General features: G+C 70.6%; 115 protein-coding genes, 2 tRNA genes and 2 riboswitches (1 of these 119 only partly in view). Of the genes, 70 read left to right on the forward strand and 47 right to left on the reverse strand.

Features of this window, described 5'->3' with window-relative positions; all coding sequences use genetic code 11:
* The first annotated feature begins 215 nt into the window (after positions 1-215).
* The 6 genes from AB0K73_RS11820 to AB0K73_RS11845 all read left to right on the forward strand — a co-directional run bounded on the left by AB0K73_RS11820 (position 216) and on the right by AB0K73_RS11845 (position 6,428).
* Positions 216-1,343, forward strand: coding sequence for an NADP-dependent oxidoreductase (locus tag AB0K73_RS11820; protein ID WP_360513689.1), 1,128 nt, complete (start codon positions 216-218; stop codon positions 1,341-1,343).
* A 75-nt stretch (positions 1,344-1,418) separates the two neighbouring features.
* Complete coding sequence (gene metG, locus AB0K73_RS11825) at positions 1,419-2,978, forward strand: methionine--tRNA ligase (RefSeq protein WP_360513687.1); 1,560 nt, start codon at positions 1,419-1,421, stop codon at positions 2,976-2,978.
* Between the two features lie 43 nt (positions 2,979-3,021).
* A complete protein-coding gene (locus tag AB0K73_RS11830) occupies positions 3,022-3,945 on the forward strand; it encodes a TatD family hydrolase (protein ID WP_360513685.1) in 924 nt (307 codons plus the stop codon).
* Positions 3,942-4,841, forward strand: coding sequence for a 16S rRNA (adenine(1518)-N(6)/adenine(1519)-N(6))-dimethyltransferase RsmA (rsmA, locus tag AB0K73_RS11835; protein ID WP_360513683.1), 900 nt, complete (start codon positions 3,942-3,944; stop codon positions 4,839-4,841). The genes AB0K73_RS11830 and rsmA overlap by 4 nt, the downstream gene beginning before the upstream one ends.
* Positions 4,842-4,918: 77 nt before the next feature.
* A complete protein-coding gene (locus AB0K73_RS11840) occupies positions 4,919-5,458 on the forward strand; it encodes a DUF4287 domain-containing protein (RefSeq protein WP_360513681.1) in 540 nt (179 codons plus the stop codon).
* 37 nt (positions 5,459-5,495) lie between these two features.
* Positions 5,496-6,428: a 4-(cytidine 5'-diphospho)-2-C-methyl-D-erythritol kinase gene (locus AB0K73_RS11845; protein WP_360513679.1), complete on the forward strand. Its 933-nt coding sequence runs from the start codon at positions 5,496-5,498 to the stop codon at positions 6,426-6,428.
* Here AB0K73_RS11845 and AB0K73_RS11850 read toward each other — a convergent pair.
* Complete coding sequence (locus AB0K73_RS11850; protein ID WP_360513719.1) at positions 6,415-7,452, reverse strand: aldo/keto reductase; 1,038 nt, start codon at positions 7,450-7,452, stop codon at positions 6,415-6,417. The genes AB0K73_RS11845 and AB0K73_RS11850 overlap by 14 nt on opposite strands.
* A 78-nt stretch (positions 7,453-7,530) precedes the next feature.
* On the opposite strand from AB0K73_RS11850, the gene AB0K73_RS11855 reads away from it, so the two are divergent.
* The 8 genes from AB0K73_RS11855 to AB0K73_RS11890 all read left to right on the forward strand — a co-directional run bounded on the left by AB0K73_RS11855 (position 7,531) and on the right by AB0K73_RS11890 (position 15,304).
* The gene (locus AB0K73_RS11855) at positions 7,531-8,109 is read left to right on the forward strand and encodes a helix-turn-helix domain-containing protein (protein ID WP_360513677.1); all 579 of its coding nucleotides are present in this window, start codon (positions 7,531-7,533) and stop codon (positions 8,107-8,109) included.
* A 163-nt stretch (positions 8,110-8,272) separates the two neighbouring features.
* Positions 8,273-9,151, forward strand: coding sequence for a hypothetical protein (locus AB0K73_RS11860; RefSeq protein WP_360513675.1), 879 nt, complete (start codon positions 8,273-8,275; stop codon positions 9,149-9,151).
* A gap of 242 nt (positions 9,152-9,393) precedes the next feature.
* A complete protein-coding gene (locus tag AB0K73_RS11865; RefSeq protein ID WP_360513673.1) occupies positions 9,394-11,223 on the forward strand; it encodes an ABC-F family ATP-binding cassette domain-containing protein in 1,830 nt (609 codons plus the stop codon).
* Between the two features lie 99 nt (positions 11,224-11,322).
* Complete coding sequence (locus AB0K73_RS11870; protein WP_360513671.1) at positions 11,323-11,958, forward strand: HD domain-containing protein; 636 nt, start codon at positions 11,323-11,325, stop codon at positions 11,956-11,958.
* Positions 11,959-12,143: 185 nt separating this feature from the next.
* On the forward strand, positions 12,144-13,040 hold the full coding sequence (locus AB0K73_RS11875) for a MetQ/NlpA family ABC transporter substrate-binding protein (RefSeq protein ID WP_360513669.1): 897 nt from the start codon (positions 12,144-12,146) through the stop codon (positions 13,038-13,040).
* Between the two features lie 29 nt (positions 13,041-13,069).
* Complete coding sequence (locus AB0K73_RS11880; RefSeq protein ID WP_360513667.1) at positions 13,070-14,095, forward strand: methionine ABC transporter ATP-binding protein; 1,026 nt, start codon at positions 13,070-13,072, stop codon at positions 14,093-14,095.
* Positions 14,095-14,754, forward strand: a complete 660-nt coding sequence (locus AB0K73_RS11885; protein ID WP_360513664.1) for a methionine ABC transporter permease — start codon at positions 14,095-14,097, stop codon at positions 14,752-14,754. Before AB0K73_RS11880 ends, AB0K73_RS11885 begins: the two co-directional genes overlap by 1 nt.
* A 112-nt stretch (positions 14,755-14,866) precedes the next feature.
* Complete coding sequence (locus AB0K73_RS11890; protein ID WP_360513662.1) at positions 14,867-15,304, forward strand: hypothetical protein; 438 nt, start codon at positions 14,867-14,869, stop codon at positions 15,302-15,304.
* Between the two features lie 121 nt (positions 15,305-15,425).
* Here the strand turns inward: AB0K73_RS11890 and AB0K73_RS11895 are convergent, their stop codons facing one another.
* The 3 genes from AB0K73_RS11895 to AB0K73_RS11905 are packed head-to-tail and all read right to left on the reverse strand — an operon-like array spanning position 15,426 to position 16,736.
* Entirely contained in the window at positions 15,426-15,917 is a 492-nt protein-coding gene (locus tag AB0K73_RS11895; RefSeq protein WP_360513660.1) for a MarR family transcriptional regulator, read from the reverse strand.
* Positions 15,918-15,975: 58 nt separating this feature from the next.
* Positions 15,976-16,419, reverse strand: a complete 444-nt coding sequence (locus AB0K73_RS11900; protein WP_360513658.1) for an SRPBCC domain-containing protein — start codon at positions 16,417-16,419, stop codon at positions 15,976-15,978.
* Complete coding sequence (locus tag AB0K73_RS11905) at positions 16,416-16,736, reverse strand: metalloregulator ArsR/SmtB family transcription factor (protein WP_360513656.1); 321 nt, start codon at positions 16,734-16,736, stop codon at positions 16,416-16,418. The genes AB0K73_RS11900 and AB0K73_RS11905 overlap by 4 nt, the downstream gene beginning before the upstream one ends.
* 110 nt (positions 16,737-16,846) lie before the next feature.
* Here AB0K73_RS11905 and AB0K73_RS11910 point away from each other — a divergent pair.
* The 5 genes from AB0K73_RS11910 (at position 16,847) to AB0K73_RS11930 (ending at position 21,614) form a co-directional block, all read left to right on the forward strand.
* Positions 16,847-16,918 (forward strand) — tRNA-Gln (locus AB0K73_RS11910).
* A gap of 1 nt (position 16,919) precedes the next feature.
* A complete protein-coding gene (gene glmU, locus AB0K73_RS11915) occupies positions 16,920-18,371 on the forward strand; it encodes a bifunctional UDP-N-acetylglucosamine diphosphorylase/glucosamine-1-phosphate N-acetyltransferase GlmU (protein ID WP_360513654.1) in 1,452 nt (483 codons plus the stop codon).
* Between the two features lie 35 nt (positions 18,372-18,406).
* Positions 18,407-19,384, forward strand: a complete 978-nt coding sequence (locus AB0K73_RS11920; RefSeq protein WP_360513652.1) for a ribose-phosphate diphosphokinase — start codon at positions 18,407-18,409, stop codon at positions 19,382-19,384.
* A 3-nt stretch (positions 19,385-19,387) separates the two neighbouring features.
* Positions 19,388-21,088 carry a long-chain-fatty-acid--CoA ligase gene (locus tag AB0K73_RS11925; protein ID WP_360513650.1) on the forward strand — a complete coding sequence of 567 codons (1,701 nt, stop codon included), beginning with the start codon at positions 19,388-19,390 and terminating at the stop codon, positions 21,086-21,088.
* Positions 21,089-21,098: 10 nt separating this feature from the next.
* Complete coding sequence (locus AB0K73_RS11930) at positions 21,099-21,614, forward strand: hypothetical protein (protein ID WP_360513648.1); 516 nt, start codon at positions 21,099-21,101, stop codon at positions 21,612-21,614.
* A gap of 27 nt (positions 21,615-21,641) precedes the next feature.
* On the opposite strand, the gene AB0K73_RS11935 is transcribed toward AB0K73_RS11930, so the two are convergent.
* On the reverse strand, positions 21,642-22,337 hold the full coding sequence (locus tag AB0K73_RS11935; RefSeq protein WP_360513646.1) for an SDR family NAD(P)-dependent oxidoreductase: 696 nt from the start codon (positions 22,335-22,337) through the stop codon (positions 21,642-21,644).
* A 102-nt stretch (positions 22,338-22,439) separates the two neighbouring features.
* Here AB0K73_RS11935 and AB0K73_RS11940 point away from each other — a divergent pair, with 102 nt between their 5' ends.
* Entirely contained in the window at positions 22,440-23,279 is an 840-nt protein-coding gene (locus tag AB0K73_RS11940) for a helix-turn-helix transcriptional regulator (protein ID WP_360513644.1), read from the forward strand.
* Between the two features lie 18 nt (positions 23,280-23,297).
* Here AB0K73_RS11940 and AB0K73_RS11945 read toward each other — a convergent pair whose 3' ends face one another.
* The 4 genes from AB0K73_RS11945 to gndA are packed head-to-tail and all read right to left on the reverse strand — an operon-like array spanning position 23,298 to position 25,885.
* Positions 23,298-23,660 carry a hypothetical protein gene (locus AB0K73_RS11945; protein WP_360513642.1) on the reverse strand — a complete coding sequence of 121 codons (363 nt, stop codon included), beginning with the start codon at positions 23,658-23,660 and terminating at the stop codon, positions 23,298-23,300.
* Positions 23,657-23,995: a DUF202 domain-containing protein gene (locus AB0K73_RS11950; protein ID WP_360513640.1), complete on the reverse strand. Its 339-nt coding sequence runs from the start codon at positions 23,993-23,995 to the stop codon at positions 23,657-23,659. The genes AB0K73_RS11945 and AB0K73_RS11950 overlap by 4 nt, the downstream gene beginning before the upstream one ends.
* A 31-nt stretch (positions 23,996-24,026) precedes the next feature.
* Positions 24,027-24,380, reverse strand: a complete 354-nt coding sequence (locus AB0K73_RS11955; protein WP_360513638.1) for a DUF202 domain-containing protein — start codon at positions 24,378-24,380, stop codon at positions 24,027-24,029.
* A gap of 47 nt (positions 24,381-24,427) precedes the next feature.
* Positions 24,428-25,885, reverse strand: coding sequence for an NADP-dependent phosphogluconate dehydrogenase (gndA, locus tag AB0K73_RS11960; protein ID WP_360513636.1), 1,458 nt, complete (start codon positions 25,883-25,885; stop codon positions 24,428-24,430).
* Positions 25,886-26,024: 139 nt separating this feature from the next.
* Here gndA and AB0K73_RS11965 point away from each other — a divergent pair, with 139 nt between their 5' ends.
* The 3 genes from AB0K73_RS11965 (at position 26,025) to pth (ending at position 28,156) form a co-directional block, all read left to right on the forward strand.
* Positions 26,025-26,552, forward strand: coding sequence for a gluconokinase (locus AB0K73_RS11965; protein WP_360513634.1), 528 nt, complete (start codon positions 26,025-26,027; stop codon positions 26,550-26,552).
* 192 nt (positions 26,553-26,744) lie between these two features.
* Positions 26,745-27,404 carry a 50S ribosomal protein L25/general stress protein Ctc gene (locus AB0K73_RS11970; RefSeq protein WP_360513632.1) on the forward strand — a complete coding sequence of 220 codons (660 nt, stop codon included), beginning with the start codon at positions 26,745-26,747 and terminating at the stop codon, positions 27,402-27,404.
* Positions 27,405-27,571: 167 nt separating this feature from the next.
* Positions 27,572-28,156 carry an aminoacyl-tRNA hydrolase gene (gene pth, locus AB0K73_RS11975; protein ID WP_360513717.1) on the forward strand — a complete coding sequence of 195 codons (585 nt, stop codon included), beginning with the start codon at positions 27,572-27,574 and terminating at the stop codon, positions 28,154-28,156.
* Between the two features lie 46 nt (positions 28,157-28,202).
* Here the strand turns inward: pth and AB0K73_RS11980 are convergent, their stop codons facing one another.
* Complete coding sequence (locus tag AB0K73_RS11980) at positions 28,203-28,931, reverse strand: ribonuclease H (protein WP_360513630.1); 729 nt, start codon at positions 28,929-28,931, stop codon at positions 28,203-28,205.
* Between the two features lie 113 nt (positions 28,932-29,044).
* Here AB0K73_RS11980 and mfd point away from each other — a divergent pair, with 113 nt between their 5' ends.
* Positions 29,045-32,737 (forward strand): transcription-repair coupling factor, encoded by a 3,693-nt coding sequence (gene mfd / locus AB0K73_RS11985; RefSeq protein WP_360513628.1) that lies wholly within the window; start codon positions 29,045-29,047, stop codon positions 32,735-32,737.
* A gap of 10 nt (positions 32,738-32,747) precedes the next feature.
* Here the strand turns inward: mfd and AB0K73_RS11990 are convergent, their stop codons facing one another.
* Complete coding sequence (locus AB0K73_RS11990; protein WP_360513626.1) at positions 32,748-33,947, reverse strand: Na+/H+ antiporter NhaA; 1,200 nt, start codon at positions 33,945-33,947, stop codon at positions 32,748-32,750.
* A gap of 162 nt (positions 33,948-34,109) precedes the next feature.
* Between AB0K73_RS11990 and AB0K73_RS11995 the strand changes: the two genes are divergently transcribed.
* The 10 genes from AB0K73_RS11995 (at position 34,110) to AB0K73_RS12040 (ending at position 42,701) form a co-directional block, all read left to right on the forward strand.
* Positions 34,110-34,811 carry a MazG family protein gene (locus AB0K73_RS11995; RefSeq protein ID WP_360513624.1) on the forward strand — a complete coding sequence of 234 codons (702 nt, stop codon included), beginning with the start codon at positions 34,110-34,112 and terminating at the stop codon, positions 34,809-34,811.
* 33 nt (positions 34,812-34,844) lie between these two features.
* Entirely contained in the window at positions 34,845-35,015 is a 171-nt protein-coding gene (locus AB0K73_RS12000) for a hypothetical protein (RefSeq protein WP_360513622.1), read from the forward strand.
* 124 nt (positions 35,016-35,139) lie between these two features.
* Positions 35,140-35,583, forward strand: a complete 444-nt coding sequence (locus AB0K73_RS12005) for a hypothetical protein (RefSeq protein ID WP_360513620.1) — start codon at positions 35,140-35,142, stop codon at positions 35,581-35,583.
* A gap of 82 nt (positions 35,584-35,665) precedes the next feature.
* The gene (gene hisS / locus AB0K73_RS12010; protein ID WP_360513618.1) at positions 35,666-36,934 is read left to right on the forward strand and encodes a histidine--tRNA ligase; all 1,269 of its coding nucleotides are present in this window, start codon (positions 35,666-35,668) and stop codon (positions 36,932-36,934) included.
* A gap of 231 nt (positions 36,935-37,165) precedes the next feature.
* On the forward strand, positions 37,166-38,446 hold the full coding sequence (gene eno / locus AB0K73_RS12015) for a phosphopyruvate hydratase (protein ID WP_360513616.1): 1,281 nt from the start codon (positions 37,166-37,168) through the stop codon (positions 38,444-38,446).
* Between the two features lie 66 nt (positions 38,447-38,512).
* Complete coding sequence (locus tag AB0K73_RS12020; RefSeq protein ID WP_360513614.1) at positions 38,513-39,226, forward strand: septum formation initiator family protein; 714 nt, start codon at positions 38,513-38,515, stop codon at positions 39,224-39,226.
* Positions 39,223-39,786, forward strand: a complete 564-nt coding sequence (locus AB0K73_RS12025; RefSeq protein WP_360513612.1) for a DUF501 domain-containing protein — start codon at positions 39,223-39,225, stop codon at positions 39,784-39,786. The genes AB0K73_RS12020 and AB0K73_RS12025 overlap by 4 nt, the downstream gene beginning before the upstream one ends.
* Positions 39,783-41,084, forward strand: a complete 1,302-nt coding sequence (locus tag AB0K73_RS12030) for a S8 family serine peptidase (protein ID WP_360513610.1) — start codon at positions 39,783-39,785, stop codon at positions 41,082-41,084. The genes AB0K73_RS12025 and AB0K73_RS12030 overlap by 4 nt, the downstream gene beginning before the upstream one ends.
* Before the next feature lie 46 nt (positions 41,085-41,130).
* The gene (locus AB0K73_RS12035; RefSeq protein WP_360513608.1) at positions 41,131-42,594 is read left to right on the forward strand and encodes an NAD(P)/FAD-dependent oxidoreductase; all 1,464 of its coding nucleotides are present in this window, start codon (positions 41,131-41,133) and stop codon (positions 42,592-42,594) included.
* Positions 42,595-42,627: 33 nt separating this feature from the next.
* A tRNA-Leu gene (locus AB0K73_RS12040) sits at positions 42,628-42,701 on the forward strand.
* 11 nt (positions 42,702-42,712) lie between these two features.
* Here AB0K73_RS12040 and AB0K73_RS12045 read toward each other — a convergent pair.
* The 3 genes from AB0K73_RS12045 to AB0K73_RS12055 all read right to left on the reverse strand — a co-directional run bounded on the left by AB0K73_RS12045 (position 42,713) and on the right by AB0K73_RS12055 (position 44,527).
* A complete protein-coding gene (locus AB0K73_RS12045; RefSeq protein WP_360513606.1) occupies positions 42,713-43,093 on the reverse strand; it encodes a nuclear transport factor 2 family protein in 381 nt (126 codons plus the stop codon).
* Positions 43,078-43,524, reverse strand: a complete 447-nt coding sequence (locus AB0K73_RS12050) for a hypothetical protein (protein ID WP_360513604.1) — start codon at positions 43,522-43,524, stop codon at positions 43,078-43,080. The genes AB0K73_RS12045 and AB0K73_RS12050 overlap by 16 nt, the downstream gene beginning before the upstream one ends.
* 73 nt (positions 43,525-43,597) lie before the next feature.
* Positions 43,598-44,527 carry a Ppx/GppA phosphatase family protein gene (locus AB0K73_RS12055; RefSeq protein WP_360513603.1) on the reverse strand — a complete coding sequence of 310 codons (930 nt, stop codon included), beginning with the start codon at positions 44,525-44,527 and terminating at the stop codon, positions 43,598-43,600.
* 108 nt (positions 44,528-44,635) lie between these two features.
* Here AB0K73_RS12055 and AB0K73_RS12060 point away from each other — a divergent pair, with 108 nt between their 5' ends.
* The 5 genes from AB0K73_RS12060 to AB0K73_RS12080 all read left to right on the forward strand — a co-directional run bounded on the left by AB0K73_RS12060 (position 44,636) and on the right by AB0K73_RS12080 (position 49,401).
* A complete protein-coding gene (locus tag AB0K73_RS12060) occupies positions 44,636-45,232 on the forward strand; it encodes a TetR family transcriptional regulator (RefSeq protein ID WP_360513601.1) in 597 nt (198 codons plus the stop codon).
* Complete coding sequence (locus AB0K73_RS12065; protein WP_360513599.1) at positions 45,229-46,476, forward strand: alanine racemase; 1,248 nt, start codon at positions 45,229-45,231, stop codon at positions 46,474-46,476. The genes AB0K73_RS12060 and AB0K73_RS12065 overlap by 4 nt, the downstream gene beginning before the upstream one ends.
* On the forward strand, positions 46,473-47,825 hold the full coding sequence (locus tag AB0K73_RS12070; RefSeq protein WP_360513597.1) for a D-arabinono-1,4-lactone oxidase: 1,353 nt from the start codon (positions 46,473-46,475) through the stop codon (positions 47,823-47,825). Before AB0K73_RS12065 ends, AB0K73_RS12070 begins: the two co-directional genes overlap by 4 nt.
* Before the next feature lie 124 nt (positions 47,826-47,949).
* A complete protein-coding gene (locus tag AB0K73_RS12075; protein WP_360513595.1) occupies positions 47,950-48,516 on the forward strand; it encodes a LemA family protein in 567 nt (188 codons plus the stop codon).
* Between the two features lie 9 nt (positions 48,517-48,525).
* Positions 48,526-49,401: a M48 family metalloprotease gene (locus AB0K73_RS12080; RefSeq protein ID WP_360513593.1), complete on the forward strand. Its 876-nt coding sequence runs from the start codon at positions 48,526-48,528 to the stop codon at positions 49,399-49,401.
* 12 nt (positions 49,402-49,413) lie between these two features.
* Here the strand turns inward: AB0K73_RS12080 and AB0K73_RS12085 are convergent, their stop codons facing one another.
* A complete protein-coding gene (locus AB0K73_RS12085) occupies positions 49,414-50,622 on the reverse strand; it encodes a crosslink repair DNA glycosylase YcaQ family protein (protein WP_360513591.1) in 1,209 nt (402 codons plus the stop codon).
* Between the two features lie 81 nt (positions 50,623-50,703).
* Between AB0K73_RS12085 and AB0K73_RS12090 the strand changes: the two genes are divergently transcribed.
* Both AB0K73_RS12090 and ilvA read left to right on the forward strand, forming a co-directional pair.
* Positions 50,704-51,930, forward strand: coding sequence for an AI-2E family transporter (locus AB0K73_RS12090; protein WP_360513589.1), 1,227 nt, complete (start codon positions 50,704-50,706; stop codon positions 51,928-51,930).
* A 4-nt stretch (positions 51,931-51,934) separates the two neighbouring features.
* Positions 51,935-53,173, forward strand: a complete 1,239-nt coding sequence (gene ilvA / locus AB0K73_RS12095) for a threonine ammonia-lyase (RefSeq protein ID WP_360513587.1) — start codon at positions 51,935-51,937, stop codon at positions 53,171-53,173.
* Between the two features lie 68 nt (positions 53,174-53,241).
* Here ilvA and greA read toward each other — a convergent pair whose 3' ends face one another.
* Entirely contained in the window at positions 53,242-53,733 is a 492-nt protein-coding gene (greA, locus tag AB0K73_RS12100; RefSeq protein WP_360513585.1) for a transcription elongation factor GreA, read from the reverse strand.
* A gap of 86 nt (positions 53,734-53,819) precedes the next feature.
* On the reverse strand, positions 53,820-54,230 hold the full coding sequence (locus tag AB0K73_RS12105) for a DUF4307 domain-containing protein (RefSeq protein WP_360513583.1): 411 nt from the start codon (positions 54,228-54,230) through the stop codon (positions 53,820-53,822).
* Between the two features lie 110 nt (positions 54,231-54,340).
* On the opposite strand from AB0K73_RS12105, the gene AB0K73_RS12110 reads away from it, so the two are divergent.
* On the forward strand, positions 54,341-54,682 hold the full coding sequence (locus tag AB0K73_RS12110) for a hypothetical protein (RefSeq protein WP_360513581.1): 342 nt from the start codon (positions 54,341-54,343) through the stop codon (positions 54,680-54,682).
* Positions 54,683-54,709: 27 nt separating this feature from the next.
* On the opposite strand, the gene AB0K73_RS12115 is transcribed toward AB0K73_RS12110, so the two are convergent.
* Positions 54,710-55,396 carry a hemolysin III family protein gene (locus AB0K73_RS12115; RefSeq protein WP_360513715.1) on the reverse strand — a complete coding sequence of 229 codons (687 nt, stop codon included), beginning with the start codon at positions 55,394-55,396 and terminating at the stop codon, positions 54,710-54,712.
* A 187-nt stretch (positions 55,397-55,583) separates the two neighbouring features.
* Here AB0K73_RS12115 and AB0K73_RS12120 point away from each other — a divergent pair, with 187 nt between their 5' ends.
* The 3 genes from AB0K73_RS12120 to AB0K73_RS12130 all read left to right on the forward strand — a co-directional run bounded on the left by AB0K73_RS12120 (position 55,584) and on the right by AB0K73_RS12130 (position 59,203).
* Positions 55,584-56,369, forward strand: a complete 786-nt coding sequence (locus AB0K73_RS12120; protein WP_360513579.1) for an isoprenyl transferase — start codon at positions 55,584-55,586, stop codon at positions 56,367-56,369.
* Between the two features lie 58 nt (positions 56,370-56,427).
* Positions 56,428-57,546 carry an aminotransferase class V-fold PLP-dependent enzyme gene (locus tag AB0K73_RS12125; protein WP_360513577.1) on the forward strand — a complete coding sequence of 373 codons (1,119 nt, stop codon included), beginning with the start codon at positions 56,428-56,430 and terminating at the stop codon, positions 57,544-57,546.
* A gap of 340 nt (positions 57,547-57,886) precedes the next feature.
* Entirely contained in the window at positions 57,887-59,203 is a 1,317-nt protein-coding gene (locus AB0K73_RS12130; protein ID WP_360513575.1) for a PhoH family protein, read from the forward strand.
* A 159-nt stretch (positions 59,204-59,362) separates the two neighbouring features.
* Here the strand turns inward: AB0K73_RS12130 and AB0K73_RS12135 are convergent, their stop codons facing one another.
* From AB0K73_RS12135 to xseA, 6 genes are all read right to left on the reverse strand, one after another.
* Positions 59,363-59,989 carry a pyridoxamine 5'-phosphate oxidase family protein gene (locus AB0K73_RS12135; protein WP_360513573.1) on the reverse strand — a complete coding sequence of 209 codons (627 nt, stop codon included), beginning with the start codon at positions 59,987-59,989 and terminating at the stop codon, positions 59,363-59,365.
* A gap of 57 nt (positions 59,990-60,046) precedes the next feature.
* The gene (locus AB0K73_RS12140) at positions 60,047-61,459 is read right to left on the reverse strand and encodes a class II fumarate hydratase (RefSeq protein ID WP_360513713.1); all 1,413 of its coding nucleotides are present in this window, start codon (positions 61,457-61,459) and stop codon (positions 60,047-60,049) included.
* A gap of 79 nt (positions 61,460-61,538) precedes the next feature.
* On the reverse strand, positions 61,539-62,195 hold the full coding sequence (locus tag AB0K73_RS12145) for a carbonic anhydrase (RefSeq protein WP_360513571.1): 657 nt from the start codon (positions 62,193-62,195) through the stop codon (positions 61,539-61,541).
* 62 nt (positions 62,196-62,257) lie between these two features.
* A complete protein-coding gene (locus AB0K73_RS12150) occupies positions 62,258-62,899 on the reverse strand; it encodes a DUF4245 domain-containing protein (RefSeq protein ID WP_360513569.1) in 642 nt (213 codons plus the stop codon).
* Complete coding sequence (locus tag AB0K73_RS12155; RefSeq protein WP_360513567.1) at positions 62,899-63,150, reverse strand: exodeoxyribonuclease VII small subunit; 252 nt, start codon at positions 63,148-63,150, stop codon at positions 62,899-62,901. Before AB0K73_RS12155 ends, AB0K73_RS12150 begins: the two co-directional genes overlap by 1 nt.
* Positions 63,151-63,170: 20 nt before the next feature.
* Complete coding sequence (gene xseA, locus AB0K73_RS12160; protein WP_360513565.1) at positions 63,171-64,412, reverse strand: exodeoxyribonuclease VII large subunit; 1,242 nt, start codon at positions 64,410-64,412, stop codon at positions 63,171-63,173.
* A 108-nt stretch (positions 64,413-64,520) separates the two neighbouring features.
* Between xseA and AB0K73_RS12165 the strand changes: the two genes are divergently transcribed.
* Positions 64,521-65,564: a 4-hydroxy-3-methylbut-2-enyl diphosphate reductase gene (locus AB0K73_RS12165; RefSeq protein ID WP_360513711.1), complete on the forward strand. Its 1,044-nt coding sequence runs from the start codon at positions 64,521-64,523 to the stop codon at positions 65,562-65,564.
* A 54-nt stretch (positions 65,565-65,618) separates the two neighbouring features.
* On the opposite strand, the gene AB0K73_RS12170 is transcribed toward AB0K73_RS12165, so the two are convergent.
* Positions 65,619-66,194 (reverse strand): DUF6264 family protein, encoded by a 576-nt coding sequence (locus AB0K73_RS12170; RefSeq protein ID WP_360513563.1) that lies wholly within the window; start codon positions 66,192-66,194, stop codon positions 65,619-65,621.
* Positions 66,195-66,201: 7 nt separating this feature from the next.
* A complete protein-coding gene (fbaA, locus tag AB0K73_RS12175; RefSeq protein ID WP_360513561.1) occupies positions 66,202-67,233 on the reverse strand; it encodes a class II fructose-bisphosphate aldolase in 1,032 nt (343 codons plus the stop codon).
* Positions 67,234-67,485: 252 nt separating this feature from the next.
* Here fbaA and glpX point away from each other — a divergent pair, with 252 nt between their 5' ends.
* The 3 genes from glpX to AB0K73_RS12190 all read left to right on the forward strand — a co-directional run bounded on the left by glpX (position 67,486) and on the right by AB0K73_RS12190 (position 70,371).
* Positions 67,486-68,487, forward strand: a complete 1,002-nt coding sequence (glpX, locus tag AB0K73_RS12180) for a class II fructose-bisphosphatase (protein ID WP_360513559.1) — start codon at positions 67,486-67,488, stop codon at positions 68,485-68,487.
* A gap of 46 nt (positions 68,488-68,533) precedes the next feature.
* Positions 68,534-69,898, forward strand: a complete 1,365-nt coding sequence (locus tag AB0K73_RS12185; protein WP_360513557.1) for an MFS transporter — start codon at positions 68,534-68,536, stop codon at positions 69,896-69,898.
* Between the two features lie 80 nt (positions 69,899-69,978).
* Positions 69,979-70,371 carry a VOC family protein gene (locus AB0K73_RS12190; RefSeq protein WP_360513555.1) on the forward strand — a complete coding sequence of 131 codons (393 nt, stop codon included), beginning with the start codon at positions 69,979-69,981 and terminating at the stop codon, positions 70,369-70,371.
* A 72-nt stretch (positions 70,372-70,443) separates the two neighbouring features.
* On the opposite strand, the gene rmuC is transcribed toward AB0K73_RS12190, so the two are convergent.
* Together rmuC and AB0K73_RS12200 are read right to left on the reverse strand one after the other, a co-directional pair.
* Positions 70,444-71,796, reverse strand: a complete 1,353-nt coding sequence (gene rmuC, locus AB0K73_RS12195; protein WP_360513553.1) for a DNA recombination protein RmuC — start codon at positions 71,794-71,796, stop codon at positions 70,444-70,446.
* Between the two features lie 95 nt (positions 71,797-71,891).
* The gene (locus tag AB0K73_RS12200) at positions 71,892-72,509 is read right to left on the reverse strand and encodes a 3'-5' exonuclease (protein ID WP_360513551.1); all 618 of its coding nucleotides are present in this window, start codon (positions 72,507-72,509) and stop codon (positions 71,892-71,894) included.
* Between the two features lie 66 nt (positions 72,510-72,575).
* On the opposite strand from AB0K73_RS12200, the gene AB0K73_RS12205 reads away from it, so the two are divergent.
* The 4 genes from AB0K73_RS12205 to AB0K73_RS12220 are packed head-to-tail and all read left to right on the forward strand — an operon-like array spanning position 72,576 to position 75,750.
* Positions 72,576-73,364 carry a class I SAM-dependent methyltransferase gene (locus AB0K73_RS12205; protein WP_360513549.1) on the forward strand — a complete coding sequence of 263 codons (789 nt, stop codon included), beginning with the start codon at positions 72,576-72,578 and terminating at the stop codon, positions 73,362-73,364.
* A gap of 39 nt (positions 73,365-73,403) precedes the next feature.
* On the forward strand, positions 73,404-74,318 hold the full coding sequence (locus tag AB0K73_RS12210; protein WP_360513547.1) for a DMT family transporter: 915 nt from the start codon (positions 73,404-73,406) through the stop codon (positions 74,316-74,318).
* A 6-nt stretch (positions 74,319-74,324) separates the two neighbouring features.
* A complete protein-coding gene (gene ychF / locus AB0K73_RS12215; RefSeq protein WP_360513545.1) occupies positions 74,325-75,398 on the forward strand; it encodes a redox-regulated ATPase YchF in 1,074 nt (357 codons plus the stop codon).
* The gene (locus AB0K73_RS12220) at positions 75,364-75,750 is read left to right on the forward strand and encodes a zinc ribbon domain-containing protein YjdM (protein WP_360513543.1); all 387 of its coding nucleotides are present in this window, start codon (positions 75,364-75,366) and stop codon (positions 75,748-75,750) included. Before ychF ends, AB0K73_RS12220 begins: the two co-directional genes overlap by 35 nt.
* Positions 75,751-75,826: 76 nt before the next feature.
* Here AB0K73_RS12220 and AB0K73_RS12225 read toward each other — a convergent pair whose 3' ends face one another.
* The gene (locus AB0K73_RS12225) at positions 75,827-77,044 is read right to left on the reverse strand and encodes a Fic family protein (protein ID WP_360513541.1); all 1,218 of its coding nucleotides are present in this window, start codon (positions 77,042-77,044) and stop codon (positions 75,827-75,829) included.
* Between the two features lie 143 nt (positions 77,045-77,187).
* On the opposite strand from AB0K73_RS12225, the gene AB0K73_RS12230 reads away from it, so the two are divergent.
* On the forward strand, positions 77,188-77,679 hold the full coding sequence (locus AB0K73_RS12230) for a sigma factor (protein WP_360513539.1): 492 nt from the start codon (positions 77,188-77,190) through the stop codon (positions 77,677-77,679).
* 254 nt (positions 77,680-77,933) lie between these two features.
* Here AB0K73_RS12230 and AB0K73_RS12235 read toward each other — a convergent pair whose 3' ends face one another.
* Together AB0K73_RS12235 and AB0K73_RS12240 are read right to left on the reverse strand one after the other, a co-directional pair.
* Entirely contained in the window at positions 77,934-78,467 is a 534-nt protein-coding gene (locus tag AB0K73_RS12235; RefSeq protein ID WP_360513537.1) for a hypothetical protein, read from the reverse strand.
* A 253-nt stretch (positions 78,468-78,720) separates the two neighbouring features.
* Positions 78,721-78,972, reverse strand: coding sequence for a DUF4190 domain-containing protein (locus AB0K73_RS12240; RefSeq protein ID WP_360513535.1), 252 nt, complete (start codon positions 78,970-78,972; stop codon positions 78,721-78,723).
* A gap of 113 nt (positions 78,973-79,085) precedes the next feature.
* Between AB0K73_RS12240 and AB0K73_RS12245 the strand changes: the two genes are divergently transcribed.
* Both AB0K73_RS12245 and AB0K73_RS12250 read left to right on the forward strand, forming a co-directional pair.
* Complete coding sequence (locus AB0K73_RS12245) at positions 79,086-79,685, forward strand: sigma-70 family RNA polymerase sigma factor (protein ID WP_360513533.1); 600 nt, start codon at positions 79,086-79,088, stop codon at positions 79,683-79,685.
* A 73-nt stretch (positions 79,686-79,758) separates the two neighbouring features.
* Positions 79,759-81,066 (forward strand): hypothetical protein, encoded by a 1,308-nt coding sequence (locus AB0K73_RS12250; RefSeq protein ID WP_360513531.1) that lies wholly within the window; start codon positions 79,759-79,761, stop codon positions 81,064-81,066.
* A gap of 15 nt (positions 81,067-81,081) precedes the next feature.
* On the opposite strand, the gene AB0K73_RS12255 is transcribed toward AB0K73_RS12250, so the two are convergent.
* Positions 81,082-81,666 (reverse strand): 1-acyl-sn-glycerol-3-phosphate acyltransferase, encoded by a 585-nt coding sequence (locus AB0K73_RS12255; RefSeq protein WP_360513709.1) that lies wholly within the window; start codon positions 81,664-81,666, stop codon positions 81,082-81,084.
* Between the two features lie 81 nt (positions 81,667-81,747).
* On the opposite strand from AB0K73_RS12255, the gene AB0K73_RS12260 reads away from it, so the two are divergent.
* Positions 81,748-82,647, forward strand: a complete 900-nt coding sequence (locus tag AB0K73_RS12260; protein WP_360513529.1) for a DNA-formamidopyrimidine glycosylase family protein — start codon at positions 81,748-81,750, stop codon at positions 82,645-82,647.
* 19 nt (positions 82,648-82,666) lie between these two features.
* On the opposite strand, the gene AB0K73_RS12265 is transcribed toward AB0K73_RS12260, so the two are convergent.
* Together AB0K73_RS12265 and AB0K73_RS12270 are read right to left on the reverse strand one after the other, a co-directional pair.
* Positions 82,667-83,050: a DUF4180 domain-containing protein gene (locus AB0K73_RS12265; protein WP_360513527.1), complete on the reverse strand. Its 384-nt coding sequence runs from the start codon at positions 83,048-83,050 to the stop codon at positions 82,667-82,669.
* A gap of 61 nt (positions 83,051-83,111) precedes the next feature.
* Positions 83,112-83,618 carry a MarR family transcriptional regulator gene (locus AB0K73_RS12270; RefSeq protein WP_360513525.1) on the reverse strand — a complete coding sequence of 169 codons (507 nt, stop codon included), beginning with the start codon at positions 83,616-83,618 and terminating at the stop codon, positions 83,112-83,114.
* Between the two features lie 31 nt (positions 83,619-83,649).
* On the opposite strand from AB0K73_RS12270, the gene AB0K73_RS12275 reads away from it, so the two are divergent.
* Positions 83,650-84,624, forward strand: coding sequence for a DMT family transporter (locus AB0K73_RS12275; RefSeq protein ID WP_360513523.1), 975 nt, complete (start codon positions 83,650-83,652; stop codon positions 84,622-84,624).
* A 7-nt stretch (positions 84,625-84,631) separates the two neighbouring features.
* Positions 84,632-84,695, forward strand: a riboswitch (guanidine-III (ykkC-III) riboswitch).
* Between the two features lie 11 nt (positions 84,696-84,706).
* Positions 84,707-85,033, forward strand: coding sequence for a multidrug efflux SMR transporter (locus AB0K73_RS12280; protein WP_360513521.1), 327 nt, complete (start codon positions 84,707-84,709; stop codon positions 85,031-85,033).
* Between the two features lie 19 nt (positions 85,034-85,052).
* Here AB0K73_RS12280 and AB0K73_RS12285 read toward each other — a convergent pair whose 3' ends face one another.
* On the reverse strand, positions 85,053-85,595 hold the full coding sequence (locus tag AB0K73_RS12285) for a GNAT family protein (RefSeq protein WP_360513707.1): 543 nt from the start codon (positions 85,593-85,595) through the stop codon (positions 85,053-85,055).
* Between the two features lie 58 nt (positions 85,596-85,653).
* Between AB0K73_RS12285 and AB0K73_RS12290 the strand changes: the two genes are divergently transcribed.
* The 4 genes from AB0K73_RS12290 (at position 85,654) to AB0K73_RS12305 (ending at position 88,917) form a co-directional block, all read left to right on the forward strand.
* Positions 85,654-86,514: a DNA-formamidopyrimidine glycosylase family protein gene (locus AB0K73_RS12290; RefSeq protein ID WP_360513519.1), complete on the forward strand. Its 861-nt coding sequence runs from the start codon at positions 85,654-85,656 to the stop codon at positions 86,512-86,514.
* A 60-nt stretch (positions 86,515-86,574) separates the two neighbouring features.
* Entirely contained in the window at positions 86,575-87,162 is a 588-nt protein-coding gene (locus AB0K73_RS12295; protein WP_360513517.1) for a GNAT family N-acetyltransferase, read from the forward strand.
* Between the two features lie 107 nt (positions 87,163-87,269).
* The gene (locus AB0K73_RS12300; RefSeq protein ID WP_360513515.1) at positions 87,270-88,430 is read left to right on the forward strand and encodes a cytochrome P450; all 1,161 of its coding nucleotides are present in this window, start codon (positions 87,270-87,272) and stop codon (positions 88,428-88,430) included.
* A 1-nt stretch (position 88,431) separates the two neighbouring features.
* Positions 88,432-88,917 (forward strand): nucleoside deaminase, encoded by a 486-nt coding sequence (locus AB0K73_RS12305; protein WP_360513513.1) that lies wholly within the window; start codon positions 88,432-88,434, stop codon positions 88,915-88,917.
* 47 nt (positions 88,918-88,964) lie between these two features.
* On the opposite strand, the gene AB0K73_RS12310 is transcribed toward AB0K73_RS12305, so the two are convergent.
* The gene (locus AB0K73_RS12310; RefSeq protein WP_360513511.1) at positions 88,965-89,513 is read right to left on the reverse strand and encodes a hypothetical protein; all 549 of its coding nucleotides are present in this window, start codon (positions 89,511-89,513) and stop codon (positions 88,965-88,967) included.
* 91 nt (positions 89,514-89,604) lie between these two features.
* Positions 89,605-91,530 (reverse strand): anthranilate synthase family protein, encoded by a 1,926-nt coding sequence (locus AB0K73_RS12315; protein WP_360513509.1) that lies wholly within the window; start codon positions 91,528-91,530, stop codon positions 89,605-89,607.
* A gap of 158 nt (positions 91,531-91,688) precedes the next feature.
* Here AB0K73_RS12315 and AB0K73_RS12320 point away from each other — a divergent pair, with 158 nt between their 5' ends.
* A complete protein-coding gene (locus tag AB0K73_RS12320) occupies positions 91,689-92,501 on the forward strand; it encodes a putative protein N(5)-glutamine methyltransferase (protein ID WP_360513507.1) in 813 nt (270 codons plus the stop codon).
* 11 nt (positions 92,502-92,512) lie between these two features.
* Here the strand turns inward: AB0K73_RS12320 and AB0K73_RS12325 are convergent, their stop codons facing one another.
* Positions 92,513-93,175: a phosphoribosyltransferase gene (locus AB0K73_RS12325; protein ID WP_360513505.1), complete on the reverse strand. Its 663-nt coding sequence runs from the start codon at positions 93,173-93,175 to the stop codon at positions 92,513-92,515.
* Positions 93,176-93,227: 52 nt separating this feature from the next.
* A complete protein-coding gene (locus AB0K73_RS12330) occupies positions 93,228-93,806 on the reverse strand; it encodes a carboxymuconolactone decarboxylase family protein (protein WP_360513503.1) in 579 nt (192 codons plus the stop codon).
* A gap of 468 nt (positions 93,807-94,274) precedes the next feature.
* On the opposite strand from AB0K73_RS12330, the gene AB0K73_RS12335 reads away from it, so the two are divergent.
* Positions 94,275-95,993: a VWA domain-containing protein gene (locus tag AB0K73_RS12335; RefSeq protein ID WP_360513501.1), complete on the forward strand. Its 1,719-nt coding sequence runs from the start codon at positions 94,275-94,277 to the stop codon at positions 95,991-95,993.
* A gap of 85 nt (positions 95,994-96,078) precedes the next feature.
* On the opposite strand, the gene AB0K73_RS12340 is transcribed toward AB0K73_RS12335, so the two are convergent.
* The 7 genes from AB0K73_RS12340 to AB0K73_RS12370 form a co-directional block, all read right to left on the reverse strand.
* A complete protein-coding gene (locus AB0K73_RS12340) occupies positions 96,079-97,542 on the reverse strand; it encodes a DHA2 family efflux MFS transporter permease subunit (RefSeq protein WP_360513705.1) in 1,464 nt (487 codons plus the stop codon).
* A 292-nt stretch (positions 97,543-97,834) separates the two neighbouring features.
* Positions 97,835-98,980, reverse strand: coding sequence for a cysteine desulfurase family protein (locus tag AB0K73_RS12345; protein ID WP_360513499.1), 1,146 nt, complete (start codon positions 98,978-98,980; stop codon positions 97,835-97,837).
* Positions 98,977-99,852 (reverse strand): carboxylating nicotinate-nucleotide diphosphorylase, encoded by an 876-nt coding sequence (gene nadC / locus AB0K73_RS12350; protein WP_360513497.1) that lies wholly within the window; start codon positions 99,850-99,852, stop codon positions 98,977-98,979. Before nadC ends, AB0K73_RS12345 begins: the two co-directional genes overlap by 4 nt.
* Entirely contained in the window at positions 99,852-101,489 is a 1,638-nt protein-coding gene (gene nadB / locus AB0K73_RS12355) for an L-aspartate oxidase (RefSeq protein WP_360513495.1), read from the reverse strand. Before nadB ends, nadC begins: the two co-directional genes overlap by 1 nt.
* Before the next feature lies 1 nt (position 101,490).
* Positions 101,491-102,864: a quinolinate synthase NadA gene (gene nadA / locus AB0K73_RS12360; RefSeq protein WP_360513493.1), complete on the reverse strand. Its 1,374-nt coding sequence runs from the start codon at positions 102,862-102,864 to the stop codon at positions 101,491-101,493.
* Positions 102,861-103,565 (reverse strand): NUDIX domain-containing protein, encoded by a 705-nt coding sequence (locus AB0K73_RS12365; RefSeq protein WP_360513491.1) that lies wholly within the window; start codon positions 103,563-103,565, stop codon positions 102,861-102,863. The genes nadA and AB0K73_RS12365 overlap by 4 nt, the downstream gene beginning before the upstream one ends.
* A 262-nt stretch (positions 103,566-103,827) precedes the next feature.
* Positions 103,828-104,778 (reverse strand): hypothetical protein, encoded by a 951-nt coding sequence (locus AB0K73_RS12370; RefSeq protein ID WP_360513489.1) that lies wholly within the window; start codon positions 104,776-104,778, stop codon positions 103,828-103,830.
* A 240-nt stretch (positions 104,779-105,018) separates the two neighbouring features.
* Positions 105,019-105,125, forward strand: a riboswitch (glycine riboswitch).
* A gap of 146 nt (positions 105,126-105,271) precedes the next feature.
* Here AB0K73_RS12370 and gcvT point away from each other — a divergent pair.
* Genes gcvT through gcvP form a run of 3 tightly spaced genes read left to right on the forward strand, consistent with a single transcriptional unit; the run spans position 105,272 to position 109,793 of the window.
* The gene (gene gcvT / locus AB0K73_RS12375) at positions 105,272-106,480 is read left to right on the forward strand and encodes a glycine cleavage system aminomethyltransferase GcvT (protein ID WP_360513487.1); all 1,209 of its coding nucleotides are present in this window, start codon (positions 105,272-105,274) and stop codon (positions 106,478-106,480) included.
* A gap of 34 nt (positions 106,481-106,514) precedes the next feature.
* Entirely contained in the window at positions 106,515-106,886 is a 372-nt protein-coding gene (gcvH, locus tag AB0K73_RS12380; RefSeq protein ID WP_360513485.1) for a glycine cleavage system protein GcvH, read from the forward strand.
* A 15-nt stretch (positions 106,887-106,901) separates the two neighbouring features.
* Positions 106,902-109,793: an aminomethyl-transferring glycine dehydrogenase gene (gene gcvP, locus AB0K73_RS12385; RefSeq protein ID WP_360513483.1), complete on the forward strand. Its 2,892-nt coding sequence runs from the start codon at positions 106,902-106,904 to the stop codon at positions 109,791-109,793.
* A gap of 45 nt (positions 109,794-109,838) precedes the next feature.
* Here the strand turns inward: gcvP and AB0K73_RS12390 are convergent, their stop codons facing one another.
* Positions 109,839-110,354 (reverse strand): DUF2231 domain-containing protein, encoded by a 516-nt coding sequence (locus tag AB0K73_RS12390; RefSeq protein ID WP_360513481.1) that lies wholly within the window; start codon positions 110,352-110,354, stop codon positions 109,839-109,841.
* Positions 110,355-110,451: 97 nt separating this feature from the next.
* Between AB0K73_RS12390 and AB0K73_RS12395 the strand changes: the two genes are divergently transcribed.
* The gene (locus AB0K73_RS12395) at positions 110,452-110,958 is read left to right on the forward strand and encodes a sigma-70 family RNA polymerase sigma factor (protein WP_360513479.1); all 507 of its coding nucleotides are present in this window, start codon (positions 110,452-110,454) and stop codon (positions 110,956-110,958) included.
* Positions 110,955-110,982 carry the beginning of a zf-HC2 domain-containing protein gene (locus tag AB0K73_RS12400; RefSeq protein ID WP_360513477.1) on the forward strand. Its footprint extends 707 nt past the window's final position, so 28 of the gene's 735 nt are visible here — the first part of the coding sequence; its start codon is at positions 110,955-110,957; the stop codon falls past the right edge of the window. Before AB0K73_RS12395 ends, AB0K73_RS12400 begins: the two co-directional genes overlap by 4 nt.

The following is a 110,982-nucleotide window of genomic DNA, read 5'->3' on the forward strand; positions in this document are numbered from 1 at the left end:
ACACTCCTGCACCAGCTCCGGCCGGTACGCCAACGCCAACCTCGCCACAACACTCTCCACCCGCTAAGTGTTGCGACCACCGCGAGAACCCAAGGTTCCTCGATCGCCACACTCTGAACACGCTGTCGGCGGTCCGCCGCAGCACCCCACCCCTGTCGTTTCTCCCCCGTAAGGGGGACAATGACAGGAGCGGATGATGCTGGTGGAGGTGCGACATGGCGCACGCAGTGCAGTACTCCCGATTCGGTGGCCCCGAGACGCTCGAGGTCGTCGAGGTGCCGACGCCCGAACCTGGCGAGGGTGAGGTGCTCGTCGAAGTGTTCGCGACCGGGTTGAACCCCGTCGAGAGCTCGATTCGACGGGGTGAGCACCGCGATCGATGGCCGGTCGAGCTTCCGGTGGCGCAGGGCAGCGACCTTGCCGGCGTGGTCATCGCGACCGGGCCCGGCGCGTCCCGGTTCAGCAGGGGCGACGAGGTCATGGGATTCGTCGCACGCGGCGCGCAGGCGACGCACGTGGTCGTGCCCGAGGAGAATCTCATGCCACGCCCGCCGGGGCTGTCGTGGGAGGTGGCCGGATCGCTGTACACGGCCGGCACCACGGCGTGGAACGCCGTCGAAGGCCTGGGCCTCGGCCCGAACGACACGGTGGTCATCACCGCGGCCGCCGGCGGGGTCGGATGCCTCGCCGCGCAGTTCGCGCGCATGCGCGGCGCCACGGTGATCGGCACCAGCGCCGAAGCGCGCTTCGACTTCCTGCGGCAGTTCGGCGTGATCCCCACCGGCTACGGGGCGGGACTCGCCGACCGCGTGCGCGCGCTCACGAATGAGCCGGTCAGCGCGTTCCTCGACTTCCTCGGCGGCGAGGTCGGCGAGGCGAAAGCGCTCGGCGTTCCGGCCTCGCGCACCCTCACGATCTTCGACTGGGATGCGGTCGACCAACACGGTGCCGTGCGCATCTCGGCGGGCGACGCGGTGGCGCTCGGCAGGGTCGCGGCCCTCGCGGCGGCGCGGCGCATCCGCCTTCCGATCGCCGACGTCTTCTCGCTCGACTCGGTCGCGGACGCGTACCGGGCGCTCGACAAGCGGGAGGCGCCCGGCAAGATCGTGCTCGGCCTTCGCATCGTCGAGTACGCGGGCCAGCGCGTTCGGGAGCCCGACCTCAAGGAGCAGGACGTCACGCTCGGCGTGCTCACGCCGCACCAGCACGTGGAGGTGGAGGAGGCGGTCCCGCCCGCGCTGGCCGACGGCAGCGTGCGGCGGCGCCACCGCGAGGAGCACGAGCGCGAGGAGCACGAGCGCGAGGAGCACGAGCGCGAAGAGCGCGACGTCACGGTGGAGTGACCTGCCGACGCAGGCGACCGGTGCGACGGGGTCATACGGCGGCAGGGGCATCCGTGCGCCCATAGGATTGCACGTATGGCCGACGCCTCCTCGTTCTATATCACCACGCCCATTTTCTACGTGAACGACGTGCCCCACATCGGGCACGCGTACACGGAGGTGGCGACCGACGTGCTCGCACGCTGGCACCGCCAGGCGGGTGCGGACACGTGGATGCTCACCGGCACCGACGAGCACGGCCAGAAGATCCTCCGCACCGCGACGGCCAATGATGTGACGCCGCAGGAGTGGGCCGACAAGCTCGTCGCCGAGGCCTGGAAGCCGCTGCTCGAGACGATCGACGTGGCGAACGACGACTTCATCCGCACCACCGACGAGCGCCACGAGCAGAACGTGCAGAAGTTCCTGCAGCGCCTCTACGACGAGGGCCACATCTACACGGGCGAGTACGAGGGCTACTACTGCGTCGGCTGCGAGGAGTACAAGCAGGAGTCCGAACTCGTCGCGGGCGCGGGCGAGTACGAGGGCCAGCTCGTCTGCGCCATTCACTCCAAGCCCGTGGAGCTCCTGCACGAGAAGAACTACTTCTTCCGCACGTCGGCGTTCGCCGACCGGCTGCTCGCGCTCTACGAGGAGCGGCCCGACTTCGTGCAGCCCGAGTCGGCTCGCAACGAGGTGCTCGGCTGGGTGCGCTCGGGCCTGTCCGACCTCTCGATCTCGCGGTCCACGTTCGACTGGGGCGTGAAGGTGCCGTGGGACGACTCGCACGTCGTCTACGTGTGGTTCGACGCGCTGCTCAACTACATCACCGCGGTCGGCTACGGGCAGGACGACGAGGAGTTCGCGCGCCGCTGGCCCGCGCAGCACATCGTCGGCAAGGATATCCTGCGGTTCCATGCGGTGATCTGGCCGGCCATGCTCATGGCGGCCGGCCTCGACGTGCCGCGCGGCGTGTTCGGCCACGGTTGGCTCCTCGTCGGCGGCGAGAAGATGTCGAAGTCGAAGCTCACGGGCATCGCCCCGCAGCAGATCACCGACACGTTCGGCTCCGACGCGTTCCGGTACTACTTCCTCTCCGCGATCCACTTCGGCCAGGACGGCTCGTTCTCGTGGGAGGACCTCTCGGCGCGCTACCAGGCTGAGCTCGCGAACGGCTTCGGCAACCTCGCGTCGCGTGTCATCGCCATGATCAACCGGTACTGCGACGGCGTCGTGCCGAGCGCCGCCGAGCTCTCGGCCGCCGATCACGAGATCGCGGCCATCGAGCAGCGGGCGACGGATGCCGCGTGGTCGGCCATCCGGCGGCTCGCGGTGCACGAGGCGATCTCCTCCACGTGGGAGCTCGTCGACGCACTCAACGGGTACCTCACCGTGGAGGAGCCGTGGACGCTCGCCAAGGACCCGCATCAGCGCGCCCGCCTCGAGACCGTGCTGGCGACCGCCTACCACGGCCTCGGCACGCTCGCGGTACTGCTCTCGCCGGTGCTGCCCAAGGCGACGGCCAAGCTGTGGACGGCGCTCGGTGCACCCGGCACGGTGGAGGAGCAGCGGATCGACCGTGCGAACGAGTGGAGCATCGGCGAGCGGGTGTCGCCGCTCGAGGCGCTCTTCCCGCGCGTCGAGGTCGCGGAGTGACGGGTCTCGATACGCTCGCTGGCGCTCGCTACTCGACCACCGGATGGCGTCGTTGAGCGAGCACCTGCGCACCCGCGCCGACGCAGGACGGGCGGCCGAGTACCCGCCGCCGCCCGAACCCCTCGCCGTCGGCGTGTACGACAACCACACGCACCTCGAGGTCGCCGACGGCGCCCTGCCGATCGACGTGCACGAGCACCTCGAGCGCGCGGCATCCGTCGGCGTCCTCGGTGCGGTGCAGGTGGGCACGGATGTCGCGACGAGTCGCTGGTCGGCCGACGTCGCCGAGCGCGAGCCGCGCCTCCTCGCCGCGGTGGCGCTGCATCCGAACGAGGCACCCGAGCTCGAGGCATCCGGCACCCTCGACGACGCCCTCGCCGTGATCGAGGAGCTCGCCGCCCGACCCCGGGTACGCGCCATCGGCGAGACCGGACTCGACTTCTACCGCACGGGCGACGAGGGGCGCGGCGCGCAGTTCCGTGCGTTCGAGGCGCACCTCGACATCGCGAAGCGGCACGGGCTCGCCCTGCAGATCCACGACCGCGACGCGCACGACGAGGTCGTCGAGACCCTGCGGCGGGTCGGCAGCCCCGACCGCACTGTGTTCCACTGCTTCTCGGGCGACGAGGAACTCGCCCGGCTCGCGGCATCCGAGGGCTGGTACCTCTCGTTCGCCGGCAACGTCACGTTCAAGAACGCCGAGAACCTGCGCGATGCCCTCAGGGTCGCGCCGCGCGACCGGATCCTCGTCGAGACGGATGCCCCGTACCTCACGCCTGTGCCGCTGCGCGGACGCCCGAACGCGCCCTACCTAGTGCCGCACACCGTGCGGTTCATGGCGGAACTGCTCGGCACCCCGCTCGACGAGTTCTGCGAACAGCTCGCGTCGAACACGGTCGCGGTGTACGGGCCGTGGCAAGATGAGCCCGTGCAGGGGGCAGAGGGGTTGCAGGGAGCGCCGCGGTGAACGCGCATCGGCATGCGGCCGATGGCGTCGACAGCGCCCCGCGCCTGCTCGGCCCGGCCGAGATCCGCGATCTCGCCGAGCACCTCGACGTCACGCCCACGAAGAAGCTCGGCCAGAACTTCGTGCACGACGCCAACACCGTGCGGCGCATCGTGCAGGTTGCCGGGGTGCGCTCCGGTGAGACCGTGCTCGAGATCGGCCCCGGGCTCGGATCGCTCACGCTCGGGCTGCTCGAGGCGGGGGCATCCGTCACCGCCATCGAGATCGACGGACGGCTCGCCGAGCAGCTGCCGCATACCGTGAGCCTCATGCAGCCCGGCACCCACCTCACGGTCGTGCACGACGACGCGTTGCGCGTCACGGAGTTGCCGGGGCTCGCGCCCGTGCGGCTCGTCGCGAACCTGCCGTACAACGTCTCGGTGCCGGTGCTCCTGCACCTGCTCGAGCACTTCCCGTCGCTCACGTCGGGCATCGTCATGGTGCAGGCCGAGGTCGGCCACCGGCTGGCCGCCGAGCCCGGATCGAAGGTCTACGGCGGTCCGAGCGTGAAGGCCGCCTGGTACGGTACGTGGCGCATCGCCGGACAGGTCTCGCGCATGGTGTTCTGGCCCGTGCCGAACGTCGACTCGGTGCTCGTCGGGTTCGAACGCGGCGTTGAGCCCGGCACCGAGGAGGAACGGCGGGCGACGTTCGCGATCGTCGACGCCGCGTTCCAGCAGCGACGCAAGATGCTGCGCCAGTCGCTGTCGGTCGTGCTCGGCGGGTCGTCGGCCGCGGCCTCCGGCGTGCTCGAGCGCGCCGGGATCGACCCGCAGTCGCGTGGCGAGGAGCTTCGCGTGGCGGACTTCCTCGCGATCGCTCGCGCGGCGTCGGCGTCGGCGCACGTCGAGGCCTGACAGCGCCGGCCCCGCAGACCGGACCGGCCGGCTCCTCGACCCTTCCCAGGCGCGCACACCCGCATTACCGTGGTCGCATGGACACGCCGGTGGGGAGCAGCGCCGAGGGCATCAGCGACGACACCGTGATCGAGGCGACGGGACGGCCGCGTTCCCAGTGGTACACGATGCTCGACGACGCCGACGCCGCCACGTGGCGGCACAAGGACATCGCCGCATGGCTCGCGGAGGAGCACGGCGTCGACGCGTGGTGGGCGCAGCACCTCACGGTCGCCTACGAGCAGGCTCGCGGCATCCGCGAACCCGGCCAACGGCAGGACGGGAGGTTCGAGGCGAGCGTCAGCCGTACGGTCGCACTCGACCCGGCCGAGGCGCTGCAGGCGCTCGCCGCGGTCGTCACCGCCGAGCTCGACGTGGAGCCCCTCGCCCTCAACCTCACGGCGAAGCATCCGACCGCCCGGTTCACACTCCAGAGCGGCGAGTTCGTGCTCGCGAGCGCGAGCCCGGTCGGCGACGGACGCTCGTCGATCGGCCTGACGTGGGGACGGATGACCGACGGCACGCGCCTCGCCGAGATCAAGGCCGAACTGCGCGACTGGCTGCAGGCGGTGGGGTGACCGGGAAGCGCCCGACCCCGTGGGATAGCGTGGCAGCATGACGATCGCGGCGACCGACGAGGCAGTTCACGTGCGGGCGCCCGGCAAGATCAATCTCTTCATGCGCGTCGGCGCGGTGCAATCCGACGGGTATCACGACGTCGCCACCGCCTACCAGGCGGTGTCGCTCTACGAAGAGGTGCGGGCGTGGCCCGATGACGAGTTCAGCGTCGGATTCTCGGGCAGCGTCGACACCTCGGGCCTGCCGACGGATGCCTCCAACCTCGCGATCCGGGCGGCGAAGCTGCTCGCCCGCACGGTCGGTGTGCCCGGCGGCGTGCGCCTCGAGATCGAGAAGCACGTGCCCATCGCCGGCGGCATGGGGGGAGGGTCGGCGGATGCCGCGGCCACCCTCATCGCGTGCGACACCATGTGGGGCACCGCGCTGTCGAAGGAGGAGTTGCACGGACTCGCCGCGAAGCTCGGCGCCGACGTGCCGTTCGCACTGTCGGGCGGCACCGCGATCGGCACCGGCCGTGGCGACCGCCTGAGCCCCGCCCTCGCGACCGGGTCGTTCCACTGGGTGCTCGCGCTCGCCGAGTTCGGCCTCTCGACCCCCGCCGTCTACGGGGAGCTCGACCGACAGCGGGCCGAGAACACCCGGCCCGTCGCCGTCGACGCGCCGCCCGTGGTCGCCGCCTCGGTGCTGCAGGCGCTGCGCGCAGGGGATCCCCGGCGCCTCGCCGACGCGCTGCACAACGACCTCCAGTCGGCGACCCTCGCCCTGGCGCCGGGGCTCGGCGGCATCCTCGAACTCGGCGAGACGCACGGCGCGCTCGCGGGGATCGTGTCGGGTTCGGGCCCGACCGTCGCGTTCCTCGCCGAGGACGCCGGCTCGGCGATCGATCTGCAGGTGGCGCTGTCGGCGTCGCGCCTCACCGCCGTGCACGTGCACGGGCCAGTGCACGGCGCGCGCGTCAGCTACGCCTGATCGCCCGGCGCCGGGCGGGGTCGGCCAGTCGCGGTGCGTCGAAGGCGCCGTTCGGCGCGTAGACGTCGGTGCCCGGCGGCACGATCTCGTCGATGCGGTCGAGCACGGCGTCGTCGAGCGCGAGGGCGGCCGCCGGCAGCAGTGACTCGAGTTGCGGCAACGTACGCGGGCCGACGATCACCGAGGTGACCGCCCGGTGTGCCAGCGGGAATGCCACGGCCAATTCGGGCAGCGAGACGCCGAGTTCGTCGGCGATGGGCACGAGTTGCTCGACGACGTCGAGCTTGCGTGCGGTGGTGGCATCCGCTGGGTCGAACCATGCGGGCCGGAGGGCCGCGCGCCCCTCGGCCGCAGGCGGCACCGCGTCGCGCCGGTAGCGGCCGGTGAGGAACCCGAACGCGAGCGGGCTCCATGTCAGCACACCCATGCCCCAGCGTTCGGCGACCGGCAGCACGTCGCGCTCGATGCCGCGTGCGAGGAGGTTGTACGGCGGCTGCTCGGTGCGGAACCGCATGAGGCCACGGGCCTCGGCGACCCGGTGCGAATCGACGACCTCATGCGCCGGGAACGTCGAGGATCCGAACGCCCGGATCTTGCCGGCGCGCACGAGGTCGGTGAGCACGCCGAGCGTCTCCTCGAGATCGGTGTCGAGGTCGGGACGGTGCACCTGGTAGAGGTCGATCCAGTCCGTGCCGAGGCGGCTCAGGCTGGCGTCGACGGCGCGCAGCAGGTGTCGCCGGGAGTTGCCGCTCCGGTTGACGCCCTCCCCGAGCGCGAAGTGGCCCTTGGTCGCGAGGATCACGTCGTCGCGGCGGCCGCGCAGGGCCTTGCCGACGATGACCTCGGACTCACCGGCGGAGTACATGTCGGCCGTGTCGACGAAGTTGATCCCGCGGTCGAGCGCGGTGTGGATGATGCGCACGCAGTCGTCGTGATCGGGGTTGCCGGCCGCGCCGAACATCATGGCGCCGAGCGCGAAGCGGGAGACGGTCATGCCGGTTCGCCCGAGGACCGTCGTGGGCATGTCGGTGGTCACAAGCCGACCATAGTTCGGCAAGCAGATTTGCGCAAATACGCTTGCGGAGCCGATAGGCTTCCTGACATGAGCAGTGACGGAGCACCTGGCGATGTGCGCACGCTCGACGAGGTGCGCGCCCTCGCGGCGCTCGCGCACCCCGACCGGGCACGCATCATGGACGCCCTCGCGGTCGATGGGCCGTCGACGACCGGTGCACTGGCCGACGTGCTGGGGGTCGCCACAGGCAGCGCCTCGCATCACCTGCGGGTGCTCGCCGAGGCGGGGCTCGTCGAACGCGCGCCGCAGGATCCGTCGGATCTGCGCCAGCGTCGTTGGAAGCTCGTCAGCCGCGGCATGCGCTGGTCGGCCGGGCAGTTCCGCGATCGCCCGGCCGCGGAGTCGGCGGCAGCCGTAGCGGACGCCGTGATGCTTGCCCGCCAGGTCGAGCGGGCGCGGGCGTTCCTGGACTCGGCCGAGCCGCCGTGGGACGACGCGGCCATGTCGGGGCACTACTGGTTGCGGCTGAGCGCCGACGAGCTCGCCCAGTTCGGCCGGGAAGTCGACGAACTGCTGCTCCGCTGGCGTCGGCGCGAGATCCCCGACGACGGGGCGGATCGACGCTCGGTGCTCGCCTTCGCGCGGGCGTTCCCGTCGCGGCCCTGAGCGAGCGCGCGCGCGAGGCTTGGAGCGCGAACGAAGGTCGAGTTCATGGCAACTGCACCGCACGACGGGACATCCGGTGCATTCGACCTCAACTCGATCGCAGCCGATCACTGCCTGTGGAGAACCTCGCACCCGCGGCATCCGTCGGCTGCAGCCTGATCGGATGTCACCATCGCAGGAACTCCCATGGAGTCTCCGTACCGCGAAGTCGTTCACCCGCCGCGAGGCCGACCGACGAGGCGTGCACTGGCGCCGACTCATGGCTGACGATCTCGAGCATCCGTTCCACGGCGTCCTTCGACCAGCGGCCTCCGATACGTCTGTGCGCGCTCTCGCCGAGGCCTATGCCAAGCGGATGCCGCGGCGTCAGGTGTTCAGCCATGAGACGGCTGCCGCGCTCTGGGGCATCCCGTTGCCGGCATCCGCCGGGATGTCTCCGCTCTCAGGCGCGGCCGCGGGGCCCGCGCCGACGCTCCACGTCTCGGTGCCGCGAGGTTCGGCTCCTCCCACCGCACGCGGGGTCACCGGCCACGTCCTCAGCCTCGACCGAGCCGCCGTCCATGTGCACGCTGGTCTCCGGGTCGTCGATCCCGCGAGCGCATGGGTGCAATGCGCGGCCCGACTCTCCCTCGACGACCTCGTCGCCGCCGCCGATTTCCTGCTCACTGGATCCCAGCCATTCGATGGTCGCGCGCCGCGCTGCACGCGCGACGAGCTCGCGGCGGCCATCGAGCGGCATCCCGGATGCCGCGGTGCCCCGCGGTTACGCCAAGCGCTGGAGCTGGCGCGGTGGGGCCCGCTGTCGCGTCGGGAGTCACTGCTCCGTCTCGACCTCGTGCGCGGCGGCCTTCCGGAACCCGAATGCAACCATCGGGTGCTGGATGGCGACGGATCCCTCGTCGCGATGATCGATCTGGCGTATCCGGCATACCGGGTGGGCTCGAGTACCAAAGCGACCTGCACCGCCCGGCAGAGCAGTTCCGGCGAGACATCCGTCGCCTGGAGATGCTCGCCGACATCGACTGGACGATCGTGCAAGTGACGTCGGACGACGTGAGCGCAGACGGAGAAGTACGGGACTCCGTGGCGATGCGGGATCGGGTGAGGGCTCGGCTACGGGCTCGCGGCTGGCAACAGGGAGGCGAGTTGATGCCATCCGCACTGTCTGATGCGGCCAACGGTGCGAATGGCATCGACTCGGCGGGCGCGATTCCCGGCGCGGCGGCCGCGGGGCTTGACCCCGCGGAGTGGGCGAGCAGGCGTGGCGGCTAGGCTCGGTGGGACATGGCACACCTCCTCGGCGCCGAGCGCCTGCACCTCGAGTTCCCGACGCGCACCGTCTTCGACGAGGTCACCCTCGGCATCGACGAGGGCGACCGCATCGGCGTCGTCGGCCGCAACGGCGACGGCAAGTCGACGCTGCTGAAGCTCCTCGCGGGCCGCCTCGCGCCCGACGCCGGGCGGGTCACGCGCCGCCGCGGCATCCGGATCGGCATGCTCGACCAGGCCGACGTCGTCGACCCCGGCATGACCGTGTCCGAGTCGGTCGTCGGCGGCATCGAGGAGCACGTCTGGGCCGGCGACCCGAAGGTGCGCGACGTCATCGGCGGGCTGCTGGCGGATGTCCCGTGGCACGGCCAGATCGGCGCCCTCTCGGGCGGGCAACGGCGTCGGGTGGGGCTCGCGGCGCTGCTGGTCGGCGACTGGGACGTGGTGTTCCTCGACGAGCCCACCAACCACCTCGACGTCGAGGGCATCGCCTGGCTCGCCCGGCACCTGAAGTCGCGGTGGTCGACGGATGCCGGCGCGCTCGTCGTCGTGACGCACGACCGGTGGTTCCTCGACGAGGTCTGCACCGACACGTGGGAGGTGCACGACGGCATCGTCGAGCCGTTCGAGGGCGGCTACGCGGCGTACGTGCTGCAGCGGGTCGAGCGCGACCGGATGGCCGCGGCATCCGAGGCCAAACGCCAGAACCTCATGCGCAAGGAGCTCGCGTGGCTGCGCCGGGGCGCCCCCGCCCGCACGTCGAAGCCGAAGTTCCGCATCGAGGCCGCGAACCAGCTCATCGAGAACGAGCCGCCGCTGCGCAACCCGGTCGAGCTCAACCGGCTCGCGGTGTCGCGGCTCGGCAAGGATGTGGTCGACCTCATCGACGTCTCGGTGGTCTACCCGGTTCAGGATGCCGCGCCCGGCGCTCCGACCGAGCGCACCGTGCTGCACGACCTCGAGTGGCGTATCGCGCCGGGGGAGCGCACCGGCATCCTCGGCGTGAACGGCGCGGGCAAGTCGACGCTCCTCGGGCTGGTCACGGGCGCCGTGCAACCGACCACCGGACGTGTGAAGCGCGGCAAGACCGTCAAGATCGCGACCCTCAGCCAGGAGCTCGCCGAGCTGGCCGAGTGGGCCGACGAGCGCGTGAGCGCGGTCGTCGCCGAGCAGCGCACCGCGTACAAGATGGGCGACAAGGAACTCACGCCCGGGCAGCTGCTCGAACGGCTGGGCTTCACGAGCGCGCAGCTCTCGACGCCCGTGAAGAACCTCTCGGGCGGCCAGAAGCGGCGGCTGCAGTTGCTGCTCATCCTGCTGCAGGAGCCGAACGTGCTCATTCTCGACGAGCCGACGAACGACCTCGACACCGACATGCTCGCCGCGATCGAGGACCTCCTCGACTCGTGGCCGGGCACGCTGCTCGTCGTGAGCCACGACCGGTACCTCATCGAGCGCGTCACCGACCGCCAGTTCGCCATCCTCGACGGCCACCTGCGCGACCTGCCGCGCGGCGTCGACCAGTACCTCGAACTGCGGCGCCAGGTGACGGATGCCGCGGGGCCGGCGGGTTTCGAGACGCCAGCCGCGCGGACTGCTCAACCCGCGTCGGAGGCGCTCACGGGCGCCGAGCGCCGGAACGCCGAGAAGGAGATCTCGTCGATCGACCGGCGCCTCGAGAAGCTCACCGCCGAGATCGCCCGCCTGCACGAGCGACTCGCCGTGCACGACCAGGGCGACTACGTGGGGCTCGGCGTGCTGGGCGACGAGCTGCAGCGGCTCGAGGCATCCGTCGCCGAACTCGAGACCCGCTGGCTCGAAGTCTCCGAGGCCATCGACGGCTAGGGGAGTTGGCAGCGCAAGTACGAACGTTGTCGCTCCTTCGACGTCTCGGGAATGTCGTCGTCGACGAGACTGGACGCCTCAGTCGACCAGGGAGGTCACATGCAGCCGATGGTCCTCGCGGAGGTGCCGCACCCCGAGACCCGAGTCGCTCATGCCGCTCGTGAGGTCGCGACCGAGTTCTGCTCGCCGGCGCTGCTGAACCACTCGCTCCGCTCGTATGTCTGGGCCGCCTCGTACGGCGTGCTGAACGGCATCGCCTTCGACGAGGAGCTGCTCTACGTCTCCGCCCTCCTGCACGACATCGGCCTGGTGCGCGAGTTCGACAGCCATGACGTCGGCTTCGAGTACGCCGGCGCGGCGGTGGCCTGGGTGTTCGGCGCCAGTGCGGTCTGGTCGCCCGAGCGGAGAAGGCGGGCCGGGGAGGTCATCATCGCCCACATGGCGAGCGAGCTGGTCGGCCCTGAGACCGACCCCGAGGGTCACCTGCTGAGCGTGGCGACCAGTCTCGACATCTCGGGTGCGAGGCTGAACGCGTGGCCGGTCGAGCTGCGTTCCGAGGTGATCCGGGCGCTGCCGCGTGCGGGGCTCGCCGAGGAGTTCGTCGGATGCTTCAAGGACCAGGCGAGTCGCAAACCGCACAGTTCGCCTGCTCTCGCGATCGCCGAGGGCATCGAAGCTCGGGTCGCGGCGAACCCCTTGGATCAGCTCGACGCATCTTTGACCCTCGGGCGGTGACGTCACAGGAACTGTGACCGTTCATGACCGATCGGTCGGGACCGCGCAGATCCTTCGCCTAACGTGGTTGATGCGCCCGCGTTCGCGGCAACGTCGCCCCCTCGTCACGACTCACCTGGCGGAGCCCTGCCTCCCAGCCATCAGCACCCGATCGCGTGCGCCCACGCGAAAGGGAAACCACAGGAATGTCACGCACCACCACCAAGCTCCTCGCCGCCCTGGCCACCGTCCCGCTGCTCGCGGGCCTCGCGGCCTGCGCGGCTCCCGCCGCGGGCGAGACCGCCGGCGACGACATCGTGAAGATCGGCGTCGTCGGTAAGGGTGACCCGCAGTGGGCCGCCTTCGAGGAGGCCGCTGCCGATGAGGGCATCACGATCGAGATCATCGACTTCTCGGATTACGCCCAGCCGAACCCGGCGACGACCGAGGGCGAGCTCGACCTCAACCAGTTCCAGCACATCGTGTACCTCGCCGATTACAACGTCTCGGCCGGGGAGGACCTCACGCCCATCGGGTCCACGGCGATCTACCCGCTCGGGCTCTACTCGACGAGGTACGACTCGGTGAAGGACATCCCGGCCGGCGAGACCGTCGCGGTACCGAACGACGCCTCGAACCAGGCTCGCGCCCTGCTCGTGCTGCAGTCGGCCGGCCTCGTCGAGCTGAAGAGCGGCGGCACGATCTTCTCCGACCTCGCCGACATCGACGAGGCGAAGTCGAAGGTCAAGGTGACCGCCCTCGAGGCGTCGCTCACGCCGACGTCGCTTCCCGACGTTGCCGCCGCGATCATCAACAATGACTTCGTAGAGGACGCCGGCCTCACCTTCGAGGACGCCATCGCGAAGGACGACCCCAGCGACCCGAACGCGCTGCCCTACGTCAACATCTTCGCGACCCGCGCCGACGACGCCGAGAACGAGACGTACCTGAAGCTCGTCGAGATCTTCCAGACCGACCCCGAGGTGCAGGCCGGACTCCTCGAGTCCTCGGGCGGCACCGGCCTCTCGGTGCAGACGCCGGTCGCCGACCTCGTCGAGTCGCTCGCCAAGGTCGAGTCCGACACCGAGGCCGCCGGGAAGTAGGGACTTCCGCCGGGAAGTAGGGACTTCACATGGCGCTCGTCGAGCTCAGGAACGTCAGCAAGACCTATCCGGGTCCCGCGGGAAGCTCGCCCGTCGTCGCCATCGACGACGTGACGCTCGAGGTCGACGCCGGTGACGTCTACGGCATCATCGGCTACTCGGGCGCGGGGAAGTCGACGCTCGTGCGGCTCGTCAACGCGCTCGAGCCCGCGACATCCGGAAGCATCGAGGTCGACGGTCGCGAGATCACCGTGATGAGCGAGCGGGAGCTGCGCCGGATGCGGCTCGGCATCGGCATGATCTTCCAGCAGTTCAATCTCTTCAACTCGAAGACGGTGCGCGCGAACGTCGCGTATCCGCTCACCGTCGCAGGCCGGCCCAAGGCCGAGATCGGGGCGCGTGTCGACGAGCTGCTCGACTTCGTCGGGCTCGCCGACAAGGCGCGGAACCACCCCGACCAGCTCTCGGGCGGCCAGAAGCAGCGCGTCGGCATCGCCCGAGCGCTTGCGACCTCGCCGCAGCTGCTGCTCGCCGACGAGGCGACGAGCGCGCTCGACCCCGAGACGACGCACGAGGTGCTCGAGCTACTGAAACGCGTGAACCGCGAGTTCGGCGTCACGATCATCGTCATCACGCATGAGATGGACGTCATCCAGTCGATCGCGACGAAGGTCGCCGTCATGGACCGCGGTCGGGTCATCGAGCGCGGCGACGTCTTCGACGTGTTCTCCGACCCGCAGAACCCGTCGTCGCAGCGGTTCGTGGCGACGGTCGTGAAGGGCATCCCGTCGCCCGTCGAGCTCGCGGTGCTGCGCGAGCGTCACGAGGGCCGCATCGCGACGATCTCGTTCCGCGACGGTGACTCGTCGCAGGCCTCGGTCTTCCTCGAACTCGCGAACGCGGGCGTGGAGTTCGAGCTCGTCTACGGCGGCATCAACGACATCCAGGGGCGCGCGTTCGGGCATCTCACCCTGGCCTTGCGAGGGCCGGATGCCGCGATCGACGCCGCCCTCGCGCGCATCGCCGCGCGGGTCGACGTGACGGAGGCGCGCTGATGGATCGCCTGCTTGAGCTGGGCTCCGAGTTCTGGGTCGCGTCCGCCGAGACGCTCTACATGGTCGCCCTCACGTTGCTGTTCGGCGGCGTCGCCGGCCTCCTGATCGGCATCGGGCTCTCCACGACACGGCCCGGAAGCCTCCTGTCGAACCGCGTCGTGTTCAACGTGCTGAACGTCGTGATCAACTTCTTCCGGCCGATCCCGTTCATCATCTTCATCGCCGCGGTGCAGCCGCTGTCGCGGCTCGTCATCGGCACGGGCATCGGCAACAACGCGCTCATCTTCGCGTTGTCGCTCGCGGCGTCGTTCGCCATCGCGCGCATCGTTGAGCAGAACCTCCTCACCGTGTCGCCCGGCGTGATCGAGGCGGCCAAGTCGATGGGTGCCGGGCCGCTGCGCATCCTGCGCACCGTCGTGATCCCGGAGGCGCTGGGGCCGCTCATCCTGGGCTACACGTTCGTGCTCGTCGCGATCGTCGACATGACCGCGGTCGCGGGCTTCATCGGCGGCGGCGGGCTCGGCAACTTCGCCCTCGTGTACGGGTACCGGCAGTTCGAGCCGGCCGTCACGTGGGCGGCGGTGCTGCTCATCGTCGTGTTCGTGCAGGTCGTGCAGTTCCTCGGCAACTGGCTCGCGCGCAAGGTGCTGCGCCGGTAGGGGCGGTGCTGCGGGTCGCCACTCGTCCTCCTCAGGCCGGTCGGGCCTCTGGCGGTGCACAGCAGGTGCCGAGCGGATGTCGCGGTGCCGCGGTGTCCACCACGATCACCGCATGACCCGACTCCATGCCGACGAGGCCGCACGCCTTCCCATCACGACCGACCGAGACGTGGAGGAGCGCGTGGCGCTCCTTCTCCGGAATGCCATCCGGCGTCAGTGGTGGACCCTCTACCTCGACGACGATGACGTGCAATTGCCGCTCCTCATGCCAATGGCCGGCTACCCCGCGCGGCCCGACGAGCCGAGCGGCGAAGGCGGCACGGCGGCCCAGCTGATCGCCGATCGCCTCGCGGCGGTCGTCGAGCAGGTCGGGGCGGCGAAGGTCGTCTTCGTGTGGGAGCGTCCGGGCGGCGCCGAGACGACGCCGGGCGACCGCGATTGGGCGCGCTCGCTCGCCGAGGCGTGCCGTGCGGAGGAAGTCGTCGTGCGGGCGCAACTCGTTCTGCACAGCGGCGGCGTGCGCTGGTTCGCGGCAGACGACTACGCGTGACGGGCTGAGGGCTGATCGTCATTGCCGCCTCGTCTGCTACCTGATCGAGAAGTCGCGGATGCATCGTTCGACCCGCCATCTGCGACTTCCCGTCTGGCGCGCATACGGTCGATCGGTTCCCTCAGTCGAACCCGAGGCTCAGTTTCCGAAGCAGCACCGCCAGCCGCTTCTGTTCGGCGGCGGGCAGCTCCGAAAGCAGTTCCGCCTCCGCGTCGACAAGACGGGTGATCGCCGCATCCACGCGGGTGAGGCCCGACGGCGTCATCTCGACGAGGATGCCGCGGCCATCATGCGGGTCGGTCTGACGCGTCACGAGTCCGCGCTCGACGAGCCGGTCGATGCGGTTGGTCATCGTGCCGCTCGAGACGAGCGTCTGCTGCAGCAGCTGCTTCGGCGAAAGCCGGTAGGGCGCACCCGCACGACGCAGCGCCGAAAGCACGTCGAACTCGCTCGACTCGAGCTCCGAACGCGTGAACGCCTGGCGCCTCGCGCGATCGAGGTGCTTCGAGAGGCGGGCGACGCGCGACAGCACCTGCAGGGGCGCGAAGTCGAGGTCGGGTCGCTCGCGCTCCCAGTCGCGCACGATCCGGTCGACCTCGTCAGCTTCCGTCATTCCGCCATTATCCCGGCCGGGGGACGGCGAGTGCGGCCTCCGGGAAGGTCGCACCCGCTCAGGGGGACTTCACGAGCGATGCTCCGGACTCGAGCACGGTCTTCAGGGCGCTCAGCACGTACATCCAGCCGGTGCCCTCGACACCCTCGGCGGTCTTCGGCGACCCCTCGAGCCGGTCGTGGGTCAGCGTCACCAGGCAGGTCCCGTCGTCGCTCGGCGAGATCTCCCACGTGACTCGACTCGCCGGCTCCGCGGCGAGTTCCTCGTCATAGCCCGACCTCCACTCGTGCACCAGTCGCCGCGGCGGGTCGAACTCGAGCACGGCCTCGGTGCCCCAATCCGAGCCGTCGGGACCGCGGTTGATGCGCTCATGCTCCGTGGTGTCGATGCTCGCCCCGTAGAAGTACCTCACGGTGTGTTCGGGGCGCGTGATCGCCTCCCAGACCTCCTCCGCGGTGGCGCGAATGAAGACGTGGTAGATCTGCGTCGTCGTCGTCGTCATGTCGGTTCCTCCAGCTCCCGTTTGAGGTCGGCGAGCGCCGAGGCGGGCCCGACCCGGTACTTGTCGATCCATCGGTCGTGGATGAGTCGGATGGGCACGGCGTTCAGGTAGTGCAGCTTCTCCCGGCCCGAGCGGCGTGTGCTGACGAGCCCGGCCTCCTCGAGGACCCGGAGATGCTTCATGACCCCGAACCGCGTCATCTCGGCGAGACCCTCGAGGTCGGCCAGCCGGGCGCCGTCGTGCTCGAACAGGTGATCGAGCAGACGGCGTCTCGTTGGATCGGCCAGCGCCTTGAACACCTCATCGTCATCATCCATCGGCATCCATAATACGTGACCAAAAGGTCACATAACAAGAGGTCGGATGCCCCGAGCACCCCCGTGTGCCATGGCAGACTTGTCTGCGCGACCGGCGCGTCCGGACGCGGTCCGCCATGGTGTAACGGCAGCACGACAGCCTTTGGAGCTGTGAGGACCAGGTTCGAATCCTGGTGGCGGAGCATGGATCAACAACTCGCCATCATCGTCCTCGCCGCCGGCCAGGGCACGCGCATGAAATCGGCCACCCCGAAGCTCCTGCACCCGCTCGCGGGTTCGCCGATCGTCTCGCACGTGCTCCGCACGGCGCAGGCGCTCGACGCCGCGCACGTCATCGCCGTCGTGCGCCACGAGCGCGACCAGGTCGCCGCCGCGGTCGAATCGGTCTTCCCGGCCTGCGTCGTCGTCGACCAGGACGAGGTCCCCGGCACCGGCCGCGCCGTCGAGCAGGCACTCGCGGCGCTCCCCGCCGACTTCGAGGGCGAGGTCCTCGTGCTCAACGGCGACGTGCCGCTGCTCGACGCCGACACGCTCGCCGCGTTCCTGGAGCAGCACCGCGGCCACGCCGCGCAGGCATCCGTGCTCTCGGCCATGTACGACGACCCCAGCGGCTACGGACGCATCGTGCGCGACGAGCGCGGCGCGTTCCGCCGCATCGTCGAGCAGAAGGACGCGACCGACGACGAGCGCGGTATCGCCGAGATCAACGCGGGCATCTACGCGTTCGGCGCGAGCGCCCTGCGCGACCAGCTCGCGAACCTCACGACCGACAACGCGCAGGGCGAGAAGTACCTCACCGACGTCATCCAGCACCTGCGCGAGGCCGGGAGCGAGGTGGAGGCCGTGCCCGTGTCGCAGCCGTGGCTCGTCGCGGGCATCAACGACCGGGCACAGCTGTCCGAGACCGCCGCGCGCCTCAACGCCCTCATCGTGCGCGGGTGGCAGCTGAACGGTGTCACCATCGAGGACCCCGCGACCACCTGGATCGACCTCGACGTGACGATCCGGCCCGACGTGACCATCCGCCCGGGCACCCAGCTGAAGGGCGCCACCGTCATCGCGACGGGCGCCGTGGTCGGGCCCGACACGACCCTCGTCGACTGCGAGGTCGGCGAGAACGCCGAGGTGAAGCGCACGGATGCCACACTGTCGGTCATCGGCGCCGGAGCATCCGTGGGTCCCTTCGCCTACCTGCGGCCGGGCACGGTGCTCGGCACCGACGGCAAGATCGGCACGTTCGTCGAGACGAAGAACGCGAAGATCGGCACCGGCAGCAAGGTGCCGCACCTCTCGTACGTCGGTGATGCGACCATCGGGGAGCACTCGAACATCGGCGCCGGCTCGATCTTCGCGAACTACGACGGCGTGCGGAAGCACCACTCGGATGTCGGCTCGCACGTGCGCACCGGCTCGCACGGCGTGTTCGTCGCGCCCGTTAGGATTGGTGACGGAGCCTACACGGGCGCCGGCACGGTCGTTCGAAAGGACATTCCCGCGGGCGCGCTCGGCGTGAACGTGGCACCCCAACGCAACATCGAGGGATGGGTCCGCAAGCATCGGCCCGGCACCGCGGCGGCTCAGGCCGCTGAGGCCGCCGAGGCTGCTGAAGCGGCGTCCGCCCCCGTCGAAGACTGACGCACCGGTCGAGGCTGGTGGAGAGGACAAGCCACATGGCTGGAATCGAGACCACCGGATCGAAACGCCTCGTGCTGGTGAGCGGTCGGGCCCACCCCGCGCTCGCCGAGCAGATCGCCGCGGAGCTCGGCACCGAGCTGATGCCCACCGACGCGCGCACGTTCGCGAACGGCGAGCTGTACGCCCGCTTCGACGAGAGCGTCCGCGGCACCGACGCGTTCGTCATCCAGTCGCACGCGGCGCCGATCAACGAGTGGCTCATGGAACAGCTCATCATGGTCGACGCCCTGAAGCGGGCGTCCGCCAAGCGCATCACGGTCGTCTCGCCGTTCTACCCGTACGCCCGCCAGGACAAGAAGGGCCGGGGCCGGGAGCCGATCTCGGCGCGACTGGTCGCCGATCTCTACAAGGCCGCCGGTGCCGACCGCATCATGTCGATCGACCTGCACGCCGCGCAGATCCAGGGCTTCTTCGACGGGCCGGTCGACCACCTGTTCGCCATGCCGGTGCTGCTCGAGCACTTCCGCAAGCTCCTCGACCCGCAGACCCTGACCGTCGTGTCGCCCGACATGGGCCGCGTGCGCGTCGCCGACATCTGGAGCGACAAGCTCGGCGCGCCCCTCGCCATCATCCACAAGCGTCGCGACCCGCTGGTGCCGAACCAGGTGTCGGTGCACGAGATCGTCGGCACGGTCGAGGGTCGGGTGTGCCTGCTCGTCGACGACCTCATCGACACCGGCCGCACCATCGTGAAGGCCGCCGAGGCCCTGAAGGCGAACGGCGCGATCGGCGTCGTGGTCGCCGCGACGCACGCGGTCTTCTCCACTCCGGCCGTCGACATCCTGCAGAACGAGTCGATCGACCGCGTCGTCGTCACCGACACACTGCCCGTTCCCGAGGCGAAACGATGGGATCGCCTCACGGTGCTGCCCATCGCCCCGCTCCTCGCCCGCGCGATCCGCGAGGTGTTCGAAGACGGCTCGGTCACGAGCATGTTCGACGGCGCGGCCTGAGCCATGGCCATCACGACCCCCCGTCCCTGGCTCTCGAGCTACGCCGAGGGCGTGCCGCACGACATCGAACCGCCACAGGGCTCGCTCTACGACCTCGTACGAGGTTCGGTCGAGCAGCACGGCGAGAACGTCGCGCTCGAGTTCTTCGGCGCGACGACGACCTACGCCGAGCTCGGTGCGCAGATCGATCGTGCCGCCGAGGGCCTGCGCCTGCTCGGCGTGCAGAAGGGCGACCCGGTCGCGATCGTGCTGCCGAACTGCCCGCAGCACGTGGTGGCGTTCTACGCCGTGCTGCGCCTCGGGGCCATCGTCGTGGAGCACAATCCGCTCTACACGCCGCGTGAGCTGCGTCACCAGTTCGAGGATCACGGCGCCCGTGTCGTGATCGCCTGGGACAAGGTGGTCGAGTCGATCCAGGCCTTCCCATCCGATATCGCCGTGCAGCAGATCGTGTCGGTCGACCTCACCCAGGCGATGCCGGCACTCATGCGCGCCATGCTGCGGCTGCCCGTCGCGAAGGCGCGCGAGTCGCGGGCCGCGCTCACCACGAAGGTCCGTGGCGCCATGCCGTGGCAGCGGCTCGTGGCATCCGACCCCATCGACGCGCACATCGTGGCGCCGGGGCCCGACGACGTCGCGGTCATCCAGTACACGAGCGGCACCACCGGAAGCCCCAAGGGCGCCGTGCTGACGCACGCGAACCTCGGCGTGAACGCGGCGCAGGCGCGGGCCTGGGTGCCGCAGGTCGAGCGCGGCACGTCCGTCGTCTACGCCGTGCTGCCGATGTTCCACGCCTACGGGCTGACGCTGTGCCTCACCTTCGCGATGAGCATGGGCTCGCGGCTCGTGCTCTTCCCGAAGTTCGACCCCGACCTCGTGCTGAAGGCCGTGAAGCAGCATCCGCCGACGTTCCTGCCCGCCGTGCCGCCGATCTACGACCGGCTCACGAAGTCGGCCGCGGCAGAGGGCGTGTCGCTCCGCGGCATCGAGATCGCCATCTCGGGCGCCATGCCGCTCTCGGCCGACGTGGTGGAGCCGTGGGAGGCGGCCACGGGCGGCTACCTCGTCGAGGGGTACGGACTGTCGGAGTGCTCACCCGTGCTCATGGCGAACCCCGTGGCGCCCAACCGCAAGGCCGGCACGGTCGGCCTGCCGCTGCCGTCGACCGAGGCGCGCGTCGTCGACCCCGAGCAGCCGACCGTCGACCGCGAGCCGGGCGCCGAGGGCGAGCTCATCGTGCGCGGCCCGCAGGTGTTCTCGAGCTACTGGCTCAAGCCCGACGAGACCGAGGCCGTGTTCGTCGAGGATCCCGCGGGCGGCGCGCCGTGGTTCCGCACCGGCGACATCGTCGCGATCGACGACGAGGGCTTCGTCCGCGTGGTCGACCGCATCAAGGAGCTCATCATCACGGGCGGGTTCAACGTCGCCCCGAGCGAGGTCGAGGAGGCGATCCGTCACCACCCCGACGTGGAGGACTGCGCGGTCGTCGGCGTTCCCGACGAGCGGACCGGCGAGGAGGTCGTCGCCGTCGTCGTGCTCCGGCAGGGGGCGACGCTCGACGAGGCCGCGATCCGCGACTTCGCACGCAACGAGCTCACGCCCTACAAGGTGCCGCGTCGCATCGTGCAGGCCGACGACCTGCCCCGCTCGCTCATCGGCAAGGTGCTGCGCCGCGAGGTGCGCAACACCCTCCTGGCCGACTGACCGGAGCGTCGTGTCGTTCCTCTCCGCCGACGCCGCACGGGCACTCGAGCGCCTTGCCGCGCTCGAGGCCGGGGAGGCGGAGGAGGGGCAGCAGTCGGGGGAGTCGGATGCCCCGCCGCTCGAGCGGCTCCGAGGCATCCGCTCGCTCGTGGTCGCCCTCGAAGCCGACCCGGCGGCGCTGCGGGCCGTGCGCGAGGCGCTCGCCGTTGGTGCCACGTGGGACGAGGTGGCGGATGCCGCGGGCCTCAGCCCCTCGGCGGCGAAGTACCGGTGGGCCGGCGACGACGAGGCCATCGCGAGCCGCCACGAGGCGAGCCGCAAGCGCAAGCGCGACCGCCCGTCGACCGCGGCCACCGACCTGCCCGGACTCTCGGTCTCGGAGGCCGCGAAGCGCCTCGGCGTGACGCCGCAGGCGATCTACCAGCGCGTCACCCGCGGGCTCCTGCGCGCCGAGACCGTGCAGCTTCCCGACGGGCGCACCTACAAGCGCGTGTTCCCCGACGAGGTGCCGCCGACCGAGGGCTGATCGCCCCAGACCGGCGACGCCCCATGGTCACCAGGCGACGGGTCCCGATGCCGACACGAACGCGCCCGTGGGGCCATCCGCGCTGATGCTCGCCATGCGCACGATGATCGCCGCGCCCTCCTCGATCGACTGGGTGCCACGATGCCCGTTGAGGTCGGTGGCGGTGTAGCCCGGGTCCACGACGTTGACGCGGAACCTCGGCAGACCCCTCGCGTACTGCGAGGTGATCATGTTGACCGCGGACTTCGACGACGGGTAGCCGATGCCGATGAGCTGCGACTCGATCCGCGTCGGGTCGTTCGTGGCCGTGAGCGAGCCCATGCCGCTGCCGACGTTCACGATGACGGGGGCCGCCGAACGCTCGAGCAGCGGGATGAAGGCGTGCGTCATGCGCACGAGGCCGAAGACGTTCGTCTCGAACACCTCCCGCACCGCCGCCGCCTTCGTGTCACGCGGCGCATCGAGGGTGCCCGCGATGCCGGCGTTGTTCACGAGCACGTCGAGGTGGCGTTCGCGCGCCTCGAGCTCGGCCGCCGCCGCGGCGACGGAGGCGTCGTCGGTGACGTCGAGGGTGACATGGTGGGCGCCGAGTGCGGCGGCCGCCGCAGCGCCGCGATCGGGGTCGCGAGCGCCGAGGTAGACCGTGTGGCCGGCCTCGATGAGCGCGCGGGCGGTTTCGAATCCGAGGCCTTTGTTGCTTCCGGTGATGAGGGTGATCGTCATGTCCTCATCGTCGGATGCCGCGGGCACCGTGCCCAGTCGTCCCGCGATCCCGGGACCGGCAGTACCACCCCTCCGGCTCGCGATCCAGGCGATACTCGGATGATGAGCGTCGAGGAACGGGAACTCGGGCGGATGCTGCGTGCCTGGCGCGATCGTGCCGATCCGCGTGAAGCGGGCATCCCGGTCGGCTCGAACCGGCGATCGGCGGGGCTCCGCCGCGAAGAGGTCGCGCTCGCGGCCGGCGTCTCCGTGGATTACCTCACGCGTCTCGAACAGGGTCGCTCGCAGCATCCGTCGCCGCAGGTGCTCTCGGCACTCGCTCGCACGCTTCGGCTCACCACGGCCGAGCGCGACCACCTGTTCCTGCTCGCCGGACTCCTCGCACCGTCGGCCGGGGTCGTCGACGCGCACGTCACGCCCGGCGTGCAGCGCCTCGTCGAGCGGATGCGCGACCTCCCCGTGGCCGTGTTCGACGCCCGATGGACGCTCGTCACGTCGAGTCCGCTGTGGGATGCGCTGATGGGCGCTCCCGCCGAGGGTGCGCCGCGTGCACGCAATCTGCCGTGGCAGGTCTTCGTCGGTGGGTCGGGGCGGGTGCGTCACAGTCCCGCGGAACGGCGAGCCCTCGAATCCGACGTCGTCGCCGACCTGAGGAGCGCGATCGCCCGTTATCCGAAGGACCGAGAGCTGGCCGAGCTCGTGCATGACCTCCTCGTGCAGTCACCCCGATTCGCCGAGCTCTGGACTCGTTCCGAGGTGGCGGTCCACGTCTCCGACCGCAAGCGGATCGAACATCCCGAGGTCGGGCTGCTCGAACTCGACTGCGATGTGCTGACCGTGGAGGGCGCAGACCTGCGGATCGTCGCCTACTCCGCCGAAGCGGGAACGCCGGATGCCGCCGCGCTCGACCTGCTCCGGGTCATCGGCGTCGCGACCAGCTGAGGCACCGCTCGCTCACGGTCACGTGTTGCGCTCGTCGTCGCCGGGAACGCGCGGGGCGCCCGGCAGGAGCCCGAGTTCGGCGACGAGCGTCTCGCTCCCGTTCGCGCCGACGGCGAAGCACGCCCAGCCCGGGCCGGCCGGACCGAACAGGTCGAAGGCGACTCGCGCGCCTGCCGCATCCGTGTCGTAGGCCCTGACCGACACCGCACATGCTCGCTGCGCCGCCGAATGCGCCACCCCGTAGACCGAGAGCAGGACGGGCAGCACGAGTGCGCCGAGCGCCACCAGCACGGCGATGCGGAGGGCCCGTCGTCGTCGCTCGCCGTACACCGGCCCGTCATCATGCGGTTCGCCGTCGAGTTCAGGCGGCCGGTCGCTCATGACGCCGCCTCCACGAACACGGAGGCGATACCGCCGATGCTCGCGGCGAACGTCGCCGCCGTGACGCCCACGAGGGCCCCGCTGGGCGGCGTGATCACGAGATGCTCGCCCGACAGCTGCCGACGGCGCACGGTGCCGACCACGACGGCAGCGCCGGATGCCGCGAACAGCAGCACCCCCACGGCAACCAGCCACGGCTCGCCGGCGACGAGGCCCGTGCGCAAGGAGAGCAGGGCGTTCACCGCGATCGCGAGCGCGGTGCGCGTCCACGCGAGCGAGGTGCGCTCGGGCTGGAGCCCCGGATCGCCGGTCGCCGGGATCACGTGCGGTCGCACGACGCCTGCCCTGGGTTCATGCGATATCCGGTCATGCGACGATGAGCAGAACCACGAGCACCGCACTCGTGAGGAGGCTCACGGCCGCGAGGGCCGGCAGCACCCAGCTGAACGGGAGGGGCCTGCCGTGCCGGATGGCGATCTCGTTGGCGCGCCACCTCGTGTACGACACGACGCTCAACACCGCCGCAACGACGCCGAGCGCGACGGAGAGCACGGTGACCACGATCCTCGGATCGAGTTGCGTCGCGAACTGGTGCAATAGCACGCCGCCCGCGAGCAGTGCGAGCGCCGTTCGGATCCAGGCGAGGAACGTGCGCTCGTTCGCGAGTGTGAAGCGGTAGTCGGGCTCGGTGCCCTCGTTCCGCCACGTCGGTTCCGGCATCCGCCTCGCCTCCTCCTCGTCGGCCCCTCGTTCGCGTGCGCCCCTCCTCAGTGCGAGGAGGGCGACGTCTCGATCTCGCTGCGGTCGCCCGACCACAGCGTGTGGAAGACGCCTTCGCGGTCGACGCGACGGTACGTGTGCGCACCGAAGTAGTCGCGCTGGCCCTGGATGAGCGCGGCCGGAAGGCGGTCGGCGCGCAGGCCGTCGTAGTAGGCGAGCGACGATGAGAACGCGGGCGTGGGGATGCCCGCCTGCGCGGCGATCGACACGATGCGGCGCCAGCTCTCCTGCGCTCCGGCGACCGCGTCGCGGAAGTACGGGGCGACGACGAGGGCGACGAGGCCCTGGTCGTCGGCGTACGCCTCCGCGATGCGGTTGAGGAAGCGCGCGCGGATGATGCATCCGGCCCGCCAGATCTTCGCGATGTCGCCCTTCTGGACCTCCCAGCCGAACTGCTCGGCACCCGCGACGATCTCGTCGAAGCCCTGCGAGTAGGCGATGATCTTCGAGGCGTACAGCGCCCGGCGCACGTCCTCGATGAAGGCGTCGGCGTCATCGACCTTCCAGTCGCCCGACGGGCCCGGCAGGTCGGCCGCAGCCGCGCGCTGCGCCCGTGACGACGAGAGACTGCGAGCGAAGACCGCCTCGGCGATGCCCGAGGTCGGCACACCGAGCTCCAGGGCGTTCTGCACCGTCCAGGCGCCCGTGCCCTTGGCGCCGGCCTCGTCGAGGATGACGTCGACGAGCGGCTGGCCCGTCGCGGCATCCGTCTGGCGCAGCACCTCCGCGGTGATCTCGATGAGGTAGCTCTCGAGCTCGCCGGTGTTCCACTCGGCGAAGACGTCGGCGATCTCGGCGGGGCTCTTGCCGGTGCCCTGGCGGATGAGGTCGTAGGCCTCGGCGATGAGCTGCATGTCGGCGTACTCGATGCCGTTGTGCACCATCTTCACGAAGTGGCCGGCGCCGTCGGTGCCGACGTGCGTCACGCACGGCTCACCGTCGGGGGCGATCGCGGCGATGGTCTGCAGGATCGGGCCGAGCGTGTCGTACGACTCGGCGGTGCCGCCGGGCATCAGCGATGGGCCGTTGAGCGCGCCCTCCTCGCCACCCGAGACGCCCATGCCCACGAAGTGGATGCCGGTCGGCTTGATCTCGGCCTCGCGGCGGATGGTGTCGTGGAAGTTCGCATTGCCGCCGTCGACGATGATGTCACCCGGCTCGAAGCGCTTCACGAGCTCGGAGATCACCGCATCGGTGCCCTTGCCGGCCTGCACCATGATGATCGCGGTGCGCGGCTTCGCGAGCGATGCAACGAATTCGTCGTAGCCCTCGGACGGCACGAAGCCCGCCTCGGGGTGCTCGGTCACGAGGGTCTGCGTGCGCTCGGGGGAGCGGTTGAACACCGCCACGGTGTTGCCGTCGCGGCTCGCGAGGTTGCGGGCGAGGTTCGACCCCATGACCGCGAGTCCGACGACGCCGATGTTTGCAGATCCGTTCTCAGGCACGAAAGCTCTCCTCGTGAGTTCTGGGGGTCGCACCAAGCGTACTGTGAGCGCGACTCACCGTTGCCTCCCGTTGCGGTGAGGGCCGCAGTTGCGGCCGGCCCGGCCTGAGGCATCAGAGCCCTGCAGTAGCCTGCTCATCATGACCGGAACCGATGCCCCGCCCCGCATCGTGGTGATGGGGCCGAGCGGCGCCGGAAAGTCGTTGGTCGGTGCCGCCCTCGCCGAGCGATTGACGCAGTCGTTCCCGCGGCTCGATTTCATCGACGGCGACGACCTCCATCCGCAGGCGAACGTCGACAAGATGCGGGCCGGCATCCCCCTGCAGGATGCCGATCGCGGGCCCTGGCTCGCCCTGATCGGTGCTGCGCTCGCCGATGCGGAGGGTGGCCGGGTCGTCGCGTGCTCGGCGCTCCGTCGCGCGTACCGTGATGCCATTCGAGAGACCTGCGCCGAGGCGGTGTTCGTCGAACTCGTCGTGGCGCGCGACGAACTCGGCGAGCGGGTGAGCCGACGCGCCGGCCATTTCATGCCCGCGACGCTCCTCGACTCGCAGCTCGGCGCGCTCGAACCGCTCAACCATGACGAACGCGGCGTGCGCGTCGAGAACTCCGACCCGGTCGACGAGGTCGTCTCGGCCGCGGTCACGGCGCTCCGCGACATCCGCTAAACTGGGCGACTGTACTTCGGCGAGGGATGCCTCGCAGCCGGCCTCGTGGCCGGTCGCGACATCCGTGATCGACGCGGTGGATCCAGGCTTCACGGCTGTTCCTCACGCACTGCGCACGAGATGTGCGCGCGTTCGAGTCGAAACAACACAGACACACGATCTGGGCCGAGTGAGCCCGCAAGGAGAACCACCATGGACGAAGACAACAAGGTCGAAGCGGCCCCGCGCGACACGTTCGGCAAGGGCGCGGCTCGCAAGATCCGCGCGACCGGCAAGATCCCCGCCGTGCTGTACGGTCACGGCACCGACCCGCAGCACCTCACGCTGCCGGGCCACCAGATCGCCCTGCTCCTCCGCAAGGCGAACGCGGTGCTCGACCTGCAGATCTCCGGCAAGAGCCAGCTCGCCCTCGTGAAGGACGTGCAGAAGGACCCGGTGCACCAGGTCATCGAGCACCTCGACCTCATCGTCATCCGCCGCGGCGAGCGGGTGCAGGTGGAGGTGCCCGTGCACCTCGAGGGCGAGCCGTTCGCCGGCACCATCGCCGACCTCGACGCCAAGACCCTCCTGCTCGAGGTCGAGGCCACGCACATTCCCGAGACCCTCGTCGTGTCGGTCGAGGGCCTCGAGGAGGGCACGCAGATCCACGCGAAGGACGTCGAGCTCCCCTCGGGCGCGACGCTCATCATCGACGAGGAGACGCTCGTCGTCAACGTGCACGTGCCGCAGAAGGTCGACCTCGGCGAGGAGGCCGCTGAGGCCGAGGCCGCTGAGGCTGCCGAAGGCGAGGGCGAGGGTGAGGCCGCGGAGGGCGCCGAGGAAGGCGCGTCCGAGGGCGAGCCGTCGGAGTAGTCGCCGCCGCGCAGCGCCACGCAACGGGCCTGCGGCCCCGCAGCCGAGTACGCTCGGAGGCGGGCCGCGGGCCCCTCGCATTCGTCAGAACATGCAACATCCGCCGTCCGTCGAAAGGAGTCGCCATGGGCCTCCTCGATCGGCTGCGCCGCCGGAAGGACGACACCGTGGCTGAGAACACGTGGCTCGTGGTCGGGCTCGGCAACCCCGGCGCCCAGTACGCCGGGAACCGGCACAACGTCGGCCAGATGGTCGCCGACCAGCTCGCCGACCGCCTCGGTGCGACGTTCAAGAGCCACAAGACGCCATCGCGCGTGGCCGAGGGCTTCCTCGGCCCAGGCGGTCCCAAGCTCGTCATCGCCAAGCCGAACGGCTACATGAACACCTCGGGCGGCCCGGTCTCGGCACTGGTCACGTATTACTCGCTGCCCGCCGACCGGCTCATCATCGTGCACGACGAGCTCGACATCCCGTTCGACACCGTGCGCCTCAAGCAGGGCGGCGGCCACGGCGGCCACAACGGCATCCGCGACGTCGCGAAGGCCACCGACAACGCCGCGTTCACGCGGGTGCGGGTCGGCATCGGCCGGCCGCCGGGCCGTCAGGACGCGGCCGACTTCGTGCTGAAGGACTTCTCGGCGACCGAGCGCCAGGCGCTGCCGAACCTGCTGTCGGATGCCGCGGACGCCATCGAGGAGATCGTCTCGCACGGGCTCGTCGCCGCGCAGCAGCGGTTCCACTCGCCCGCCTGAGCGGCGGCGCGCGGGCGAAGTGCCTCGGAAGCGGACCGCGGCCCGTTCAGATGAGGCCGCGCAGGAACTCCTCGGGCGGGACTCCCTCGGCGCGAGCACGCTGCACGAGCCGGTCGAGTTCCTCGGTCGTGAGTTCGAGCGTCATCGTGTGCCACTCATCGACGGGCTCGTCGAGGCTGAACAGGGCGTCGTCGTCGGATGCCGCCGCGAACGCGACCTCGGCCGGAGCGAGCTCGGCCGCAGGAGCGAGCTCGGGCTCGAGCGCCGCGTCGGGCTCGGCGGACATCGGTGCGGCTGCGACCGCCGAATCGGGGCGGGAGGACCAACCCGGCCCCGACGGCACGGAACCGCCCCGACGGTACGCCTCGGCAGCGGCCCGGGCTCGCGCGTCGGCGGCTTCGTTGAGCGGGTGCCCCACGTGGCCCCGCACCCACTCGAAGCGGTAGCGGCGGCCCGCCAACTCGGCATCGAGGAGCTGCAGGAGCTCGACGTTCATGACCGGCTTGCCGTCGGCCTTGCGCCATCCCTTGCGCTTCCAGCCCGACATCCACTTCGTGAGGCTGTTGATGACGTACTGGCTGTCGCAGAGCACGTGCAGCTCGTCGTCGAGATGCGCGGTCGCCCGGAAAAGCTCGAGCACGGCAGTGAGCTCGCCCTGGTTGTTGGTGGCATTGGGCCAGCCACCGGCCGCCCAGTGGTCGTCATCGACATACCAGGCCCAGCCGGCCGGGCCGGGGTTGCCCAGCGCCGATCCGTCGGCGGCGGCGGTGATCATGGGGTCCTCCCGGTCGGTGGGTGCGGCGCCCATCGTATCGGGAGCAGCCGACCACTCGTTCGCGGCGGGCGCACCGCGGCGGCTGCGTCGGAGGGCGCGCGTAGACTCGTACGGTGATCCTGCAGGGCTTGAACACGGCGCTTTCGCGCGCCTCCACGATCGACGACGCGCTCGCCGAGGCCCTGCGGAACGCCGACTTCTCGGCTCCCGCCGGCATCGATGCGCCCCTGCTCGCGGGGCTGCTGCAGCGGCGGGCCGAGGCCGGGCTGCCGCCCGCGCTGTTCGTCGTCACCGCGACGAGCCGCGAAGGGGAGTCGGTGCGGTCCTCGCTCGCACCGTACTTCGACGATGCCGAGATCCTCGAGTTCCCCGCGTGGGAGACGCTGCCCCACGAACGGCTCAGTCCCTCGGCCGAGACGGTCGGCCGACGGTTGTATGCCCTGCGGCGCATGCACGAATGGTCCGGCGCCGGCGAGCGGCATCCGCTGATCATCGTGTCCTCGGTGCGTGCCGCCCTGCAGCCCCTCGCGGCCAACCTCGCCGAACTCGCGCCGATCGAGCTCGTGGCCGGCGGCCGCGGCTACGACCTCGCGCAGATCGCCGTGAAGCTCGTCGATCTCGCGTACGTGCGCGTCGACATGGTCGCCCGCCGGGGCGAGTTCGCGGTTCGCGGTGGGATCCTCGACGTGTTCCCGCCGACCGCCGACCACCCCGTGCGCGTCGAGTTCTTCGGCGACGAGGTCGAGGAGTTGCGTGCGTTCTCGGTGGCCGACCAGCGCTCACTCCCCGACGTCGTCGATCGCGTCGTGCTCGCGCCGAGCCGCGAACTGCTGCTGACCCCCGACGTGCGGCAGCGGGCGCGCGAGATGCTGCACGAATTCCCGAGCCTCTCCACGCTCCTCGAGAAGCTCGCCGAGGGCATCCCGGTCGAGGGCATGGAGTCGCTCGCCCCTGCGCTGCTCGACCGCCTGGTGCCCGTCACCCACTACCTCCCCGAGGGCACCGCCGTGGCCGTGCTGCAGCCCGAGCGGGTCGCCGGCCGTGCGGTGAACCTGTCCGAGACGAACCGCGAGTTCCTCGCCGCGGCGTGGACGGCCGCGACGGCGGGGGCCGAGGCCCCCATCGACCTGGCCGCCGGCGACTTCGTCACGATGCGCGAGCTCCGCCAGTCGGCCCTCTTCAGCGCGCCCGGCGAACCCGACCCCAAGCGCGTCTGGTGGACCTTCTCGAGCTTCGACCTCGGGGATGCCGCGGCGGTCGTCGCGGCATCCGCCACCGATGCAGCCGCCGCGGGAAGCACGGCGAGCGTGGCATCGGAGCATGTTCGCGTCGCCGCGAGCGCCATGCCGAGCTTCGCGGGCAACGTGGCCGGCGCGGTGGATCACGCCGCGGAGCGCCTGCGCGAGGGGTGGACGCTGGTCGTGGCATCCGCCGGTCACGGCCTCGTGGAGCGAGCACGCGACGTGCTCGCTGAGGCGGGGCTCGCCGCACGCATCATCGAGTCGATGCCCGACGACCTCGAGCCCGGCGTCGCCTACCTGGTACAGGCGGATGCCGCGAACGGCTTCGAGGTGCCCGAGGTGAAGCTCGCCCTCATCTCCGAGTCGGAGTTCTACGGGCGAGCCGCCGGCTACGACCCGCGGCAGAACAAGAAGCTCGCCACCCGGCGGCGCAACGTCGTCGATCCGCTGCAACTCAAGGCCGGCGACTACGTCGTGCACCAGACGCACGGCATCGGCCGGTTCGTCGAGATGGTGCAGCGCGAGGTCGCCACCGGCAGCCGACCCACCGGTCCGAGCCGTACCGCGGGCATCCAGCAGGCACCGACGGCGGTGCGCGAATACCTCGTGCTCGAGTACGCGCCGTCGAAGCGCGGCCAGCCGGGCGACCGCCTTTTCGTGCCCACCGACCAGCTCGACCTGCTCAGCCGGTACGTCGGCGGCGAGGCGCCGTCGCTGTCGAAGATGGGCGGCAGCGACTGGGCGCAGGCCAAGGGGCGCGCCCGGAAGGCCGTGCGCGAGATCGCCGTCGAGCTCGTGAAGCTGTACTCGGCGCGGATGGCGGCGAAGGGGCACGCGTTCGGGCCCGACACGCCCTGGCAGCACGAATTGGAGGAGGCGTTCCCGTTCACCGAGACGCCCGACCAGGTGCAGACCATCGACGAGGTGAAGGCCGACATGGAACGGCCGATCCCGATGGACCGGCTGCTCGCGGGCGACGTCGGCTTCGGCAAGACCGAGGTCGCCGTGCGGGCCGCGTTCAAGGCCATCCAGGACGGCAAGCAGGTCGCGATGCTCGTGCCCACGACCCTCCTCGTGAAGCAGCACTTCGAGACGTTCACCGAGCGGTTCGCCGGGTTCCCCGTGCACGTCCGGGCGCTCTCGCGCTTCCAGACCGACAAGGAGGTGCGGGAGACGGTCGCCGGTCTCGCCGACGGCACCGTCGACCTCGTCATCGGCACCCACCGCATCCTCACCGAGCAGGTGAAGTTCAAGGACGTCGGGCTCCTCATCATCGACGAGGAACAGCGCTTCGGCGTCGAGCACAAGGACACGCTGAAGAAGCTCAAGACCAACGTCGACATCCTCGCGATGAGCGCGACCCCGATTCCCCGCACGCTCGAGATGGCCGTCACCGGCATCCGCGAGATGTCGACGCTGGCGACGCCACCCGAAGACCGCCATCCGATCCTCACCTACGTCGGCCCGTACTCCGACCAGCAGGTCGCTGCCGCGGTCCGCCGCGAGATGCTCCGCGAGGGCCAGGTGTTCTTCGTGCACAATCGGGTGTCGTCGATCAACCGGGCGGCCGCGAAGCTCGCCGAGATCGTGCCAGAGGCCCGCATCGCGGTGGCGCACGGCCAGCTCAACGAGCACGTGCTCGAGCAGATCGTCGTCGACTTCTGGGAGCGCAAGTTCGACGTGCTCGTCTCGACGACCATCATCGAGACCGGGCTCGACATCACCAACGCCAACACGATCATCATCGACCGCGCCGACAAGTACGGCCTGTCGCAGCTGCACCAGCTCCGCGGCCGTGTCGGGCGCGGGCGAGAGCGCGCCTACGCGTACTTCCTCTGGGATCCGCAGAAGCCCCTCTCCGAGACCGCGCACGACCGGCTCTCCACGATCGCCGCGAACAACGAGCTCGGCAGCGGCATGCAGGTGGCCCTGAAGGACCTCGAGATCCGAGGTGCGGGCAACCTGCTCGGCGCCGAGCAGGCGGGCCACATCGCGGGCGTCGGCTTCGACCTGTACCTGCGCATGATCGGCGAGGCCGTCTCGGCGTTCCGCGGCGATGTCGCCGAGGGCCAGACCGAACTGCGGCTCGAGCTGCCAGTCGACGCCCACATCCCCGAGGACTACGTCGACTCCGAGCGACTGCGACTCGAGGCCTACCAGAAACTGTCGGCGGCAAGCGGCCCCGCAGCGAAGGAGGGCCAGATCGACGCTGTGCTCGACGAGCTCGTCGATCGCTACGGCCTGCCGCCCGAGCCCGTGAAGCACCTCATCGCGATCTCGCGGCTTCGTCGCGTGGCACAGCTCGCCGGTCTGTCAGATGTCCTCGCCACCGGGTCGAAGCTCCGGATCGCGCCCGCGCGCATCCCCGATTCGCGTCGCGTGCGGCTCGAGCGCCTGTACCCGGGCGCGAAGCACTTCGCGCAGAACGACGTGATCCTCGTGCCGTTCCCCATGCCCGGTGGCGAACTGCCCGACGACGCGGACCTCATCGAGTGGGTGTCGAAGTTGATCATCGCGATCTTCCCCGTCGAGGACGCGACGGCGGAGGCATCCGTCACCGCCTGAGCTGTGAGGCTCAGTGCGAGAACGCCCCGCCCATGCCCTTCTGCGCTCCGCGACGGCGGTAGTACTGCGAGAGAAGGGTCACGAAGATCGCCGAGAGCGCCATGGCCGCGCCCGAGCCCAGGAGTACCGCCAGCGTGCCCTCGTCGGCCACTTCGGGCAACTCGGCGAACGCGAGCTCGTTCATGAGCAGCGACACCGTGAACCCGATGCCGCCCAAGGTGCCGACGATCGCGAGGTCGGCGAGCGTGAGCGGTGTGCCGGAACGCCGCTTCGCGACCAGGCTGCCGAGACCGCCGACGAGCGTGATGCCGACGATCTTGCCGACCGGCAGGGCGACGAGGATGCCCCAGAATGCGGGGTCGAGCTCACTCGGGCGCACCTGGGGAATGGCGACCATCGCCGCCGAGAACGCGAACAGCGGCAGGATGATGCCGTTCGAATACGGTTCGAGCAGGTGCACCGAGCGCCCGGCGGGGCGACGGGCCATGACGAGGCCGAGCGCCACGCCGGCGATCGTCGCGTGCACGCCCGACTGGTAGACGAAGTACCACGTGAGGATCCAGAGCGCGACGAGCACGATGATGATCGGCCACTGCGGCCGACGCCTGAGGATCCAGGTGGAGCGGGGCTTCATCACCCGACTCACGGCGCCGAATGCGGTGATGGTGATGGCGGCGAAGCCGAGCGCGCCGAGGTCGGCGTCGGTCGTGAAGAAGAACGCGATGATGAGGATCGCGATGAGGTCGTCGAGCACTGCGAGGGCGAGCAGGAACACCCGCACGCGCGTGGGGATCCACCGGCCGAACACGGCGAGCACGCCGAGGGCGAACGCGATGTCGGTCGCCGTGGGGATCGGCCAGCCGTCGACCGTGTCGGTGCCGGCCGTGAACGCCAGGAAGATCCCAGCGGGCACGATGACGCCACCGATCGCGGCGATGGCCGGCAGCAGCGCCTTCGAGAGCGAGTTCAGCTCGCCGATGACGAGTTCGCGCTTGAGCTCCACGGCCACGATGAAGAAGAACACCGCGAGCAGGCCGTCGCTGATCCAGTGCCCGATCGAGAGGTCGAGCCCGAGCCACGGGAGGTCGATGTGCGCGTTCTTCAGCTCGATGAGGCCGGGCCCGAAGCTCAGGTTGGCGATGAGCAAGCCGAGCATCGCGGCGATGAGCAGCAGTGCGGCGGACCAGCGCTCGGAGCGGAGGAAGTTCATGGGACCCCTTGTTCGGCAGTCTCCATGCCGGTCGAGCGCGGCATGGTGGCGGGCGTTCGGCGGTTTCCCACCGGCCGACCAGACTTCCCGGCACTCCACTTCGATCCTATCGGGCGCCCGGGGTCGATCGGGTCGCTCGGGTCGCCTCGTTAGGCTGGACGGATGAGCCAGGTTCCGCACGGGCGCACCTCCCAGACGACGCCGCTCGACGAGCTCATCGAGACCGTCGCGTTCCTTCGCGCTCCCGGCGGCTGCCCCTGGGATGCCGACCAGACCCACGAGAGCCTCGTGCAGTACCTCGTCGAGGAGAGCTGGGAGCTCATCGACGCGATCGAGTCGGGCGACCGCCACGAGATGATCGAGGAACTCGGCGACGTGCTCTACCAGGTGCTGTTCCACGCCGACCTCGCCGCGCATACACCCGGTGAGGACTTCGACATCCAGGATGTCGCGGCGCACATGACCGCGAAGATGGTGTCGCGGCATCCGCACGTCTTCGGCGGCGAGCGCACCGCCGCGACCGCCGCCGACGTCGTCTCGTTCTGGGACGAGCTGAAGGCCGACGAGAAGCCGCATCGCACGAGCGTGCTCGACGGGATCCCGCGCGGCATGCCCGCCCTCGCCCTCGCGCAGAAGGTGCTGGGCAAGGCGGAGAAGGTGGGAGTGGGTGTGCGGCCGGCGTCGGCGACGGATGCCGCGGCCCCGGCGACGCCCGCCACGGAGGACGAGCTCGGCCGCACACTGCTCGGGCTCGTGGCATCCGCTCGATCGCAGGGGCTCGACGCCGAGCGGGCACTGCGCCACGCCGTGCGCGCGCTCGAGGCCGAGGTGCGCGCCGCCGAGACGGCCGACGTCGACACCTGACGGTCGTCGACGCCGTGGGCTATGGTCCGAGGTATGTCGAAGTTCACGGAGCGAGTGAAGTCGCTGTTCCGCAGGCGTCGACCGGTGACGAAGGAAGATGCCGCCGAGATCGCGGACTGGGTGAACGAAGGCGGGACCTTCGATCCCGACGGGCCGCCGCCGATCATCGACGACGACCGTCGGGGCGACACGACGAAGCCGTGACGCAGGCCGCGCGTTCCGTGCCGGCCCGTGTCGGACGTCGCGGATGCCGCGCGGCGGGCGTACCGTCGGAGCAGGACGATTCAGATGGACCAAGCAGGGTCGGCGCGATCACCGAGGAGGCGGGATGGCCATCGACGAGGAGCGCATCGCCGAGTTCTTCGACGAGTATGCGGCCGCCCTTCGGGACTTCGACGCCGACGCGACGGCGCGGCTGTGGGGGCTGCCGGGGATGATCGTGACCGACGACTTCGCGGGCGCCCTTGAGAGCCGTGCCGACATGTCGGCCGGGCTGGCCTCCTCGTATCCGATGTACCGGATGCTCGGCCTCGAGTCGGCGGTGCCCGACATCCGCTCGGTCAACGCGCTCACCGATCGCATCGTGACCGTGCGCGTGCGCTGGAGCTACCTCGACGCCGACGACGAGGTCATCGTCACGACCGATTACGAGTACCTGCTGCGCGACGACGCCGACGGGCTGCACGTGTACCTCGCGGTCGGCATCGACGAGATGCAGGCCCTGCAGCGCGCGGCACACGAGCGCGGCGTCGACCTCGACCTGTACGGCTGAGCGGCGGCGGCCGGCCGCGGCCGCCACGAGGTCTGCCGAGGGAGCGCACGGCCGCCACCCGCGTGCTGGAAGAATGGTCGGCATGGCCGCATCCGTCACACCCCCGCGCGGCATGCGCGACTTCCTGCCCGCCGAGAAGGCGCGCCGCGAGCACGCCCTCGGCGTGATCCGCGGCGTGTATCGGGCGCACGGCTTCGACGAGATCGAGACGCCCGTGATGGAGGACTCACAGCGTTTGCACGCCGGCCTCGGCGGCGACAATGAGAAGCTCGCGTTCGCCGTGATGAAGCGCGGCCTGACGCCCGACGACCTCGCGGCGGCCGCGGCATCCGGTGACGCCCTCTCGCTCGCCGACCTCGGCCTGCGTTACGACCTCACCGTGCCGCTCGCCCGGTTCTATGCGACGCACCGGGCCGCACTGCCGCCCGTCTTCCGCGCCATCCAGATCGCCCCGGTGTGGCGCGCCGAGCGTCCCCAGAAGGGGCGGTTCCGGCAGTTCGTGCAGTGCGACATCGACATCATCGGCGAGGCCGGGCAGCTGGCCGAGCTCGAGCTCCTCACCGCGACGCTGGCGACGCTCGACGCGCTCGGGCTCGGCGGCTGCGTCATCCGCATCAACGATCGGCGCATCCTCGCGCGCATCCTCTCGTCGTGGGGCGTGCCCGAGGAGCTCCGCGAACGCGCCCTCATCACGATCGACAAGCTCGACAAGATCGGCACCTCCGGGGTTGCGGCCGAGCTGCGTGAGCTGGGGGTCATCACCGGGGGCACGGATGTCGCGGCCGAGCTCGAGGCGCTCCAGGCGGCCGATTGGCACCTCCACGACGGCGTCGTGCGTCCGCCGGCGTGGCTCGACCTCGAGGCGTACGACGACCTCCTCGCGCTGCGGGCCGCCCTGCCCGACGCGGCCATCGAGTTCGATCCGACGCTCGTGCGCGGCATGGGCTACTACACGGGCACGATCTTCGAGATCGCGCACCCCGACCTCGGCTACTCGCTGGGCGGCGGTGGCCGCTACGACCACATGATCGGGCGCTTCCTCGGGCAGGAGGTGCCCGCGTGCGGATTCTCGATCGGGTTCGAGCGCATCGTCGACCTGCTCGCCGTGCGCGACGAGGGCCGTCCGCGATCGGTCGTGCTCGTCTACGACGCCGAGGTCGCCCCGGCGACGCTGCTGGCGCTCAAGCACGAGCTCGTGGCATCCGGAACCCGCGTGCGCTTCGAGCGTCGCGTGAAGAACGTGCGCGCCCTGCTCGACCGCGTGACTGCCGATGGCTTCGACTCGTGGGCGCAGGTGGGGCCCGAGACCACGGATGCCTCGTCGCTCGCGTTCCGCGACCTGCAGGCCTGAGCGCGGCCGCCGGTCCCGGCCACCCAATCGAGACGTCGCGTTTGCAGGGTGCGACCCTGCATCCGCGCCCGTTCGCTACATGGGGCGCCCGGGGGAGTGGCGAGACCGATCGGGGTGCCGCCGCATCGGGACATCAATCGCGCGACGTCACGCCTGAGCGGTCCTCACTAGACTGAACCGCGGATCACGACGGAGTCGTCCAAGCACATTCCCATCACAGAGGAGTTCACTGTGGCATTCATCGAAGCTGTCGGCGCTCGCGAGATCCTGGATTCGCGTGGCAACCCCACCGTCGAGGTCGAGGTGCTGCTCGACGACGGCACCCTCGCCCGCGCGGCCGTCCCCTCGGGCGCATCCACCGGTGCGTTCGAGGCGTACGAGTTGCGCGACGGCGACTCGGACCGCTACCTCGGCAAGGGCGTGCAGAAGGCCGTCGACGCCGTGCTCGACGAGCTCGGCCCCGCCATCGAGGACCTCGACGCGAGCGACCAGCGGGTCGTCGACCAGGCACTGAAGGACGCCGACGGCACCGACAACAAGGGGCGCCTCGGCGCGAACGCCATCCTCGGCGTGAGCCTCGCCGTCGCGAAGGCCGCGGCCGACTCGGTCGACCTGCCGCTGTTCCGCTACCTCGGCGGACCGAACGCGCACGTGCTGCCCGTGCCGATGATGAACATCATCAACGGCGGCGCGCACGCCGACACGGGTGTCGACATCCAGGAGTTCATGGTCCTGCCGATCGGCGCGCCGACCTACTCCGAGGGTCTCCGCTGGGGCGTCGAGACCTATCACGCGCTGAAGAGCCTGCTGAAGTCGAAGGGCTTCTCCACCGGGCTCGGCGACGAGGGCGGCTTCGCACCCGACTTCGAGCACAACCGGGCCGCGCTCGACTTCATCGCCGAGGCCATCGGCAAGGCCGGCTTCACGCTCGGCACCGACATCGCACTGGGCCTGGATGTCGCGGCCACCGAGTTCTTCGAGAACGGCGTGTACCGCTTCGAGGGCAAGGATCGCTCGGCCGCCGAGATGAATGCGTACTACGCCGAGCTCGCCGACGCGTACCCGCTCATCTCGATCGAGGACCCGCTCGCCGAGGACGACTGGGACGGCTGGGCCGAGCTGACGTCGTCGCTCGGCACGAAGCTGCAGCTCGTCGGCGACGACCTGTTCGTCACGAACCCGACCCGCCTCGCCGACGGCATCAGCCGGCACGTCGGCAACTCGATCCTCGTCAAGGTCAACCAGATCGGCACGCTCACCGAGACGCTCGACGCCGTGAAGATGGCGCAGCGCGCCGGCTACACCGCGGTGCTCTCGCACCGATCGGGCGAGACCGAGGACACCACCATCGCCGACCTCGCGGTCGCCACCGACTGCGGTCAGATCAAGACGGGCGCGCCCGCCCGGAGCGAGCGAGTCGCCAAGTACAATCAGTTGCTGAGGATCGAAGAAGAGCTCGGTGAGGCCGCGGTGTACGCCGGTCGCACGGCGTTCCCCCGGTTCAGGGCCTGATTTCGGGTGTCGGGGGCTGCCGTGAGGCCGCTCCCGACACGTCTGCCGGGTCGGTGAGGAGGGGCGATGCCGCAGAATCCGCCGCGCCCTCCACGGCGTCCCGCCGGCGTCGCAGGTTCGGCTTCCGCGAAGTCCGGCAAGCCCGACGCTCGAAAGCAGGCCAAGCCGGCCAAGCCCGCCAAGCCGACGAATTCGACCAAGCCGGTCAAGCCCGCCAAGCCCGGTACGTCGGCTCAGGCGACTCAGTCGACCCAGAAGCCCGGCAAGCCTCGCAAGCCCGCTGCCAAGGCCTCAGCGGCCACATCGTCGGCGGCCGCGAGGGCGGGATGGCTCAGCGGCATCCGCTTCTCGGGATTCTCGCTCATCATGATGGGCGTGCTCGTGCTCGCCGTCGTGGTGCTCGCGCCCACCATCGCGGCGTTCGCCGCCCAGCGGCAGCAGATCGCCGAACTGCGCGCCGCCGTCTCCGAGCAGGAGGAGGAGGTGCAGCGCCTCCGCGACGAGCGCGAACGCTGGAACGACGAGACGTTCATCATGACCCAGGCCCGCGAGCGTCTGTACTACGTGATGCCCGGCGAGGTGAGCTATCTCGTCATCGACGACCGGACTCCGGCGGCGGGAACGGATGCCACGGCCGAGGTCTCGGCCGACGTGACCGAATCGAAGGGCGACTGGATGCGCACCCTCCTCGACTCCGTGATGATCGCGGGTCTCACGCCCGCGCCGGCCGTGCCGACCGAGCCCGCGGCACCCGTACCCGCAGCGGGGAGCGACGGATGACGCGGCCCCCCTTCGAGCCGGTGAGCGAGCGCGACCTCAGCATCGTCGCGGCGCAACTCGGGCGACGTCCCCGCGACGTCGTGGGCATCGCGGCACGATGCGCGTGCGGAGCGCCGACGGTCGTGTCGACGGCACCGCGGCTGTCCGACGGCACGCCGTTTCCCACGTTCTACTACCTGACGCATCCGGCGGCCACGGCAGCGATGTCGTTCCTCGAGGCGGCGCAGGTCATGGTCGAGTGCGGTGAACTGCTCGCCGCCGACTCCGAGGTCGCCGCCGCCTACGAACGAGCGCATGAGCAGTATCTCGCCGACCGCGAGTCGATCGCGGTCGTGCCCGAACTCGCGGGAATCTCGGCGGGCGGCATGCCGTCGCGTGTGAAGTGCCTGCACGCGCTCGCGGGGCACGCGCTCGCGGCGGGCCCCGGGGTGAATCCGATCGGCGACCTCGCGCTCGCGCGCTCGACGTGGTCGCCCGAGGTCTGCCAGTGCCCCGATTACGGCGTCGACGTGCCCGATCCCGCTGACCCCGCCGACGACGACACCGGGAGCCGCGTGTGACCCGGTCGATACTGCGTGAGACCTCGCCGGTGCGTCGCGCGCTCGCCGGCGTCGCCAAGGTCGGCGCGGTGGTGGCCGCGGCGACGATGATCGCGCTCGCCGGCGCGACCCCGGCCCACGCCGACACCGTGCGCGACCTGGAATACTGGCTCGCCGACTACGGCTTCACGACCGCGTGGACCAGCTCGCGCGGGGAGGGCGTGACGGTGGCCATCATCGACACGGGCGTGAACGGCAACGTTGCCGAACTGCGCGGCGCGATCGTCGGCGGCACGGATGTCTCGGGCCTCGGCAGTCCCGACGGCCAGACGCCCGTCGGCGACGACCCCAACCACGGCACGCTCGTGGCATCCCTCCTCGCCGGTCGGGGCACGGGGGCGGGGAACGGCGTCATCGGCATCGCCCCCGAGGCCGACCTCCTCACCGCCTCGGTCGCATTCGGTCAGGACACCGGCGCCGAGAAGTCGAACGACGATCAGATCGCCGAGGCCGTGCGCTGGGCGGTCGACTCGGGTGCCGACGTGATCAACATGTCGCTCACCCGGAACACCCGCGACTGGCCCGAGAGCTGGGACGACGCGTTCATGTACGCGTTCGAGAACGACGTGGTGGTCGTCGCCGCGGCCGGCAACCGCGGCAGCGGCACCAGCGAGGTCGGCGCGCCGGCCACCATCCCTGGCGTGCTCACCGTCGCCGGCGTCGATCGCGAGAAGAACGCGAGCTTCGACGCGAGCTCGCAGGGCATCACGATCGCGGTGGCCGCGCCGAGCGAGGACCTCGTCGGCGTGCTGCCCGACGGGGGGTACGTGCAGTGGAACGGCACGAGCGCCGCGGCGCCGATCGTCTCGGGCCTCGTCGCACTCGTACGCAGCGAGTACCCCGAGCTGGATGCGGCGAACGTCATCGAACGGCTCATCCGCACCGCCGACCCGAACGGGCACGAGGTGCCGAGCCCGCTCTACGGCTGGGGCATCATCGACCCGGTCGCGGCGCTCACGGCCGACGTCGCCGAGGTCGAGGCCAACCCCCTCGGCAGCCTCGCCGCCTGGATCGAGCTGCATCGGCGAGCGGATGTCCCGGCCCCGCCGACCGACGCCGAGAACCAGCCGATCGTGCCGATCGCCGACCCGCCGCTGCCGAGGTCGGACGGCGCGCAGACGTTGTTGCCGACGGCCTGGACGCTGGCCTACATCACCGTCCCGCTCTCGCTCGTCGCCGGATTTGGTACGCTAGCAACGCTGTTGGGCATCGGCGCCACTCGGCATACCAGGCGGACTGTCCGAACTCGCGAACAGTGATCGCAACCACAGCCCGCATTGATCACAACTGAGGAGTCCATTCACCGTGCCCAAGATTCTCATCGTCGGCGGTGGCTATGCGGGGTTCTACACAGCGTGGAAGCTCGAGAAGTGGCTGCGTCCCGGCGAGGCTGAGGTCACGATCGTCGACCCGCTTCCGTACATGACCTACCAGCCGTTCCTCCCCGAGGTGGCGGCCGGCTCGATCGAGCCGCGCCATTCGGTGGTCTCCCAGCGACGGCACCTGAAGAAGACGAACATCATCACGGCGAAGGTCACCGGAATCGACCACGCGTCGAAGACGGCGACCATCACGCCCGAGGTCGGCGACTCGTGGGAGTTGGAGTACGACGTCGTCGTGGTGACGGGCGGCGCCGTGTCGCGCACCTTCCCGATTCCCGGCATCGCCGAGAACGCCATCGGGCTCAAGACGGTCGAAGAGGCCGTCGCCATCCGCGATCGCGTGCTCACGAACTTCGACAAGGCGGCGACCCTGCCCCCCGGTCCCGAGCGCGAGCGCCTGCTCACGTTCGTCGTCGTGGGCGGGGGCTTCGCGGGCATCGAGGTGTTCGCCGAGCTCCGCTCCTTCGCGAGCGCGCTGCTCGAGTACTACCCGCAGCTCAGCTTCGACGAGACCCACTTCCACCTCATCGAGGCCATGGGCCGCATCATGCCCGAGGTGTCGCTCGAGACGAGCTACTGGGTCATCAAGCACCTCGCGCAGCGCGGTGCCGAGATCCACCTCGACACGCAGCTCACGAGCGCAAGCGACGGCGTCATCGAACTGTCGACCGGCGACACGTTCGAGTCCGACCTCATCGTGTGGACTGCGGGTGTCATGGCGAACCCGGCCATCGTGCGTTCCAGCGACCTGCCCGTGGAGGAGCGCGGCCGCATCCTCACCCGCGCCGACCTGCGCGTCGGCGACGAAGACGACTGGGTGGCCGACGCCTGGGCCGCCGGCGACATCGCCGCGGTGCCCGACCTCTCGGGCGGCGGCGTCGGCGGGTACTGCGTGCCGAACGCCCAGCACGCCGTGCGCCAGGGCAAGCTCCTCGCCAAGAACATCGTGGCGGTCCTCCGCGGCGAGGAGCCGAAGGAGTACTTCCACAAGAACCTCGGCGCGGTCGCCGGCCTCGGTATCGGCTCGGGCGTCTTCCAGTCGGGCAAGATCGCCCTGACCGGTCTCATCGCCTGGTTCGCCCACCGCGGCTATCACGGTCTCGCGATGCCGAGCTGGGAACGCAAGTTCCGCGTCTTCTGGGGCTGGTGGAACAACTTCTGGCTCGGTCGCGACATCGTGTCGCTCGCCGCGCTGCAGGACCCGCGTGCCCAGTTCGAAGCGTTCGCCGCCCGCCCGAAGCCGCCCGCCGCGGCCGCTCCGGCGCCGGTACCCGCCGTCGCGGCATCCGGTGGCAACACCTCGAGAGCCGTGAGGTCGACCACCGCAACCGGTGCATCGAAGCCGGCCAAGGTCGAGGCCAAGGGCGAGCCGGTCCCGGCGAAGTAATGTGGACGCGGTGCCGCCACAGGGCGGCATCGCGCTCCCGTAGCCCAATCGGCAGAGGCAGGCGACTTAAAATCGCCTCAGTCTGGGTTCGAATCCCAGCGGGAGCACTCGTCGGACGTCACTCGAGGATCTTCCAGAACGAGTCCTTGCGGGTGATCTTTCCGTCGTCGTCGAACTCGAGCAGGTCGACGCCGCGCACCTCGATCGACTGACCGGCGGTCGAGGTGCCGGTGAGCGTCCACTCGGAGACCCCGAAGCCGTCGGCACAGACCCAGTGGCGGTCGTCGCCGTAGTGCACGTCGGGGATGCCCTCGAATCGCTTCGCGAGCCCTGCCCGGACCTCCTCCTTGCCGACGAACCGGTCGCCGCGTGGCTTCGCGCCTCTCGGCATGTAGAACACGCAGTCGTCGGCGAAGTAGCCCATGATCGCGTCGAGGTCGTGCTCGTTGAACGCCTTCAGGAAGCCCTCGAGCACCTCGCGCGTCACTCGCTCAGCCATGTCGATCCTCTCCTTCTGCTCGGTCTCGTGATGCGCGCTGCCATGCGGCCCGTCGTTCGGCGTCGCTCGCGACCTCCAGGAACAGGCGGTCGTCCACGGGGGGACGCAGTCCGCGCTTCGCGCGTTCGGCGCTCATCCAGGCCCGGCGGCGGTCGGACCTGACCCGATCGAGCATCGCGGGGCAGCACCGGCGCGGCCTGCCGGAGCGCCCAGACCACCGCGTGGTCGTCGCGGAGTTGATGCAGGAGCTCGCGCTCGGGTGAGGCCAGGTCGGGCAGGAGGGTCGTCAGCCGCTCGGCCTGCTCGAGGTCGTCGTGGCGGGCGCCCAGCCGGGGCGCCAGGAGCGCTGCGAGCGCGGTGAGGATGGCGACGATGACCCGGACGACGTCTTCGCCCGTCATCGCGGCGCCGGCCTCCTCGAAGAGAAGCATCCTCGTCTCCGCTCGCTGGCCACAGGCTAGCAGCGGGGCCGGCGGCGGGCGAGCAGCGAGCGAGCGCGCGACCCTACTCGTTGAACCGGTCGAGGCGCCGCAGGATCAGCCCCTCGCGCAGCGCCCACGGCGACACCTCGAGTTCGTCGACGCCGAAGGCCCGCATGGCCTCGGAGAGCACCACTGCACCGGCGACGATCTGGAACGTCCGGTCGGCGGTGATGCCCGGCAGCGCCGGGCGGGCGTCGGAGGGGATCTTCGCGAGCCGCGGCGTCCAGTCGTCGAGACCGCGGCGGGTGAGCACGCTGCGATCGGATGGCCCGACGCCCTCCTCGACCGTGCCCGCGAGCCGGGCGAGCGAGCGGATGGTCTTGGACGATCCCACGATGTGGTCGGGTGCGGGCAGCTCGCGGAATGGCGCAACGGCCTCGGCGAGGATGGCCCGCGCATGCCCGCGCAGATTCGCGACCTGGTCGGAAGACGGCGGGTCGTCGGGGAGGAACTCGATGGTCGAACGGCCGGCTCCGAGCGGCAGCGACCGCGCGACATCCGGAACCTCGTCGAGGCCCTGCGTCAGTTCGAGCGAGCCGCCGCCGATGTCGAACAGCAGGATCCGCCCGGCCGACCAGCCGTACCAGCGGCGCACCGCGAGATAGGTGAGCTCCGCCTCGTCCTCGCCGGAGAGCACCTGCAGTTCCACGCCTGTCTCGTCGGCGACCCGTGCGAGCACCTCCTCGCCGTTCGCCGCCTCTCGGATCGCGGACGTCGCGAAGGGGAGGAACTCGTCGATGCCCGCCCGCCGCGCAGCCTCGGCGCCCTCGCCGACCGCGGTGAGGATCGCATCGACGCCCTCGGGGCGGATCGCGCCGTCGGCGTCGAGGTACCGCATGAGGCGGAGCACCGACTTCTGCGACGTCATCGGGATCGGCCGCGCGCCGCGATGGGCATCGACCACGAGCAGGTGCACGGTGTTGGAACCGACGTCGAGGACCCCGAGGCGCATGCTGCGAGCGTAGCGGGCGACGGATGCAGCGACGACGCGTTTCCTGCATACTGGTGCGACTGGGACGACCGTCCCACTTCAGTCGGCGACGGCGTCGAGAGGAGCCCGGTGGCCCGCATCCCCGCATCCGAGCGCCGCAACGCCCTCGTCGAGGCCGCCCTGCGCGTCGTCTCGCGGCAGGGGATCGCCCAGGCCACCACGCGCGCGATCGTCGCCGAGGCCGGCATGTCGCTCGCGAGCTTCCACTACGCGTTCGACTCGCGCGACGAACTCATCGACGAGCTCATCGCCACGGTCGTCGCCCGCGAGCAGCAGGCGGTCATCCCCGACGTCGTTCCCGGCCAGGACCTGCGCCAGATCCTCGAGTCGGGCCTGCTGCGCTATCTCGAGCACCTGGAGGCCGACCCCGATCACGAGCAGGCCATGCTCGAGCTCACGCAGTACGCCCTCCGCTCGGCGGAGCGGCATCCGCTCGCCGTCGCGCAGTACCGCCGCTACGCCGAGCTCGCCGAGCACTCGCTCGAGATCGCCGCCGACGCCGCTGGAACCACCTGGCGCCGCCCGGTCGCCGAGGTGGCGCATGTGCTCGTCGCGTTCACCGACGGGCTCACCCTCACCTGGCTCGTCGACCGCGATGACGCCGCCGCCCGCGCGGTGGCGCGAGCGGCGGCGGACGCCCTCTCGAGAATGGCAGACCCCCGATGACGGGCCTCGACCTGCGGATGGGCGATGCGGCGACGGATGCCCCGAGCTGGCTCGATCCCGCCCGGCACTGGCCCTCCCTCACCGAGGCCACGCGCGACGTCGACGCGCCCGTCGGAGCCATCCACCTGGCGGCGCTGCGACACAACGCGCTCGACATGGTGCGCCGCGCCGCCGGAACCCCGATCCGTATCGCCACGAAGTCGGTGCGGGCGCGGAGCGTCATCGAGGCGCTCCTCCGCGAGCCGGGGTACCACGGGGTGCTCGCGTACACGCTCGCCGAGGCGCTGTGGCTGGCCGACACCGTCGACGACCTCGTGGTGGGCTACCCCTCGGCGGAGCGCCGCGGCATCCGCCGACTCGGCCTCGACGCCGACCTCGCGGGCCGCATCACGCTCATGGTGGACTCGCCGCAGCAGCTCGACCTCATCGACGCCGTGCTGCCGCCCGGCGAGCGCGAGACGATCCGGGTGTGCCTCGAACTCGACGCCTCGTGGCAGGTGCCCGTGCTCGGACACCTCGGCGTGCGCCGGTCGCCCGTGCACGAGCCGGCCGAGGCGGGCGCGCTCGCCGCGTACATCGCCGGGCGGCGGGGCTACCGACTCGTCGGCATGATGGCGTACGAGGCGCAGATCGCGGGTGTCGTGAACCGGCCGGCGGGCCGACCCGTCGACGGCGCCATGAACCGGTGGATGCAGTCGCGCTCGATGCCCGAGCTCGTCGAGCGGCGCGCACGCGCGGTCGCCGCGGTGCGCGAGCACGCCGATCTCGAGTTCGTCAACGGCGGCGGCACGGGCTCGCTGGAGGCGACGGCGGCGGATGCCTCGGTCACCGAGATCGCCGCAGGTTCGGGCCTGCTCGGCGGACACCTGTTCGACGGGTACGCGCAGTTCCGGCCGGCTCCTGCGGCGGCGTTCGCGCTTGACGTCGTGCGCTCACCGAGCCCCGAGCATGCCACGATCCTCGGCGGTGGCTGGATCGCGTCGGGTCCGCCCGGCCCCGATCGACTGCCGCGCATCGTCTGGCCCGAAGGGCTCTCGTTGCTCCCTCGCGAGGCCGCGGGGGAGGTGCAGACGCCCGTCACCGGGCGGGCCGCACGATCCCTGCGCGTCGGCGACCGGGTGTGGTTCCGGCACACGAAGTCGGGCGAGCTCGCCGAGCACCTGAACGCGTTCGCCGTCGTCGACGGCGGTCGCGTGGTCGACACGGTTCCGACGTACCGAGGAGAGGGGAAGGCGTTCCTGTGACGGCGAGCGGAGCCACCTGGCGCAACTGGGCACGCACGGAGGCGGTGCGTCCGCTGCGCATCGAACGGCCGGCCACGGCCGGCGCGGTCCAGCGCGCGGTCGCCGCGGCCGCGGCATCCGGCCTGCTCATCAAGCCCGTGGGCTCGGGCCACAGCTTCACCGGCATCGCCGTCGCGCCCGGCGTGCAGCTCGATCTCACCGACCTCTCGGGGGTGATCGACGCGGATGTCTCGACCGGCCGCGTCACGCTCGCGGCCGGTACTCCGCTGCATCGGTTGCCGCACCTCCTCGCACCGTACGGTCTCGCGATGGCGAACATGGGCGACATCGACCGGCAGACGATCGCGGGCGCGATCTCGACGGGCACCCACGGCACGGGCCTTGCGTTCGGCGGCCTCGCGACCCAGGTCGTCGGGGTGAAGCTCGTGACGGGCACGGGGGAGCTCGTGACGGTGAGTGAGACCGAGCGCCCTGAGCTCCTGCCCGCCGTGCGCCTCGGGCTCGGCGCGCTCGGTGTCCTCGTCGAACTGACGCTGCAGCTGGTTCCGAGGTACGTGCTGCATGCGGTCGAGCGTCCCGAACCGCTCGACGATGTGCTCGACGGGTGGATGGATCGGGTGCGCGGGGCCGACCACTTCGAGTTCTACTGGTTCCCGCACACGGGCGGCGCGCTCACGAAGACGAACACCCGGCTGCCGGGGGAGGCGCCGCGGAAGTCCCTCGGGCGCCTCTCACGGTGGGTCGACGACGAGCTGCTCGCCAATGGCGCCTACCGCGCCGTGTGCGCGGTCGGCCGAGTCGCGCCGGGCACGACGCCTCGCCTCGCGCGCCTCGTCGAACGACTCTCGGGTGGCCGGGACTTCGCCGACTTCTCGCCGAGGGTGTTCACGACGCATCGCGGCGTGCGGTTCCGGGAGATGGAGTACGCCGTGCCGCTCGCGGCGGTGCCCGACGCGTTCCGCGAGGTGCGCGGGCTCATCGAGCGGAAGGGGTGGCGCATCAGCTTCCCGATCGAGGTGCGGGCCGCGGCATCCGACGAGAACTGGCTCTCGACCGCGTACGGACGTGACACCGGGTACCTCGCGGTGCACCGCTACTTCCGCGAGGACCCCCGCGAGTACTTCGCGGCCGTCGAGGACATCATGCGCGGCTTCGACGGACGACCGCATTGGGGCAAGATGCACACCCAGGCCGCCGAGACCCTGCGCGCGGTGTACCCCCGGTTCGACGACTTCGTGGGGGTCCGCGACGAGTTCGACCCCGAACGCCGCTTCGCGAACGCCTACCTCGACCGGGTCCTCGTCGACAGCTCCGCGGGCGACGCACCGCGCCCCGCGACCGAGGCCTGAATCCGAGCCCTGAGTCGCTTGGAACTTCCCTCCGAGTCTCATGGGAAGCCCGATGAATCGGGCCCGCCCCTCACTAGGATGGTGGCACACCAAGTCTTCGCGAAGAGCGCTAGGAGTCCGTGCCATGGAATGGCTCATCCCCGTCATCATCGTCGTCGCGCTCGTGGTGATCATCGGCATCTATCTCTGGGCGACCTACAACTCGCTGGTGACGCTCAACGTGCGTGTCGACGAGGCCTGGAGCGACATCACGGTGCAGCTCAAGCGCCGCGCCGACCTCATCCCGAACCTCATCGAGGCGGTGAAGGGCTACGCCGCGCACGAGAAGGCGGTCTTCGAGAACGTCACGCGCGCTCGTGCCGAGACCCTGCAGGCGCACGGCCCGGCCGAGGCGGGTGCCGCCGAGAACCACATGCAGCAGGCCCTGAAGTCGATCTTCGCGGTCGCCGAGGCGTACCCGCAGCTGCAGGCCAGCCAGAACTTCCTGCAGCTGCAGGCCGAGCTCGTCGACACCGAAGACAAGATCCAGGCCTCGCGTCGGTTCTACAACGGCGGCGTGCGCGAGCTCAACACGAAGATCAAGGTCTTTCCGAACACGCTCTTCGTGCGCAGCCTGGGCTTCAACGAGCGCGAGTTCTTCGAGGTGACGGAGCCTGCGGCGATCGCAGAGCCGCCGCGCGTGCAGTTCTAAGGGCCGGCGTTGTACCGAGCGATCGCCAGGAACAAGCGCAACACCGTCTTCATCATCCTGTTCTTCCTCGCCATCATCGGCGGGCTGGGCTGGCTCGCGGCGTGGGTCTACCAAGACCTCACGATCGTCATCGTGACGGTGGTGGTCGCGTCGGCGTACGCCCTGATCCAGTACTTCACCGCCGACAAGCAGGCCATCGCCATGTCGGGTGCGATCCAGCTGCACTCGAAGGCCGACCACCCGCGGCTGTGGCGCACGGTCGAGAATCTGTCGATCACCACCGGCTCCCCCATGCCGAAGGTGTACGTCATCTCCGACCCTGCCCCGAACGCGTTCGCCACCGGTCGAGACCCCGAGCACGCCGTCGTCGCCGCGACGACCGGGCTCCTCGAGATCATGGACGACGCCGAGCTCGAGGGTGTCATGGCCCATGAGCTCGGGCATGTCCGCAACTACGACATCCGGCTGTCGATGATCGTCTTCGGGCTCGTCGTGGCCATCGGCTTCATCTCCGACATGTTCCTGCGCATGACCTTCTTCGGCGGGCGCAACAACAACCAGAACCCCGTCATGCTCATCGTCGGCCTCGTCGCCATGCTCATCGCCCCGCTCGTCGCGAGCCTCGTGCAGTTGGCCGTCTCGCGCCAGCGGGAGTACCTCGCGGATGCCACGGGCGCGATGACCACCCGCCATCCCGACGCACTCGCCAGCGCGCTCGAGAAGCTCGAGGCGTACGGGCGGCCCATGCGGCGCCAGAACTCCTCGATGGCGCACCTCTGGATCGCCGATCCGCTGCGTCCCGGCGTCATGGACCGGCTGTTCGCCACGCACCCGCCGATCGCCGAGCGCGTGAAGCGGCTCGAGCAGATGGGCGGCGCCTTCTGAGCGGCGGCTGCCTCAGGGGGCGCTGAGCTCGGCGCGTAACGCGGGCGCGAGGTCGCCGCGACCCACCACCTCGATGTCGTCGAGACCCTGCCACGCCGCGGCTTGCCGTAGGACCGGCGCGAGCCGTGCTGCGGTGTCGGCGGGGACCCCCGGCTCCGACCACGCCGACTGCACGCGCAGGACCCGCGACTTGCGGTCGCTCTTCAAATCGACTCGCCCCACGAGGTCGTCGTCGATGAGCAGCGGGAGCGAGTAGTAGCCGAACTTGCGGTCGGCCTCGGGCGTGTAGATCTCGATGCGGTAGTGGAAGTCGAAGAGTCGCTCGGTGCGCGGGCGGAACCACACGACCGGATCGAACGGCGAGAGCAGGGCGGCGCCCTCGAGTCGCCGCGGTCGTCGTGCATCGCGGTGCACCCAAGTGGGCGTCGGGCGTCTGCCGGTGTTCCACCCGGCCACCTCGACCGGCACGAGCTCGCCGGCATCTTCGAGGTCGTGCACCGCTGCACGCACCTGGGCGCGCTTCATGCGCCAGTAATCGGCGAGGTCGGCTTCGGTCGCGATGCCGAGAGCGGATGCCGCGCGCCCCACGAGCTCGCGCACGGCGTCGGCCTCGGTGGGCGGCACGCCGAGGAGCTCGGGCGGAAGGGCCTGCTCGGGAAGCGCGTAGACACGCTCGAACCGCCGCCGCTCGATGCATACCACCTCACCCACCCGGAACATCCACTCGAGCGTGCGCTTCACGTCGGACCAGCCCCACCACGGGCCGCGGCGCTCGTTGGCATCGTGCTCGATGGCGCTCGCCGGCATCGGACCGTTGGCCTCGAGCTCACGGCGCAGCCAGTCGGCGAGCGCGCGGTTCTCGACGAGCCACCCGCCCCAATCGCTGCCCCGGCGCCGGTACTCCTCGCGGCGGAACTCGAAGTGCGGCCAGAGTTCGCGGGGAATGAACGCCGCCTCGTGCGCCCAGTACTCGAGGAGGCGACCACGCCTGCCATGCGCCAAGCGGTCGAGCAGGGCGCGGTCGTAGGCGCCGACCCGGCTGAAGGCCGGGAGGTAATGGCTGCGCTCGAACACGTTGACGGAGTCGATCTGGAGCAGCCCGAGACGTTCGACGACGCCGCGTACCTGACGGAGTCCGGGGGCGTCGGGCGTGGATCGCCCGAAGCCCTGGGCGGCGAGGGAGATGCGGCGTGCGAGGGCCCGACTGACGGAATCGACCATGGTCCTTCGAGGCTAACGGTCGCCTCCGACAGTGGGCCATCGCATGCCGTTTCCCGCATGCTGCGCGCCTAGACTGGAGCGATGACTGGGTCGAACGGTCGGGCTCGGGGCAGGGTTTCGCGGCGCCGACGTACCCGTGCGCCCGAGACGCCCCACACTGCTCCACCGCGTCGCGACGCCTCCGACTCGGTGCCCTACGGCATGCGTCTCGCGGCCGCATGGTCGTGGCGGCTCCTGCTCGTGGGCGGCGTGCTCGCGGTCGTCATCTTCCTGATCTTCCAGCTGCGATTCATCCTCATCCCGATTCTGGTCGCGGTGCTGATCGGTGCGCTCCTCGTGCCCCTGTCGCACTTCCTGCAGCGACATCGGTGGCCGAGGTGGCTCGCGATCACGGTCGTGATGCTCGCGACGCTCGCCGTCGTCGGGGGCCTGCTCACCCTCGGCATCAGCCAGATCGTGCGCGGCTTCGACGATCTGGCCGCCCAGTCGCTCGTCGCCTGGGACGAGTTCCGGGTGCTGCTGCTCGAGAGTCCGATGCACGTCACCGAAACCCAGCTCAACGCCTTCGTCGATCAGATCTTCGCGGCCGCGCAGCAGGACAGCGGCGTCCTCGTGAGCGGCGCCCTCTCGGTCGGATCGACCCTCGGGCATTTCGTGGCGGGCATGCTGCTCGCCGTCTTCGCGACGATCTTCATCCTCATCGACGGGCGAGGCATCTGGAACTGGATCGTCGGCGTCTTCCCCAGCCGCGCACGCGCGGCGGTCGACGGCGCAGGCAACGCCGGCTGGGCGACGTTGCAGAACTTCGTGAAGGTGCAGATCCTCGTGGCCACCATCGACGCGGTCGGCATCGGCCTGGGCGCCTTCTTCCTCGGCGTGCCGCTCGCGGTGCCGATCGCGATCCTGGTGCTGCTCGGCTCCTTCATCCCCATCGTCGGCGCCGTGGTCACGGGGGCGCTCGCCGTGTTCATCGCGCTCGTCTACAACGGCTGGGTCATCGCGCTCATCATGCTCGGCATCGTGCTGCTCGTGCAGCAGGTCGAGGGACACATCCTGCAGCCGCTCATCATGGGAACGGCCGTGAAGGTGCATCCGCTCGGCGTCGTCGTGGCGGTATCGGCGGGCTCGCTGCTCGCCGGAATCGCGGGCGCCCTCTTCGCCGTGCCGGTCGCCGCCGTCATGAACGTCATGATCAACTACATCGCGGGCGGGTCGTGGAAGCTCGCCCCGGGTCCACCGGTGGAGGAGGCCCATTCGCCGCTCTGGCGCACCGTGCCGCAACGACCCGGCTACCAACGAGGAGAATGAACGCGTGATCACGACGATTCCCGGACCGAGCCTCGCCGAGTTCGAACATGCGCGCGAGGTCGTGGGTCGCGTGGCCCGAGAGACACCGATGGAGACGTCGCGATTCCTCGGTGCCCGCCTCGGCGTGCCGGTGTACCTCAAGTGCGAGAACCTCCAGCGAACGGGCTCGTACAAGCTGCGCGGCGCCTATCACCGCATCGCGGCGCTGAGCGAGAGCGAGCGCTCGCGCGGGGTCGTGGCGGCGTCGGCGGGGAACCACGCGCAGGGCGTGGCCTTCGCCGCGCGGGAGCTCGGGATTCGCGCCACGATCTTCATGCCGGTCGGCGTCGCCCTCCCGAAGCTCGACGCGACCCGGTCGTACGGCGCCGACGTCGTGCTGGCGGGCAATTCCATCGGCGAGACGCTCGAGGCGGCTGCCGCGTTCGCCGCAGAGACCGGCGCCGTCATCATCCCCCCGTTCGACCATCCCGACGTCGTCGCGGGCCAGGGCACGCTCGGTCTGGAGATCCTCGAGCAGGCCCCCGATGCCACGACCATCGTCGTGCCGATCGGCGGGGGAGGCCTCGTCGCCGGCATCGCGAGCGCGGCCAAGCAGCAGGCCGCTCGCGAGGGACGCGCGCTTCGCATCATCGGCGTGCAGGCCGAGAACGCCGCCCCCTACATCGCCTCGCTCGCGGCCGGTGAGCCGCGCCAGGTGCCCGTCGTACCCACCATCGCCGACGGCATCGCGGTGTACCGGCCCGGCGAGCTGAACTTCGCCATCATCCGGGAGACGGTCGACGAGGTCGTCACCGTTTCGGAGGACGACATCGCCCGTGCGCTCCTCGTGCTGCTCGAGCGCGCGAAGCTCGTCGTGGAGCCCGCCGGAGCGGTGGCCGTGGCCGCGATCATGACGGGCGCCGTCACCAGCGACGGACCCGTCGTCGCCATGCTCTCGGGAGGCAACATCGACCCGCTCCTCATGCAGCGGGTCGTGGCGCACGGGCTCGCGGCATCCGATCGGTACCTGACACTGAGCATCGGGCTGCCCGACCGGCCGGGCCAACTCGCCCGGGTGGCGGAGCTCCTCGCCGAGGCGAACGCCAACGTCATCGAGGTGCTGCACACGCGGCACGGCTCGGGCCTGCAGATCTCGGAGGTGGAACTGCAGCTCTCGGTCGAGACCCGCGGCTCCGACCACCGTGCCTCCGTCGTCGAGGTGCTGCGGCGGGCCGGGTACGACCCCAAGATCATCGACGACTGACGGCTGACGAGAACGGCCCGCTCGCGTGAGCGAGCGGGCCGTCGTCGATGCGCGGTCGGGGAGGGCGTCTACTGGCCGCCCCAGGTTTCGACGCCGGTGACCTCGACCGCGATCTCGCGGCCGTTCGGCGTGGTGTAGCTGGTGGAGTCGCCGACCCTCAGGCCGAGGATCGCGGCGCCGAGCGGGGACTGCTCGCTGAACACGTCGAGTTCGGAGTCGCCCGCGATCTCGCGGCTACCGATGAGGAAGCGCTCCTCGTCACCCGCGATGACCGCCGTGATGACCGTGCCGGGCTCGACGACGCCCGACGACTGCGGCGCGTCGCCGACCTGGGCGTGGCGGAGCAGCTCGGTGAGCTGGCGGATGCGGGCCTCCTGCTTGCCCTGCTCGTCTTTCGCGGCGTGGTATCCGCCGTTCTCCTTGAGGTCACCCTCTTCTCGCGCCGACTCGATGCGCTTCGCGATCTCCTCGCGACCGTGCGTGGAGAGCTCCTCGAGCTCGGCGGCAAGTCGGTCGAAGGCCTCCTGGGTGAGCCAGGTGACAGTGGTGTCCTGGGCCATGGTGCTGCACTCCTGTTGTCGACATGTCGTGAGACGTGTCGGAATAGACGTGTCGCCCCGACGAATGTCGGAGCGAATCTCCCATGTTAGCTGAGCCAGCAACGGGAGATCAAACCGGTGTTGGCCTCCTGGGCCACTCGCACGGTCTCGGTGAACTCCCGCAGGTGGCGGTCGGAGGCGGGGATCTCGACGACCTTCCAACCCACGACGGTGAAGTCGTCGTCGAACGCCTGCACGATGCACGCGGTCTCGTTGCCGGGCGGCACCGAGAGGGTCCAGCTCACCTCGACGGCGCGTTCGTCGTTCATGAGCACGTGTCCGGTGTCGGTGGCCTCGACCGACGGCTTCGAGCCGTCGAGCCCCGCCCAGACCACCCACGCGATGAGCACCACCGCGACGGCCACGGCGCCGGCGATGAGCAGGAGTCGATCGCGGGTGCGGTGGGGTCTGGTGCGCCCGTAGCGGGCGTCCAGCGCCCCGGCCTGCTGCCCGGTCACCACGGTTGCCTCCCGCCTCGATCGTCTAGGCTTGGGATCCAGCCTAACCCGCCCCGCGAAGGGAACCAGATGCTCGCCGTGCCCGCCAGTTCCAGCTCTCGAGCACGCTCGTGATCGCTGCGACGGTGCCGTTCCTGCAGCGGGCGCAGGAAGAGGAGTTCGACCCCGACCTGGTCACGCCGGGCGTCGTCGGATTCATCGCGACGTTCCTCGTCATGGTGGTCGTGGTGCTCCTGATCCTCGACATGGTGCGTCGCATCCGGCGGGTGAACTACCGCGCGGAGGTGCGCCAGCAGCTCGAAGCGGAGCGGCTCGAAGCCGAGTTCGTCGCGAACGGCGGCGAAGGCGGCGGCGAGGGCACGGCGACGGCTCCGGATGTCACGACGGCGACGTCCGAGGCCGAGCGGCCCGCGGCATCCGACGACGAGGGCGAAGCGCCGACAAGGCGCTGACGCCGAAGCGGATGCCCGCGGCATCCGTCAGCCGAGGTTGTAGACCGGATTGACCGCGATGATGAGCGTCGCGGCCCAGTGGCACGCGAAGGCGAGCACCGTGCAGGTGTGGAAGATCTCGTGGAATCCGAACCGACCTGGCCACGGGTTCGGCTTCTTCAGTGCGTACACGATCGCGCCGACCGTGTACAACAGCCCGCCCGCGATGACGAGCACCATCATCGCGACGCTGGCCGCGAGCAGGTCGCCGAGGTACATGACCGCGGCCCAGCCGAGCAGCAGGTAGAGCGGCACGTAGAGCCAGCGCGGCGCATGGATCCAGAACACGCGGAAGCCGATGCCGACGGCCGCTCCGCCCCAGACGAGGCCGAGCAGCAGCCAACCCTTGTCGGGAGGTAGCGCGAGGATCGACATCGGCGTGTACGTTCCGGCGATGAGCAGGAAGATGTTCGCGTGATCGATGCGCTTGAGGAGGACCCTCGTGCGCGGCTCCCAGTCGAAGCGGTGGTACAGCGCCGACATGCCGAACAGGAGCATCGACGTGACCACGAACACCGCCGACGCCCATTTCGCGGGCTCGCCCTCGGCGAGCGCGATGAGGACGATGCCGGCCACGATCGTGAGTGGGAAGGTGCCCGCGTGGATCCATCCCCGCCACGTGGGCTTCGGATCGGCGTGCGCCACCGAGTCGTCGAGCAGCGGGATGTTGGGCAGGTCGGGCCCGTGCGCCTCGCGCGTGATCGAGGCATCCGCCGTGTCCTCGTGCGCGACGGGGCGGGAGAGCTCGTCGGCGAAATCGGAGGAATCGTCGCGGCGATCTGGGCTCATGGACACAGCGTAGGGCTTCGTCGATCACGTTCCGCTGTGAGTGGGCGCGGCGTCGGAGGGGTAGCGTAGATCCGTGCAGAACAGCGATCAGCCCCTCGGTCGCGGTCTCCTCTACCGTCTCTACCAGAACCGGCTCAAGCGCGGACTCGACACCTCCGTGCTGCCGCGACACGTCGCCATGATCATCGACGGGAACCGCCGATGGGCGAAGCAGCTCGGCTACGAGAGCGCCGCGCACGGACACCGCGCCGGAGCCGCCAAGATGCGCGAATTCCTCGAGTGGTGCGACGACCTCGGCATCCGGGTGGTGACGCTGTACCTGCTCTCGAGCGACAACCTCGGCAACCGCTCGAACTCCGAACTCTCCGACCTCATCGAGATCATCGCCGAGCTCGCCGAGGAGCTCTCGCACTACCGCGACTGGCGCGTACAGCACGTCGGCTCCGACACGGGGCTGCCCGAGCCGCTCATCGCGGCACTCGACGCGGCCGAACACCGCACCGCCGACAAGCGGGGCATGCACGTGAACCTCGCCGTCGGCTACGGTGGACGCAAGGAGATCACCGACGCCATGCGCTCGATCGTGGCCGCGCATCACGCCGAGGGCCGCAGCCTCGAGGACCTCGCCGAGCGGCTCACGCCCGACCTCATCGGCGAGCATCTCTACACCGGCGGCCAGCCCGACCCCGACCTCGTCATCCGCACCTCGGGCGAGCAGCGGCTGAGCGACTTCATGCTGTGGCAGGCCGCGCACAGCGAGTTCTACTTCGTGGAGGCGCTCGGCCCCGACCTCCGACAGGTCGATTTCCTACGGGCGCTCCGCGATTACGCGGGCCGTCACCGCCGGTTCGGGGGATGATTCCTTCGTCGCACGCCCCCGCGGTCTGTCATGATATGGCTCGGAGAAGGGGGCGATCGTGACGATCGACGCATACATCGCCGGGTTCACTGAGGAGCCCGGCTACCTTGACTACGGTCGGGTCGGTCCGCTCTCGACGTCCGCCGCCGAGGAGGCGATGGCGCTCACCCAGGTGCTCCAGCGCGGGCGCCACGGGAGCTTCGACGTGTTCCTCGAGCAGGATGCGCGGGTGCGCCGTGCCGCCGCTGAGCTCACCGGCTTCCCGGCCGACCAGATCGTGTTCCAGCCGAACACGACGCAGGGTGTGATGCATGCGATGTTCGGCCTCACCGGGAGCGTGCTGCTGTCGGCCGAGGAGTTCCCGAGCCTGCCCATCGCCGCCGTGCGCGCGCAGGAGGCGCTGCACTCGGTGCAGCCCGTCTGGCTCGAGACCGACCATGGCAAGGTGACGCCCGGGCAGATCCGTGAGCAACTCGAGGCGAACATCGGGGCCGTGGCGGTGAGTCTCGTCGACTCGCGCACGGGTTACCTGTGCGACATCGAGGGTATTCGCCAGGTGATCGGCGACCGTCTGCTCATCGTCGACGCGATCCAGGGCTTCGGCGTCGTCGACGTGCCGTGGGACTCGGCAGACGTGGTGCTCTCGGGCGGGCAGAAGTGGTGCCGTGCCGGCTGGGGCACCGGGATCATGGCGCTCTCCGATCGCGCCCTCGAGCGGCTCACGCCCGTGTTCTCGGGGTTCAGCGGCACCGAGGATGACGAGCCCTGGGGCCATGTGCCGCCGCCTGCGCCCGATGCCCGGGCCTATCGCGTCACGTACCCCGACCCGATCGCCGAAGCGCGCTTCGCTGCGGCCATGGAGGAGATCTCGGCCACCGGTGTCGGCGAGATCAACGCGGCCATCGCCGAACGGGTGAGCGAGGTGATCGACCTCGCCGACGAATTCGCGATCGCCGTCGTCTCCTCGCGTGACGAGCAGGAACGTGCCGGGCTCGTCGTGCTCGAACCGCCTGCCGAGCAGGTGACCTTCCTCACGGCATCACTGCACAACCACGGCGTGACGGCAACGACCCGCCTGGGTCGAGTGCGACTCGGCATCCACGCGGCGACGAGCGCCGAGACGATCGACATGCTGCGCGCGGCGTTCGTCTCGTACGGCACGGCAGCCTCGTACTGAGCGACGGCGACGGCGACGGATGCCGCGGGCGGCGCGTCGGGTCCGCGTCGGTGCGCGTCGGTGCGACGTCGTCGTCGGCGGGCTGCTGCGGCATCCGCTCGAATGTGAACGACAGGTGACGATTCGCGTGTCGCTGTCGCAGATCCGGCGAGGGCATCGTAGCGTCGAGGCATCGGGCAAGGCGCCCGGTCGAGTCGGCTTCGTGAAGCGCTCGTAGGAGGATTCGCCGGCCGGCGCGAGAGCCGAGCGGAATGTGCTCGGGGCAGGAGCGGTCGTGGCCTCACTCGAAACCTCCAAGTCCAGCGGTCGGATCTCAGGGCGTGCCAAGGCACGCCCTGACGTGTCTCTGCCCGAACATGTGGCGCAGTCCGAGCGCACGTACGTGCTCGACACGTCGGTGCTGCTGTCGGACCCGCGGGCGCTGTTCCGCTTCGCCGAGCACGCGGTGGTGCTCCCCGTGGTCGTCATCACGGAGCTCGAAGCCAAGCGCAATGACCCCGAGATCGGGTACTTCGCCCGGCAGGCGCTTCGGATCCTCGACGAGCTGCGCATCGAGCACGAGCGACTCGACTTCCCGATTCCCGTCGGGGAGGGTGGGTCGCTGCGGGTCGAGCTCAACCACTCGAGCCCGTCGGTGCTCCCGAGCGGGCTGCAGCTCGGCGACAACGACTCCCGCATCCTCGCCTGCGCGGCGAACCTCGCCCACGACGGGGTTGCCGTCACCGTGGTCTCCAAGGATCTGCCCCTGCGCGTGAAGGCCGCATCGATCGGTCTCGACGCACAGGAGTATCGCGCCGAGCTGGCCCTCGACTCCGGCTGGACCGGCATGGCCGAGCTCTCGCTCGGGTCGAACGACATGGCGAAGCTCTACGAGCACGAGCACATGACGACCGCCGAGGTCGAGGGCATGCCGGTGAACACGGGGCTCGTGATCCACTCCGAACGCGGTTCGGCGCTCGGGCGCGTGGTCGGCGAGCGCGAGGTGAAGCTCGTGCGCGGCGATCGAGACGTGTTCGGGGTGCATGGTCGTTCGGCCGAGCAGCGACTCGCGATCGACCTGCTGCTCGACCCCGAGGTGGGCATCCTCTCGCTCGGCGGTCGAGCGGGCACCGGCAAGTCGGCGCTTGCCCTGTGCGCCGGCCTCGAGATGGTGCTCGAGCGCCAGCAGCACAAGAAGATCATGGTGTTCCGCCCGCTCTATGCGGTCGGCGGCCAGGAGCTCGGCTACCTGCCGGGCGACCAGGGGGAGAAGATGAACCCCTGGGGTCAGGCCGTGTTCGACACGCTCGGCTCCGTGGTCTCCGACAATGTGCTCGACGAGGTCGTCGACCGGGGCATCCTCGAGGTGCTGCCGCTCACGCATATCCGCGGCCGGTCACTGCACGACGCGTTCGTGATCGTCGATGAGGCGCAGTCGCTCGAACGCAACGTGCTGCTCACCGTGCTCAGCCGCATCGGGCAGAACTCGCGCGTCGTGCTCACGCATGACGTCGCGCAGCGCGACAACCTGCGGGTGGGCCGCCACGACGGCGTCGCGAGCGTGATCGAGACGTTGAAGGGGCATCCGCTGTTCGCCCACATCACGCTGACACGCTCGGAGCGCTCGGCCATCGCGGCGCTCGTGTCGGAGATGCTGGATGGGGCGGAGCTGACGTAGCGGCGGCGAGCTGACGGCGGGTGGGCTTCATGAGAGCAGGGCACTCGGGCGGGAGCCTGTCGATTCGTCATGTGCTCACGCACGCCGCGGCATCCGCCCCTGTTCCGGCGCTGAGGTGAGGGGGCGGATGCCGTCGACGAGTGTCGCGGCATCCGGGCCTCAGCCGTAGATCTTCTCAGCGTACGACGGCCCGTAGTACGCCTCGAGCGCCTCGACGGTGTCGTGGGGGCGCTCGAGCGTCTGCGCGATGATCGCGCGGCGCGGAGCTGCTTCGGGCTTCCAGGTCTCGGGGTCCCAGGCCTTCGACCGCAGGAACGCCTTCGAGCAGTGGAAGAACACCTCCTCGACCGACACCTCGAGCACCAGGCGCGGCTCATGTCCGCGCACACGCATCCGGTCGGCGTATGGCACGTCGCGCAGCAGCCGCCCCCGCCCGTTGATGCGAAGCGTGTCACCGCGACCCGGGATCACGAAGATGAGCCCGACGTAAGGGTTCGCCAGGAGGTTGTGGAATCCGTCGGCGCGTCGGTTGCCGGGCCGTTCGGGGATCGCGATCGTCGTGTCGTCGAGGACGGTCGCGAACCCGGGCGGGTCGCCCTTCGGCGACACGTCTGCGTTGCCGGTGGCGTCGGCCGTCGCGATGAAGCAGATGGGGGATGCCGCGAGCCACTGCCGGTCGAGCTCGTGCAGGCGGGTGCGCACCTTGCCTCGCACCGCGGGCAGTGGGCGACCGACGATCTCCTCGAGCTCATCGAGGGCCGTGACGGGGATGCCTCCGTGATCCATGCTTCCAACCTAGCCCCGCGTCGAAGACGGGCTCGCCGACGGCCCCGCGCGCCGTGGCTACTTCGCCTGCGGGGGTCGCGTCATCGAGAGCAGGTCGAGCGCCGTGTCCAGCTGCTCCTCTGTGAGCTCGCCGCGCTCGACGTAGCCGAGGTCGATCACGGCCTCGCGCACGGTGATGCCCTTGGCGACCGAGTGCTTGGCGATCTTCGCCGCGGCCTCGTAGCCGATGAGCTTGTTGAGCGGGGTCACGATCGAGGGCGACATGCCGGCCAGGGCGGTGGCTCGCTCGACGTTCGCCTCGAGCCCATCGATGGTCTTGTCGGCCAGCACCCGCACCGAGTTCGAGAGCAGGCGGATGGATTCGAGCAATGCCGTGCCCATCACGGGGATCTGAACGTTGAGCTCGAAGGCTCCGGATGCTCCGCCCCACGCGACCGTGGCGTCGTTGCCGATGACCCGGGCGCACACCATGAGCACGGCCTCGGGAACCACCGGGTTGACCTTGCCGGGCATGATCGACGAGCCGGGCTGGAGGTCGGGGATCTGCAGCTCGCCGAGGCCGGTGTTGGGGCCCGAGCCCATCCAGCGCAGGTCGTTCGAGATCTTCGTGAGGCTCACGGCGATGGTGCGCAGGGCACCGGATGCGTCGACGAGGCCGTCGCGGTTGGCCTGCGCCTCGAAGTGGTCGGCGGCCTCGGTGATCGGCAACTCGGTGTCCTGCTGGAGGAGCTCGATGACGAGCTGCGGGAAGCCTGCAGGCGTGTTGATGCCGGTGCCCACCGCGGTGCCGCCAAGCGGGACCTCGGCGACGCGGGGGAGAGCCGTGCGCACGCGCTCGATGCCGAGGCGCACCTGGCGGGCGTAGCCGCCGAACTCCTGGCCGAGGGTCACCGGCGTCGCGTCCATGAGGTGCGTGCGGCCCGCCTTCACGACGTCGGCCCACAGCTCGGCCTTGGCCTCGAGGGCGACCGCGAGGTGGTCGAGCGAGGGGATCAGCTCGTCGATGAGCGCCGCCGTGACGGCGATGTGCACCGACGTGGGAAAGACATCGTTCGACGACTGCGACGCGTTCACGTGATCGTTCGGGTGCACCGCGCGGCCGAGCTTCTCGGTCGCAATGGTCGCGAGCACCTCGTTCATGTTCATGTTCGAGGAGGTGCCGCTGCCGGTCTGGTAGACGTCGACCGGGAAGTGCTCGACGAAGCCGTGAAGGCCGGAGATGACCTCGTCGGCGGCCTCCTCGATGGCCTTCGCGATGTCGGCGTCGAGCACGCCCAGACGGGCGTTGGCCTGCGCGGCCGCCTTCTTGATGCGTGCGAGCGCCTGGATCTGCTGCGGCTCGAGCTGCGAGCCCGAGATCGGGAAGTTCTCGACGGCGCGCTGCGTCTGGGCACGATACAGCGCCGACTTGGGCACCCTCACCTCGCCCATCGTGTCCTGCTCGATGCGATACTCGGCGGCGTTGTCCACCACGGTGTGTTCCCTTTCGGTTGCATGCCGGGGCCACCCGGCGCGGGCCGCGCGAGCGGCGGTCAGATGTCAGCGGCGGTCAGATGCGCCCGACGACGATGTCGGTCTCGGCGCGTCCTTCGACGAGGCGGTAGTTCGCGCCGACGATAGCCAGCGTACCCGCAGCGATCGCATCGCTGATCATCTCGGAGCTCTCGAGGAGCTCGGCGACGGTGTCGCGCAGGTGCTCGCGGCCGACGTACGCGGCGTCCACGTCTTCGGGCTGGATGGGCTGGTCGGGCCCGGCGCCGGCGACGCGCCGGACCGCCGGCACGATGCGGTCGACGACGCTCGCGATGTGCGGCGGCAGCGGCGCGGCCTCGGGAGCCTGCGACTCGATCGCGGCGCGCACCGCGCCGCACTCGTCGTGCCCGAGCACGAGGATGACCGGCACGCCGAGCACCCCCACCGCGTACTCGAGCGACCCGAGCACCGAGTCGGAGATGACCTGCCCGGCGTTGCGCACCACGAACGCGTCGCCGAGGCCCACGTCGAAGATGATCTCGGCCGCGAGGCGCGAGTCGCTGCAGCCGAACACCGCGACGAGCGGGCGCTGGTTGCCCGCGAGTGCCGTGCGGTGATCGACATCCTGCCGGGGGTGCAACGGCTCGCCGGCGATGAATCGCTCATTGCCGCGACGCAGTTCGCGCCACGTCGCGGCCGGGGTCTCTGGGCGTGCGGTGGGCTGCTCGCTCACGGCGGATCCTTTCGGGTTCGTCGGTGTGGCCTCGGTGATCGGTGGTCGGCGTGCGGGTGCGGTCAGTCCTGGGCTTCGATGGCGGGTACGAGCTCGGTGGCCACGGTCTCGAACTCCTCGGGCGTCGCCGTGCCGAGCAGCACGAAGGTCGTGCCTCCGGCCTCGGTCGTGAGGCCGTACCGGGCGTTGCCGACGTCTTCGGGGGAGCGGCGGTTGTCGTACACCGTCCACTCGACGCCGTCGATCGTCGTCGTGCCCGACGCGAGCGTGCGGGCGAGGAGCTCGGCGACCCACGTGGGGTTGGCGTCGAGGCCCTGGTACATGCCGACATACTCGTCGCTCGGCGTGAGGTAGCCCGCGTACCAGGCGGTGACCTCGTCGGCCTCCGACTTGCGCAGCTCGGCGGCGTTGGCCCGCCATCCCTCGGGAAGCTCAGGCACCGCGAGCGGGTCGTCGCTCGCCGCCTGCGCCTGCTTCGCGACCGCGGCCACGTCGATGTCGCGTTCGATCGGCGTGTCGCTGCGCGGCACGATCAGCACGATGACGAGCACCACGAGGAGGCTCGCGCCGAGCGCGAGCACGAGGTTCTTGACGGTCTGGCGCTGGCGGTGCTTGCGGGAGTTCTCGGCCTGGCGGGCCGCGATCTCCTCAGGGGTCTCGGGTCGACCGAGCTCGGCGACGACACGATGACTGCGCGCGGCCATCAGCGGCTGCCGGCGTCGTCGGATGCCGCTGGGCGGGCCGCCCCCGCTCGTGCGGCGTCGAGGCGCGCCTTCGCCCCGATCAGCCATTCCTCGCAACGGGCGGCCAGGGCCTCGCCGCGCTCCCACAATGCGAGCGACTGCTCGAGCGTCGCGGAGCCCTGCTCGAGCTCGGCGACGACCTGCACGAGCTCGTCGCGCGCCTGCTCGTAGGTGAGCTCGGCGACATCCGTGGAGGGGGGCATGGTGTCCATTCTATTCGGCGGCGCCGACGCTATTCGGCGGCGCCGACCGCCTCGTCGCCCGCCGGCCTTCCCGTGGAGACGGCGCCGAGCCGCCCCTCGGCGAGCGTGATGCGCAGCAACGTGCCCTCCGGTGCCTGGTCGGGACGCGTCAGCACGCCGTCGTGGTCGCGCTGCACGATGGCGTAGCCGCGGTCGAGCGTCGCCTGCGGCGACAGCGCCCGGAGGTGGCCGCGCAGTTCGCCGATGCGGGAGGTCTGCCGTTCGACGCCCCGTTCCATGAGTTCCGTGCCGCGCGCCACCCAGCGCGTCAGTTCCTCGGTGCGGCGGTCGATGATCCAGCGGGGATCGGCGAGCGCCGGACGTGCACGCAGGTGCCCGATCCGGTCGATCTCGCGCGTGAGCATCGACGCGAGCCGCATGCCCAGGCGCGCGCGTGCCTGCTCGACGCGCGTGAGCTCCTCGGCGACGTCGGGCACCACGCGCTTCGCGGCATCCGTCGGCGTCGACGCTCGAAGGTCGGCGACCTCGTCGAGGAGTGGCCGGTCGGCCTCGTGGCCGATGGCGGAGACGATGGGGGTCGATGCTGCGGCCGCCGCCCGCACGACGCGCTCGTCGCTGAACCCCAGCAGGTTCTGGAAGTCGCCGCCGCCGCGCGCGACGATGATCACCTCGACGGTGGGGTCGGCGTCGAGCCGCCGGATCGCCGAGACGACCTCGACGGCGGTGCGATCGCCCTGCACAGCGGCATACGCCATGCGGAACTCGACGCTCGGCCAGCGAAGCTGCGCGTTTCGCACCACGTCGCGTTCGGCGTCGCTGTCGCGACCGGTGACGAGCCCGATGACGCCCGGGAGGAAGGGCAGCCGCTTCTTGCGGGAGACGTCGAAGAGGCCCTCGGCGGCGAGCTGGACCCGGAGCCGCTCGAGGCGTTCGAGCAGGTCGCCGAGCCCGACGTGCCGCAGGTCGTAGACCTGCATCGAGAGCGAGCCGCCCTTGACCCACCAGCTCGGCTTCACCAGCGCGACGACGTGGTCGCCCTGCTTGAACTGCTCCGACAGGCGGGCACGCACCGACGACCACATCGTGATCGAGATCGTGGCGTCGGCCTCGAGGTCTTTCAGCTTCCCGTAGACGTTGCCGCCCGAGACTCCCCACTGGGTGAGCTCGCCCTCGACCCACACCGTGCCGAGGCGATCGAGGTACTCCTTGAGCTTGCCCGAGAGGAGCGCGACCGGCCACGGCGCCTCACGTGTCGCCGGTGCATCCGCCATCGAGTCGGCTCCTTCCGTCGCAGCGGCCGCTCAGGCCGTCTGTTCAGTATCGCCGCGTAGGATGACACCGTGACGAGTACGACGGATGCCCCGCGGATCGGCCTCGGCATGCCCAGGGTGCCTGGCGTGCGCGGCCGGCTCAAGGATATCCCCGTCCCCGGACACAAGCGGGTCCTGCTCGCCGCCCCGCGCGGCTACTGCGCAGGCGTCGACCGCGCCGTCATCGCCGTCGAGAAGGCGCTCGAGCACTACGGTGCACCGGTGTACGTGCGCAAGCAGATCGTGCACAACATCCACGTCGTGACCCAGCTCGAGCAGCAGGGCGCGATCTTCGTCGACGAGGTCGACGAGGTGCCCGAGGGCGCGCACATCGTCTTCAGCGCGCACGGCGTGTCGCCCGCCGTCGTGAATGCCGCCGCCGACCGCGGCCTCCACGCGATCGACGCGACCTGCCCGCTCGTCACGAAGGTGCACCGCGAGGCGGTGCGCTTCGCGCGCGACGACTTCGAGATCCTGCTCATCGGCCACGAGGGCCATGAGGAGGTCGAGGGCACCGCCGGCGAGGCGCCCGACCACGTCACGCTCGTGAACAGCCCCGACGACGTCGAGAACATCGAGGTGCGCGACCCTGACAAGGTCGTCTGGCTCTCGCAGACCACGCTCTCGGTCGACGAGACCATGGAGACCGTGCGGCGCCTGCGCGAGAAGTTCCCGAAGCTCGCCGACCCGCCGAGCGACGACATCTGCTACGCCACCCAGAACCGCCAGGTCGCGATCAAGAAGGTCGCGCAAGAGGCCGACCTCGTGATCGTCGTCGGCTCCGCCAACAGCTCCAACAGCGTGCGCCTCGTCGAGGTCGCACTCGAGTACGGCGCCAAGGCCGCCTACCGCGTCGACTACGCGAGCGAGGTGCAGCAGGAGTGGCTCGACGGCGTCGAGACCGTCGGCGTGACGAGCGGGGCATCCGTTCCCGAAGAACTCGTGAAGGAACTGCTCGACGCGCTCGCCGACGCCGGTTACGGCGAGGTCGCCGAGGTGAAGACGGCCGAGGAGGACCTCATGTTCTCGCTGCCGAAGGAACTGCGCCGCGATCTCGCCGGCAACCGCGACGCGCGGGCACTCGGCGGGCGGGCGCGCGCGACGCAGGACTGAGGGGCGCGGCTCCGCCCGCTCAGGTCACCGTCGGCTCAGGCTGGCTGGGCGCGCTCAGGGCGCTGTCGTCGCCAGGCTGTCGAGGAGCGCCGGGTCGCCGAGGATCGCCACGACCGTGAAGGCGAACAGCACGATCGCCGCGACCGCGCCGCCCACGAGCGGCAGCCAGAACGAGAGGCGCCCCGCCCGCATGAGGGCGAACGATCCGAGCGCCGTCGCGACCCAGAGCACCACCTGCACGATCGACCCCGTGAGGATGAGCCCCGAGAGTTCGGGGCCGGGCGTGAAGGGCTCGAGGCCCTGCTGCGAGTGCAGCAGCTGCATCGACTCGGGCATCGCCTGCAGCACGCCCACCGACAGCCACGCGCCGAGCAGGCCCAGCACGAGCAACGCGATGGTGGCGATGCGGTCGCCTCGGCGGTCGGGACGGGCGTCGCGAGCGGATGCCGCAGCCGCACCCGCGGCGGGACGAACCGGCGGCGTGGCCATCTGCGGCGCCGGGTCGGACGTCTGCTCACCGGCCGGCGGCTGCCAGGACCACCCCTCGGGCGCGTACTCGCCGTACTGCGGGCGAGGGCGCTCGTCACGCCGGGCGGGTTCCTCGGGGTCTCCGGCGTGCTGCTGCGACATCCGGGGCCTAGGCGCTGATCGAATTGCCGACGGACCCGAGCTGGCGGGTCGACTCGGCGACGCGAACGGCCATCGCCGACTCGGCGACCTTGCCCCACGCGCGCGGGTCGTACTGCTTCTTGTTGCCGACCGAGCCGTCGACCTTCAGCACGCCCTCGTAGTTCTGGAACATGTAGCCGGCGATCGATCGCGTGAACGCGTACTGCGTGTCGGTGTCGATGTTCATCTTGACGACGCCGTTGCGCACCGCCTCGGCGATCTCCTCGTCGCTCGATCCCGATCCGCCGTGGAAGACGAGGTCGAGGGGCTTCTCACTCGTTCCGTATTTCTCGGCGAGGCCGTCCTGGATCTCCTTGAGGAGGCCGGGGCGGAGCTTCACGTTGCCGGGCGCGTAGACGCCGTGCACGTTGCCGAAGGTCAGGGCGGCCATGTAGCGACCCTGTTCGCCGAGCCCGAGCGCCTCGACCGCCGCGACCGCGTCATTGAGGGTCGTGTAGAGCGCCTCGTTGGAGCCCTCGTGCTGGACGCCGTCCTCCTCGCCGCCGACGACGCCGATCTCGACCTCGAGAATGGCGTTGATCGCCCTCATGCGGGGCAGGATCTCCTTCGCGATCTCGAGGTTCTCGGCGAGCGGCACGGCCGAGCCGTCCCACATGTGCGACTGGAAGATCGGGTTGCGGCCCGCCTTGACCTCCTCCTCGGAGGCGGCGATGAGCGGGTACACGAAGCTGTCGAGCGCGTCCTTAGGGCAGTGGTCGGTGTGCAGCGCGACGGTGATGGGGTACGACGTCGCGACCTCGTGCGCGAACTTCGCGAACGCCAGCGCCCCGGCGGCGCGCGCCTTCACGGTGTGTCCGGCGAAGTAGTCGGCGCCGCCCGTGGTGACCTGGATGATGCCGTCGGAGCCCGCCTCGGTGAGGCCCTGCAGCACCGCGTTCAGGGTCTGCGAGGAGGAGACGTTGATCGCCGGGAAGGCGAAGCCCTTCGCCTTGGCGGTGTCGAGCATCTGTGCGTACTGCTCGGGCGTTGCGATGGGCATACCTGCTCCTTCGGAAGTGAGTCGAGTCGTCACGAGTCTATCGAGTTGCCGAGCGCGGCTCAGATGCCGACGGATGCCGCGGGCCCCCGCCGCGCACGGTGCAAGCGTAAAGAATGCACGATCTTTCACGCCGAATCGTCCCGAACTCCGACGCTCGGCGAAGGCCCCTCGATAGTCTCGAATGGACGCCGCCGCACCACTCGACGCGGGATCTGGCGTCGACACCTGACCACGTTCCAGGAGGACCCCTCGATGGTGAGCACCGATACCGAAAGCCTCTACCTGCACCCCGACCGCAACATCGCGCTCGAGCTCGTGCGGGCCACGGAGGCGGCCGCGATCCGTTCCTACCCCTGGATCGGCCGCGGCGACAAGCTCGGCGCCGACGGCGCCGCGGTCGACGCCATGCGGGCGTTCCTCGGCACGGTGAACTTCGACGGCGTCGTCGTCATCGGCGAGGGCGAGAAGGACGAGGCGCCCATGCTCTTCAATGGCGAGCGCGTCGGCAACGGCCGCGGCCCCGCCTGCGACATCGCCGTCGACCCGATCGACGGCACCTCGCTCACGGCCGCGGGGCGGCAGAACGCGCTGTCGGTCATCGCGGTGGCCGACCGGGGCACGATGCTCGACGCGTCATCCGTCTTCTACATGGACAAGATCGTGACGGATGCCGCCGGCATCGGAGTCGTCGACATCCGCAAGCCGATCGGCGAGAACCTGCGCGCGCTCGCCGCGGCCAAGGGCAAGCCCATCGGCGAGATGCGCGTGGCCGTGCTCAACCGCGAGCGTCACGAACAGCTCATCGCCGACATCCGCGAGGCCGGCGCCGGCACCCGCCTCATCAGCGACGGCGACGTCGCGGGCGGCATCAACGCCGCTCGATACGAGTCACGCATCGACATGTGCGTGGGCATCGGCGGCAGCCCCGAGGGCATCACCACGGCGTGCGCCATCAAGGCGCTCGGCGGGTTCATGCAGGGCCGCCTCGCGCCCCTCGACGACGCCGAGCGTGAGCGCGGCGAGGCCGACGGGCTCCTGTTCGACCATGTCTACGAGCTGAACGACCTCGTGCGCAGCGACAACACGTTCTTCGTCGCGACGGGCGTGACCGATGGCGAACTCGTCGACGGCGTGCGCAAGAAGGGCCCGATCATCCGCACCGAGAGCATCGTGCTGCGCGGCAGGTCGGGCACGATCCGTCGGGTCATCGCCGACCACCTCGTCGAGAAGTGGCTGGACAAGACCGACCGGTGACCGGATGCCGCGGGCGGATGTCCGCGGCCCACGCCAGAATGGGCGGGTGACCGACTCCATCCGACTTCCGCGCGCCCTCCGGCCGATGGGCTCGGGCCAGTTCCGGCTGCTCGCGCTCGCGCTGACGGCGTCCCTGCTCAGCGCGGGCGCCTGGCTCGTCGCCGCGGTGTGGCAGGTCGTCGAGCTCGGCGGCGGTCCGGCCGACCTCTCGATCGTGGCCGTCGGGTCGAGCCTCGGGCTCGTCATCGCCGTGCTCTTCGGCGGGGTCGCGGCCGACCGCATCCCGCAGCGCCGCATCCTGCTCACCGTCGAGGTGGTGCGCGGCGCCGGCTTCACGGCGGCGGCGGTGCTCGCGCTCACCGGCACCATCGACGTCTGGCACCTCGCCGTGATCTCATTCGCGCTGGGCATCGCCGACGGGTTCTTCTACCCGGCGTACTCGGCGTGGCTGCCCGCGATCCTGCCCGGCGATCAGCTGCTCGCGGCGAACGGCATCGAAGGCGTGCTCCGTCCCACGGTCATGCAGGCGGCGGGCCCCGCACTCGCGAGCCTCCTCATCGCCGTGCAGTCGCCGGGGCTCGCGTTCGCGGTCGTCGCGGGGCTGCAGGTCGTGGCGGCGGTGGTGCTCGCCACGATGCGGTCGACCCCGGTGCGACGCGACTTCAGCGCGGAGACGTCGCATCCGGTGCGGCAGACGTTCGTCGACCTGCGCGACGGTTTCGTCTATCTCCTGCGCACCAAGTGGCTGCTCGCGACGCTGCTGTTCGCGATCGTGCTGGTGCTCATCATCATGGGGCCGATCGAGGTGCTCCTGCCGTTCGCGGTGAAGGAGCAGACCGGCGGCGGAGCCGGCGCGTTCGCCATCGCCCTCGCGGCGTTCGGCGTCGGTGGCGCGGTGGGCTCGCTCGTGGTCGCCTCGTTCCGCATGCCGCGGCGTTACCTCACGATCATGATCGTGGCGTGGGGTTTCGGGTGCATTCCGCTCGCGATCCTCGGGTCGACGTCGGAGCTCTGGATCATGGTGATCGCGCTCTTCGTGGTGGGCCTCGTGTTCTCGGGCGCACAGGTGCTGTGGGGCACGCTCCTGCAGCGCCGCGTGCCGCCGGCGATGCTCGGCCGCGTGTCGAGCCTCGACTTCTTCGTCTCCCTCGCCCTCATGCCGGTTTCGATGGCGGTCGCGGGTCCGATCGGCGAGTGGATCGGGCTCGCACCGGCCTTCCTCGTCGCCGGCCTGCTGCCGCCGATCATCGCGTTGGCCACGCTCGCGATCGCCCGGCTCGGCAGTGACGAGCTCGCCCACCCGCTCGGCGACGGATTGGACGAGTCCGTGGTCACGGGTGCCGAGGCGGCTGCCGGATTCGAGCCGCCTGTCGATGAGCCGCATCCGACGCGCCGAGGGGCTGATTCGTAGTACGACCTGACCTGCGATGCCGCGGGTCGACGAGCAACCGCCCACGTGGGAGCCTGGGCGTCCACCGAAGGAGGAGATCGATGGTCAGCATTCGAGATGCGTTCCCCGGGTTCAGTGTCGATGACGTCGTCGCTGCGCGAGAGTTCTACGGTTCGAAACTCGGGCTCCCGGTCACCGACGGCTCGATGGGAGAGCTCCAGCTGACTCTCCCGTCGGGGCAGTCGGTGTTCGTGTACTCGAAGCCCGATCACGTGCCGGCCGAGTACACGATGCTGAATCTCGTGGTCGACGATATCGGGGCGGCGGTCGACGAGCTGAACGCCGCCGGGGTCGTGACGAAGATCTACAGCGGGGAGCAGGATTTCGGCACCGACGAGCGCGGCATCGCGTGGGGGAGCCGCACCGGCCAGGGTCCGGATATCGCGTGGTTCCGTGACCCGGCCGGCAACGTCATCAGCGTGCTGGCGACCTGATCCGCGACCGATCGGTCCTCCGACCCAGCCAGGAGGCCGCGCTGCGACCGCGGCCGGCAGCCGCGGTCGGCGTCAGTCGCGCTTCGCGACGTCGGGCGTCTCGAGCTGGAGGCGCAACTCGGGGTCGAGGTCGGCGCCGGCGCCCGCGACGAGCTCGTAGGCGGTCAGCTCGCGCGGCGCCTCTTCGATGCCCTGCAACGGCGCGAGCACCTTCGACTCGTCGAGTGCGCCGAGCTTGCGGGCCGTGGGCAGAACCTGGCGCTCGAGCGAACCCACGAACGCGTTGTAGTCCTTGACGCTGCGCTCGATGGTTCGACCGAGCTTCTCGATGTGGCTCGCGGTCGTGGCGAGGCGCGAGTACAGCTCACGGCTGAGGTCGAAGAGGGTCTTGGCCTCGTTGGTCAGCACGTCTTGCTGCCACGAGAATGCGACGGTCTTGAGCACCGACCAGAGCGTCACCGGTGAGGCGAGCGCCACCCGCTTCGAGAACGCGAACTCCATGATGCTGGGGTCGGCTTCGAGTGCGGCCGACACGAGCGACTCGCTCGGGATGAACGCGATGACGAGCTCGGGGGAGGCGTCGAGGCCGTTCCAGTATCCCTTCGCTCCGAGCGCGGTGATGTGGGCGCGCACCGCCTGCACATGCTGCTTCAGGAAGTCAGCGCGGCGCGCGGCATCCGCCCCGCTCGCGGTCGCGGGGATCTGGCTCGCCTCGAGGTATGCGTTGAACGGCACCTTGGCGTCGACGGCGATCGACTTGCCGCCGGGCAGGCGCACGACCATGTCGGGACGGCCGGAGCCCGAGTCGCTCGAGATGCTCGACTGCACGTCGAAGTCGACGCGCTCGATGAGGCCGGCCGCCTCGACGACGCTGCGAAGCTGCGTCTCGCCCCAGACGCCGCGCGTGCTGTTGGAACGCAGCGCCGACGCGAGCGCCTCGGCCGTCGAGCGCAGGCGCTCCTCGGACTCGGCGGCGGACTTCAGCTGCTGCGCGAGCTCGCCGTGCTGCAGGTTGCGCTGCGACTCGAGGTCGCTCACCTTCGACTGCATCTCGGAGAGGGTCTGCTTGACGGGGGCGAGCGCCTGCAGCACGCGGCTCTCGGCCTGCTCGCGGGCCTCGCGCCCCTGCTGCTCGGCGCGGTGCTGCTCGACGAGTTCGCGGTGCTGCTGCTGCGCGGACATGATCTGCTCACGCAACAGCTCGGCGGTCGCCTGCATGCCGGCGAGCTCCTCGCGAAGCACGGACTTCGCGGCCTCCTCGGCCGCCCGCACCTCGGCGAGCTGCGCCTGGTGCAGGGCCTCGACGAGCGCCGGGTCTTCGGCCGCGGGCGCGTTCGCCGCGCGACGCGACGACACCACGGCGACGCCGAGGCCGCCGAGGATCGCGCCGACGAGAAGGCCGAGGAGAAGTGCGAGGAGGTCCATGCCGCCAGTGTCGCAGCGGCCGCCGACATCGGGCGGAAGCTGGTGCGGCGGGGCGGGGTCTCGGTGCGCGCGGCGCTCTTCGACCACCGCGCCGCCTACTGCAGCGCCATGGGGGCGTGCGTGGTGCGCTGCTCGCCGGTCGCGACCCGGCCGATGGCGCCGAGTTGCACACGCGTGACGTGCGCGAGCCGCTCGAGGTCGTCGACGTCGTGCCGCTTCGCGGCGTGCACGACGATCGCGGCGCAGGCCTCGGCGTCGGCCAGCGCATCGTGGTGCGAGAAGCTCTCGAAGCCCGCGGCCATCGCCGCGACCGGCAGGCGATACGACTCGAGGTGGTACGTGCGACGGGCGACCTGCAGGCTGCACAGGGAGCGGAAGTCGGGCACCTGGAGCCCGAAGGCTGCCGTGGTCTTCGCGATGACGCCCATGTCGAAACCGGCGTTGTGGGCCACGAGCACGTCGGCCCCGGCGAACTCGCGCAGCGCCGGCAGGTGAACATCCCACCCGGGGGCGTCCGCCACCATCTCGGGCGTGATGCCGTGGATGCGGATGTTCCACTCCGAGAACTCGTTGTGCGGGAACGGTGGGCGGATGTACCAGTGCACCCGGTCGACGACACGGCCGTCGCGCACCTTCACGAGACCGACGGAGCAGGCGGACGCTCCCGACGAGTTGGCTGTTTCGAAGTCGATCGCGGTGAAGTCCACTGGCACGTGTGCATCGTCGCACGCCGTTCCGACAGTTGACGGATGCCCCGCCGCGGGCGTGGAATGGGCGGCGTGGATGCCGAGCCAGTGAACCGCGGTCCCGACGGCGTGGTCGTCGACCCGGGCGACCCCGCGACGGTGGAGGTGGCCCGTTCGTTCGGCGCTGCGGCATCCGTCTACCACCGATCGCGGCCCGGCTACCCGGTCGAGGCCATCGAATGGCTCATCGGCGACGCGGCCCGGGTGCTCGACCTCGGTGCGGGCACGGGCAAGCTCACCGAGGCCCTCGTCGCGCTCGACCGCGACGTGATCGCCGTGGATCCCGTCGAGGAGATGCTCGAGGAGCTCGAGGTCGCCGTGCCGGGCGTGCCGCGCATCCTGGGCACGGCGGAGGACATCCCCATCGAGGACAACTGGGTCGACGCGGTGGTCGCCGGCCAGGCATGGCACTGGTTCGTGCCCGAGCGTGCAGTGCCCGAGATCGCGCGCGTGCTGCGCCCGGGCGGCGTGCTCGGCCTGGTCTGGAACAGCCGCGACATCCGCTCGGACTGGCTCAGGCAGGCCGGCGCGATCATGCACGAGGGCCACGATGCGAGCGCGACGTTCGAGGGCTACGTGAAGATCGGCCCGCCGTTCCGCGCCATCGAGGAGCACACGGTCGAGTGGATCGAGCGGATGTCGCGGGCGCGATTCCTCGACCTGGTGCGATCGCGCAGCTACTACATCACCGCGAGCCCGACCGAGCAGGCCGCGACGATGGCGGCCCTCGAGACCCTGCTCGACACGCACCCCGACGTGGCGGGCGCGGCGGAACTCGCGGTGCCGTACGTCACGCACTGCTTCCGGTCGCGCCTGCGCTGACGGGTCGGCGGCCGCTCCGCGACGACGTAGGCTGAATCGGTGAAACGCGGCCGGGTGTACCTCTTCCTGGCGCTCGCCAACCTCTTCTGGGCGGGCAACTACGTGTTCGGCGAGATGGTGACGCGCGAGATCTCGCCGATCTCGCTCACGTTCTTCCGGTGGGTCTTCGCGTTCCTGCCGCTCATCGCACTGGCATGGATCATCGAGCGGCCCGACTGGCGCGCGGCCCTGCGCGAGTGGAAGCTGCACCTGCTGCAGTCGCTGCTCGGACTCACCGGCTACACGCTGTTCCTGTACGCCGCGCTCGGCTTCACCGGCGCCGTGAACGCGGCCGTCATCAGCGCGATCAACCCGGCGGTCATCGCGCTGGGCGCCGCGATCTTCCTGCGCGAACGCCTCAACCGCGTGCAGGTCATCGGGCTCGTCGTCGCGTTCGTCGGCGTGACGGTGGTGCTCACGGGCGGCGACCTCGGCCAGGTCGTCGCGCAGGGCTTCGGCGTCGGCGACCTGCTCGTCATCGCCTCCGTGCTCGCGTGGACGGTGTACTCGCTCATCTCCCGGCGGCTCGTCACCACGCCCATCACGGCCACCGCCGTGCAGAGCGTGTTCGCCGTGGTGACCATGCTGCCGGTCATCGCGTTCACCGGCGTCTCGTTGCCGACGAGCGGCGCCGGCGCACTCGGCCTCGCGTACATCGTGATCTTCCCGTCGATGGCGGGCTACGCGCTCTGGAACATCGGGGCATCGAAGGTCGGTCCGTCGCGTGCGGGCGTCTTCCTCAACCTGCTGCCGGTGTTCACGGTCATCATCGCGCTCGCGCTCGGGGCGACCCTGGAGCTCCCGGCGCTCATCGGCGGCGCGGTCGTCATCGCGGGCGTCTACCTCACGCTGCACCAGCGCCGCCGGCAGCGAGTGGGAGCGTCGGATGCCCCGACCGACCTGACGGTACGATAGACCCCCGTGGCTCTCACCATCGGAATCGTCGGTCTCCCGAATGTCGGCAAGTCGACGCTGTTCAACGCCCTGACCAAGAACCAGGTGCTCGCGGCGAACTACCCCTTCGCGACGATCGAACCGAACATCGGCGTGGTGAACCTGCCCGACCCGCGGCTCAAGACCCTCGCCGAGATCTTCGGATCCGAGCGGATCCTGCCCGCCGCCGTCGCGTTCGTCGATATCGCGGGCATCGTGCGCGGCGCGAGCGAGGGTGAGGGGCTCGGCAACAAGTTCCTCGCGAACATCCGCGAGGCCGACGCCATCGCGCAGGTCGTGCGCGGCTTCGAGGACTCCGACGTCGTGCACGTCGAGGGCACCGTCGACCCCAAGGCCGACATGGAGACCATCAACACCGAACTGATCCTCGCCGACCTCGAGACCCTCGAGCGGGCCATCCCGCGCTTCGAGAAGGAGCTCAAGGGCAAGAAGATCGACCCGTCGGTGCTCGCCGCGGCGAAGGAGGCGCAGGAGGTGCTGCAGAAGGGCACACCCCTCTCTGCGGCATCCGTCGACCTCGAGCCCATCAGGGAACTCGGCCTGCTCACCGCGAAGCCCTTCATCTACGTCTTCAACGTCGACGAGGCGGTGCTGACGGATGCCGCGAAGAAGGCCGAGCTCGCCGCGCTCGTCGCCCCCGCCGAGGCGGTCTTCCTCGACGCGAAGATCGAGTCGGAGCTCATCGACCTCGACCCCGAGGACGCCGCGGAACTGCTCGCGTCGACGGGCCAGGAGGAGTCGGGACTCAACCAGCTCGCCCGAATCGGCTTCCAGACCCTCGGCCTGCAGACCTACCTGACCGCGGGCCCCAAGGAGTCGCGCGCGTGGACCATCCACACGGGCTGGAAGGCCCCGCAGGCGGCCGGTGTCATCCACACCGACTTCGAGCGCGGCTTCATCAAGGCCGAGGTCATCTCCTTCGACGACCTCGTCGCCACCGGCTCGGTCGCCGAGGCCCGTGCCAAGGGCAAGGCCCGCATGGAGGGCAAGGACTACGTCATGCAGGATGGCGACGTGGTGGAGTTCCGCTTCAACGTGTGACGCGCTGCCCGCGTGCCCGCAGTGCGGCGAGTCGTTCACCCATGAGCAGGGGGCGCTGCTGGTCTGCCCGATGTGCGGTCACGAATGGTCCGCAGCGGCGGAGGAGACCGGGGCGGATGCGCCGGCCTCGATCAGGGACTCCGTCGGCAATGTGCTCGCCGACGGCGACACCGTCACGGTCGTGAAGGATCTGAAGGTCAAGGGCGCCGGCGGCGGCGTCGTGAAGGTGGGTACGAAGGTTCGCGGCATCCGGCTCATCGCCGACGGCGTGGGCGATCACGACATCGACGCGAACGTTCCCGGGTTCGGACGGATGCAGTTGAAGTCCAGCGTCGTCAAGAAGTCGCTCTGACCTCCTGTCCTTCTCCGGGACTGCTCCATTCCCCGGCGGCTGGTGCTGGACGCGAGGGTTGTTCTGTTGCCGCCACTCAGCGTCCAGGCGCTTCGCGGCGTCCGGCGCGTTCGGCGAAGCGGTCGATCGCGGCGAGCAGCTCATCGCTCCGCCAGAACGGGCCCAGACGATGCTCGGCCTTCGTCTTCAGGATCCCCGCATCCACGAGTGCCCTGAGCGGCGGGTAGACGTTCGGCTGCTGCACGCCGAGTGCGGCAGCGGCGGTAGCGGAGTCCAGTACCGGCCGCCGCATCAGCACGTCGAGCAGTGGCCAGGCGTTGCTCGAACGGCGCACGGTGAGTCGGTCGCTCCAGCTCGCGCGGATGCCGTCCATCTCCGTGACGAGTTCACGGGTGTTGGCGACAGCGCGGAGCGCGGCGTCAGCGAACGCGGAGACGATGGGAGAGACGTGACCTTCGCGGTACGCAGTAAGCGCACGGTGGTAGCCCTCGACATCGGCGAGCAGACCCGCCGACACGGGGAGTGCCACGTTCCGTGTGACGCCGCGGAATCGCAGCAGCGATTGCGCAAGTGCGCGCCCGGTGCGGCCGTTGCCGTCGGTGAACGGGTGGATGGTCTCGAACTGCGCGTGCGCGATGGAGACCGAGACGAGTGGAGCGACGTCCGTCCGCCGTGCGAACACCGCGAGATCGTCGATCAGCCCGGCGATGCGCGAGTGATGGGGTGCGACGAATTCCGCATCGACCGGGCTGTCACTGCGGGTGCCGATCCAGACCGCCTCCTCACGCCATCGGCCCGGCGTGTGGCGGGGCTGGTCACCCATGAGCACGGCGTGCATCTGCGCAATCGCCTCCGCCGAGACGTGCTGAGACAGCTCGATGGCGGCAGTCATTGCGCGCGTGTTGGCGGTGATGAGTTCGGCGTTGCGTCCGCTCTTGGCGCCGAGTTCTGCACTGAAGATCGCGCGTGCGGATGCCGTGATGTTCTCGATCTGCGAGGACGAAGCGGCCTCCGACCGCAGGAGCACCGGGCCGAAGGCTGCAACTCGGTCGCCGAGTTCGGCATCCAATCGACTCAGTTCCCGGGTAGCCAGTTCGGCGGAGGATGCCGCATCCGGAGACGGTTCGGGATCGAGCGCAGCGATCTGCGGCGGCACAGCCGCCCGGAACGGAACTCCGAGCGCGTCGCGGTCTGCGTCCGCTCCCCAGACCGTGCTGGGGATCCAGACGTGCTTCTCCCAAGCAAGCGCGGGCCACGTCGCCGATGAGGAAGGTGCGTCTGGGGCGTTGGTCATAATTCCCTCCGCAACGATTATGAGTAACCATTCTACTCATAATCCTCGCCGCCTGACTTCTGAGCGAGCCGCACAGACGCCCGTGCGTGCGGCCAATCGCGGCGGCACGTGCAAGACCGGCGCAAGCGCGACACACGCAGGGCGTGAGGACCGCCGACACCGAGGCCGCAGACGCCGACACGACCCAGGAGGTGCCGATGCCCGAGCGCGCCGAGCCGCCAGCTGGCGGCGACGCCGATGACGCGCTCGCGTGGTTCACGGCGGTCGTGCGCGAGCATTCGACCGCGCTCGTGCGGTACTTCGCCCGTCGCGATCCCCGCCAGGACGCCGAGGACCTCGCGGCCGAGGTGTTCGCGACGGCGTGGCGCCGACGCGCCCACGTGCCGCGCGAGGCCGCGCTGCCGTGGTTGTACCGCACGGCGGGGTTCACGCTCGCCAACCACCGGCGCAAGCTCGTCGACCTGCCCGTCGAGGACGTACCCGAGAGCGGTGAGCGGCGGTCCGCTACGAGCAGGACGTTCGCGCGGGCCTCCCCGACCACGCCGACCGGATCCTCACCAACCCCACTTGGACCGCCCTCACCACAACCCTCGCCCACGCCGAGACCGCCGGCCACAACCCCCGACGTCTCCTGACCGAGGTGAGCGCCCAACGAGTGCTCGACAGCGCCGAGCACCCCGCCAAGGTCCTCAACTGGCGCATAACCGCTCGACCGAACCGGCGGACGCAAGCGGCCCGCAGCCGAAGCACCGTCAGTGGAACCTCGGTTATGTCCGCCACGCCACATCCTCCGGCCACACCAGTGGCCATGAGGCCCGAAGAGCACAGTCGGCACCGCTGACCCCGGCCCGATGCCCGCCACGACCGGTGGCGGGCATCGGGCCCCGGCTCAACGGCAGAGCTTCATGATGGTGTCGTCGAAGTCAGGAAACTCCTGTGTGGCTTGCGCGATGATCGCCCTTGCCGACGCGCGGCGGTCCGGAGCGAATTGCTCCGCGATGGCCGTCAGGTCGCGATTGACCTGGGGAGCCCAATCAGGCTCGGGCTCATACGAGGTGGCTGCTTCCCTCGGGCCGAAGCCGTCAGCCAGCAGCCACAGGAAGGCACCCAGGTCGCGAGCGACAACGCCTGTCTCTCCTTCGGACCCCAGAAAGACAACGGGCTGCTCCACCAGTTCACGATCTGGACGAACCAGCCAGAACGCTGCGTTCCCGCCGGTGCCGTCCTGTCCAAATACGCGGAAGCCGTCGCCGTTCAGCTCGCTGTTGCCTGTCCACGCGCGGAACCACTCGGTGGTCTCATCGGCAGCCAGAAAGGACTCGTAGGGTTCGAAATCGACGCCATCCTCGCCAATGCACTCGAGTCGGACCGCCATGGCAGCGGCGAGCGCGGCGGGGAACTGGCGATCTCCGTTCACGGTCATGCGAACAGAGTAGTGATCGGCTTGGGCGGCCAAGCTGCTGATAGTGCTGGCGGATCTCCAGCCGAGGTACGCGTGGGGCATGCTGTCACGGTGAGTGAATCCTCAAACGGGTGGCAGGCTTGGTTGAACAGTCTGGACGCGCGTGGAAGGGCGGCAGCGGAGTCGCTGCGCGCGATTCGAAGCACTCGGCGCAGCCGATGCTGGCGACTGGGCCAAGTCGGAGATTTGCGAAAACCTTCCAACCTCGCACGGTTCATGCTGCTGCGAAGTCTGTGGCGCGGTCCGATCGGCGGTTGGGCCGGTCCGGATGCCATCGATCAGCTTCCTGTTGCCCAGCGGCTCGGCCCTCCTCGCCGGTGCGGGCGATCTGACGCAATGCCATGTGGCCGGTGATGATGCCGGCGATCGGCGCCATGAATCCGGTGATGATGGCGACGATCGCGAGGACGTTCGTTCGGGCCGCCGGGGGAGCGGCGACGAAGCCCGTGGGCTGGGTGAGGCTCATCCTCGGATCATATGGTCGCGGCGCGCAGCGATCATGCGGTTCTCCACAGCGTCCCACCGGACGAATCGACCCGGCACGTGCAAGACTCGCCACAGTCGCGACACAAGCAGGGCGTGAGGACCGCCAGCACCGACGCCGCAGACGCCGACACGACCCAGGGGGTGCCGATGCCCGAGCGCGCCGAGCCGCGGCCCGCCGACGCCGGCGCCGTCACCAGCGCCGACGACCCGCTCGCCTGGTTCACCGCGGTCGTGCGCGAGCACTCGACGGCGCTCGTCCGGTATTTCGCTCGGCGCGGCCCGCGCCAGGATGCGGAGGACCTCGCGGCCGACGTGTTCGCGACCGCCTGGCGCAGGCGTGACGACGTGCCGCGCGAGGCGGTGCTGCCGTGGCTGTACCGCACCGCGGGATTCACGCTCGCCAACCACCGCCGCAAGCTCGTCGACCTGCCCGTCGAGGACGTTCCCGAGCGGGGCGAGCGACGGGTGGCCGAAGACCCCGAGCTGAGCGCGCTGTTCGACGACGAGCTGCGCGGCGCGCTCATGAGCATCGGCGAACGCGACCGGCGCATCATCCTCCTGCACGCGTGGGAGGGCCTCGACGGCGACGCCCTCGCCGAGGTGCTCGGCATCTCGCGTTCAGGAGCGGATGCCGCGCTCTCGCGAGCTCGCAAGCGCCTCCGCGAGTCCTGGGGCGAGCGGATGTCGTTCTGACCCTCGCCGCGTGCAAGGTTCCGGCCGAACGGCACACAGGCATGGGTGAGGGCGGATGTCACGGAGGTTGACCATGAGCGACGACGAGCAGCGCGACCCGGTCGAGCGGCTGCGTGCCGCCGACCCCGCAGCCGGTCTGGAGCCCCGCGACGGGTTCGGCGACGAGGTCGTCGCGCGAGCGACCGCGGACACGGGCCGCGTCGAGGGCGGCGCAGCCGTGACCGACCTCGGACTCGAGCGGGCTCGCCGGCGCCGCGGATGGCTGCAGGTCGCCGCGGTCGCCGCCTCGCTCGTGGTCGTCGGTGCGGCAGGCGGTGCGGCAGGCTACGGCATCGGCGCGACGACCGGGGGAGCGACGAACCTCGCCGACGGCGCGGCTCCGGCCATCTCGCTGCCGAGCGGGGCGGATGCCGGCGTCGCCGAGCAGGGCGTGATGCCGCAGCCCTCGACGGGGGACGCGAAGTCGTTCGGATCGGATGCCTCCGGAATGATGTATCCCTATTGGGGCGGCCGCAACCACTTCACCGCGTCGGGGCTCTCCAGCTCGGAGGGAACGGCGGCGGCCTACGGATTCGACGCGCGCGCGGCATCCGGTGCCGATTCCATCGCGGTGCTCGCCGCGGCGCTCGGCGTCGAGGGTACGCCCGAGCTGTCCTTCGGGACGTGGATGGTCGGACTTCAGGATGGCACCGGGCGGTCGCTCAGCGTATCGCTCGACGGCATGTCGGCCTTCTGGTACTCGGACCCGGGGATCAACCCGTGGCACTGCGTGAAGGTCGACGAGCCGTGTGAGCCGACCGGTACGCCACCGAGCGAGGATGCCGCGATCGACGCACTGCGGTCGCTCATCTCGTCGACCGGCCGAGACCCCGGCGCGTTCGAGTTCACGTCGGAGACCTGGGAGGGCTCGCCGACCCGGACGGCGCAGGCCTGGAGGGTCGTCGACGGCCAGCGCATCGACCAGGCGTGGAGCGTCGAGGTCTCCGACGGCGGGGTGTTCAGCGCTTCGGGCGCGCTCGCCGAACTGGTGCCGCTCGGCGACTATCCGGTGGTGAGCGAGCGAGAGGCGTTCGAGCGGCTCTCCGATCCTCGTTTCGGTGCCCAGATGACGGTGATGCCCGCCGCGATGCGGGACGTCCCGGTCACGACCGAGGTCTGGACGCCGCCGACCGAGGTGCCCGCGCCACCGACCGCCGGCACCGCGGTGTCGTGGCCCGTGAACGAGGTCGAGATCGTCGAGGCCCGGCTCGGTCTCGGAAGCCAGTGGCAGCCCGATGGGAGCGTGCTCGTCGTGCCGGCTTACGAGTTCACCGATACCGACGGCGGCACCTGGTCGGTCATCGCGGTCGCCGAGTCGCAGCTCGACTTCGGCTCGAAGTGACGCCCTGAGGTCCGGTCACAGGGTGGGCGCCGCACCGTGCTCATCGCGCAGGCGAGGCTCGACGCGGCGGTCGGGACGGAAGCCGGCCTTGTCGGCGTAGAACGCACGGATCCGCTCCATGTCGCCGGCCACGTCTCCGGTGAGCTCCAAGGTCGGCCCGAGACCGGTGGTCATCGTCGTCCGGTCGACGAAGCCGAGGGTGACGGGCATGCCGGTCTCGCGGGAGATGCGGTAGAAGCCCGACTTCCAGTACTGATGCGTGCCCCTCGTGCCGTCGGGGGTCACGACGAGGCCGAACACCTCGCCGGCGCGTACACGGTCGACGACCTCGCCGACGACCCGGCTCGGGTCTGTCCGGTCGACCGGGATGCCGCCGATCCGCCGCATGATGGGTCCACCCCATCCGCTGAACAGGCTCTTCTTGCCGAGCCACCGCACGTCGATGCCGAGCCGCCACGCGATGGCGAGCATGAGCACGAAGTCCCAGTTGGAGGTGTGCGGGGCACCGATGAGCATGGTCGGGCGAGTGGGCGCCGGGCCACCGACGAGCCGCCACCGACTGCACGCCCAGAAGACGCGGGAGACGAGTCGTCGGAGCATGACGTCACGGTACGACATGGCGACGCTCGGCGGCACGGGATTGACGGTTCGCATGTGGGCGGTCTGTGCCATGCTGGCGTCATGCCGGAATCGCCTGAGGTGCAGGCGCTCGCCGACGAGGTCGGTGAGCGCCTGCGTGGTCGTGCCATCACCGACGTCGATGTGGTCGAGTTCCGCACGACCAAGACACGAGCCCGACCACCGAGCGGGCTGGTCGGTGAGCAGGTCACCGGTACCGTGCGGCGCGGAAAGCATCTCGACCTGTCCGTCGGGGCATCCCAGCACCTCGTCGTCTCCTTCGGCCGGCACGGATGGGCGCGGTGGCGCGACGCGGTCGACGAGCCCGACGCTGCGGCAACGCGAACGGGCAGCGAGACCTCCGCCGAGCCGCCACCGCCGACGCTCGCGGCGATCGGCTTCGACGACGGGAGCACCCTCGAACTCACCGATGCGGGCGACTGGGTGTCGCTCGGCACGTGGGTGGTCGACGACCCACGCGAGGTGCCGGCGGTCGCCAAGCTCGGACCCGACCCGGCCGATCCCGCCTTCTCGAAGGCCGATCTCGACCGCGTCGTGGTGGGGCGTCGCAAGCAACTGAAGGCGGTGCTCCAAGACCAGGAGTCGCTCGCCGGCATCGGCAACGCGTACTCCGACGAGATCCTGCATGCCGCGCAGCTCTCGCCCGTGGTGCGCGCATCGGAACTCACCGAAGCCGAGCGCCAGCGCCTCTTCGAGGCGACGGTCGGCGTCATCACCTCAGCCGTCGAGGCACGGCGCGGGGTTCCGATGGATCGGCTGAAAGCGGCGAAGGTCGCCGCGATGCAGGTGCACGGGCGCGCCGGCGAGCCGTGTCCGCGCTGCGGCGGCGTCATCCGAGACTTCGCGTTCGCGAGCACGACGGCGCAGTACTGCCCCACCTGCCAGACCGCGGGCGAACTCCTGCCCGAGGTATCCGACCGATCGCCGTCGCGCGCGGAGTGATCGCGACGGGCACCGAGCCTCAGCGAGCGGTGACGCGGGCGGCGCGCCGGGCGAGCTTGTCTTCGAGCGCCAGTTCGTCGTCGAGGAACCAGATGTGGTCGCCGGCGTTGGATTCGCGCACCCAGTCACGCAGGGCGGTGCTCTTCTCCAGTTGTGCGCTGAGGTCGCCGAGCACCGCGAGCTGCAGGCGGTAGTTCACGACCTTCTGGGTGATCTCGCCGGCGATGCCCGAGCGCAGGTTGAAGAACTTGGGGTCGAGCCGCGCGACCGGCACGGCGACCATGGTCGCCCGATGCGACCAGGCGCTGCCGACCAGGTCGGCGGCGTCGTCGGGGGTTGAGATGAGGTCGCCTTCGGCGTCGAGGTGGAGGACGCGGATGCCACTCAGTTCGTCGGTGCGCATGGCTCGACCATAACGCGCTCTCCGGTCGCGCGTCGCCGTCCTTCCACAACGTGACGGTGCCTCATGACTCGTAGTGCGCGAGCCAGGTCGTGAGCACGCGCTCGAGCGTGGCGGCATCCGCTGGGCTGAGCGCCTCATCGAGGAGGCGGCGTTCGTTGGCGAGGTGCGCGGCGAAGGCGCGGTCGATGAGGTCGAGTCCCGCCGGGGTCAGCGCGATGACGCGGCCGCGACCGTCGACCTCGCTCTGCCGACGGGTGACGAGCCCCCGGTCCTCGAGGCGGTCGATGCGCTTGGTCATGGCGCCAGTGGTCACCATGGTCGACGCGGCCAGCTCGCTCGGCGTGCGCTCGAACGGGGATCCCGCCCGGCGCAGGGTGGCGAGCACGTCGAACTCGCCCTCGGAGAGACCGAACGTGCGATACACCACGACGAGGTCCTCCGTGAGGTGGATCGCCAGGCGATGCAACCGGCCGATGACGCCCTGCGGCGCGAGCGCGAGGTCGAGATCGGGCCGCTCACGCTCCCACTCGGCGATGATCTGGGCAACGCGATCGTTCGGGGCATCCATGGAGTTGATTCTAGCTTCCATGGAAGCTATTATGTCTTCCGTGGAAGCTACTTTGCGCTGGACCCTCGTGGCGGCGATTGCGCCGATCGCGTGGGGCAGCACCTACTACGTCACCCGCGAGTTCCTGCCAGCCGAGGTTCCCCTGTGGGGAGCGGTGCTGCGCGCCCTCCCGGCCGGGCTCCTCCTGCTCGCGATCCGACGGCAGCGACCTCGCGGCGCGTGGTGGTGGCGGTCGATCGTGCTCGGGTCATTGAACATGGGCGCCTTCTTCGCGCTCGTCTACGTCGCGGCGCAGCTGCTGCCGACGAGCATCGCCTCGACCATCATGGCCACCTCGCCCATCGTGATGATGGGCTTCGCGTGGCTCCTCGTCTCCGAACGCCTTCGTGTCCTTCCGCTGGCCGGTGCGGTCGTCGGGCTGGCCGGCGTGGTGCTCATGCTCGTCACGGGCGAGGCATCCGTCGACCTCTGGGGCGTCGCCGCGTCGGTCGCCGCGATGAGCATGTCATCACTCGGATACATCCTCGCCAAGCGATGGGGTGGCGGCGTCGACGTGCTCTCGCTCACGTCGTGGCAGCTCATCGCGGGCGGCACCATGCTCGTGCCCGCGGCGCTCGTATGGGAGGGGGCTCCACCCGCCCTCGATGCGTCGGCGCTCCTCGCCTTCGGCTACGTCAGCATCGTCGCGACGGCCATCGGGTTCGTGGCGTGGTTCACCGGACTGCGCCATCTGGATGCCGGCACCGTGGGTCTCGTCGGCCTGCTCAACCCCGTTACCGGGGTGCTGCTCGGCGTGGCCGTCGCCGGCGAGTCGCTCTCGACGCAGCAGCTCCTCGGGCTCGCGCTCGTCTTCCTCGGCATCGTCATGGGGCAGCCGGTGGTCGCCCGTGCCATCCGGGCGTGGCGTTCCCGGTCGGATGCCGCGAGCCTCGCCGAACCCGCTCCGCTGGTGCTCGCCGCGACCGGCGCCGCCCCTGCACAGGGGTTGAGCAGGCACGGCGGCTAAGCTCGGCGGCGAGCCTCACCATGGCTCCCGGACGACGGTTCAGTACCCGGTGCGCGACAAGACTGGCCATGGGAAGGCAGTCATGTCATGGGTCATCCTCATCGTGTCCGGTGTGCTCGAGGCCGTCTGGGCGACCGCGCTCGGCAAGTCGGCCGGCTTCACCAAGCTGGGGCCGTCGCTCGTCTTCGGCGGTGCGCTCGTGGCGAGCATGATCGGTCTCGCCGTCGCGATGCGCGAGCTACCGACCGGCACCGCCTACGCGGTCTGGGTCGGCATCGGGGCGGCGCTCACGGTCGTCTACGCCATGGCGACGGGCTCGGAGCCGTTCTCGCTCGTGAAGGCGTTGCTGATCGTCGGGCTCGTCGGATGCGTCGTCGGCCTGAAGTTCGTGAGCGACGCCGGTCACTGACGTCGGCCGGGTCGACCGATCAGTCGTGCAGGATGCGCTGGAAGAGCTCGTGGTCCTGCCAGCGGCCGGCGATCTTCAGGTAGCTCGGCGCGAACCCGATGTGCCCGAACCCGTTGCGTTCGAGTACCCGCCGGGAGGCGGCGTTGTGGGTGAGGGTTGCCGCCTGGATTCGGTGAAGTCCGAGCTCCTCGAGCGCCACGTCGGCGATCGCCGCGACCGCTGCGGAGGCGACTCCACGTCCGTTGCGGCCGGCGTCGACCCAGTACCCGAGGTTCGCGCTCTGGAACGGCCCGCGAACGATGCCCGACAGCGTGAACCTGCCGACGATGGTTACGTCGTCGGCAGTGAGGACCATCGGCAACGAGTCACCCCGCGCGGCTGACGTCAGCTGCGCGGCCACGTCCGTCTCGTGCCACGCCGTCGTGAAGAACTCCTCGGCCCGTTCGGGTTCCCACGCAGCGAGGTGCGCGCGATTCCTGGCGTACGCGGCCGCCAGCGCCTCGGCATCGCCGGGTCGAAGCTCGCGCAGGGTGATTCCATCGACGAGCGGGAGGGGATCGATCACCAGCCGATCCTAGGATGCCTGCCCGGATGTCGGCGGACGGTGAGACGATGGCAGGGTGCCCGAGTTGCCCGAGGTCGACGCGCTCGTCGGATTCCTCCGCGAGCGCGCCGTGGGGCATGCCGTCGTCGGGGCATCCGTCGCGGCCATCTCGGCGCTGAAGACCTTCGACCCGCCCCTGCAGGAGCTCGCCGGGCGCACCGTCGATGCGGCATCCCGCCAAGGCAAGTTCGTCGACCTCGAGATCGGCGGGCTGCACCTCGTGTTCCACCTCGCCCGTGCCGGATGGTTGCGGTGGTACGACGAGTTGCCGAAGACCGTGGTGAAGCCCGGCAAGTCGCCGATCGCGCTGCGCGTCCGGCTCGACGACGGCTCGGGGTTCGACCTCACCGAGGCCGGCACGAAGAAGTCGCTGGCCGTCTACGTGGTGCGCGACCCGGCCGAGGTGCCCGGCATCGCCCGGCTCGGCCCCGATCCCACCGCGCCAGACTTCACGCTCGACGACTTCGCGGCGATCCTCGCCGACCGGCGCACCCAGGTGAAGGGCCTCTTGCGCGACCAGTCGGTCTTCGCCGGCGTCGGCAACGCCTACTCCGACGAGATCCTGCACAATGCACGCATGTCGCCCTACGCGCTCGCCGCGAAACTCAAGCCCCACGACGTCGAGCGCCTCTACCACGCGCTGCGCGACACCCTCGCCGACGCCATGGCCGCGGCGGCGGGCCGGCCGCCCAGCGAGTTGAAGGACTCGAAGCGCACGCGCATGCAGGTGCATGGGCGCACGGGGGAACCGTGCCCGGTGTGCGGCGACACCGTGCGCGAGGTCATCTTCCACGACTCGACCTTCCAGTACTGCCCGACGTGTCAGACCGGGGGCAAACCACTCGCCGATCGGGTGCTGTCGCGACTGCTCAAGTAGTCCCGCCGTTCGAGCGGTGTCGGAGGTCGGGTGTCGGATGTCGCTGCGAGACTGTCCCCGATGATCGACGAACTCCGCACCGAACGTCTCCTCCTCCGCCCCCTCGCCCTCGACCACGTCGACGACTACTTCCGCGTCTACGGCGACCCCCGCACCTGGGAGCACCTGCCGAGTGGCCGCCATACGAGTCGCGGCGAGTCGGCGCGCGCCATCGAGCGCTCGGTCGCGAGCCGGCGCCGCTTCGGGTTCGGGCACTGCGCCGTGGTGCTGCGGCGGCCGGTCGCCGGGCTCGCCGCCGGTTCGTTCCTCGGTTCCGCAGGGGCGGCGATGCTCGAGTTCGACGCCTGGAACCTCGGTTACCGCTTCGCTCCCGAGGCGTGGGGGCACGGCTTCGCGACCGAGGCGGCAGGCGTCGCGCTCGCGGCTGCGCGTTCCATCCGGCCCGAGACGCCGGTCACGGCGCGCGTGCTCGCGGGCAACTCCGCCTCGATCCGCGTCCTCGAACGCCTCGACCTCGAACTCGTGTGGCGGGGCGCCTCGGGCGAGGCGACCGTGGGCCCCGACGACACGACCCACCTCGAGCGCCTCGTCTTCGCCGATCGCCCGCTCAACGACGAGACCCTCGACGCCGTCATCGCGCTCGGTTGACGTGAGGCACGCTCGGTGCACGCCCGGCGCCGCCGAGGGAGCACCGCCGCGGAGTAGCCTGACGAGGATGCGGGTCGCACCGGCGCCCGCGGGGAGCGAGTGGCGAGGTGGCAGGGTCGCAGACAGGGTCGTATGAGATCGATTGGGAACCGCGCTCGGCCGAAGCGCAGGCCGACCAGATCGCCGCGTACGACGCCATGCGGGCCAGATGCCCCGTGGCCTACAGCCGCTACGGCAACTGGGCGGTGTTCGGCCATGCCGACAACGTGGCGATCCTCGATGACCCCGAGACGTACTCCAATGCCGTGTCGCATCATCGCTCGGTGCCGAACGGCTACGACGGGGCCGAGCACGCCGCCTACCGCGCCATCGTCGACCGGTACTACACGTCCGAGCGCATGGCGGCGTTCGAGTCCGAATGCCGTCGTATCGCGCGTGAGCTCGTGCGAGATGTTCCGCTCGGCGAGGACGTCGAGATCATGAGCGCGCTCGCCGAGCCGTTCGCGAACAACGTGCAGTGCGCGTTCATGGGCTGGCCCGAAGGCCTGCGGATGCCGCTGCGGGAGTGGACGCGGAAGAACCACGACGCGACCCTCGCTGCCGACCGCGAGGCGATGTCGGCCGTGGCCCTCGAGTTCGACAGCTTCATCACGGAGCAGCTCGACCTCCGTCGTGATGCGCCCGCGGAGCTCGACGCCACCGCCGCCCTCCTGCACGAGGAGATCGACGGCCGGCGCCTGACCGACGACGAGATCGTCTCGATCATCCGCAACTGGACGGTCGGGGAGCTCGCCACGATCGCAGCGGCGGTCGGGATCATGGCGCACTTCCTCGCCGAGCATCCCGAGGTTCAGCGGCTGCTCCGCGACGACCCGGGCCGCCGCGTCGCCGCGAGCGACGAGATCCTCCGCATCCAGGCGCCCCTGATCGGCAACCGACGACGCACCACGAAGCCGGTGTCGATCGGCGGCAGGACGATTCCCGCCGGCGAGCGCGTGATCGTGCTCTGGGCGTCCGCCAATCGCGATGAGCGGGTGTTCGGCGACCCCGACGAGTTCCGTCTCGACCGCGATCCGGCCGACAACCTCGTCTACGGCCGTGGCGTACATGACTGCCCCGGGGCCCCGCTCGCGCGACTCGAGCTGCGGGTGCTGTTCGAAGAGATCTTCGCCGCCACTCGGAGCATCGAACCCGGCCACGTGAGCACACCCGTCAACGCGCGCTACCCGACCGGCGGGTACGAGCGCGTCCACCTGCGAATGGAGTGACATGGGCATCACCGAAACCGATCTCGTCCACCTCCGTCGAACGGTCGAGCTGGCACGCGAGGCCGCCGACTCGGGCGACAGTCCGTTCGGCTCGGTGCTCGTCGACGCCTCGGGCGCCGAGCGTTTCGCCGATCGGAACCGGGAGGAGACCACGGGCGATCCGATGCGGCATCCGGAGTTCGAGATCGCGCGCTGGGCGCTGACGCACCTCACGCCCGCCGAGCGCGCCGCAGCTACCGTCTACACCTCGGGCGAGCACTGCGCGATGTGCGCCGCCGCCCACGCATGGGTGGGCCTCGGCCGCATCGTCTACGTCGCCTCCTCCGAGCAGATCTCCTCGTGGCGCTCGTCGGTGGGGGCGGCGCGCTCACCCGTGGCGGCGTTGCCCATCACGGTCGTGGCGCCGGGCCTTCGAGTCGAAGGACCGGTGCGCGACCTCGTCGAGGAAGTGCGAGTGCTCATCGAGCATCACGCCGCGCCGGCATGAGGAACGGGCGGCGGAGCCTCGGCTCCGTCGCCCGCTCGCGTGGCGCGTCAGATGCGACGGCCGGTCTCGGTATCGCGGTCGTCGACACCGCGGGCGCGCGTCGTGTCCGCTCGGCCGTCGCCGTCGACGTCCGCCGCAGTGCGTTCGCTGGCGCGCAGGTCGTCGCGCCGGCCGTCGCCGTCGACGTCCGCCGCAGTGCGTTCGCTGGCGCGCAGGTCGTCGCGCCGATGCGCGTCGACGTCGGGGTCGAGCTGGTCGGCCTTCTGGAGGCGTTCCTCGGCCTTGACACGGAGGCGCTCGGCGTCGTCCTGGTGGCCGGCGCTCTCGCGGGCGAGTCGCTCGGACGTGAGGCGCGCCTGCGCCGCGTCGGCTTCCGCCTGCTTCGCCGCCGCCGCGGCCCGGGCTGCCTCGGCTTCACGCTCGCGGCGCTCGGCGTCGGTCTCGGCCGCGCTGTGCCGCAGCTCGGCGGCCTTCTTCCGCTCGGACTCGCGACGAGCCTCGTCGCGCCGCCGGCTCGTCAGGAGCCAGGCGACCACGGCGATCGCGATGACGATGACGATGCCGACGATGATCCAGATGATGGTGCTGGTGTCCACGGAAATCCGCCTCCTCAGGTCGGTGCGGCACCAGACAACCGTGCGCGGACGAACTGCGGCAATGCCTTGCCAAACTTCCCGATGTGCGGGATCATCCGCGCGCGGCCGCCGCGACCCTGGGCGCCCGAACCACCACCGCATCAGGCAGTAGCTCGTCGATCAGCTTGGTCAGGAGCGCGAGGCCGTCGGGCGACGTGACCGATTCGAGATGTCCCTGCACGGACGCCACGCCCCCACCCCGCATCGCATGCACGACGCCGGTCGCGGCATCCGACGCCACCTCGAGCCCGAGCCTGGGCGTCGTCGAACCGTTCGGGGCGATGGCCGAGAACGTGTTGTAGAACCCGATCGCCGCGCGACGCCCGAAGACGTCGACGTCGAGCTGCACGCCCTGCCGGGGCGCCGGCAGTGGCTCGATCGGCAGTCCGGCGAGGTCGGCGAGCAGCTGGTGACTGAGGCACACCGCGAGCATCGGGCGCCGCGATGCGAGGCGCGCCGTCATGAGTTCGCGCAACCTCGCCATTCGCGGCTCGCCCGGTTCGCGCGGGTCCCCGGGGCCGGGCCCGAAGACCACGAGATCAGCGGATGCCTCGAGCAGCACCTCGTGCCACGGCGCGACCCTTGCCGCCAGGCCGAGGTGCCGCAGCTGGTGGGCGAGCATGGTCGTGAAGTCGTCGCCGGCGTCGATGACGAGGGCGTCGAATCCGCGGGAGGGCAGCGCGGCCTGCGGGGTACGCCAGAATGCGGCGAGGTGTTCGTTGCGCGCCGCCAGCAGGGTTTCGACGCGGTCGGTGTCGTCGGAGGGCTCGCCGTGGGCGGGTCGGGTGGCGCCGCCACCGTGGCCGTCGCGGGCGCCGGACGGTGAGCGCCGCGGGAGCGCGCCCAGCGCGGTGAGCACGCCGGCCGCCTTCGCGTGCGTCTCGGCGACCTCGCCCTCGGGGTCGGAGTGGCGCACGAGGGTCGCACCCACGGGCACTCGCACGCGGCCGCCCGCGTCGAGGTACGCGGTGCGGATCAGGATCGGTGCATCGAGGTCGTACCCGCCGTCTCGCGGCGTGAATCGCGCCAGCACGCCGGCGTAATAGCCGCGCGCAGTGGGCTCGTGGCGGGCGACCACCGTGCACGCGTTCCCCATCGGCGACCCCGTCACGGTCGGCGCGAACATCGTGCGACGCAGCACCTCGCGTGGATCCAGGTCGGAGCGCCCCTCGAGCAGGTACTCGGTGTGCGTGAGCCGCGACATCCGCTTCAGGAACGGACCCCGGATGCGGCCACCGTCGGGGCAGACCGCGCTCATCATCTTCAGCTCCTCGTCGACGACCATGACGAGTTCCTCGCGCTCCTTCACGTCGTGCAGGAAGGCGAGCAGGCGGTCGGCCTCGTCGCCGACATCATGGCCCACGTGCCGGAACGTGCCGCTGATCGGATTCATCGACACCGTGCCGCCGATCGACGACACGTGCCGCTCGGGCGTCGCGCCCGCCGCAGCCAGCCCCGGCGTGTGCAGGGCGAACGTCCAGTACGTGCCCGATTCGTGTTCGAGGAGCGCCCGCAGCCATCCGAGCACGGCCGTCGCCGGCGCGGCATCCGTGGTTCCCGTGAACTCGCGCCGGATGACGAAGTTGGCGCCCTCGCCGCGGCCGATCTCGTCGTCGATGACGCGTCGCACGGTCGCGGCGTAGTCGGCGTCGCTCACGTCGACGTCGAGGTCGTCGACGACCGTCGGATGCCGCGGCAGCAGGTCGATCGCCTCGGCGAGCGGCACGGATTCGCGCTCGCGCACCACGAGGCAGCGGATCGGCGCTCCGTCGTCGTGCGCCTCGAAGCCGCGCTCGCGCACCTGGCGGAACGGCACCAGCGCGATCACCTCGGCACCGTCGAGGGGGATGTCGGCGAGCAGGTCGACGTCGACGACGTCGCCGACGAACACGTCGAGCGTCGGTTCGTGCTCGCGATGGATCACCGCGAAATGCGGTGCCTCGGCGGCTCCGAGGAGCGAGGTCAGCAGGCTGGTCATGGCGGTCTCCGGTCGGGCCCTCGGCCGGAGCATCCCGCTGCAACGCGAAACGACCGCCCTCGGGCGGTCGTCGTACGTCGAAACGCGTGGCCGCCTAGGAGGCGGGCCACCAGGTGCGGATCGACGTGGTCATGCGATGCACTCTAGCATTGTCGCGCATGCGCACCCCGACCGTGACCCCCGACCCCCGACTCATCGCGCGACTCCGCGCCGCCGGCTGCGTCTTCGCCGAGGACGAGGCCGACCTGCTCAGCGAGGCCGCTGCGGGACATCCCGATGCCGCCGCCGAACTCGAACGGCTCGTCACGCGGCGCGTCGCCGGCGAGCCGCTCGAACAGCTGGTCGGCTGGGCGGAGTTCGCGGGCCTGCGCATCCTGCTCGAGCCCGGGGTGTTCGTGCCGCGCCGCCGCACGGAGTTGCTCGCCGCCGAGGCGACGCGGTTCGCCCGCGACGCCGCCCGCGAGGGGCGCGAGCCCGTGGTCGTCGACCTCTGCTGCGGTGCCGGCGCGATCGGCGCAGCCGTGGCCCACGCCGCCGGGCCCGTGCGGCTCGTCGCCGCCGACCTGGACCCGACAGCGGTGCGTGCCGCACGCCGCAACCTCGACCCGCTCGGCGCACTGGTCGTCGAGGGCGACCTCTTCGACGCGCTGCCCGCTGAACTGCGTGGGCGCGTCGACGTGCTCGCCGTGAACGCGCCGTACGTCCCGAGCGACGAGATCGCCATGATGCCGCCCGAGGCGAGAGACCACGAGGCGCGCATCGCGCTCGACGGCGGCACCGACGGGCTCGACGTGCACCGCCTGGTCGCGGCATCCGCTCGGGAATGGCTCGCCACCGGTGGCCACCTGCTCATCGAGACGAGCCGGCGGCAGGCGCGGGCGACGGCAGCGCTCGTGGCAACGGGCGGGCTCGAGGCCCGCATCGAGCGCGACGACGAGATCGCCGCGACCGTGGTCATCGGGCGTCGCTGAGCGGCTGGGCGTCAGGCCGACGAGCCGTCGCCCGAGCGCGCTTCGGCGAGGATCGCCTGCACCTCGGCATCCGTCGTCTGCGAGAAGTCGATGTAGTGCATGCCCACCGCCATGAAACCGCGGGGCGTCGAGAGACACACCACCTCGTCGACCTCGGGCATGGCGGCGATCTCGGCGATGCTATCGGGCGCCCCGACCGGCGTCGCGAGGATCACGGATGCCGCGCCGAGTTCACGCGCCACCCGGCAGGCCACGCGCGCGGTGGCGCCCGTGGCGACCCCGTCGTCGACGATGACGGCCGTGCGACCGGCGAGATCGACGATGGGCGCCCCCGCGCGGAAGCGCGTGACCCTCGCCTCGAGCTCGGCTCGCTCGCGGCGCTCCACTGCTGCGAGCTGCTCGTCGGACACACCGCCGGATCGCAACACGTCATCGTTCAACACCCGGGCGCCGCGCTCGCCGATGGCCCCCATGGCGACCTCGGGCTGGCGCGGCAGCCCGAGCTTGCGCACCACGAGCACGTCGAGGGGCGCTCCGAGCGCACGCGCGAGCTCGGCGGCCACGGGGACGCCGCCGCGGGGGAGTCCGAGGACCACCGGCCGATCGAGCTGCCGTGCTGCGAAGGCCTGGGCGAGTTGCCGCCCCGCGTCTCGCCGGTCATTGAAGTAGTCCATCTCGGCCCCCTCCGTTCCGCACACGCGCCGGGCATGCGTCGTGGCATCCGCTCTACGCCCGGTCGAGGCCCTCCACCAGTGCCGACCGAAGGGGCGCGCCCAGCATCGGCGGCTGGTCGACCTCGACACCGAGCGCCTGCAGGGCCCTCCCGAAGTACACGCGGGCGGATGCCGCGATCGCGATGTCCACGATCTCCTGGTCGGTGAATCCGGCGTCCTTCAAGCGTTGCGAGTCGGCGTCGGTCATGGCCGAAGCGTCGCGACCCACCTGCTCGGCGTACCGCATCATCTCGACTTCGGCATCGGTGAGGCCGGCGTCGGTATAGTCGCGTGCGATGCGTTCGAGCTGCTCCTCATCGAACAGCTCGAGCGACTTCACGCCGTGCGCGAGCCGGCAGTGGTGGGACTTCGTACCGAGTGCGGCGGCCAGCGTGACGAGCTCGTAGCGCCGCAGGCCGAGCGGATTCGCGACCGACCCGATGAGCGATTCGAATGCCCGGAATGCCCCGGTGTTCATGGCCATGGCCTTGGTATACGACGCGACGTATCCGAGGGCTTCCACATCGTCGGCGTAGAACTCCGCGACCTCACCCTCGGCGTCGGACTCGGGGATGGTTCGGATGATCGTCATGCGCGCGCCTCGGACTCGGAGTGGCTTTCTCGTCATGCTCGCATGTCGTGGCGATCCGCCGCCACCGGTCGTTGCCACTTCTCGCTTATAGTTGCCGCTTCTCCCATCGTCAAGCCCTTTCGTCGCGGAATCGTCCCGTCTACCGTCGTAACTACGAACGGCGCACCACCAAGGGCTCGGGGGAACACCCTGTCGCGGTGGGTCGCTCGGACAGTTTCACAATCGCCTGCGCGCCGACTGAGGGGTCGACGCCCAGGGCGGGGGAGCGGGTCGGATGACTGGGGGTCATCCGACCCGCATTAATTCGTCCACTCGAGCCGATTGCCGGCACGCTCAGGCAGACGCGTGCGCGTGAGATTCGCGTTGTGAGGTCGGTCGCCTACACTGGGGAAATCCTTCCCCCGGAACGGGGGAACCCGTTCTACTGGGAATCGGCGAGGCCACGGCGTCGTCGGGCTTGGAGTGTCCGTGGGGCGTCATAGCACCAAGGCCCCGGCGAAGAAGCCGGGCCGTGCGCTCATCCTGTCCGCTGTTGCCGCGCTCGCCGTCGTCAGTGTCATCGCCACCGGCGTGTACCTGTGGGTGGGCGGTCACCTGAATCCCCTCTTCGCGTCCGCCGAGGTGGGCTGCGTCGACCCCGAGCAGCTCGTCGTGGTTGCGGACACCTCGATCGCTCCCGCGATCGCCGACATCGCGAAGGACTTCGACGCTGCGTCGAAGGAATGCGTCGAGACCGTCGTCAAGGCACAGGACTCCGCCGACACGTCCGCCGTGCTCGCCTCGGGAACGCTCAACGCCGACGTGTGGGTGCCCGAGTCGAGTGTCTGGCTCGATCGCACCGCCGCCACCGCCGCCTCGCTCGGGCAGAGCGCGCCCGACGTGCACGTGGGCGACCCCGTCGCGACGACCCCGGTGGTGTTGGCCGCTCCCGCGGCACGCGCAGCCGAGATCGCGGCCGCGCCGGTGACGTGGGCCCGCGTGCTCTCGGGCACGCTGCCCACGATCCTCCCCGACCCTGAGGCCTCCGCGGCGAGCCTCGCCGGGCTGCTCGCGTTGCGCGGGCACTCCTCACCTGACGACCCCCGTCAGTTCGCCGGCGCCATGATCGAGCTCGGCAAGTCGATTCCGGCGTCCACCGGCGCGGCGATCGGCTCACTGTCCGCGGCACAACTGCCGAGCGTCGTGGTCACGACGGAAGCCCAGGTGGCGGCGTTCAACCTCGAGGAGCCGGCAGAGACGCTCGTGGCCGCCTACCCCTCCGATGGCACGGTCCTTCTGGACTACCCGCTCGTGCGCCTGCCGAAGGCCACCGACGCGGAGGACGAGGCGGATGCCGCTGAGGACGCAGGCGACGGCGAGGCACCCTCGCGAGCCGACCTGCTCGGCGCATTCGAGACATCCGTGCGCGACGGTGCCGAGCAGTTGGCCGCTGCCGGGTTCCGCGGCCCCGACGGCACCGGTGCCCTCGACGTGCCGGGCCTTGCGGCCGAGGCGCCGCCGGCGCAGCAGGCCAAGCCCGACGCCGCCGCGCAGCTCGAGATCCTTCGCGCGTGGGGTGTGCTCACGCTGCGATCACGCATGCTCGCCGTGATCGACGTGTCGGGCTCCATGGAGGAACCCGCAGAGAACGGCCTGCGTCGCATCGACATCTTCCAGCAGGCGGCCGTCGGCGCCATGGAGAAGTTCTCGGGCGAGGTGGAGCTCGGCGTCTGGCTCTTCTCCACGGCTCGCAACGGCGACGTGGACTACGAGGATGTCTCGCCGATCGCGCCGCTCGCGGACCTCGCCCACAAGCAGCAGATCGCCGGCATCATCCAGTCACTGCCGGGCCGGCTCGGCGGTGCCACCGGGCTCTACGACTCGACCCTCGCGGCGGTGCAGCGCGTTCGCGAGTCGTACGATCCCGAGAAGGTCAACACGGTGCTCGTCATCACCGACGGCAAGAACGAGGACGAGAACGGCATCGACCTCGAGACGCTGGTCGCGGAGCTCGAGCGCACCAATGACCCCGCCAGGCCTGTGGCGGTCATCATGATCGGATTCGGCCCCGACACCGACCTCGCCGCCATGCAGCGCATCGCCCAGGCCACCAAGGGCGCCGCGTACTCGGCCACCAAGCCCGAGGACCTCGGCACGGTGCTCGTCGATGCGCTCTCGCAGCGCACCTGTCGCCCGAACTGCGGCTGAGGTCCTGAACAGCGAACGGGCCCGGCGCGATGCCGGGCCCGTTCGATCAGGCGGGGGACGAAGCCGGGTCGAACCCGGTCGGCCGTCACACGACGTCGACCGCGTCGGCCTCGGCGGTGTGCTCCGCGTGGGCACCCGGCATCATGTCGGCCGGCTTGCGCACGAAGAACGCGCCGACGATCGCGAGGAGCGACAGGATCGCGCCGACCATGAACGCACTGCGGATGCCGGCCGAAGCCGCGACCTCGGCGCTCGCGCCGCTCATCGCGAGGCCCGCCGCCTGCGACGTCATCACCGTGATGAAGAGCGCCGTGCCCGCAGCGCCCGCCACCTGCTGGATGGTGCCCACGGTCGCCGAGCCGTGCGAGTAGAAGCGCGGCTCGATCGACCCCAGCGCCGACGTGAAGAGGGGCGTGAACATGAACGCGAGTCCGGTCGACAGCGCCACGTGGGCGGCGAGCAGCATCCAGGGCGAGGTCTGCTCGGTCACCAGGGTCAGCGACCACAGCACGCCGCTCACCACGATCGATCCGGGCACGAGCAGTGGCGTCGGCCCGAAGCGGTCGTAGAGCCGGCCGACGCGCGGACCGAGGAGGCCCATGATCAGGCCTCCGGGCAGGAGCAGCAGGCCCGTGTAGACGGGTTCGAGGTGCAGCACATCCTGCAGGTACACCGGCAGCAGGATGATGGTGCCGAAGAGCGCCGCCATCATCACGGTCATGAGCGCGACCGAGACCGCGAAGTTGCGGGTCTTGAACGTGCGCAGGTCGAGCAGGGCGCGGTCGCGTCGCTGCAGGAGGAGCTGGCGCACGATGAACGCCGCCACGCCCACGGCACCCACGGCGAGCGCGATCCACATCTGCGGCGCGGACGCGATATCGGTGCCGCTCACGACACCGCCGACGATGCTGAGGCCGTAGACCACGCCGCCGAAGCCGAACGCCGAGAGCACGATGGAGAACACGTCGATGGGGATGACCCGCGTCTCGCTCACGTTCTCGACACGGCGGTATCCGATGACGAGCATGACGAGGGCGATGGGCAGGACGAGCCAGAACATGAACCGCCACGACAGGAAGTTCAGGATCAGGCCGGAGATGGTCGGTCCGATGGCGGGCGCGACGGACATCACGATGGAGACCCGGCCCATGATGCGGCCGCGGTCGGATGGCAGCACCAGCGTCATGAGGGTGGTCATGAGCAGCGGCATCATGATCGCGGTGCCCGTCGCCTGCACCACGCGGGCGAGCAGCAGCACCTCGAAGCCGGGCGCGAGGGCCGCGATCAGCGTTCCCGTCGAGAACAGGCTCATCGCAGTGATGAACATCGGACGCGTCGCGAACCGCTGCAGCAGGAAGCCCGTGATCGGGATGACCACGGCCATGGTGAGCATGAACGCGGTGGTCAGCCACTGCGCGGCCGACAGCGTGATGTCGAGGTCGTCGACGAGGTGGGGGATGGCCACGCCCATGATCGTCTCGTTCAGGAAGACGACGAACGTGGCGGCGAGCAGCAGCCAGATCACCCGGTTGTTCCGGGCTCCGTGCAGTGCCTCGGCGTCGGGGTGTTCGTGAGGCCGAGGGTCGTCGTTGCGGGTGACCTCGAGGTCGTCGAGGTCGGTGGTGGCGCGTTCGGTCAAAGAATGCATCCAATCGAGTTCGGCGCAGGGCTGCGCCGGAGAAGAGCTTCGAATACGTGGGTCAACAGGGCCCCGACGGCGAAGTATTCCCAGATCGGGAGATGGATCGGAACGTATGGAAACCGTGGGGCCGGGCGAGTGTCGTGCCGGTGCTACGCGGTCACGACTGGTTCGTCGTCGGACGGAATGACGGTGGAATCGATCATGGTGCGACGATAGCGCGCACCACCGACACGGCACGAGCGACGGATGCCGCGGCCTCGTGGATCTCCTCGGCCGTCGTCTCCGTGCCGAGGGTGAAGCGCACCGCCGTCTGGGCCACCTCGGCCGACACGCCGATGGCGGTGAGCACGTGCGATGGCTCGTCGCTGCCGGCGGCGCACGCGGAACCGCTCGAGCAGATCACGCCCTGCCGCTCGAGCTCGAGCAGCACCGCCTCGCCGCTCGTGCCGGGGAACACGAACGAGACCGTGCCGGGAAGCCGCCGCACGGGGTCGCCCGTGAGCTGCGCCCAGGGCACGTCGTCAGTCACCCGGGCCACGAGTTCGGCGGCGAGCGCGCCCACGCGGGTCGCGGCATCCGCTCGCTCGACCTCGGCGAGGCGGAGGGCCGTCGCGAACGCGACCGCACCGGCGACGTTCTCGGTGCCCGATCGGCGGCCGCGCTCCTGGCCGCCGCCGTGCAGCACCGGCTCGAGCGGGATGCGGCCGCGCACGATGAGCGCGCCCGTGCCCTTCGGCGCACCGACCTTGTGGCCCGCGAGCGACATCGCGTCGGCGCCGAGCTCGTCGAGCGAGAGCGGGAGCCAGCCCGCCGCCTGTACGGCGTCGGTGTGCATGGCCGCGCCTGACGCGTGGGCGACGGCCGCGAGCTCGCCGATGGGCTGCACCGTGCCGATCTCGTTGTTGGCGAGCTGCACCGACACCAGCGTCGTGTCGGGACGGATGACCCGGGCGAGCGCCTCGGGATGCACGAGCCCGTGCTCGTCGACGTCGACGAACGAGACCTCGAATCCGTGCACGCGCACGAGGTGATCAACCGACTCGAGCACGGCCTCGTGCTCGACGGGCGAGACCACGACGTGGCGGCCGCGCGGGTTCGCGAGCGCGATGCCCTTGATCGCGAGGTTGTCTGCCTCGGTGCCGCCGCTCGTGAAGACCACGTCTCCGGGGCGGCATCCGATGACCGCGGCCACGTCGGCGCGTGCGGCGGCCAGTGCGCGCGCCGCCTCGTCGCCGAGCCCGTGATGACTCGACGGATTGCCGAACGCGTTGGTGAGGAACGGCCACATCGCCTCGAGCGCCTCCCGTCGCACGGGAGTCGTCGCGGCGTGGTCGAGGAAGATCACGTGTCGCTCCCGACCGCCGGCGCCTCGATCACCACGTCGAGCCCGAGGTCGAGCGCGCGAGCGGAATGCGTGAGCGCACCGACCGAGATCACGTCGACGCCCGTTGCCGCGATCGCGCCGACCGTGTCGAGTGAAACGCCGCCGGATGCCTCGACCACGGCCCGTCCACCGATGCGCGCGACGCCCGCCCGCAGGTCGTCGAGGCTGAAGTTGTCGAGCATGATCGTGTCGGCGCCGCCTGCGAGCACGGCGTCGAGCTGGTCGAGGCGGTCGACCTCGACCTCGAGATGAGCGGTGTGCGGCATCCGCTCGCGTGCCTCCCGCAGCGAGGTCGCGAGGTCGCGGCCGCCCGCAGTGAGCACCGCGAGGTGGTTGTCCTTCGCCATGATCGCGTCGGAGAGGGAGCGACGGTGGTTGCGGCCGCCCCCGTCGCGCACCGCCTGGCGCTCGAGGCTGCGCAGGCCCGGCGTGGTCTTGCGGGTGTCGACGATGCGCGCGCCGGTGTCCGCGACCGCGTCGACGTAGCGCGCGGTGAGCGTCGCGACGCCCGACATGCGCTGCAGCAGGTTGAGCGCGACCCGTTCGGCGGTGAGGATGCCGCGAGCCGGCCCGTGCACGCGCGCGAGCACGTCGCCCGCCGCGAACCGGTCGCCGTCGGCCACGAGCTGTTCGACCTCGGTGCGCGGGTCGACGAGGCGGAACGCGGCCGCGAACACCTCGATGCCGCTCACGACGCCCGGCTCGCGGGCGACGAGCTCGGCGAGGGCCGTCGCCGTCATTGGAATGAGCGTCTCGCTGGTGAGGTCGCCCCACGGGGCGTCCTCCTCGAGTGCCGCGCCGACGATGCGGTCGATCTCGCGGAGCTCGGTCATCAGGCGGCTTCCTTCGCGGTGTCGGCGGTGACGCGGGCAGGGGTCACGAGGTCGGGGGTCTCGAGGTCGGGGGTCTCGACGTCGTCGGTGCGGAAGTGCGCGCCCCGGCTCTCGGTTCGCGCCAGCGCGGCGGCGACCGTGAGGCGGGCCAGGTCGAGCAGGTTGCGGTCCTCCGCGGTGCGGCGATCGCGCACCTCGGGCGCGCGCCAGGTTGCGAGTCGAGCGGATGCCGCGGCGAGCCCCGCCGCGTCGCGCTCGAGTCCGACGTGCTCCCACATGAGCCGCTGCAGCGCGACACGATCGACGACGCCCGCGGTCGCCTTCGCGCCCGCATCCGCATCCGTGCCCGCGGTCATGACGGTGCTCGTGCTCGTTCTTGCGGAGATACGATCCGACACCCCGTCGACTCGGGCCTTCGCACCGGCGCGCCGGATCGTATATCCGCCGTTCTGTGCACGAGCGGGAGCCGAAGCAGGCACGCCCAGGGCGCGCGCCGCCCGGTCGGCGAACACGGCCGCCTCGAGCAAAGAGTTCGACGCCAGCCGGTTCGCGCCGTGCACGCCGGTTCGGGCCGTCTCGCCGACGGCGAAGAGCCCGGGGAGGGTCGTGCGTCCGTCGAGATCGGTCACCACGCCGCCCATGGCGTAGTGCGCCGCGGGCGTGATCGGCACGGGCTCGGCCGACCAGTCGTATCCGGCCTCCCGGCATGCCGCATCGAGGGTCGGGAACCGTTGCGCCAGGAACGCGGCGCCCAGCCCGGTCGCGTCGAGGAACACCGGCGTGCCGCCCTGCTCGGCCATGCGCCGCCACACGGCGCGGGCCACGACGTCGCGTGGGGCGAGCTCGCCGCGCGGATCGACCGCGAGCATGAAGCGCTCGCCGTCGCGGTCGACGAGCAGGGCGCCCTCGCCGCGTACGGCCTCGGAGATGAGCGGCGTGCCGGGCGCATCCAGCGCGGTCGGGTGGAACTGCACGAACTCGAGGTCCGCGACGGCGGCGCCCGCGCACCACGCGGCCGCCACGCCGTCGCCCGTGGCGACCGACGGATTGGTCGTGTGGGTGTAGAGGCATCCGCTGCCGCCGGTCGCGAGCACCACGGCGTCGGCGCGTCGTTCGGTGACGGTTCCGGATGCCGCGAGCAGGCGTGCGCCGACGACTCGGCCGCCCTCGACCACGAGGTCGGCGAGCATCGTCTCCTCGTCGATCCGCACGGCGCGGCGCCGCACGGTCGCGACGAGGGCCGCCTCGATCGCCGCCCCGGTGGCGTCGCCGCCGGCGTGCAGGATGCGTGCCCGCGAGTGCGCCGCCTCGAGTCCGCGCTCGAGGCCCGACTCACCGCGATCGAATTCGACGCCGAACCGGATGAGGTCGCGGACCCGGGCCGGGCCCTCGTCGACCAGCACCCGCACGGCCCGGGGGTCGGCGAGGCCGGCGCCCGCGGCGATCGTGTCGTCGTGGTGGCGCTCGACGGAGTCGTCGGGGAAGAGCGCCGCAGCGATGCCGCCCTGCGCGTGCCGGGTATTGCCGTCGGCGAGCGCCGTCTTCGTGACGAGCTCCACCGTGTGCCCGGCGTCGGCGGCCTTCACCGCCGTCCAGAGTCCGGCGATGCCGCCGCCGACGACGAGCACATGCACCATGTCAGGCCGCCTTGGTCGCTGCCGGCGCTGCCGGTCGCGGCGCTGGCGGGGCAGCCGGTGCCGCGACCGGCGGCTTCGCCGCGAGCATCCGCTCGAGGGCGAGGCGCGCCGGGTCGGCCACGTCATCGGCCACCTGGATCCGGTTGACCACCCGACCGGCGACGAGCTCCTCGAGCACCCACGCGAGGTAGCCCGGGTGGATCCGGTACATCGTCGAGCACGGGCACACGACGGGGTCGAGGCAGAAGATCGTGTGCTCGGGGTGCTCCGCGGCGAGGCGCTGCACGAGGTTGATCTCGGTGCCGATCCCGAAGGTGGAGCCGGCCGGGGCGGCCTGGATGGCCTTGACGATGAAATCCGTCGAGCCCGCGGCATCCGCTGCGTCGACGACCGGCATCGGGCACTCGGGGTGCACGATGACCTGCACCTCGGGATACTGCGCACGCGCGGCAGCGATCTGGTCGACCGTGAAGCGCTTGTGCACCGAGCAGAACCCGTGCCAGAGGATGACCCGCGCGTCGGCGAGCTCGTCGATGGTGTTGCCGCCGAGCGGCTTGCGCGGGTTCCACATCGGCATCTGCTCGAGCGGCACGCCCATGGCCTTCGCGGTGTTGCGACCGAGGTGCTGGTCGGGGAAGAACAGCACGCGCTCGCCGCGCTCGAACGCCCACTCGAGCACGGTCTTCGCGTTCGACGACGTGCAGACGATGCCGCCGTTGCGGCCCACGAAGCCTTTGAGGGCGGCCGACGAGTTCATGTACGTGACCGGGATGACGGGCACGCGGCCGTCGGAGCCCGGCGCCGACAGGTCGCCGTAGACCTCCTCGAGCTGCTCCCACGCCTCCTCGACGCTCGACTCGTCGGCCATGTCGGCCATCGAGCAGCCCGCGGCGAGGTTCGGCAGGATCACGGCCTGCTCGGGACGCGACAGCAGGTCGGCGGTCTCGGCCATGAAGTGCACGCCGCAGAACACGATGGCCTCGGCGTCGGCGCGGCCCTTCGCGGCGTTCGCGAGCTGGAACGAATCGCCCGTGAAGTCGGCGTGCTCGATGACCTCGTCGCGCTGGTAGAAGTGGCCGAGCACGACCACGCGGTCGCCGAGCGTCGCCTTCGCGGCGCGGATGCGGGCGTGCAGCTCCTCGTCGGTCGCCGTGCGGTACTCCTCGGGCAGCGCGCCCTGGCGCGGCGACCCCGTGGGGATCACGTCGCCCATCGAGGAGCCGGGGCCGTAGCCGGCGGGCCCTGCGTCGAACTCCCACGGACCCTTCGCGAGATCGGGCGAGCAGGCGCTGCCGCTGGCGGCGCCCGTCGTGATCAGGCGGATGGTGCGGTCGACGGATGCCGCGGCGCGGGTGGGGGTGGTGGGGGTGGTCATGACGCTGGCCTCTCTCTCATGAACGGTTCGCGGGTCTCGGCCGTCACGGCGGAGGTGTCGTAGTGGTAGAGCTTCGGGGGGCGGTGGGGCGCGCCGGCGACGCGCTCGCCGGTCTCGCGGAGTCGGCCCGACGCGATCATCTGGCGCCGGAAATTCGCCGGGTCGAGGCCGCGCTGCAGCACTGCCTCGTACACCTCGCGGAGCTCGGCGAGCGTGAACGTCTCGCCGAGGAACGCGTGCGCGATCTCGGCGTACTCCACCTTGTTGCGCAGGCGCCACAGGGCGTACTCCACGATGCGGTTGTGGTCGAACGCGAGTGCCGGAAGCGTGTCGGCCGGCACCCAGCGCACGTTGGGGCCGGCGGTCGCGCGGGCGGCCTCGTCGCTCTGCACGAGCGCCCAGTACACGACCGACACGACGCGGGCGCCGGGCGAGCGGTCGACCTGACCGAACGTGTAGAGCTGCTCGAGGTACTTCGGCGCGAGCCCTGTGGTGGCGCGGAGGGTGCGAGCCGCGGCGACCTCGAGCTCCTCGTTGGGAGGCAGCCAGCCGCCCGGCAGCGCCCAGGATCCCCGCTGGGGCTCCCGCGTGCGGCGCACGAGGGGCGTCCACAGCACCGGGCGACCCGTGTGGTCGGGCCGCAGCGCGAAGATCACCGTGGACACGGCGAGGCGTGTGGCCAGGTCGCTGGGCTGCGGCATCCGTTCACCTCCCGTGCTGTCTGCTTAGAGTCATGATGACTCGAACTCTGCTGAGTTCAGCTTACAGTCATGGTGACCTGAACGCCAAACCTCGTGACGCCCTGTGGTTCCGGCTCTCGTCGGGCCGGATGTCGCGGCCACCCCCTCGGAGAAGTCGCAGTCGTTCACGCTTCGAGGCATCGGAGGGTGCCCGAGTGCGACTTGTGCCAGGCACGGATGCCCCACGACGCGTCGCGCGCCCGAGGTCAGCGTCGCCCCCAGTTCAGCGGCGCCAACCCCGCGAACGCAGCCGCTGCTCGATCCGCCCGACGAGTTCGACCGCTCGCGGCGCCGCCGCGTCGTCGGGCACGTCATCGGCGGCGGCCCGGATGACGATCCACCCCGCATCCTGCACATGCTCATAGCGGCGGATGTCGCGGCGGAACTGCGCGGGCGACCGGTGGTAGTCGCCCTCGTACTCGATCGCGACCAGATACTCGGGGTACGCGAAGTCGACGTGCGGCACGTGTCCGTCGTGCCGGCCCTCCGGCACCGGGTGGTTGAGTCGCGGTTCAGGAAGGCCGTGGCGGAGCATCCGGAGCCGCAGCAGCGACTCGCGTCGAGAGAGCGGGCCGACGCGCAGCGACGGCAGCGCCGTGCGCATCCGTGCGGCGCCGGGCGACCGGCGGTGCAGCTCGGCGGCCGCCGTGAGGGTGGCGACCGTCGCTGTCGCGACCCGTCCGCCGGCCAGGGCGCCGCCCGTGAGCATGTGGTCTCCCGCTGCCACCAGGTCGTCGAGTGAGAGCATTGCGGCGAGCTGGCACCAGGTGGTGGCGGCATCCGTCACTCGCACGCCGCCGGCGGTGATGACCCGCGTGCGTTCCGGGTCGAGCCGGTGGCCGACCACGCCGCGGATCCGCGGCATCGGCGCCCTGCCGAGCACCGAGACATGCAGCCGCCCGTCGGCCTCCACCTCCGACGGCAACGGCACGCCGTTCAGTCGGGCAGCGGTGGAGTGGCTGAAGAACTGCGCAGGCGTCATCCGGTCGGTGAAGGCGAGCACGGTCGTGTGCAGGTCGGGATCCGCGGCGGCGAGCCGGCGCACGCCTCGATTCGGGGTGACCAGGTCGGATGCCGCGAGCCGGCCGCGTGTGATGCCGAGCTGCCGTGCCCGCGCGACCGGGAAGACACCGAGTGCCGCGAGCTCGGTGGGCAGGTCCCCGGGTCGTCGCATGCCGCAAGCATTCCGGAGCATGCAGCGGTGCCGCCCGTCCTTTCCACAGCCGACCGCTTCGGGCGGCGACGGAGAAGTCGCAGTCGTGCACGCACTCGCGGAGCTGAGGGCGCTCGACTGCGACTTCGGGAAACGGCGGAATGCGGGACGAGCCCCGTCGGAGAGCACGCGCGGCGGTCGGTACCAGCGGGCGCGGGCCGGGTCGGCTAGGATCGGCCCTACAACCTCATACCGGGCCATCGACGCGTCGCGGAAGAGCCGGCGGTACTGTTCACGCAGCACCAGACGGCACCGAAGGAGCAAGCCTCCCCGCCAATCTCTCAGGTCAACCACACCGCGATGACGAGGCCGCTCTGGAAAGCGGATCAGGCATTCCCGCCCACATCCCGCCGACGGTGAAAGCGCGAGCGATCGCGTGAATCTCTCAGGCCCACGACAGAGGGGGAGTTCCCAGCGGCATCCGCCGACCGCCCACGCGACTCTGGAGAACTCCGTGACCGATTCCGGCACCACCGCAGCAGGCAGCACCGAACCCGGCGGAGACCCCGACGCCAGCACCACCGAGCGACGCAGCCCGCTCGATGCGGTGCACCGTGCCGCGGGCGCGAGCTTCACCGACTTCGCCGGCTGGCAGATGCCCGTGCGGTACTCGAGCGACCTCGCCGAGCATCACGCGGTGCGCACGAACGCCGGCATCTTCGACCTCTCGCACATGGGCGAGATCGTGCTGCTCGGCCCGGGCTCCGCGGCCGCGCTCGACCACGCGCTCGCCGGCCGCCTCTCGGCCATCGAGATCGGGCGCGCGAAGTACTCGCTGCTCCTCGCGGAGGACGGCGGCATCATCGACGACCTCGTCGTCTACCGCACGGGCGAGGACCGCTTCATGGTGGTCGCCAACGCGTCGAACGCCGGCGTCGTGGCCGACGAGCTCCGCGCCCGCGCCGAGGGTTTCGACACGTTCGTCGCCGACGAGAGCCGCGACATCGCGCTCATCGCGCTGCAGGGTCCCGACGCCCGGGCCGTGCTGCTCGAGACGCCCGGCTTCGGCGTCGACGGGCCGGGCAATGACGAGGAGGACTTCGACGCGAGCATCGACGCCCTCGGGTACTACCGGGCGTTCCCCGCGACGTTCGAGGGAGACCCCGTGCTCGTCGCCCGCACCGGCTACACCGGCGAGGACGGCTTCGAGCTCTACCTCGCCCCCGATCGCGCGCCCCGACTCTGGCAGGCCCTGCGCGAGACGGGCGGCCCGCGGGTCGTGCCGTGCGGGCTCGCGAGCCGCGACACCCTTCGCCTCGAAGCCGGCATGCCCCTGTACGGCCACGAGCTCGGCCGCGACGTCCAGCCCGTGCAGGCCGGCCTCGGCCGCGTCCTCGCGCTCGACAAGCCCGACGACTTCATCGGACGCGCCGCCATCGAGCGCGGGCCGGCAGCGGATGCCCCGGTGCTGGTCGGCCTCACCGCCGAGGGTCGTCGCGCACCGCGAGCCGGCTACGCCGTGTACGACGGCGAGGGCGACGACGCCCGAGAGGTCGGCGAGATCACGAGCGGTGCGCTGTCGCCGACGCTCGGCCATCCCGTCGCCATGGCGTTCGTCGCACCGGATGCCGCGGAGCCCGGCCGCGGGCTGTACGTCGACGTCCGGGGCACGCGCGTCGCGGCATCCGTCGTCGAGCCACCGTTCTACCGGCGCACCAAGTGACCTGCCAGCGCACCACGTGACCAAGGAGAGAAGCATGACCGACCAGACCGCCCTGCAGTACACCGAGGAACACGAGTGGCTGCGCCAGGACGGCGACACCGTGACGATCGGCATCACCGACTACGCCGCCGAGAAGCTCGGCGATGTCGTCTACGTCGACCTGCCCGCCGCCGGGACCGCGATCACCGCGGGCAGCGTCGTGGGCGAGATCGAGTCGACGAAGTCGGTCGGCGAGCTCTTCGCGCCCGTCGACGGCGAGGTCGTCGAGGCGAACCAGGCCGTGATCGACGCGCCCGAGCTCGTGAACAGCGACCCGTTCGGCGAGGGCTGGCTCATCAAGGTGAGCGCCGCGTCGCTGCCCAAGCTCCTCAGCCACGACGAGTACCGCGCCCTCACCGGCGAATAAGGAAGCCGCGACCTCATGACCAGCACCTCCTCGGCCTTCGACGTCGACGCCTTCGGGCGCCGGCACATCGGCACGACGCCGCATGACCACGAGTGGATGCTCGCGGCACTCGGCTACGACTCGCTCGACGCCCTGCTGACGGCGGCCGTGCCGACGGCGATCCGGATGGGCGAGGTCGTCGACTCGGCGATCCCGGCCGCGACGACCGAGCGTGAGGCGATCGCCGAGCTCGCGGCCCTCGCCGACCAGAACACCGTGCGCACGTCGATGATCGGCCTCGGCTACTCGGGCACCGAGACGCCCGCCGTGATCCGCCGCAACGTGCTCGAGAACCCGAGCTGGTACACGGCGTACACGCCCTACCAGCCCGAGATCTCGCAGGGCCGGCTCGAGGCGCTCATCAACTTCCAGACGATGGTCGCCGACCTCACGGGCCTCGAGACGGCGAACGCGTCCATGCTCGACGAGGGCACCGCGGTCGTCGAGGGGATGCTCCTCGCTCGGCGTGGCTCGAAGTCGCCGTCGAACCGATTCGTGGTCGATGCCGACGCGCTGCCGCAGACCCACGCGCTCCTCGCGTCGCGCGCGGCCGCGGTGGGCATCGAGCTCGTCGTCGCCGAACTCGACGAGACGACGGACGTCGCCGCCCTCGGCGAGCACTTCGGCCTCTTCGTGCAGTACCCGGGCGCCTCGGGTCGGGTGTGGAATCCGGCATCCGTCATCGCCGCATCGAAGGAGCAGGGCGCCCTCGCGGTCGTCGCCGCCGACCTGCTCGCAATGGCACTGGTCACGAGCCCGGGTGAGCTGGGGGCGGATGTCGCGGTCGGCACGTCGCAGCGGTTCGGCGTGCCGATGGGCTTCGGCGGTCCGCACGCCGGCTACATGGCCGTGCGCACCGGTCTCGAGCGGCAGATGCCCGGACGTCTCGTCGGCGTCTCGCAGGATGCCGCAGGTCACCCCGCGTACCGGCTCAGCCTGCAGGCGCGCGAGCAGCACATCCGCCGCGAGAAGGCGACCTCGAACATCTGCACCGCGCAGGTGCTGCTCGCCGTGATGGCGTCGATGTACGCCGTGTATCACGGGCCCCGGGGCATCCGCCACATCGCCGTGACCACCGCGGCGAAGGCGAAGGCGCTCGCCGAAACGCTCACCGGTTTCGGGCTGACACTCGTGCACGATGCGTACTTCGACACGATTCGGGTGCGGGTGCCGGATCTCGCCGTCGACGTCGTGGCTCGCGCGCGTGAGCTCGGCGTCAACCTGTGGCAGGTCGACGAGTCGACCGTGCAGGTCGCGGTCGACGAGACGACGACGTGGGACGACCTGCAGGCCGTCGTGCGCGCCTTCGGCGAAGACGATGCGCCGTTCCGCACGGGCAGCGGTTCGCTGCCGAATGCGATCCCCGAGAGCCTGCGCCGCACGAGCCCGTACCTCGAGCATCCCGTGTTCAACACGCACCAGTCCGAGACGCAGATGATGCGGTACCTCAAGCAGCTGGCCGACCGCGACTACGCGCTCGACCGCGGCATGATCCCGCTCGGCTCGTGCACCATGAAGCTCAACGCCGCCACCGAGATGCAGTCGGTGACCTGGCCCGAGTTCGCGAACCTGCACCCCTTCGCCCCCGAGGCCGACGTGGTCGGCACGCTCGGCCTCATCGAGCAGCTCGAGACCTGGCTCGCCGAGGTCACGGGCTACGACACGGTGTCGCTGCAGCCGAACGCCGGCAGTCAGGGCGAGCTCGCGGGGCTCCTCGCGATCCGCGGCTACCACCGCGCGAACGGCGAAGACCAGCGCAACGTCTGCCTCATCCCGTCGAGCGCACACGGCACCAACGCGGCATCCGCGGTGCTCGCCGGCATGCGCGTGGTGGTGGTCGCCACCGACGCGCTCGGCAACGTCGACCTCGCCGACCTGCGCGCGAAGATCTCCGAGCACGCCGACGACCTCGCCGCGCTCATGATCACGTACCCGTCGACGCACGGCGTGTACGAGCACGAGGTGAAGCAGATCACGCAGGCCGTGCACGACGCGGGCGGTCAGGTGTACATCGACGGCGCGAACCTCAACGCGCTGCTCGGCTACGCGCGGTTCGGCGACTTCGGCGGCGACGTGTCGCATCTCAACCTGCACAAGACGTTCTGCATCCCGCACGGCGGCGGCGGCCCGGGTGTCGGCCCGGTGGCGGCGAAGGCGCACCTCGCGCCGTACCTGCCCGGCCACTCGATGGCGCAGCGCGCCGACCACGCGGGCGGCGTGAGCCACGACGGCGGCCCGGTGTCGGCGGCGCCCTACGGCAGCCCGTCGATCCTGCCGATCTCGTGGGCGTACGTGCGCATGATGGGCGCCGAGGGCCTGAAGCAGGCCACGGCCGCCGCGGTGCTCTCGGCGAACTACGTCGCCGCCCGCCTGCGCGACCACTTCCCGGTGCTGTACACGGGCGAGAACGGGCTCGTGGCGCACGAGTGCATCCTCGACCTGCGCCCGCTCACCGCCGAGACGGGCGTGACGGTCGACGATGTGGCGAAGCGCCTCATCGACTACGGCTTCCACGCCCCGACGATGTCGTTCCCGGTCGCGGGCACGCTCATGGTCGAGCCGACGGAGTCGGAGGACCTCGCCGAGCTCGACCGGTTCGTCGAGGCGATGATCCAGATCAAGGCGGAGGCCGACGCCGTGGGCCGCGGCGAGTGGCCTGCCGACGACAACCCGCTGCGGAACGCCCCGCACACCGCGGAGTCGGTCGTGGCGGGCGAGTGGACGCACCCGTACACCCGCGAGCAGGCCGTGTACCCCGTGCACTCGCTCGTGCGCAACAAGTACTGGGCGCCCGTGCGGCGCATCGACCAGGCCTACGGCGACCGCAACCTCGTCTGCGCCTGCCCGCCCATCGAGGCGTTCGCGTAGGAGGCGTTACGACTCGGACCCCGGGTGGGGCGGCGCTCGGGGCGATCAGCCCAGGAGCCCGCCCCACACGGCCCTGGCCCCTGAATCCCCGATGAGCGCGAGCAGCACGACCGCGCCCACTCCGACGACGACGGATGCCACCCCGAGACCGATCGTCACGGCGCGTGCGCCGGCGAGCGACCGCTCGCGGAGCCGCGCCACGCCGTAGCGGTACCACGCCCACTGCCCGGTGGCAACGACGAAGAGTCCGATCGCCCACGGCAGGAACTGCTCGCCGAGCTGCTGGTGCCGCGCCACGGCCGGCACCGGGCCGATCGCCTCGGCGAGCGTCTGCCCGGCGAGCACCGTGACCGGCACCAGCACGAGCACCACGAGCGCGCCGAGTGGCGTCACGATGCCGAGGCGCCGTCTGGCCGCGGGCCAGAAGGTGCCGAGGAGCAGTGCGAGTACTGTGAGCGGCGTGAGCACGACGACGGCGTGCACGACGAGCGGGTGCAACGGCAGGCCGGCGATCTGGAGGACGTCCTCCGCGGCGAGCACGGCGTGGGATGAGGGATCCATGCCGAGAACACGACGCCGCGGCCGATTCGGTTCACCGATCGCCGAGCTCGGTGAACCGGATGCCACGCCGTCTCGTTGTCAGGACAGGAGGTGACGGATGCCGCCCGATGACGACCGCCGGCTCGTCGCACTGTACGACGCCCATGCCCCGTCGGTGTGGCGCTACGTCGTGCATCTCACGGGCAATCCCTCGGGCGCCGACGACATCGTGCAGGAGACGCTGCTGCGAGCGTGGCGGAGCCCGCGCATCCTCGCCCAGGAGCCCGAATCGACCCGGGCGTGGATGTTCACGGTCGCCCGGAACCTCGTGATCGACGAGGCGCGCAGCGCCAGGCGTCGCCACGAGATCGGCGTCGCGGAGACACCCGATCGGGTCAGCGCCGACGGCACCGACGCGCTCTTCGAGAGCCTGCTGGTCGAAGAGGCGCTCGCCGGGCTCGACTACGAGCACCGGGCGGTTATCGTGCACGCCTACTACGGCGGGCGCAGCATCGCGGAGGTCGCCCGCCGGCTCGGCATCCCCGAGGGTACGGTGAAGTCCCGGCTCCACTACGGCCTGCGAGCGCTGCGGCTCGCCCTGCAGGAGAAAGGGGTGACCCGATGAACGCCGACCGTTCCGCCGACCACG

It is taken from the genome of Agromyces sp. NPDC052230 (assembly GCF_040679595.1).
Classification (GTDB): Bacteria; Actinomycetota; Actinomycetes; order Actinomycetales; family Microbacteriaceae; genus Agromyces.

Coding starts and splice junctions, on each gene's coding strand:
- AB0K73_RS11820 (WP_360513689.1), top strand. CDS start 216: ATGGCGCACGCAGTGCAGTACTCCCGATTCGGTGGCCCCGAGACGCTC.
- metG (WP_360513687.1), top strand. CDS start 1,419: ATGGCCGACGCCTCCTCGTTCTATATCACCACGCCCATTTTCTACGTG.
- AB0K73_RS11830 (WP_360513685.1), top strand. CDS start 3,022: ATGGCGTCGTTGAGCGAGCACCTGCGCACCCGCGCCGACGCAGGACGG.
- AB0K73_RS11840 (WP_360513681.1), top strand. CDS start 4,919: ATGGACACGCCGGTGGGGAGCAGCGCCGAGGGCATCAGCGACGACACC.
- AB0K73_RS11845 (WP_360513679.1), top strand. CDS start 5,496: ATGACGATCGCGGCGACCGACGAGGCAGTTCACGTGCGGGCGCCCGGC.
- AB0K73_RS11850 (WP_360513719.1), bottom strand. CDS start 7,452: ATGCCCACGACGGTCCTCGGGCGAACCGGCATGACCGTCTCCCGCTTC.
- AB0K73_RS11855 (WP_360513677.1), top strand. CDS start 7,531: ATGAGCAGTGACGGAGCACCTGGCGATGTGCGCACGCTCGACGAGGTG.
- AB0K73_RS11860 (WP_360513675.1), top strand. CDS start 8,273: ATGTCACCATCGCAGGAACTCCCATGGAGTCTCCGTACCGCGAAGTCG.
- AB0K73_RS11865 (WP_360513673.1), top strand. CDS start 9,394: ATGGCACACCTCCTCGGCGCCGAGCGCCTGCACCTCGAGTTCCCGACG.
- AB0K73_RS11870 (WP_360513671.1), top strand. CDS start 11,323: ATGCAGCCGATGGTCCTCGCGGAGGTGCCGCACCCCGAGACCCGAGTC.
- AB0K73_RS11875 (WP_360513669.1), top strand. CDS start 12,144: ATGTCACGCACCACCACCAAGCTCCTCGCCGCCCTGGCCACCGTCCCG.
- AB0K73_RS11880 (WP_360513667.1), top strand. CDS start 13,070: ATGGCGCTCGTCGAGCTCAGGAACGTCAGCAAGACCTATCCGGGTCCC.
- AB0K73_RS11885 (WP_360513664.1), top strand. CDS start 14,095: ATGGATCGCCTGCTTGAGCTGGGCTCCGAGTTCTGGGTCGCGTCCGCC.
- AB0K73_RS11890 (WP_360513662.1), top strand. CDS start 14,867: ATGACCCGACTCCATGCCGACGAGGCCGCACGCCTTCCCATCACGACC.
- AB0K73_RS11895 (WP_360513660.1), bottom strand. CDS start 15,917: ATGACGGAAGCTGACGAGGTCGACCGGATCGTGCGCGACTGGGAGCGC.
- AB0K73_RS11900 (WP_360513658.1), bottom strand. CDS start 16,419: ATGACGACGACGACGACGCAGATCTACCACGTCTTCATTCGCGCCACC.
- AB0K73_RS11905 (WP_360513656.1), bottom strand. CDS start 16,736: ATGGATGATGACGATGAGGTGTTCAAGGCGCTGGCCGATCCAACGAGA.
- glmU (WP_360513654.1), top strand. CDS start 16,920: ATGGATCAACAACTCGCCATCATCGTCCTCGCCGCCGGCCAGGGCACG.
- AB0K73_RS11920 (WP_360513652.1), top strand. CDS start 18,407: ATGGCTGGAATCGAGACCACCGGATCGAAACGCCTCGTGCTGGTGAGC.
- AB0K73_RS11925 (WP_360513650.1), top strand. CDS start 19,388: ATGGCCATCACGACCCCCCGTCCCTGGCTCTCGAGCTACGCCGAGGGC.
- AB0K73_RS11935 (WP_360513646.1), bottom strand. CDS start 22,337: ATGACGATCACCCTCATCACCGGAAGCAACAAAGGCCTCGGATTCGAA.
- AB0K73_RS11940 (WP_360513644.1), top strand. CDS start 22,440: ATGAGCGTCGAGGAACGGGAACTCGGGCGGATGCTGCGTGCCTGGCGC.
- AB0K73_RS11945 (WP_360513642.1), bottom strand. CDS start 23,660: ATGAGCGACCGGCCGCCTGAACTCGACGGCGAACCGCATGATGACGGG.
- AB0K73_RS11955 (WP_360513638.1), bottom strand. CDS start 24,380: ATGCCGGAACCGACGTGGCGGAACGAGGGCACCGAGCCCGACTACCGC.
- AB0K73_RS11965 (WP_360513634.1), top strand. CDS start 26,025: ATGACCGGAACCGATGCCCCGCCCCGCATCGTGGTGATGGGGCCGAGC.
- AB0K73_RS11970 (WP_360513632.1), top strand. CDS start 26,745: ATGGACGAAGACAACAAGGTCGAAGCGGCCCCGCGCGACACGTTCGGC.
- AB0K73_RS11980 (WP_360513630.1), bottom strand. CDS start 28,931: ATGATCACCGCCGCCGCCGACGGATCGGCGCTGGGCAACCCCGGCCCG.
- AB0K73_RS11990 (WP_360513626.1), bottom strand. CDS start 33,947: ATGAACTTCCTCCGCTCCGAGCGCTGGTCCGCCGCACTGCTGCTCATC.
- AB0K73_RS11995 (WP_360513624.1), top strand. CDS start 34,110: ATGAGCCAGGTTCCGCACGGGCGCACCTCCCAGACGACGCCGCTCGAC.
- AB0K73_RS12000 (WP_360513622.1), top strand. CDS start 34,845: ATGTCGAAGTTCACGGAGCGAGTGAAGTCGCTGTTCCGCAGGCGTCGA.
- AB0K73_RS12005 (WP_360513620.1), top strand. CDS start 35,140: ATGGCCATCGACGAGGAGCGCATCGCCGAGTTCTTCGACGAGTATGCG.
- hisS (WP_360513618.1), top strand. CDS start 35,666: ATGGCCGCATCCGTCACACCCCCGCGCGGCATGCGCGACTTCCTGCCC.
- AB0K73_RS12020 (WP_360513614.1), top strand. CDS start 38,513: ATGCCGCAGAATCCGCCGCGCCCTCCACGGCGTCCCGCCGGCGTCGCA.
- AB0K73_RS12025 (WP_360513612.1), top strand. CDS start 39,223: ATGACGCGGCCCCCCTTCGAGCCGGTGAGCGAGCGCGACCTCAGCATC.
- AB0K73_RS12045 (WP_360513606.1), bottom strand. CDS start 43,093: ATGGCTGAGCGAGTGACGCGCGAGGTGCTCGAGGGCTTCCTGAAGGCG.
- AB0K73_RS12050 (WP_360513604.1), bottom strand. CDS start 43,524: ATGCTTCTCTTCGAGGAGGCCGGCGCCGCGATGACGGGCGAAGACGTC.
- AB0K73_RS12055 (WP_360513603.1), bottom strand. CDS start 44,527: ATGCGCCTCGGGGTCCTCGACGTCGGTTCCAACACCGTGCACCTGCTC.
- AB0K73_RS12065 (WP_360513599.1), top strand. CDS start 45,229: ATGACGGGCCTCGACCTGCGGATGGGCGATGCGGCGACGGATGCCCCG.
- AB0K73_RS12075 (WP_360513595.1), top strand. CDS start 47,950: ATGGAATGGCTCATCCCCGTCATCATCGTCGTCGCGCTCGTGGTGATC.
- AB0K73_RS12085 (WP_360513591.1), bottom strand. CDS start 50,622: ATGGTCGATTCCGTCAGTCGGGCCCTCGCACGCCGCATCTCCCTCGCC.
- AB0K73_RS12090 (WP_360513589.1), top strand. CDS start 50,704: ATGACTGGGTCGAACGGTCGGGCTCGGGGCAGGGTTTCGCGGCGCCGA.
- greA (WP_360513585.1), bottom strand. CDS start 53,733: ATGGCCCAGGACACCACTGTCACCTGGCTCACCCAGGAGGCCTTCGAC.
- AB0K73_RS12135 (WP_360513573.1), bottom strand. CDS start 59,989: ATGGATCACGGAGGCATCCCCGTCACGGCCCTCGATGAGCTCGAGGAG.
- AB0K73_RS12150 (WP_360513569.1), bottom strand. CDS start 62,899: ATGGCCGCGCGCAGTCATCGTGTCGTCGCCGAGCTCGGTCGACCCGAG.
- AB0K73_RS12155 (WP_360513567.1), bottom strand. CDS start 63,150: ATGGACACCATGCCCCCCTCCACGGATGTCGCCGAGCTCACCTACGAG.
- xseA (WP_360513565.1), bottom strand. CDS start 64,412: ATGGCGGATGCACCGGCGACACGTGAGGCGCCGTGGCCGGTCGCGCTC.
- AB0K73_RS12165 (WP_360513711.1), top strand. CDS start 64,521: ATGCCCAGGGTGCCTGGCGTGCGCGGCCGGCTCAAGGATATCCCCGTC.
- AB0K73_RS12170 (WP_360513563.1), bottom strand. CDS start 66,194: ATGTCGCAGCAGCACGCCGGAGACCCCGAGGAACCCGCCCGGCGTGAC.
- fbaA (WP_360513561.1), bottom strand. CDS start 67,233: ATGCCCATCGCAACGCCCGAGCAGTACGCACAGATGCTCGACACCGCC.
- glpX (WP_360513559.1), top strand. CDS start 67,486: ATGGTGAGCACCGATACCGAAAGCCTCTACCTGCACCCCGACCGCAAC.
- AB0K73_RS12190 (WP_360513555.1), top strand. CDS start 69,979: ATGGTCAGCATTCGAGATGCGTTCCCCGGGTTCAGTGTCGATGACGTC.
- rmuC (WP_360513553.1), bottom strand. CDS start 71,796: ATGGACCTCCTCGCACTTCTCCTCGGCCTTCTCGTCGGCGCGATCCTC.
- AB0K73_RS12220 (WP_360513543.1), top strand. CDS start 75,364: ATGGCGACGTGGTGGAGTTCCGCTTCAACGTGTGACGCGCTGCCCGCG.
- AB0K73_RS12225 (WP_360513541.1), bottom strand. CDS start 77,044: ATGACCAACGCCCCAGACGCACCTTCCTCATCGGCGACGTGGCCCGCG.
- AB0K73_RS12235 (WP_360513537.1), bottom strand. CDS start 78,467: ATGACCGTGAACGGAGATCGCCAGTTCCCCGCCGCGCTCGCCGCTGCC.
- AB0K73_RS12240 (WP_360513535.1), bottom strand. CDS start 78,972: ATGAGCCTCACCCAGCCCACGGGCTTCGTCGCCGCTCCCCCGGCGGCC.
- AB0K73_RS12250 (WP_360513531.1), top strand. CDS start 79,759: ATGAGCGACGACGAGCAGCGCGACCCGGTCGAGCGGCTGCGTGCCGCC.
- AB0K73_RS12255 (WP_360513709.1), bottom strand. CDS start 81,666: ATGCTCCGACGACTCGTCTCCCGCGTCTTCTGGGCGTGCAGTCGGTGG.
- AB0K73_RS12260 (WP_360513529.1), top strand. CDS start 81,748: ATGCCGGAATCGCCTGAGGTGCAGGCGCTCGCCGACGAGGTCGGTGAG.
- AB0K73_RS12265 (WP_360513527.1), bottom strand. CDS start 83,050: ATGCGCACCGACGAACTGAGTGGCATCCGCGTCCTCCACCTCGACGCC.
- AB0K73_RS12270 (WP_360513525.1), bottom strand. CDS start 83,618: ATGGATGCCCCGAACGATCGCGTTGCCCAGATCATCGCCGAGTGGGAG.
- AB0K73_RS12275 (WP_360513523.1), top strand. CDS start 83,650: ATGTCTTCCGTGGAAGCTACTTTGCGCTGGACCCTCGTGGCGGCGATT.
- AB0K73_RS12280 (WP_360513521.1), top strand. CDS start 84,707: ATGTCATGGGTCATCCTCATCGTGTCCGGTGTGCTCGAGGCCGTCTGG.
- AB0K73_RS12295 (WP_360513517.1), top strand. CDS start 86,575: ATGATCGACGAACTCCGCACCGAACGTCTCCTCCTCCGCCCCCTCGCC.
- AB0K73_RS12305 (WP_360513513.1), top strand. CDS start 88,432: ATGGGCATCACCGAAACCGATCTCGTCCACCTCCGTCGAACGGTCGAG.
- AB0K73_RS12315 (WP_360513509.1), bottom strand. CDS start 91,530: ATGACCAGCCTGCTGACCTCGCTCCTCGGAGCCGCCGAGGCACCGCAT.
- AB0K73_RS12320 (WP_360513507.1), top strand. CDS start 91,689: ATGCGCACCCCGACCGTGACCCCCGACCCCCGACTCATCGCGCGACTC.
- AB0K73_RS12325 (WP_360513505.1), bottom strand. CDS start 93,175: ATGGACTACTTCAATGACCGGCGAGACGCGGGGCGGCAACTCGCCCAG.
- AB0K73_RS12330 (WP_360513503.1), bottom strand. CDS start 93,806: ATGACGATCATCCGAACCATCCCCGAGTCCGACGCCGAGGGTGAGGTC.
- nadC (WP_360513497.1), bottom strand. CDS start 99,852: ATGACCGAGCTCCGCGAGATCGACCGCATCGTCGGCGCGGCACTCGAG.
- nadB (WP_360513495.1), bottom strand. CDS start 101,489: ATGGTGCATGTGCTCGTCGTCGGCGGCGGCATCGCCGGACTCTGGACG.
- nadA (WP_360513493.1), bottom strand. CDS start 102,864: ATGACCACCCCCACCACCCCCACCCGCGCCGCGGCATCCGTCGACCGC.
- AB0K73_RS12365 (WP_360513491.1), bottom strand. CDS start 103,565: ATGCCGCAGCCCAGCGACCTGGCCACACGCCTCGCCGTGTCCACGGTG.
- AB0K73_RS12370 (WP_360513489.1), bottom strand. CDS start 104,778: ATGCGACGACCCGGGGACCTGCCCACCGAGCTCGCGGCACTCGGTGTC.
- gcvH (WP_360513485.1), top strand. CDS start 106,515: ATGACCGACCAGACCGCCCTGCAGTACACCGAGGAACACGAGTGGCTG.
- gcvP (WP_360513483.1), top strand. CDS start 106,902: ATGACCAGCACCTCCTCGGCCTTCGACGTCGACGCCTTCGGGCGCCGG.
- AB0K73_RS12390 (WP_360513481.1), bottom strand. CDS start 110,354: ATGGATCCCTCATCCCACGCCGTGCTCGCCGCGGAGGACGTCCTCCAG.
- AB0K73_RS12395 (WP_360513479.1), top strand. CDS start 110,452: ATGCCGCCCGATGACGACCGCCGGCTCGTCGCACTGTACGACGCCCAT.